General features: G+C 68.9%; 102 protein-coding genes, 1 tRNA gene and 2 pseudogenes (1 of these 105 only partly in view). 61 read left to right on the top strand and 44 right to left on the bottom strand.

From position 1 onward, the window contains the following. Positions 1–386: 386 nt before the first annotated feature. Positions 387–1,097 carry a Crp/Fnr family transcriptional regulator gene (locus ACV7NL_RS13350; RefSeq protein WP_082503671.1) on the top strand — a complete coding sequence of 237 codons (711 nt, stop codon included), beginning with the start codon at positions 387–389 and terminating at the stop codon, positions 1,095–1,097. A 435-nt stretch (positions 1,098–1,532) separates the two neighbouring features. Then, entirely contained in the window at positions 1,533–2,243 is a 711-nt protein-coding gene (locus ACV7NL_RS13345) for a sigma-70 family RNA polymerase sigma factor (RefSeq protein ID WP_244476804.1), read from the top strand. 99 nt (positions 2,244–2,342) lie between these two features. On the opposite strand, the gene mgtE is transcribed toward ACV7NL_RS13345, so the two are convergent. Further along, complete coding sequence (gene mgtE / locus ACV7NL_RS13340; protein ID WP_056480409.1) at positions 2,343–3,713, bottom strand: magnesium transporter; 1,371 nt, start codon at positions 3,711–3,713, stop codon at positions 2,343–2,345. Positions 3,714–4,254: 541 nt separating this feature from the next. Between mgtE and pqqA (ACV7NL_RS13335) the strand changes: the two genes are divergently transcribed. Both pqqA (ACV7NL_RS13335) and pqqA (ACV7NL_RS13330) read left to right on the top strand, forming a co-directional pair. Next, positions 4,255–4,344 (top strand): pyrroloquinoline quinone precursor peptide PqqA, encoded by a 90-nt coding sequence (gene pqqA, locus ACV7NL_RS13335; protein ID WP_056182869.1) that lies wholly within the window; start codon positions 4,255–4,257, stop codon positions 4,342–4,344. A 78-nt stretch (positions 4,345–4,422) separates the two neighbouring features. Beyond that, positions 4,423–4,512 (top strand): pyrroloquinoline quinone precursor peptide PqqA, encoded by a 90-nt coding sequence (pqqA, locus tag ACV7NL_RS13330; protein ID WP_056182869.1) that lies wholly within the window; start codon positions 4,423–4,425, stop codon positions 4,510–4,512. On the opposite strand, the gene ACV7NL_RS13325 is transcribed toward pqqA (ACV7NL_RS13330), so the two are convergent. Next, the gene (locus tag ACV7NL_RS13325; RefSeq protein WP_247636043.1) at positions 4,505–5,524 is read right to left on the bottom strand and encodes a LysR family transcriptional regulator; all 1,020 of its coding nucleotides are present in this window, start codon (positions 5,522–5,524) and stop codon (positions 4,505–4,507) included. The genes pqqA (ACV7NL_RS13330) and ACV7NL_RS13325 overlap by 8 nt on opposite strands. Before the next feature lie 116 nt (positions 5,525–5,640). On the opposite strand from ACV7NL_RS13325, the gene ACV7NL_RS13320 reads away from it, so the two are divergent. Then, positions 5,641–6,810: an MFS transporter gene (locus ACV7NL_RS13320; protein ID WP_463355928.1), complete on the top strand. Its 1,170-nt coding sequence runs from the start codon at positions 5,641–5,643 to the stop codon at positions 6,808–6,810. 22 nt (positions 6,811–6,832) lie between these two features. Here ACV7NL_RS13320 and dinB read toward each other — a convergent pair whose 3' ends face one another. Next, complete coding sequence (dinB, locus tag ACV7NL_RS13315; protein ID WP_463355927.1) at positions 6,833–7,921, bottom strand: DNA polymerase IV; 1,089 nt, start codon at positions 7,919–7,921, stop codon at positions 6,833–6,835. A 209-nt stretch (positions 7,922–8,130) separates the two neighbouring features. Between dinB and ACV7NL_RS13310 the strand changes: the two genes are divergently transcribed. The 3 genes from ACV7NL_RS13310 to ACV7NL_RS13300 all read left to right on the top strand — a co-directional run bounded on the left by ACV7NL_RS13310 (position 8,131) and on the right by ACV7NL_RS13300 (position 12,468). Beyond that, on the top strand, positions 8,131–9,285 hold the full coding sequence (locus ACV7NL_RS13310) for a dimethylmenaquinone methyltransferase (RefSeq protein ID WP_463355926.1): 1,155 nt from the start codon (positions 8,131–8,133) through the stop codon (positions 9,283–9,285). An 89-nt stretch (positions 9,286–9,374) separates the two neighbouring features. Continuing rightward, positions 9,375–11,768: a xanthine dehydrogenase family protein molybdopterin-binding subunit gene (locus ACV7NL_RS13305; protein WP_463355925.1), complete on the top strand. Its 2,394-nt coding sequence runs from the start codon at positions 9,375–9,377 to the stop codon at positions 11,766–11,768. Between the two features lie 169 nt (positions 11,769–11,937). After that, on the top strand, positions 11,938–12,468 hold the full coding sequence (locus ACV7NL_RS13300; RefSeq protein ID WP_056182859.1) for a phosphate-starvation-inducible PsiE family protein: 531 nt from the start codon (positions 11,938–11,940) through the stop codon (positions 12,466–12,468). 79 nt (positions 12,469–12,547) lie between these two features. Here the strand turns inward: ACV7NL_RS13300 and ldtR are convergent, their stop codons facing one another. Together ldtR and ACV7NL_RS13290 are read right to left on the bottom strand one after the other, a co-directional pair. Next, positions 12,548–13,060, bottom strand: coding sequence for a transcriptional regulator LdtR (ldtR, locus tag ACV7NL_RS13295; RefSeq protein WP_056182990.1), 513 nt, complete (start codon positions 13,058–13,060; stop codon positions 12,548–12,550). Between the two features lie 165 nt (positions 13,061–13,225). Continuing rightward, positions 13,226–13,693 (bottom strand): DUF6163 family protein, encoded by a 468-nt coding sequence (locus ACV7NL_RS13290; RefSeq protein WP_056182856.1) that lies wholly within the window; start codon positions 13,691–13,693, stop codon positions 13,226–13,228. Positions 13,694–14,042: 349 nt separating this feature from the next. On the opposite strand from ACV7NL_RS13290, the gene ACV7NL_RS13285 reads away from it, so the two are divergent. From ACV7NL_RS13285 to ACV7NL_RS13265, 5 genes are all read left to right on the top strand, one after another. Beyond that, positions 14,043–14,381, top strand: a complete 339-nt coding sequence (locus ACV7NL_RS13285; protein ID WP_463355924.1) for a hypothetical protein — start codon at positions 14,043–14,045, stop codon at positions 14,379–14,381. 187 nt (positions 14,382–14,568) lie between these two features. Next, a complete protein-coding gene (gene hemB / locus ACV7NL_RS13280) occupies positions 14,569–15,627 on the top strand; it encodes a porphobilinogen synthase (protein ID WP_056182851.1) in 1,059 nt (352 codons plus the stop codon). A 10-nt stretch (positions 15,628–15,637) separates the two neighbouring features. Continuing rightward, positions 15,638–16,039 (top strand): hypothetical protein, encoded by a 402-nt coding sequence (locus tag ACV7NL_RS13275; RefSeq protein ID WP_244476802.1) that lies wholly within the window; start codon positions 15,638–15,640, stop codon positions 16,037–16,039. 92 nt (positions 16,040–16,131) lie between these two features. Further along, a complete protein-coding gene (locus ACV7NL_RS13270) occupies positions 16,132–16,620 on the top strand; it encodes an RDD family protein (protein WP_056182987.1) in 489 nt (162 codons plus the stop codon). 154 nt (positions 16,621–16,774) lie between these two features. Next, positions 16,775–17,521, top strand: a complete 747-nt coding sequence (locus tag ACV7NL_RS13265) for an arginyltransferase (protein WP_463355923.1) — start codon at positions 16,775–16,777, stop codon at positions 17,519–17,521. A 19-nt stretch (positions 17,522–17,540) separates the two neighbouring features. Here ACV7NL_RS13265 and ACV7NL_RS13260 read toward each other — a convergent pair whose 3' ends face one another. Further along, on the bottom strand, positions 17,541–19,682 hold the full coding sequence (locus ACV7NL_RS13260; protein WP_463355922.1) for a TonB-dependent receptor: 2,142 nt from the start codon (positions 19,680–19,682) through the stop codon (positions 17,541–17,543). 570 nt (positions 19,683–20,252) lie between these two features. On the opposite strand from ACV7NL_RS13260, the gene purB reads away from it, so the two are divergent. The 5 genes from purB (at position 20,253) to ACV7NL_RS13235 (ending at position 26,337) form a co-directional block, all read left to right on the top strand. Continuing rightward, on the top strand, positions 20,253–21,560 hold the full coding sequence (purB, locus tag ACV7NL_RS13255; protein WP_463355921.1) for an adenylosuccinate lyase: 1,308 nt from the start codon (positions 20,253–20,255) through the stop codon (positions 21,558–21,560). 67 nt (positions 21,561–21,627) lie between these two features. Beyond that, on the top strand, positions 21,628–22,488 hold the full coding sequence (locus tag ACV7NL_RS13250; protein ID WP_056182832.1) for a D-amino-acid transaminase: 861 nt from the start codon (positions 21,628–21,630) through the stop codon (positions 22,486–22,488). 304 nt (positions 22,489–22,792) lie between these two features. Further along, a complete protein-coding gene (locus ACV7NL_RS13245) occupies positions 22,793–23,158 on the top strand; it encodes a hypothetical protein (RefSeq protein WP_056182829.1) in 366 nt (121 codons plus the stop codon). A gap of 182 nt (positions 23,159–23,340) precedes the next feature. Beyond that, complete coding sequence (locus ACV7NL_RS13240) at positions 23,341–24,633, top strand: adenylosuccinate synthase (RefSeq protein ID WP_056182826.1); 1,293 nt, start codon at positions 23,341–23,343, stop codon at positions 24,631–24,633. Positions 24,634–24,777: 144 nt separating this feature from the next. Next, entirely contained in the window at positions 24,778–26,337 is a 1,560-nt protein-coding gene (locus ACV7NL_RS13235; protein WP_463355920.1) for a histidine kinase, read from the top strand. Between the two features lie 205 nt (positions 26,338–26,542). Here the strand turns inward: ACV7NL_RS13235 and rpoH are convergent, their stop codons facing one another. Continuing rightward, positions 26,543–27,433, bottom strand: a complete 891-nt coding sequence (gene rpoH, locus ACV7NL_RS13230; RefSeq protein ID WP_056182819.1) for an RNA polymerase sigma factor RpoH — start codon at positions 27,431–27,433, stop codon at positions 26,543–26,545. A gap of 248 nt (positions 27,434–27,681) precedes the next feature. Beyond that, positions 27,682–28,668 (bottom strand): RluA family pseudouridine synthase, encoded by a 987-nt coding sequence (locus ACV7NL_RS13225; protein WP_463357124.1) that lies wholly within the window; start codon positions 28,666–28,668, stop codon positions 27,682–27,684. A 312-nt stretch (positions 28,669–28,980) separates the two neighbouring features. On the opposite strand from ACV7NL_RS13225, the gene ACV7NL_RS13220 reads away from it, so the two are divergent. From ACV7NL_RS13220 to ACV7NL_RS13195, 6 genes are all read left to right on the top strand, one after another. Then, positions 28,981–29,055, top strand: a tRNA-Glu gene (locus ACV7NL_RS13220). 140 nt (positions 29,056–29,195) lie between these two features. Continuing rightward, positions 29,196–29,465 carry a hypothetical protein gene (locus ACV7NL_RS13215; RefSeq protein ID WP_056182816.1) on the top strand — a complete coding sequence of 90 codons (270 nt, stop codon included), beginning with the start codon at positions 29,196–29,198 and terminating at the stop codon, positions 29,463–29,465. A 406-nt stretch (positions 29,466–29,871) separates the two neighbouring features. Continuing rightward, positions 29,872–31,422 carry a chromosome partitioning protein ParA gene (locus ACV7NL_RS13210; RefSeq protein WP_463355919.1) on the top strand — a complete coding sequence of 517 codons (1,551 nt, stop codon included), beginning with the start codon at positions 29,872–29,874 and terminating at the stop codon, positions 31,420–31,422. 96 nt (positions 31,423–31,518) lie between these two features. Beyond that, a complete protein-coding gene (locus tag ACV7NL_RS13205; RefSeq protein WP_056480370.1) occupies positions 31,519–31,986 on the top strand; it encodes a hypothetical protein in 468 nt (155 codons plus the stop codon). Between the two features lie 100 nt (positions 31,987–32,086). Beyond that, entirely contained in the window at positions 32,087–32,677 is a 591-nt protein-coding gene (locus tag ACV7NL_RS13200; protein WP_463355918.1) for a hypothetical protein, read from the top strand. A gap of 319 nt (positions 32,678–32,996) precedes the next feature. Next, positions 32,997–33,146: a hypothetical protein gene (locus ACV7NL_RS13195; protein WP_200935808.1), complete on the top strand. Its 150-nt coding sequence runs from the start codon at positions 32,997–32,999 to the stop codon at positions 33,144–33,146. Between the two features lie 20 nt (positions 33,147–33,166). Here the strand turns inward: ACV7NL_RS13195 and ACV7NL_RS13190 are convergent, their stop codons facing one another. Next, a complete protein-coding gene (locus ACV7NL_RS13190) occupies positions 33,167–34,066 on the bottom strand; it encodes a metallophosphoesterase family protein (protein ID WP_056182983.1) in 900 nt (299 codons plus the stop codon). 220 nt (positions 34,067–34,286) lie between these two features. After that, positions 34,287–34,862 (bottom strand): annotated as a pseudogene (locus ACV7NL_RS13185) (VIT1/CCC1 transporter family protein); the annotation flags it as partial. 215 nt (positions 34,863–35,077) lie between these two features. On the opposite strand from ACV7NL_RS13185, the gene ACV7NL_RS13180 reads away from it, so the two are divergent. Genes ACV7NL_RS13180 through lpxK form a run of 3 tightly spaced genes read left to right on the top strand, consistent with a single transcriptional unit; the run spans position 35,078 to position 38,179 of the window. Next, positions 35,078–35,872, top strand: coding sequence for a lysophospholipid acyltransferase family protein (locus ACV7NL_RS13180; protein ID WP_463355917.1), 795 nt, complete (start codon positions 35,078–35,080; stop codon positions 35,870–35,872). Then, positions 35,869–37,185 carry a 3-deoxy-D-manno-octulosonic acid transferase gene (locus tag ACV7NL_RS13175; RefSeq protein WP_463355916.1) on the top strand — a complete coding sequence of 439 codons (1,317 nt, stop codon included), beginning with the start codon at positions 35,869–35,871 and terminating at the stop codon, positions 37,183–37,185. The genes ACV7NL_RS13180 and ACV7NL_RS13175 overlap by 4 nt, the downstream gene beginning before the upstream one ends. 10 nt (positions 37,186–37,195) lie before the next feature. Further along, a complete protein-coding gene (gene lpxK / locus ACV7NL_RS13170; protein WP_463355915.1) occupies positions 37,196–38,179 on the top strand; it encodes a tetraacyldisaccharide 4'-kinase in 984 nt (327 codons plus the stop codon). Between the two features lie 165 nt (positions 38,180–38,344). Here lpxK and ACV7NL_RS13165 read toward each other — a convergent pair whose 3' ends face one another. Then, positions 38,345–39,283, bottom strand: coding sequence for an alpha/beta hydrolase (locus ACV7NL_RS13165; RefSeq protein WP_463355914.1), 939 nt, complete (start codon positions 39,281–39,283; stop codon positions 38,345–38,347). A 120-nt stretch (positions 39,284–39,403) separates the two neighbouring features. Between ACV7NL_RS13165 and ACV7NL_RS13160 the strand changes: the two genes are divergently transcribed. Continuing rightward, positions 39,404–40,321 carry a LysR family transcriptional regulator gene (locus ACV7NL_RS13160; RefSeq protein WP_463355913.1) on the top strand — a complete coding sequence of 306 codons (918 nt, stop codon included), beginning with the start codon at positions 39,404–39,406 and terminating at the stop codon, positions 40,319–40,321. Between the two features lie 111 nt (positions 40,322–40,432). Here the strand turns inward: ACV7NL_RS13160 and ACV7NL_RS13155 are convergent, their stop codons facing one another. Beyond that, on the bottom strand, positions 40,433–40,654 hold the full coding sequence (locus ACV7NL_RS13155) for a DUF2093 domain-containing protein (RefSeq protein WP_463355912.1): 222 nt from the start codon (positions 40,652–40,654) through the stop codon (positions 40,433–40,435). Positions 40,655–40,793: 139 nt separating this feature from the next. Between ACV7NL_RS13155 and ACV7NL_RS13150 the strand changes: the two are divergent. From ACV7NL_RS13150 to deoA, 4 genes and pseudogenes are all read left to right on the top strand, one after another. Beyond that, positions 40,794–41,192 (top strand): annotated as a pseudogene (locus tag ACV7NL_RS13150) (cytidine deaminase); the annotation flags it as partial. Positions 41,193–41,337: 145 nt separating this feature from the next. Further along, the gene (locus tag ACV7NL_RS13145; RefSeq protein WP_463355911.1) at positions 41,338–42,168 is read left to right on the top strand and encodes a purine-nucleoside phosphorylase; all 831 of its coding nucleotides are present in this window, start codon (positions 41,338–41,340) and stop codon (positions 42,166–42,168) included. Further along, positions 42,168–42,911 carry a deoxyribose-phosphate aldolase gene (deoC, locus tag ACV7NL_RS13140; protein WP_463355910.1) on the top strand — a complete coding sequence of 248 codons (744 nt, stop codon included), beginning with the start codon at positions 42,168–42,170 and terminating at the stop codon, positions 42,909–42,911. The genes ACV7NL_RS13145 and deoC overlap by 1 nt, the downstream gene beginning before the upstream one ends. Further along, a complete protein-coding gene (gene deoA, locus ACV7NL_RS13135) occupies positions 42,908–44,221 on the top strand; it encodes a thymidine phosphorylase (protein ID WP_463355909.1) in 1,314 nt (437 codons plus the stop codon). The genes deoC and deoA overlap by 4 nt, the downstream gene beginning before the upstream one ends. A gap of 52 nt (positions 44,222–44,273) precedes the next feature. Here deoA and ACV7NL_RS13130 read toward each other — a convergent pair whose 3' ends face one another. The 4 genes from ACV7NL_RS13130 to dnaK form a co-directional block, all read right to left on the bottom strand. Next, positions 44,274–44,621: a hypothetical protein gene (locus tag ACV7NL_RS13130; protein WP_463355908.1), complete on the bottom strand. Its 348-nt coding sequence runs from the start codon at positions 44,619–44,621 to the stop codon at positions 44,274–44,276. 126 nt (positions 44,622–44,747) lie between these two features. Further along, positions 44,748–45,383, bottom strand: coding sequence for a class I SAM-dependent methyltransferase (locus ACV7NL_RS13125; RefSeq protein ID WP_463355907.1), 636 nt, complete (start codon positions 45,381–45,383; stop codon positions 44,748–44,750). A 177-nt stretch (positions 45,384–45,560) separates the two neighbouring features. Then, positions 45,561–46,721: a molecular chaperone DnaJ gene (gene dnaJ, locus ACV7NL_RS13120; protein ID WP_056480333.1), complete on the bottom strand. Its 1,161-nt coding sequence runs from the start codon at positions 46,719–46,721 to the stop codon at positions 45,561–45,563. Positions 46,722–46,874: 153 nt separating this feature from the next. Further along, positions 46,875–48,788, bottom strand: coding sequence for a molecular chaperone DnaK (dnaK, locus tag ACV7NL_RS13115; protein WP_463355906.1), 1,914 nt, complete (start codon positions 48,786–48,788; stop codon positions 46,875–46,877). Positions 48,789–49,231: 443 nt separating this feature from the next. Between dnaK and ACV7NL_RS13110 the strand changes: the two genes are divergently transcribed. Next, entirely contained in the window at positions 49,232–50,200 is a 969-nt protein-coding gene (locus tag ACV7NL_RS13110) for a hypothetical protein (RefSeq protein WP_463355905.1), read from the top strand. A gap of 13 nt (positions 50,201–50,213) precedes the next feature. Here ACV7NL_RS13110 and ACV7NL_RS13105 read toward each other — a convergent pair whose 3' ends face one another. Next, complete coding sequence (locus ACV7NL_RS13105; protein ID WP_247636018.1) at positions 50,214–50,822, bottom strand: YqgE/AlgH family protein; 609 nt, start codon at positions 50,820–50,822, stop codon at positions 50,214–50,216. Positions 50,823–51,091: 269 nt separating this feature from the next. On the opposite strand from ACV7NL_RS13105, the gene ACV7NL_RS13100 reads away from it, so the two are divergent. Beyond that, positions 51,092–51,574, top strand: a complete 483-nt coding sequence (locus ACV7NL_RS13100; protein ID WP_056182759.1) for a peroxiredoxin — start codon at positions 51,092–51,094, stop codon at positions 51,572–51,574. A gap of 104 nt (positions 51,575–51,678) precedes the next feature. On the opposite strand, the gene thrB is transcribed toward ACV7NL_RS13100, so the two are convergent. From thrB to ACV7NL_RS13085, 3 genes are all read right to left on the bottom strand, one after another. After that, complete coding sequence (gene thrB, locus ACV7NL_RS13095; RefSeq protein WP_463355904.1) at positions 51,679–52,656, bottom strand: homoserine kinase; 978 nt, start codon at positions 52,654–52,656, stop codon at positions 51,679–51,681. 89 nt (positions 52,657–52,745) lie between these two features. After that, the gene (gene ispH / locus ACV7NL_RS13090) at positions 52,746–53,747 is read right to left on the bottom strand and encodes a 4-hydroxy-3-methylbut-2-enyl diphosphate reductase (RefSeq protein WP_056182755.1); all 1,002 of its coding nucleotides are present in this window, start codon (positions 53,745–53,747) and stop codon (positions 52,746–52,748) included. 104 nt (positions 53,748–53,851) lie between these two features. Then, entirely contained in the window at positions 53,852–55,309 is a 1,458-nt protein-coding gene (locus tag ACV7NL_RS13085; RefSeq protein ID WP_463355903.1) for an aminotransferase-like domain-containing protein, read from the bottom strand. Positions 55,310–55,454: 145 nt separating this feature from the next. Here ACV7NL_RS13085 and ACV7NL_RS13080 point away from each other — a divergent pair, with 145 nt between their 5' ends. The 3 genes from ACV7NL_RS13080 (at position 55,455) to ACV7NL_RS13070 (ending at position 59,376) form a co-directional block, all read left to right on the top strand. Further along, the gene (locus tag ACV7NL_RS13080) at positions 55,455–55,802 is read left to right on the top strand and encodes a DUF1127 domain-containing protein (RefSeq protein ID WP_463355902.1); all 348 of its coding nucleotides are present in this window, start codon (positions 55,455–55,457) and stop codon (positions 55,800–55,802) included. 228 nt (positions 55,803–56,030) lie between these two features. Continuing rightward, on the top strand, positions 56,031–57,932 hold the full coding sequence (locus ACV7NL_RS13075; protein WP_463355901.1) for a monovalent cation:proton antiporter-2 (CPA2) family protein: 1,902 nt from the start codon (positions 56,031–56,033) through the stop codon (positions 57,930–57,932). Between the two features lie 4 nt (positions 57,933–57,936). Then, positions 57,937–59,376 carry an MATE family efflux transporter gene (locus tag ACV7NL_RS13070; protein ID WP_463355900.1) on the top strand — a complete coding sequence of 480 codons (1,440 nt, stop codon included), beginning with the start codon at positions 57,937–57,939 and terminating at the stop codon, positions 59,374–59,376. Positions 59,377–59,403: 27 nt separating this feature from the next. Here ACV7NL_RS13070 and ACV7NL_RS13065 read toward each other — a convergent pair whose 3' ends face one another. Next, positions 59,404–60,000, bottom strand: a complete 597-nt coding sequence (locus tag ACV7NL_RS13065; protein ID WP_463355899.1) for a DUF1003 domain-containing protein — start codon at positions 59,998–60,000, stop codon at positions 59,404–59,406. Positions 60,001–60,277: 277 nt separating this feature from the next. On the opposite strand from ACV7NL_RS13065, the gene ACV7NL_RS13060 reads away from it, so the two are divergent. Together ACV7NL_RS13060 and ACV7NL_RS13055 are read left to right on the top strand one after the other, a co-directional pair. Continuing rightward, positions 60,278–61,138, top strand: a complete 861-nt coding sequence (locus ACV7NL_RS13060; RefSeq protein WP_463355898.1) for an alpha/beta fold hydrolase — start codon at positions 60,278–60,280, stop codon at positions 61,136–61,138. 99 nt (positions 61,139–61,237) lie between these two features. Continuing rightward, positions 61,238–61,948, top strand: coding sequence for a spermidine synthase family protein (locus ACV7NL_RS13055; protein WP_244476799.1), 711 nt, complete (start codon positions 61,238–61,240; stop codon positions 61,946–61,948). A gap of 45 nt (positions 61,949–61,993) precedes the next feature. Here the strand turns inward: ACV7NL_RS13055 and ACV7NL_RS13050 are convergent, their stop codons facing one another. Next, positions 61,994–62,281 carry a hypothetical protein gene (locus ACV7NL_RS13050; RefSeq protein WP_056182738.1) on the bottom strand — a complete coding sequence of 96 codons (288 nt, stop codon included), beginning with the start codon at positions 62,279–62,281 and terminating at the stop codon, positions 61,994–61,996. A 258-nt stretch (positions 62,282–62,539) separates the two neighbouring features. Between ACV7NL_RS13050 and ACV7NL_RS13045 the strand changes: the two genes are divergently transcribed. Continuing rightward, positions 62,540–63,562: a hypothetical protein gene (locus tag ACV7NL_RS13045; protein ID WP_463355897.1), complete on the top strand. Its 1,023-nt coding sequence runs from the start codon at positions 62,540–62,542 to the stop codon at positions 63,560–63,562. 22 nt (positions 63,563–63,584) lie between these two features. Here the strand turns inward: ACV7NL_RS13045 and ACV7NL_RS13040 are convergent, their stop codons facing one another. Both ACV7NL_RS13040 and ACV7NL_RS13035 read right to left on the bottom strand, forming a co-directional pair. Then, positions 63,585–64,400, bottom strand: a complete 816-nt coding sequence (locus ACV7NL_RS13040; protein ID WP_463355896.1) for an oxidoreductase — start codon at positions 64,398–64,400, stop codon at positions 63,585–63,587. A gap of 153 nt (positions 64,401–64,553) precedes the next feature. Further along, the gene (locus ACV7NL_RS13035; RefSeq protein WP_463355895.1) at positions 64,554–67,592 is read right to left on the bottom strand and encodes an FAD-binding and (Fe-S)-binding domain-containing protein; all 3,039 of its coding nucleotides are present in this window, start codon (positions 67,590–67,592) and stop codon (positions 64,554–64,556) included. 227 nt (positions 67,593–67,819) lie between these two features. Between ACV7NL_RS13035 and ACV7NL_RS13030 the strand changes: the two genes are divergently transcribed. Further along, entirely contained in the window at positions 67,820–68,866 is a 1,047-nt protein-coding gene (locus ACV7NL_RS13030) for a threonine aldolase family protein (RefSeq protein WP_463355894.1), read from the top strand. 306 nt (positions 68,867–69,172) lie between these two features. Here ACV7NL_RS13030 and ACV7NL_RS13025 read toward each other — a convergent pair whose 3' ends face one another. Continuing rightward, the gene (locus ACV7NL_RS13025) at positions 69,173–69,916 is read right to left on the bottom strand and encodes a GntR family transcriptional regulator (protein ID WP_463355893.1); all 744 of its coding nucleotides are present in this window, start codon (positions 69,914–69,916) and stop codon (positions 69,173–69,175) included. Positions 69,917–70,187: 271 nt separating this feature from the next. On the opposite strand from ACV7NL_RS13025, the gene ACV7NL_RS13020 reads away from it, so the two are divergent. From ACV7NL_RS13020 to ACV7NL_RS13000, 5 genes are all read left to right on the top strand, one after another. After that, positions 70,188–71,363 carry a pyridoxal-phosphate-dependent aminotransferase family protein gene (locus tag ACV7NL_RS13020; protein WP_247634725.1) on the top strand — a complete coding sequence of 392 codons (1,176 nt, stop codon included), beginning with the start codon at positions 70,188–70,190 and terminating at the stop codon, positions 71,361–71,363. Positions 71,364–71,653: 290 nt separating this feature from the next. Continuing rightward, on the top strand, positions 71,654–72,976 hold the full coding sequence (locus ACV7NL_RS13015; RefSeq protein WP_056480287.1) for an MFS transporter: 1,323 nt from the start codon (positions 71,654–71,656) through the stop codon (positions 72,974–72,976). Positions 72,977–73,259: 283 nt separating this feature from the next. After that, the gene (locus tag ACV7NL_RS13010; RefSeq protein ID WP_463355892.1) at positions 73,260–74,489 is read left to right on the top strand and encodes a CaiB/BaiF CoA transferase family protein; all 1,230 of its coding nucleotides are present in this window, start codon (positions 73,260–73,262) and stop codon (positions 74,487–74,489) included. Beyond that, positions 74,486–75,271, top strand: a complete 786-nt coding sequence (locus ACV7NL_RS13005) for an enoyl-CoA hydratase (protein WP_056182714.1) — start codon at positions 74,486–74,488, stop codon at positions 75,269–75,271. The genes ACV7NL_RS13010 and ACV7NL_RS13005 overlap by 4 nt, the downstream gene beginning before the upstream one ends. Before the next feature lie 17 nt (positions 75,272–75,288). Then, on the top strand, positions 75,289–75,819 hold the full coding sequence (locus ACV7NL_RS13000; RefSeq protein ID WP_247634724.1) for a gamma carbonic anhydrase family protein: 531 nt from the start codon (positions 75,289–75,291) through the stop codon (positions 75,817–75,819). 44 nt (positions 75,820–75,863) lie between these two features. On the opposite strand, the gene ACV7NL_RS12995 is transcribed toward ACV7NL_RS13000, so the two are convergent. From ACV7NL_RS12995 to ACV7NL_RS12960, 8 genes are all read right to left on the bottom strand, one after another. Further along, positions 75,864–77,258 (bottom strand): hypothetical protein, encoded by a 1,395-nt coding sequence (locus ACV7NL_RS12995; protein WP_463355891.1) that lies wholly within the window; start codon positions 77,256–77,258, stop codon positions 75,864–75,866. 185 nt (positions 77,259–77,443) lie between these two features. Beyond that, the gene (gene mnhG, locus ACV7NL_RS12990; protein ID WP_056182705.1) at positions 77,444–77,785 is read right to left on the bottom strand and encodes a monovalent cation/H(+) antiporter subunit G; all 342 of its coding nucleotides are present in this window, start codon (positions 77,783–77,785) and stop codon (positions 77,444–77,446) included. Continuing rightward, positions 77,782–78,066 (bottom strand): K+/H+ antiporter subunit F, encoded by a 285-nt coding sequence (locus ACV7NL_RS12985; protein ID WP_056480275.1) that lies wholly within the window; start codon positions 78,064–78,066, stop codon positions 77,782–77,784. The genes mnhG and ACV7NL_RS12985 overlap by 4 nt, the downstream gene beginning before the upstream one ends. Positions 78,067–78,079: 13 nt before the next feature. Continuing rightward, a complete protein-coding gene (locus ACV7NL_RS12980; RefSeq protein ID WP_056480272.1) occupies positions 78,080–78,568 on the bottom strand; it encodes a Na+/H+ antiporter subunit E in 489 nt (162 codons plus the stop codon). Further along, positions 78,565–80,166: a monovalent cation/H+ antiporter subunit D gene (locus ACV7NL_RS12975; RefSeq protein ID WP_463355890.1), complete on the bottom strand. Its 1,602-nt coding sequence runs from the start codon at positions 80,164–80,166 to the stop codon at positions 78,565–78,567. Before ACV7NL_RS12975 ends, ACV7NL_RS12980 begins: the two co-directional genes overlap by 4 nt. After that, entirely contained in the window at positions 80,163–80,576 is a 414-nt protein-coding gene (locus ACV7NL_RS12970) for a Na+/H+ antiporter subunit C (RefSeq protein WP_463355889.1), read from the bottom strand. The genes ACV7NL_RS12975 and ACV7NL_RS12970 overlap by 4 nt, the downstream gene beginning before the upstream one ends. Further along, positions 80,576–83,497: a monovalent cation/H+ antiporter subunit A gene (locus tag ACV7NL_RS12965; RefSeq protein WP_463355888.1), complete on the bottom strand. Its 2,922-nt coding sequence runs from the start codon at positions 83,495–83,497 to the stop codon at positions 80,576–80,578. The genes ACV7NL_RS12970 and ACV7NL_RS12965 overlap by 1 nt, the downstream gene beginning before the upstream one ends. Positions 83,498–84,134: 637 nt before the next feature. Then, positions 84,135–84,401: a hypothetical protein gene (locus ACV7NL_RS12960; RefSeq protein ID WP_463357123.1), complete on the bottom strand. Its 267-nt coding sequence runs from the start codon at positions 84,399–84,401 to the stop codon at positions 84,135–84,137. 542 nt (positions 84,402–84,943) lie between these two features. On the opposite strand from ACV7NL_RS12960, the gene ACV7NL_RS12955 reads away from it, so the two are divergent. Beyond that, positions 84,944–85,807 (top strand): transporter, encoded by an 864-nt coding sequence (locus tag ACV7NL_RS12955; protein ID WP_056483335.1) that lies wholly within the window; start codon positions 84,944–84,946, stop codon positions 85,805–85,807. A 33-nt stretch (positions 85,808–85,840) separates the two neighbouring features. Here ACV7NL_RS12955 and ACV7NL_RS12950 read toward each other — a convergent pair whose 3' ends face one another. Continuing rightward, entirely contained in the window at positions 85,841–87,151 is a 1,311-nt protein-coding gene (locus ACV7NL_RS12950; protein ID WP_463355887.1) for an EAL domain-containing protein, read from the bottom strand. A gap of 161 nt (positions 87,152–87,312) precedes the next feature. On the opposite strand from ACV7NL_RS12950, the gene ACV7NL_RS12945 reads away from it, so the two are divergent. Then, positions 87,313–89,487, top strand: a complete 2,175-nt coding sequence (locus ACV7NL_RS12945) for a CHASE2 domain-containing protein (protein WP_463355886.1) — start codon at positions 87,313–87,315, stop codon at positions 89,485–89,487. Between the two features lie 21 nt (positions 89,488–89,508). Here the strand turns inward: ACV7NL_RS12945 and ACV7NL_RS12940 are convergent, their stop codons facing one another. From ACV7NL_RS12940 to pyk, 3 genes are all read right to left on the bottom strand, one after another. Next, positions 89,509–89,907: a DUF3307 domain-containing protein gene (locus ACV7NL_RS12940; RefSeq protein WP_244476909.1), complete on the bottom strand. Its 399-nt coding sequence runs from the start codon at positions 89,905–89,907 to the stop codon at positions 89,509–89,511. 112 nt (positions 89,908–90,019) lie between these two features. Beyond that, positions 90,020–90,709 carry a FecR family protein gene (locus ACV7NL_RS12935; RefSeq protein ID WP_463355885.1) on the bottom strand — a complete coding sequence of 230 codons (690 nt, stop codon included), beginning with the start codon at positions 90,707–90,709 and terminating at the stop codon, positions 90,020–90,022. Positions 90,710–91,009: 300 nt separating this feature from the next. Continuing rightward, entirely contained in the window at positions 91,010–92,449 is a 1,440-nt protein-coding gene (gene pyk / locus ACV7NL_RS12930; protein ID WP_463355884.1) for a pyruvate kinase, read from the bottom strand. 479 nt (positions 92,450–92,928) lie between these two features. Here pyk and ACV7NL_RS12925 point away from each other — a divergent pair, with 479 nt between their 5' ends. Then, positions 92,929–93,948 carry a PAS domain-containing protein gene (locus ACV7NL_RS12925; protein WP_056180134.1) on the top strand — a complete coding sequence of 340 codons (1,020 nt, stop codon included), beginning with the start codon at positions 92,929–92,931 and terminating at the stop codon, positions 93,946–93,948. 45 nt (positions 93,949–93,993) lie between these two features. Here the strand turns inward: ACV7NL_RS12925 and ACV7NL_RS12920 are convergent, their stop codons facing one another. Further along, the gene (locus tag ACV7NL_RS12920) at positions 93,994–95,385 is read right to left on the bottom strand and encodes a phosphatase PAP2 family protein (protein WP_463355883.1); all 1,392 of its coding nucleotides are present in this window, start codon (positions 95,383–95,385) and stop codon (positions 93,994–93,996) included. Positions 95,386–95,893: 508 nt separating this feature from the next. Here ACV7NL_RS12920 and ACV7NL_RS12915 point away from each other — a divergent pair. Further along, on the top strand, positions 95,894–96,160 hold the full coding sequence (locus ACV7NL_RS12915; RefSeq protein ID WP_463357122.1) for a hypothetical protein: 267 nt from the start codon (positions 95,894–95,896) through the stop codon (positions 96,158–96,160). 215 nt (positions 96,161–96,375) lie between these two features. On the opposite strand, the gene ACV7NL_RS12910 is transcribed toward ACV7NL_RS12915, so the two are convergent. Beyond that, positions 96,376–96,993: a DUF938 domain-containing protein gene (locus ACV7NL_RS12910; RefSeq protein ID WP_463355882.1), complete on the bottom strand. Its 618-nt coding sequence runs from the start codon at positions 96,991–96,993 to the stop codon at positions 96,376–96,378. A 212-nt stretch (positions 96,994–97,205) separates the two neighbouring features. Here ACV7NL_RS12910 and ACV7NL_RS12905 point away from each other — a divergent pair, with 212 nt between their 5' ends. From ACV7NL_RS12905 to ACV7NL_RS12895, 3 genes are all read left to right on the top strand, one after another. Beyond that, positions 97,206–98,342, top strand: coding sequence for an S-(hydroxymethyl)glutathione dehydrogenase/class III alcohol dehydrogenase (locus ACV7NL_RS12905; protein WP_056180501.1), 1,137 nt, complete (start codon positions 97,206–97,208; stop codon positions 98,340–98,342). Between the two features lie 119 nt (positions 98,343–98,461). Continuing rightward, on the top strand, positions 98,462–99,295 hold the full coding sequence (gene fghA / locus ACV7NL_RS12900) for an S-formylglutathione hydrolase (RefSeq protein ID WP_056480027.1): 834 nt from the start codon (positions 98,462–98,464) through the stop codon (positions 99,293–99,295). Positions 99,296–99,450: 155 nt separating this feature from the next. Beyond that, the gene (locus ACV7NL_RS12895) at positions 99,451–100,380 is read left to right on the top strand and encodes an AEC family transporter (protein ID WP_156375933.1); all 930 of its coding nucleotides are present in this window, start codon (positions 99,451–99,453) and stop codon (positions 100,378–100,380) included. A 7-nt stretch (positions 100,381–100,387) separates the two neighbouring features. Here ACV7NL_RS12895 and ACV7NL_RS12890 read toward each other — a convergent pair whose 3' ends face one another. Next, the gene (locus ACV7NL_RS12890; protein ID WP_056480024.1) at positions 100,388–101,644 is read right to left on the bottom strand and encodes a D-amino acid dehydrogenase; all 1,257 of its coding nucleotides are present in this window, start codon (positions 101,642–101,644) and stop codon (positions 100,388–100,390) included. Between the two features lie 225 nt (positions 101,645–101,869). Here ACV7NL_RS12890 and ACV7NL_RS12885 point away from each other — a divergent pair, with 225 nt between their 5' ends. The 4 genes from ACV7NL_RS12885 to ACV7NL_RS12870 all read left to right on the top strand — a co-directional run bounded on the left by ACV7NL_RS12885 (position 101,870) and on the right by ACV7NL_RS12870 (position 104,450). Further along, positions 101,870–102,310 (top strand): Lrp/AsnC family transcriptional regulator, encoded by a 441-nt coding sequence (locus tag ACV7NL_RS12885; protein WP_056180150.1) that lies wholly within the window; start codon positions 101,870–101,872, stop codon positions 102,308–102,310. 98 nt (positions 102,311–102,408) lie between these two features. Then, positions 102,409–103,065 carry a DUF47 domain-containing protein gene (locus tag ACV7NL_RS12880; protein WP_056180153.1) on the top strand — a complete coding sequence of 219 codons (657 nt, stop codon included), beginning with the start codon at positions 102,409–102,411 and terminating at the stop codon, positions 103,063–103,065. An 8-nt stretch (positions 103,066–103,073) separates the two neighbouring features. After that, positions 103,074–104,084 carry an anion permease gene (locus tag ACV7NL_RS12875; RefSeq protein ID WP_463355881.1) on the top strand — a complete coding sequence of 337 codons (1,011 nt, stop codon included), beginning with the start codon at positions 103,074–103,076 and terminating at the stop codon, positions 104,082–104,084. A gap of 54 nt (positions 104,085–104,138) precedes the next feature. Beyond that, positions 104,139–104,450: a hypothetical protein gene (locus ACV7NL_RS12870; RefSeq protein WP_463355880.1), complete on the top strand. Its 312-nt coding sequence runs from the start codon at positions 104,139–104,141 to the stop codon at positions 104,448–104,450. Positions 104,451–104,465: 15 nt separating this feature from the next. On the opposite strand, the gene ACV7NL_RS12865 is transcribed toward ACV7NL_RS12870, so the two are convergent. Next, on the bottom strand, positions 104,466–104,930 hold the full coding sequence (locus tag ACV7NL_RS12865) for a hypothetical protein (RefSeq protein WP_056480017.1): 465 nt from the start codon (positions 104,928–104,930) through the stop codon (positions 104,466–104,468). A gap of 547 nt (positions 104,931–105,477) precedes the next feature. Here ACV7NL_RS12865 and paoA point away from each other — a divergent pair. From paoA to ACV7NL_RS12845, 4 genes are all read left to right on the top strand, one after another. After that, on the top strand, positions 105,478–106,104 hold the full coding sequence (paoA, locus tag ACV7NL_RS12860; protein ID WP_463357121.1) for an aldehyde dehydrogenase iron-sulfur subunit PaoA: 627 nt from the start codon (positions 105,478–105,480) through the stop codon (positions 106,102–106,104). Beyond that, a complete protein-coding gene (locus ACV7NL_RS12855) occupies positions 106,101–107,051 on the top strand; it encodes an FAD binding domain-containing protein (RefSeq protein WP_463355879.1) in 951 nt (316 codons plus the stop codon). Before paoA ends, ACV7NL_RS12855 begins: the two co-directional genes overlap by 4 nt. Positions 107,052–107,055: 4 nt before the next feature. After that, positions 107,056–109,275, top strand: a complete 2,220-nt coding sequence (gene paoC / locus ACV7NL_RS12850) for an aldehyde oxidoreductase molybdenum-binding subunit PaoC (protein ID WP_463355878.1) — start codon at positions 107,056–107,058, stop codon at positions 109,273–109,275. A 211-nt stretch (positions 109,276–109,486) separates the two neighbouring features. Beyond that, positions 109,487–109,720 carry a hypothetical protein gene (locus ACV7NL_RS12845; RefSeq protein ID WP_156375932.1) on the top strand — a complete coding sequence of 78 codons (234 nt, stop codon included), beginning with the start codon at positions 109,487–109,489 and terminating at the stop codon, positions 109,718–109,720. An 89-nt stretch (positions 109,721–109,809) separates the two neighbouring features. Here the strand turns inward: ACV7NL_RS12845 and lpdA are convergent, their stop codons facing one another. The 3 genes from lpdA to ACV7NL_RS12830 form a co-directional block, all read right to left on the bottom strand. Next, positions 109,810–111,249: a dihydrolipoyl dehydrogenase gene (lpdA, locus tag ACV7NL_RS12840; RefSeq protein ID WP_463355877.1), complete on the bottom strand. Its 1,440-nt coding sequence runs from the start codon at positions 111,247–111,249 to the stop codon at positions 109,810–109,812. Positions 111,250–111,335: 86 nt separating this feature from the next. Further along, a complete protein-coding gene (locus ACV7NL_RS12835) occupies positions 111,336–112,772 on the bottom strand; it encodes a pyruvate dehydrogenase complex dihydrolipoamide acetyltransferase (RefSeq protein WP_463355876.1) in 1,437 nt (478 codons plus the stop codon). Positions 112,773–112,828: 56 nt separating this feature from the next. After that, positions 112,829–112,951 carry the 3' portion of a DUF5076 domain-containing protein gene (locus ACV7NL_RS12830; RefSeq protein ID WP_056180508.1) on the bottom strand. It continues 159 nt past the right edge of the window, so only the last 123 of its 282 coding nucleotides appear in the window; its start codon lies beyond the right edge, outside the window; its stop codon occupies positions 112,829–112,831.

Here is a 112,951-nt window from a genome sequence, read left to right as displayed (position 1 = left end):
ACTATTGCTTGATCCTCGGCCCGTTCATCCTGCCCATGGGCCGACTAGCGCGTCCTATCGCCGAGAGCCGGGCAAGGAGAGGCGACGCTCAGCGCATCGTTCCCTTGCATCGGCAGGCGCAAGCGTCTTCCAGCATCGACCAAGCCAGGGATTTCCCACGAATTTACCCCAGCTTCCTGGCTTATAAATCCGAATTTGCTGGGTTGAACACCGGTCTTCGGCTTCGGTGTGGTGCCCGACACTTGGCGAATGTCGACTACCCGACAGACGTCTTTGCGGGCTTGCCTTTGTCTCGCATCGTACAGATAGTCGGGGATCGCTTGTATATATTCCTGTGTATGGGTTCACGAGAGACTATTTGTGCTCTTGCCCCAAGGGACAAGGCCGTGTCGCTGCTAGAGCAATCTGCCGTTCGTAACCGTTTGCTCAAACGTCTCGCGCCAAGCGATTTCGCGTTGCTTCAGCCGCATCTGCGTTCGCTTCCGACGGAGTTGCGCCAGGGTTTGATCCAGCCGCATCAGCCGATCCGGGACCTCTTCTTCCCGGAGGCGGGCTATGCTTCGATCACCACGTCGGGGAACAGCAAGGTCGAGGTCGGCATCATCGGGCCCGAGGGTGTGGTGGGAGCTGCACCGGTGCTGCTCGGCAGCGACCGCACGCCCTACGATCATTTCGTGCAGAATGCCGGTGAGATGATCGCCATCGGGGCCGCGGAGCTGACCTCGGCCACGGAGCGCAGCATGACCCTGCGCAAGCTGCTGCTGCGCTTTGTCCAGACGCTGCTGGTTCAGACGGCGCAGACGGCCTTCGCCAATGCCAGCTACAACATCGAGGTCCGGCTCGCCCGCTGGCTCCTGATGTGCCACGACCGGGTCATCGGCGACGAACTCACCGTAACCCATGACTTCCTGTCATTCATGCTCGGCGTCCAGCGCACGACGGTGACGCTGGCGCTGCAGATGCTCGAGGGCAACCGCCTGATCAAGGCCCGCCGCGGCCGCATCGAGGTGCTCGACCGGGCCGGCCTGCTGGCGGTCGCGGGCGACAGCTACGGCGTGCCCGAGGCCGAATACATCCGGCTGATCGACGAAGCCTGATCTCGACGGGCCAGCCGGCAGGGCCGGCACCCACCAATCACCACCACCACGCTGTCGTGCTCCCGGACGCCGATGGGCTCGGCGCTTTCGGCAATGAACACGTGCCGCGTGCGCCGGTTGACCGACTACGCATCATGCGTTCCTCCCCAGACTTGGCCCGCCCGGCTTCGGCCGCGGCGGGCTTTTTGCGGCTTTGTTCCATGAGGAAACTAAATAATCTTCGCTGTATCCAATGACTTTGGCACGGAATGGTACGGAAACGTGCCGTAGATCTACGAAAGTCTTCCCATTAACCTGTGTTGATGCGAGTGTGTTCCTGGTTTTGCACACTGTCGGCGACTGAAGGGAAGCGGCCAGTTGCTGGCCTTTATCGTTCCCAGTTGCCCGAGAAGAGACTGGATGACAGCGCAATCCGCATCCGATGTACCGACTCGCTTGACCTCGAATGAGGCGCCGCAGATCGCGCCGTCGATCCGACGATCCCTCGGCCAGCATCTGCGCGAGACCTACGCCTCCCTGGAGGACGAGCAGCCCGACCGGTTCGACGTCCTCCTCGCCCGCCTCGAGGCGGTGCTGGCGGCCCGGGGCGAGTCGCTCACAGCGGAGGTGCGTCAGGGTCTGCAGGATCACGCGGCGGGGCTGCGCAAATACGCGCTTTCCCTGACCCGCGACGCCGCGCGCGCCGACGATCTGGTGCAGGACACGATGCTGCGGGCCTGGATGTACCGCGAGAGCTTCACGCCCGGCACCAACGTCTGCGGCTGGCTCACCATCATCATGCGCAACACGTTCTATTCAGGCCAGCGCAAGCGGGTCCACGAGGTCGAGGATGGCGACGGCAGTTACGCCGCCCAGCTGGTCACTCTGCCGGCGCAGGGTGGAATCCTCGACCTGGAGGATGTCAACGCCGCCATCGGGCGCCTGTCGAGCACCCTGCGGCAGGCGCTGACCCTGGTGGCCATCGATAATATGACCTACGACGAGGCCGCCGCCGTGATGGGCTGCAAGATCGGCACGGTGAAGAGCCGGGTCTGGCGTGCCCGCGAAAGCCTCGCGGCCCTGGTGGGCTATTCCGCCAACGAGATCGGTCCCGACCGCCTGGCCAATTCGGTGCTGAGCGACGTCAGCCTGCGGCCCCGGGTCTGAGGCCCGCGTCCGAACCCTGCGGCCGAACCCCACCTGTCGCGACGGACGCAGTCGGATGCCGGCCTTCCGAAAGGGATCGGCCGGCCCACCCGGTCGACCCTACAGCAGCGTTCCGCGCAGGATCAGCATCGCCACCGAGAAGTAGATGACGAGCCCGGTCACATCGACCAGCGTGGCCACGAAGGGCGCCGAGGCGGTGGCGGGATCAAAACCGAGTCGCTGAAGCAGGAACGGCAGCATTGAGCCGGTGAGCGAGCCGAAGGTGACGATGCCGACGAGCGCCGCTCCGACCGTGGCGGCCACCAGCATCCAGTGCTCGCCGTAATCGTACAATCCGATCTTCTGCCACATCACGATACGGATGATGCCGATCGCCCCGAGGATCATGCCGAGCACGAGGCCGGTGGGCAGTTCGCGCAGGGCCACCCGCCACCAGTCGCGCAGGCGCACCTCGTGCAGCGCCAGGGCACGGATGAGCAGCGACGTCGCCTGGCTGCCGGAATTGCCGCCCGAACTCATGATCAGGGGGATGAACAGGGTCAGCACGATGGCCTTTTCGAGCTCGCCCTCGAAGCCCTGCATTGCCGTGGCGGTCATCATCTCGCCGAGGAACAGGGCGCAGAGCCACCCGGCCCGCTTCCGGATCATCGTGCCGAAGCCGATATCCATGTAGGGCTCGGGCAGTGCCTCCATGCCTCCGAAGCGCTGCACGTCCTGGGTCTGCTTCTCCACCATGGCGTCGATCATGTCGTCGACCGTGACGATGCCGATGACGTGGCCGACCGCGTCGATCACCGGCAGGGCCAGGAGGTCGTATTTCGAGATCAGGCGGGCGGCCTCCTCGCGGCTGGCCGTCGGCGACACCGCCAGCGGGCGCCGGTTCGGCGCCACCGAGAGCACGTTGTCGCCCGGATCGCCCGAGATCAGCCGGCGCAGGGGTACGGCCTTGGTCAGGGCGCGGGTGCGCGGATCGAGGACGAAGATCGCGTAGATGGTCTCGCGCGTCTTCTCCACGTGCCGGACGTGGTCGAGAGTCTGCTGCACGGTCCAGTTGCCCGGCACGGCGACGAATTCGGTCGTCATCAGCGAGCCGACCGTCTCCTCGCCATAGGCGCTCAGATGGTCGACGGCGCCGCGGGTCTCCGCGTCCAGCCGGGCGCGCAGGTCCGAGCGTCCGGGCTCCTCGATCTCCCGGAATAGGTCGGTGATCCGGTCCGCCGACATGCCCGACAGGTAGGAGGCGACGCGGTCGCGCGGCAGCATCTCGATGATGTCGGCCGCGCAATCGAGTTCCGGCTGGTCGAGCACCTCGATCGCGCGCTCCAGCGGCAGGCCCAGCAGGATGGCGGCGGCGACCTCGGGAGCTTCCTCGTTCAGGGCCTCGACGATGTCGGGCGCACGCTCGTCGGAGAGGCGGGCGGCGAGGACCGCCGGGTCGATGCCGGCCGGGAAGGGGGCGATCTCGTTCATGGGCTCACCTCGCAGGGGCGCGCGATCCGGCCGTGAACGGCCGTCCGCATCGGGCACCCGCGCCCGGTCAGCGGGGCGTCAGGCGCGAGGGGCGGAGGCGGCCGGGCACGGCGCGGGCGATCGGTCGGGACTGTCGCTGGGCATTGGATTCGTCGAGAGGGAGCCGAGGGGCGCACCGCACGTTGTGAAACACCAGGGAATCACGCGCGGAACCGCTCGGCGGCGCGTGAGTGCGCCTCCCCTCCCCGGGGCGTCAAGCCGAATCCGACCGGGCCGGGATCTTTCCCCCGGCGGAGCGGGTTGGGTCCCTCCCCATCGCCACCGCGCGATCTCCGAGGCGGATCGCACGCGAGACACGCGCGGGTTCCAATCCAGCACCATATCGCCGGTTCGAGCCTCGGACGGCGTAGAGTTTCCGCTGAAACCCAGGGTTGGACCCGCGATATCCGCCAACCCTATGAGAAATATAAGTGTAGCGTCCACTTGTATTGTGCCCAACCCAACGGCATATCAAGGGCGTCGAGCACGAAGGAGTTATCCCATGAAGTGGTCCGCCCCCATCGTTTCCGAGATCTGCGTCGGCATGGAAGTCACCAGCTACGAGTCCGCCGAGATCGATCCCTTCAACTAAGGCCCGGCCTGAGTTCGAAGACGCGTCGAACCCGCCGGGTTCGGCTCTTTCCAACCATAACCAACCAGGAGTGACGTCATGAAGTGGTCCGCCCCCATCGTTTCCGAGATCTGCGTCGGCATGGAAGTCACCAGCTACGAGTCCGCCGAGATCGATCCCTTCAACTAAGGGAGATCGCATGCCCCGTTCGCGGGGCCTGCCGATCCGAGGGGGTGCTATCCGAAAGGGTAGCGCCCCTTTCGTTTGCGCCGTCCTCCTGCGGGGTTCCCTCCGCCCCGGTCGGCGCCCGCAGCATCTCCGCCAGGAAGTCGATGAGGACCCGGATGCGGGCCGGCATCGCGGCGCCGCCGACGAAGACCGCGTGAATGGCCTCTCGGTCCTGCGGATTGTAGGGCTCCAGCAACGGCACCAGGCGACCGCTCGCAAGGTCGTCGACGATATGGAAATGGCCGACGCGGGTGATCCCGATCCCGTCGAGGGTGAGTTGCACCAGCGTCTCGCCGTTATTCGCGGTCATGTTGCCGCCGACCGCCAACAGGTAATCGCGCCCCGCCTCGCGGAACGGCCAGCCGGGCTCGGCGCGGCGGAAATTGAAATCCAGGCAATTGTGCCGTGCGAGATCGGCCGGAACGACCGGCACCCCGGCACGCGCCAGATAGGCGGGCGAGGCCACGATCGTGCGGCCCGTCTCGCCCAGCCGTCGCGCCGTGAGCGGGCTGTCGGGCAGGGTTCCGAAGCGGATCGCCACGTCGGCCCGTCCGCCGAGGATGTCGGCGATCTGGTCGCTGAGATCGATGTCGACGGAGATCCCGGGATAGCGCCTCACGAACTCCGCCAGTAGCGGCACGATCACCAGCCGGCCATGGGCCGAGGCGGTGCTGATCCGAACCCGGCCGCGGGGCGAGGCCTGATCGGCGATGGCGCTCTCGCTCTCCTGGATGTCGGCGAGGATGCGCCGCGCCGCCCGGGCATAGCTCTCGCCCTCGGCGGTGAGGCGCAGGGTACGGGTGGTCCGCACGATCAGCCGGACGCCGAGGCGGGTTTCGAGGCGCGCCACGATGCGGCTGACGGCCGAGGCGGTCAGTCCCAGCGTGCGGGCGGCGGCGGACAGGCTGCCGTCTCGCGCCACCGCGAGGAACGTCGCCATCTCCCCCGTGCGATCGATTTTGTCGCGCTGCATTCGTGCTCCTGACGCACAGATGTCGATCCGGAAACGGGACTACCGCCCTGTCCCGGATGGTATCATGTGCATGTCCGGAACAACTGCTCAAAAACCCCGTGCCGGGACGTCATGCCATGACCCTCCATCCATCCCTGCTGGCCCTGGCCATCGGTGCCTTCGGCATCGGCGTCACCGAGTTCACCCCGATGGGTATGCTGCCGCTGATCGCGAGCGATCTCGGGGTCTCGATCCCGACGGCGGGGCTGCTGGTCAGCGCCTATGCGCTCGGCGTCCTGATCGGGGCACCGCTGATGACCCTGGGCTTCGCCCGGATGCCGCGACGCGCCCTTCTGGTCGGCCTCATGGGGATCTTCACCCTGGGCAACCTGCTCTCGGCGCTCGCCGACAGCTACACGATGCTGCTCGGCGCCCGGATCGTCACCTCGTTCAATCATGGAGCCTTCTTCGGCATCGGCTCGGTGGTGGCGGCCGGCCTCGTGCCGCCTGAGCGTCGCGCGGCCGCCGTCGCGGCGATGTTCTCAGGCCTGACCATCGCGACCATCGGGGGCGTGCCGCTCGCCGCCTGGGTCGGCGAGGCACTGGGCTGGCGCGCGGCCTTCTGGGGCATCGCCGGCATCGGCGTGATCGCGATGGTGTCGCTGCGGTTGGCCCTGCCGCCGCTGCCCGTCGCGGACGCGCCCGACATGGGTTCGGAACTGCGCGTCGTCGCCCGCGGCCCGGTCCTCGCCGCCCTGGCCCTCACGGTGCTGGGGTCGAGCGCGATGTTCACGGTCTTCACCTACATCGTCCCGATCCTGCGCATGGAGGCGGGGGCGGGTGCCGCCTTCGTCAGCGCCATGCTGGTGATCTACGGCGTCGGACTGACGGTCGGGAACTGGGCCGGCGGCCGTCTGGCCGACCGCTCGGTGGACGGCACCATCATGGCGTCGCTGCTGGCGCTGATTGTCCTGCTCCTGCTGTTCGCGCCCGGCATGACCTCGCGGCTGAGCGCGGCACCGCTGATCTTCCTGTGGGGCATCGCGAGCTTCGCCCTGGTGCCGCCCCTGCAGATGCGGGTGATGGCCGAGGCGGATCGCGCCCCCAACCTCGCCTCGGCGCTGAACATCGGCGCCTTCAATCTCGGCAACGCGATCGGTGCGGCCCTCGGCGGCGGCGTGATCGATCTCGGCTGGGGCTATCCGGCGGTCTCGGTCGCGGGAGCCGCGATGGCGGCGCTCGGCCTCGCGCTGATCGTCGTCCTGCGGCGCGGCCGGCGCATCGCCGTGGCGGCGGCCTGCCCGTGAAGCCGGCCTGCCGACGCACGCCTCAGAGGCCGAGCCCGAGCTGTCGCGGCTCCAGAGCCGGTCCGTGCTCCAGGGCCGAGAGCGAGACGCCGAGCAGGCGCACGCTGCGCCGGAGCGGGAACAGGTCGCGCAGGAGCACCCGCACGATCTCTTCCAACGAGGCGCGGTCGGCGACGAAGCCCGCCAGCGAGCGGGCGCGGGTGATCTGCTCGAAATCCGCGAACTTCACCTTCAGGGTCACGGTACGGGCGCGGACCTCCTTGGCGGCGGCCGCCCCCCAGACCTTGTCGAGCAGGGGGACGAGGCGGCCCGCGAGCACGTCGTAATCCGCCGAATCCTCCGAAAAGGTGTTCTCCGCCCCGATCGATTTGCGCACCCGGTTCACCCGCACGGGCCGTTCGTCGATCCCGCGCGAGACGCCGTAGTAATAGGGGGCAGCGGCGCCGAACCGCGTCGTCAGGGCGTCGAGGCTCAGGGCGCGGAGGTCGCGCCCGGTCAGGATGCCGAGCGCTTTCATGCGCGCCTCGGTGACGGGGCCGATCCCGTGGAAGCGCCCGATGGCCAGGTCCTCGACGAAGCCGGGCCCCATCGCGGGGGTGATGACGAAGAGGGCGTCGGGCTTGCGGAAGTCGGACGCCACCTTGGCCAGGAACTTGTTGTAGGAGACGCCCGCCGAGGCCACGAGCCCGGTCTGGGCGCGGATCGAGGCCCGGATCGCGCGAGCCACCGCGGTGGCGGTGGGCAGCCCCTGCCGGTTTCGCGTCACGTCGAGATAGGCCTCGTCGAGGGCGACCGGCTCGATCAGGTCGGTATGCTCGGCAAAGACCGCCCGGATCTGCTCCGAGATACCGTGGTAGACCTCGAAGCGCGGCTTGACGAAGACGAGGTCGGGACAGAGCCGGCGCGCCGTCACCGAGGGCATGGCCGAGCGTACCCCGAAGGCCCGCGCCTCGTAGCTCGCCGCCGCCACCACGCCGCGCTCGCGCGATCCCCCCACCGCCACCGGGCGTCCTCGCAGGGCGGGATCGTCACGCTGTTCCACGGAGGCGTAGAACGCGTCCATGTCGATGTGGATGATCTTGCGGATCGCGCCCGCCTCGCCCGGGTCCATCGCGGACGCCCCTCCCGATCGTTTCGCCCGTGTTCGTGGTCTGTTCGCAGAATCCCGGTCTCGGCGCGGGAATCAAGCCCGGTGGCGTTCCGATCCACGGCGTAACCGACGCAGCGCCTGCGGGGGCTCGCCGCCGGCCGAGGGCTGCCGCATAAGGGCGACCAGGACAGCCGAAGCGCCGGCTTCGCGATTCGCCCGAGGACAGGTTCTTGAACATCACCCAGATCACCCACCACGACCTCGACGGCTACGGTGCCTCGACCGTCGTGGGCCAGTTCGTCGACGTCGCCCGCATCGTCCACGTGCCGCGCTATTCCGATGTCGGCCCCGTGGTCGAGACCGAGCTGAAGCGCCTCGGCAAGGTGGCGGTGCCGGAGATGATCCTGATGACCGACCTCGGCCTCGAGGCGGTGGCCGTCACCTTCATCCGCAACTTCGCCGCCCTCAACCGTCGCCGCGAGCCGGAGGCCCGCCACAAGCTGATCGTGCTCGATCACCACGCCTCGTCGGTCGACCAGATGCGGGCGCAGGATCTCGCGCCGCAGGCCGATGCCGAGGTGCCGGGTCTGCTGCGCTTCGATCTCGAAGACCCCGACGTCGTCGTGCTGATCGACGAGACCCGCTGCGCCACCCGCATGGCCTACGAGCACCGGGCGCTCTACGCGGCCCGCGAGACCGGCGAGGACCCGATCCTCGGCGCGCTGGTGACGGCGGTCGATGCCGTCGATCTCTGGCGCAAGGACCGTCCCGAGTTCCGCATCGGCCTCAGCCTCGACGAGGTGTTCTGGGACAACGTCTCGAACCTGGTGCCGATCGGCCATCCCTGGCACGACCGCTTCGTTGGCGACCTCCTCCTCGGGGTGGCGCGCCTCCTCGGCGACGGCGCCACCCCGGCCGTCATCGAGGGGCAGGTGCCCGCCCTGCGCAAGGCCATCCTCGACGCCTATCTGGCCGATGCGCCCGACGACGACCGCAGCCTCACCACCCGCATGCGAATCGCCCGGGTGCTGGCCCGTTCGGACCTGTTCCACCCCCTGTCGGACGGCACGCTGATGTCCTTCGGGCTCGATTCCGGCACCTTCCAGCGCGTCTCCGACCTCATCATGGAGAGCGGCCGGGCCAAGCGCGTCCTCAACGTGCAGCGGGCGGGCACCATGTCGTTCCGCTCGAACAACGAGACCGCCCTCGACGGCGCCCGGCGCTTCCGCGGCGGCGGCCACAAGGATGCGGCCGGCGGCAAGCTGACCAGCGGCTCGGCCTTCTCCCTGGCGGACGCCATCGCGCAGGTCGAACCGGTGCTCAATCCGCCGGCTGCCGATCCCGCGCTCAGCCCCTTCGGGGCCTTGAAGAACTGGAAGGGCTAGGCCGGCGGGACACGCGCCTCGGGCGATTTCTGTCCGGGCGACATCTGCCGGAGCGACTTCGGTCCGGGCGACTTCGGTCTGAGCGATCGATGTCTGAGCGACTCGGGGTCGCGCCCTGGACCGCGGCGGTGCCCCCGCCGGTTCTCCTCGCGGCAGGCGAGGAAAACCCGATGGGAAGCGAGAACCCGATGGGAAGCGAGAACCCGATGGGGAGACCGACCGACGCGCGCGACCGTCCCTCCCCGCTCGGCCGGCCCCATCCGCGCGTCGAGGGCGCCGCCAAGGTCACCGGGGTCGCGCTCTACGCCTCCGACACGCGGCTGCCGCGCCTCGCCCACGCGGCCCTGGTCACCAGCACCATCCCGCGCGGGCGGATCACCGGCTTCGATCTGGCCGCCGCCGAGGCGGTCCCGGGCTGCCTGCGCATCTTCACCCACCGGGATTTCGCCGGCGCGATCCGCTCGGTGAAGCACCTGATGGCGGGCGGCCATGCCAATAGCGGGCATCGGCCGCTGGACTCGGATGCCGTCGCGTATGCGGGCCAGATCGTCGCCCTGGTGGTGGCGGACACCGTCGAGGCCGCCCGCGAGGCGGCCGACCGCGCGGTCGTGCATTATCGACGCGACGATTTCGCCGACGGCTTCGATGCACCGGGCTCCGAGACGGTGCGGCTCGCGGATCTCAAGCCGAAGCACCACGACCCGCGCCGCGGCGACGCCGACTCGGCCCTGGTTGCGGCCGAGGTCACGGTCGCCGCGCGCTACGAGACGCCGATCCAGCACCACAACCCGATCGAGCTGTTCACCACCACCTGCGCCTGGGACGGCCCGCGCCTCACCGTCTACGAACCCTCGCGCTACATCGGCGCGGTCCGGCACGGGCTCGCCGCCCAGCTCGGCCTCGACCCCGCCGACATCCGCGTGGTGGCGGGACTGATCGGCGGGCATTTCGGCGCGAAGTTCGCCCTGGCCCAATACACCGCGCCGGTCGCTCTCGCGGCCCGCGCCCTGGGCCGGCCGGTCTCCCTGGTGCCCAGCCGGCGCGATTGCTTCACCATCGCCAATTACCGGCCCGAGACCCGGCACGACATCCGCCTCGGCGCCACCCGTGACGGGCGCTTCACCGCCCTGGTGCACGAGGCCGAGGTGATCGCCTCGCGCTTCGACCCCTTCGCCATGGAGGGCACCGACGTCACCGCGAGCCTCTATGCCTGCCCCAATGTCCGCACCGACGAGCGCGCCGCCCGGGTCGACCGCAACACGCCGGGGCCGATGCGGGCGCCCCCGGAGGTGCCCTACCTGTTCGCCCTGGAGAGCGCCGTCGACGAGATGGCGCATGCGCTCAAGCTCGATCCCATCGCGCTGCGCCGGCGCAACGACACGCTGACCGATCCGATCTCCGGCAAGCCGTTCTCCTCACGCCCCCTGATGGCCTGCTTCGAAGCCGGCGCCGAAGCCTTCGGCTGGGCCGAGCGCGACCCGGAACCCGGACGGATGCGGGACGGCCCCTGGCGCATCGGCCTCGGCTGCGCCGCCTCGGTGCGCCCGGTGAAGATCGCCCCCGCGACGATGCGGATCGGCCTCGGACCCGACGGACGCGCCACCGTGGCCAGCGCCCACCATGAGATCGGCAACGGCATCACCACTCTCCTGGCGCTCGGCGCCGCCGAATGGCTCGGCCTCCTGCCCGAGGCCGTGACGGTCCGCCTCGGCGACACCGACCTGCCGGCCGCCGGCCTGTCGGGCGGCTCGTCCACCACCACGAGCCTGCTCCACACCCTGGCGCAGGGCTGCGAATCGCTGCGGGTCCGCCTCGCCGAAGCCGCCGTGGCCGGGCCGCTGGCCGGAGCCGATCCCGCCAGCCTTCGCCTCGAGTCCGGCCGCCTCGCGGCGCCGGACGGGCGCGCCTGCCCGTTGGACATGCTCGTCGCCGGCCTCGACCCGGGCGGGATCGAGACCGTTGCGGCCTTCACCCCCGAGGGCTCCGGTCCCGAAGCCCTGGAGGCGATCGAATCGGGTCGGATGGCGCTGGGCACCGGTGCGGGCAGCCAAGCCGTATCCTGGGCCTTCGGGGCACAGTTCGCGCGGGTGCAGGTTCATGCCGAGACAGGCGAGATCCGGGTGGCGCGCCTCCTCGGCGCCTTCGCGGCCGGGCGCGTGCTCAACCCCCTCACTGCCCGGAGCCAGCTCACCGGCGGCATGATCTGGGGGCTCGGCTCGGCGCTGCTGGAGGAGACCATCCTCGACCGGGGCCATTACCGCAACGCCGACCTCGCCGAGTACCTCGTCGCCACCGCCGCCGATGCGCCCGAGATCGAGGCGCTGTTCGTGCCCGACCCCGACGACACCGTGAATCCCCTCGGACTCAAGGGGCTCGGCGAACTCGGCATCATCGGCGTCAACGCGGCCATCGCCAACGCGGTGTTCCATGCCACTGGCCGGCGCATCCGCGCCCTGCCGATCCGGGTGGAGGATATGCTGTGACCGGGACGCGCGACGTGGGCGCCGGCCGGCCCCCGGCCTGCCCCACGCCTTCGTGACCGGAGCGACCGGATTCATGGCCCGTGGCGGGCCGATTCTCACCGGGGAGCACCCTGGACGCCCGGACGCCGATCCTGTCTGATCGGGACAATCACGCGGGGGAGAGCGCGCCATGTCCGACGAGCGGGACGATCAGGGCCGGCTGACGCGCGCGGCGAGCTTCATCTTCCTCCACACCGAGCACGCGATCTACGCGGCGCTCGGCGCGCTCCTCGCCCTCACCGCCCTCGTCGCCCTGATCGATGCCGCCCAGCTGACCTGGAGCGCGCTGCGCAGCCTCGGCGGTGCCGATCAGATCCTGGAGGTGGTGGACCGTCTGCTGTTCCTGCTGATGCTCATCGAGATCCTGCACACGGTGCGGGTGTCGATGCGCTCGGGCAAGCTGACCTGCGAGCCGTTCCTGATCGTCGGGCTGATCGCGTCGATCCGGCGGGTGCTGGTGATCACCCTGCAATCGTCGGAGATCACCCACGCCAAGGACTGGTCACCCGAGAAGCAGGCCTTGTTCCAGGCCTCGATGATCGAGCTCGGCGTCCTCGCCGGACTGATCCTCACCATGGTGCTGGCGATCTTCATGCTCCACCGCGCCCGCGACGACGGCAAGCCCGCCGGCGAGGAGACCCACGAACAGGCCGGCGCCTGAAGTTTGTCGGGGATCCGTGGAAACCGGTCATCCCGACAACAGGAAGGAAAGACTGGAGAGTGCCGGCCGGAGGCGTGGCCTAGAGGCGGTAGCGGATCTGGTCGGTCCAGAAGCGCTCCAGGCGGGTGAGCGCGGTGTTGAGGCGGCCGAAATCGTCGTCCGAGATGCCGCCGATCGGCTGGATGGTGCGGGCGTGCTTGTCGTACAGGGTCTGGATGATGTCGTGGACCTGGCGGCCCTTGTCGGTGAGGCTGATGCGGACCGAGCGGCGGTCGGTCTTCGAGCGGGCATGGTGCAGGTAGCCGGCCTCGACCAGCTTCTTGACGTTGTAGGAGACGTTCGAGCCGAGATAGTAGCCCTTGGTGCGCAGCTCGCTCGCGGTCAGCTCCTTGTCGCCGATGTTGTAGAGGAGCAGGGCCTGGACGCTGTTGACGTCCTCGCGCTCGCGGCGCTCGAACTCGTCCTTGATCACGTCGAGGAGGCGGCGATGCAGGCGCTCGACGAGGTGCAGGGCCTCCAGATACGAGCCGTGTGCCGGGGCGGTCTCGGGAGCGGTGTTGGTCTTGCTAACCTTCGCAGCCTGGGACTTCATCATGGGCCTCATCAGGTATCGATGCTTCAGGGCCGGTGTTCTTTGCCACCGCTCATGAAGCCAACCTAGAGCGCCGCAGGTGAAAGACGGTTTAAGCGATAGGATGAATTTGCGATTTACCTCTCTGGGTAAATACAAGATGAAACCAATCCCGTAACCGGTCGTTTACCGGATTTCTCGCGCCGCCAGGAAGGAAAAGATAAAATACACCGCAATAATTCCCGCTTGTATTGCCAAGTATGGTGTCGCGACCGGCAGCAGTTGCGGAGTCAGGACTGCGAGCGTCAACCCACTGGTGGCGGCCAGCAGCCAGACCACGCCGCCCCAGGCGCTGGTGAGCCAGAGGCCGACCGCCGCCATCGGGTCGAGCACCGCGAAATAGACGATCACGCTCTGGCGCCCGATCGACTCCGATTCGAAGGGCCTGAAACCCGGAATGACGTCGAGGATGCTGGCCCAGGTGACCACGGCCTTCGTCAGCCAGCACAGGGCGACGGCGCGCATGAACCAGATCAGCACCACGTCCCAGCCGGTGCGGGGAAATTGCGAGGACCGCTCGATCCGGTCGCCGCCGCCCTCGACGTTGCGGCCGCGGATTTCGCGGGGGCCGGGAATCTTGGTCAAGCCGCGCACGCGAAGCCTCGTCTCATCGGTCGTCTCATCGCTCGAACGCTCCGTTGCGGGTTGGCTCAGGGCCGTTTCGCCTCGCCCGGGTCGGTCCGGGCCGGGCCGCCTGCCCCGGACTGTCCGGTGCCTCGGTCGCCATCGTCCCCCTCACGGGAGGGCCTGTTTAGACGAGGTTTTGGCGCGCGACGTCAATTGCTGCTCCTGGGCGCGGGCGACGTGACGAAGGCGGCAGGACATGCGAACCGCCGACCCCTGCGGCGGGACGGTGGATGGGACCGGTTCCGGTCGGAAATCTCTCACCCATGAGCGATATGCTCACGCCTGACGTTGCCGGTCCTCTCGCGCGAGTCTTGCGATGAAATACAGTTCGCTCACGCTCTGCACCCTGATCGCAAACGATTCCATCCGTCTCCTGGTCATCTGCCTTGTCGTCGCTTGCGGGATGATGGTGACCCATGGTCCCGAGGCGAACGAATTTGTTTTGCGCTGGGATGTCGCGAAATTCGTCTCCGGGGGGATCGGCGGGATGCTTGCGTCCTTCGTGCTCGGGATTTTTCGGGTTCGCGGGATTTTTCGGGTTCGGCAGTGGTCCCGATCCCGCGTCGCGTTGTTGCAGCGAATGGCCGAGACTCCCCCCGAAACCTGGCGCAAGCAATATCGCGACTGGAGCCGCAAGCTGGACCTGCAGGATTAGGGCCGGGCGCTGCGCCCCTTTGGCAGGCTCGGCGGGGTTCGGGCCACGCTTGTGCACGATGCGGTCCTCCATGGGCTTGCCCCCGCATCCCTGCGTCGGCAATGCGGGTTTCGAAGGCTTTTGGGGATGTGATAGGCCCGTGGCCCTCCGCCCGGGCCGTGGCCCGGCCCCATCGAGTTCGAGCACGATGACCCACGCACCAGCGACCCCGCGTCCCCTGGCGGTCGAGACGGCACAGGAATCCGCCCGCGCGCCGGGCCTCGGCATCACCCAGCGCCCGCGCCGCAACCGCAAGGCCGAGTGGTCGCGCCGCCTCGTGCGCGAGCATACGCTGACGGTGGACGATCTGATCTGGCCGCTCTTCGTCATCGAGGGGACCGGCCGGCGCGAGCCCATCGCCTCGATGCCGGGGGTCGAGCGCCTCAGCGTCGACGAGGTGGTGCGCGACGCCGAGCGGGCGGCCCGCCTCGGCATTCCCGCGATCTCGTTCTTTCCCTACACCGAGCCCGGCCTGCGCGATCCCACCGGCTCGGAATCGCTCAATCGCGACAACCTCGTCTGCCGGGCGGTGCGGGCGGTGAAGGCGGCGGTGCCGGAACTCGGCCTGATGACCGACGTCGCCCTCGATCCCTATACCAGCCACGGCCATGACGGCCTCCTCGAGGATGGCGCCATCCTCAACGACGAGACCGTCGCCCTGCTGGTGGAGCAGAGCCTGATCCAGGCGGAGGCCGGCACCGACATCATCGCGCCCTCCGACATGATGGATGGGCGCGTCGGCGCCATCCGGGCCGGGCTCGACCGGGCCGGATTTCGCGATGTCCAGATCATGGCCTACGCGGCCAAGTACGCCAGCGCCTTCTACGGTCCGTTCCGGGATGCGATCGGCACCCAGGCGGCGCTGGTCGGCGACAAGCGCACCTATCAGATGGACCCGGGCAATTCTGACGAGGCCATCCGGGAGGTCGCCCTCGACCTCGCCGAAGGCGCCGATTCGGTGATGGTGAAGCCCGGCCTGCCCTATCTCGATATCATCCGCCGGGTGAAGGACGAATTCGCCGTGCCGACCTTCGCCTACCAGGTGTCGGGTGAGTACGCGATGATCGAGGCCGCCGCCCGCAACGGCTGGCTCGACGGCGACCGCGCCATGGTCGAGAGCCTGCTGGCCTTCAAGCGCGCCGGCGCCGACGGCGTCCTCACCTACTACGCGTTGCGGGTCGCCGAGCGGCTGCGCGCCGGCGCGTGAGGACATGCACGTGAGGCCATGCGTTCTCGCGCTGGGGCTTGCGCTGCTCGTGAGCCTCGGTGCCTGCGAGAGTTCGGTCGATCGCCAGCGCGCTCAGATCTGCCGGCGCGTCGTGCCCGCTTTGGCGCCCCCCGAGACCGAGGTGAAACTGCTCCGCATCGGCACGGGCGCGACTCTGGACGACGTGCGGGTCGACTACGCGGTGGCGGGCCGGCCCGGTCAGGCGGCGCGCCAGCGCTGGGTCACCTGCAGCTTCGGGTCCGGAGCCGAACTGCTCGGCCTCGCCACGGAGACCGGCCCGGTCAACGGTGCCCGCCTCTTTCTCCTGCGCCACTACTACCTCGACACCCCGGAGGCGGCCGTCGCCGATCCGGGGGTGCGGACCTCGCCGGCCGGCCGCGCGGCGCCCTGAAAACGCCGATCTTGAGAGTTGCGCAGGCCACGCCCATCTCTCGCCTGAGATGTCCGCCGCCTCCGCTCGGGGGCGACACCCAGGAGCGCCCCATGCGCGAGACGCAAAGCCCCTACGCCGATCGCGTTCAGACCGGCTACGCCCCCCAATTCCCGATCCCCTATGTCCGGGGCAGCCTCGGCGCGCGCTTCGTCGCCTACCTCCTCGACATCCTGTTCATCTTCGGCTTCACCGCCCTCCTGACCCTGGCGATCACGGTGATCGGCGTGCTCACCTTCGGCCTCGGCTGGACCCTGTTCGCCGTCCTGCCGGCGAGCGGCATCCTCTACAGCGCGATCACGGTGGGGGGCGCGGCCCAGAGCACCTGGGGCATGCGCATGATGGGACTGCGCGTCGTGGCTCCCGAGAGCGGCACCCGGGTGGACTACCTCACGGCGGCGATCCACGCCCTGCTGTTCTACGTGGCGGTGGCCTCGGCCTTCCTGCTGTGGATGCTGGATGTTGGTATCGGCCTCGTGCGGGCCGACCGGCGCCTCGGGCACGACCTGCTTCTCGGGCTCGCCGTGGTGCGGGCCGGCTGAGCCCCTCCGGGACAGCGTCGGATCGCGAGATCCGACGGGTTTCATACGAAATCGTCGCGGACGCCTCAGGGGGGTGTTGAGCCCGCCCGCGTTGCGGATACACTCAAGTCTTGGGGGCCGCGGCGCCCCCTCGCGCGGCGAGCGACAGACAAGCGTGACGAGCCATTCCCGGGACACCCCGCAATTCTACCTGACGGCGCCCTCGCCGTGCCCGTACCTGCCGGGTCAGGAGGAGCGCAAGGTCTTCACCCATCTCGTCGGCCGCCGGGCCCGGGACCTCAACGAGATCCTGACGCAGGGGGGCTTCCGCCGCTCGCAGACCATCGCCTACCGGCCGGCCTGCGAATCCTGTCGCGCGTGCATCTCGGTGCGGGTGGTGGTGGCCGATTTCCAGCCCTCGGGCAGCCAGCGCCGCATCCTCCAGCGCAACGCCGACCTCGTCGGCACGCCGGAGCCCAATCGGCCGGCCTCCGAGCAGTACGCGCTGTTCCGGCGCTATCTCGATGCCCGCCACGGCGACGGCGGCATGGTCGACATGACCGTGCTCGACTACGCCATGATGATCGAGGACAGCCACGTCGACACCCATCTGGTGACGTATCGCCGGCGCGGACCCGACACCGCGATCAACGGGCGCGGCGCGGGCCCGACCGTGGCCCTGTGCCTGACCGACGTTCTCGCCGACGGCCTGTCGATGGTCTACTCGTTCTACGATCCGGCCGAGGCGAACCGCTCGCTCGGCACCTACATGATCCTCGATCACATCCGCCGCGCGGCCGATCTCGGCCTGCCCTATCTCTACCTCGGCTACTGGGTCGAGGGCTCCCGCAAGATGGACTACAAGGCCCGCTTCACCCCGCAGGAGCGGCTGATGGGGCCGGGCTGGCAGCGGGTGGAGTAGTCCACCCGCCGCGTGACCGTCAGAACCGCGCGACGATCTGCGCCCGGATGGTGCGCGGCGCGCCCGGCGTGAGGTTCTGGTTGTTGTCGGCCGTGTAGATGTAGCGCCGGTCGAACAGGTTCTCGATGTTCACCTGCGCGCGGACCGATTCGGTGATGTTGTAGAACAGTCCGAGATCGAAGCGGGTGTAGCTCGGCAGCCGCACGGAATCGTCGGAGGTGGCGAAGGTGTGGGTCTGGTGGATCACCCCGATGCCGATGCCGAGTTCGCGGGTGATGTCGAACTTGTTCCACAGCGAGATGCTGTTGAACGGCACCAGCCCGACGGTGTTGCCCTTCACGATGGTCGTCGAGACGTTGCTGTCGATGCGGGCATCGGTGAAGGCATAGCCGCCGGCGATCTGCCACCAATCGGTGACGTAGCCGTTGGCGCCGATCTCGGCCCCCTGGGTGTTGGTCCTGCCCGAGAGGATGAAGAAGCCCGCGTTGTTCGGGTCGTTGAGTCGCTGGTTGGTGCGGTCGAGGTTGTAGAGCGCGCCGGTGACCTGGAAGGTCGGGGTGACGTCATATTTCACGCCTACCTCGAGGTTCTGGAAGCCCTCCGGCCTGGCGATGACGAGACCCGGCGTGAACGCGCCGATCTGGTCGCCCGAGGACGGCAGGTAGGACACGCTGTAGCTGCCGTAGAAGGCGAGGTTCTCCAGCGGCTTGATCACCAGGCCGGCGCGCGGCGAGACGAGGTTGTCGACCCGCTCGTTGGTCAGGCCGGTGGCGCGGCCCTGCGAGGAGAAATCGAAGTAGTCGTAGCGCAGGCCGCCGACGATCTGGACGTACTCGTTGAGGTCGATCTGGTCCTGGGCATAGGCCGCGGCCAGACCGAGATCGTAGCGGACATTGGCGTCCGTGGTGCCGTTGTTGCGGAACGTCACCGGTGCCCGGGTGATCGGCGCGAGTGGGTTCACCACCACGCTGGTCACGAGGCTGTTGCCGGTGTTGAAGAACGCGGTCTGCCGGAAGGCGAGACCCTCCTGGTAGCCGAGCTCGAAGCCGGCCAGCAGGGTGTGCTCCACCGTGCCGGTGAGGAACTTGTAGGTGAAGTCGTTCTGGCTGAAGTAGTTGGTCCGGTCGGTCTCGTTGCGGTAGCCGGTGATCGGCACCTGCGTGCCCGCGGCGTTGACCGGCGCCCCCGGCAGGGTGTTGGCGTAGAAGCGGTTGTAATCGGCAAAGCGCAGCTGGTTGCGCATCTGCACGCCGGACTCGAAGGTGTGGTCGAGGGTCGCCGTGGCGATGTTGGCATCGACCCGGGTGGTGTTGACGTCCGGGTTGCCGAAGAACGTGCGGGTGTTGTTCCGGTAATTGTACGGCCGGCCGTTCTGCGAGGGGATGCCGCGATCCGGGAAGCGGTCGTCGTGGAAGAACTCGTACGAGAGCTTCAGGGTGGTGGCCGGGCCGAGCAGGAAGGTCATCGTCGGATTGATGCCGTAGCGCTGCAGGTCGCCGAACTGCCGATAGGTCTGGCTATCCTCGAACATGCCGTTGAGGCGGAAGAAGACGCTGTCGCTGATGCGGTCACCCACATCGAGCGCCACTCGCTTCTGGTTGAACTGGCCGCCGCCGGCCACGATCTCGCGCACCCGCAGGCCGTCGGCTTCCTTCAGGACGCGGTTGATCACGCCGCCGCCGCCGCCGCGCCCGAAGATCAGCGAATCCGGTCCTTTCAGCACCTCGATGCGCTCGATGTTGTAGAGATCGCGGAAGTACTGGACGTCGTCGCGCACGCCATTGACGAAGAAGTCCGCGTTGGTCTTCTGCCCGCGGATGATCACCTCATCGCGGTTGTTCTCGCCCTGGGCCGGGATCACGCCCGGCACGTAGCGCAGCTGCTCGGTGAGGTTCTGGACGTTCTGGTCCCGGATCTGCTGGCGGCTCACGACGGTGATCGATTGCGGCGTGTCGAGGAGCGGCGTGTCGGTTTTCGTCGCACTCCGGGTGGCACGGGTGACGTAGCCGACGGTGTTGCCCTGCAGGCCCTCGATGCTGAGCTGGTCCAGGGTGACGGCCGTTCCGTCGCGCGGCACGATCGGCTGAGCCTGGGCGGTGGCCGTGAGGGCCGTTCCGCACAGGAGGGATGCGGCCAGTCGTAATCCTGCTGTCGTGCTCATGCTTCAGTCGCCTGACGGTATTTAATCTATTCTTGATTGGGCGCCTGCTAATCAGTCGCGAGGCGTCTTTGTCCCTTGGCGGAGGCGTGTGCAGCGAGCAAGAGACCCAGGCCGTCATTCGGGGCCTGATGTTTTACAAGTGTTCTAAGAACCCCTGGAAACAGAGCAGCAACATGTTCTTCGCATTCAGCAAATAAACAGCGGACATCAATCCTAGATCGATTCCAGAGACGGCTGTTCCAGAGTGACGTGTCACTTTTCCACCACAGCACGGCGGGGGGGGGCGACGGGTTGGACGCCCGCCACGACTCGCCCGGATCGGGCGCAACGGCCTGGTCCTGTGCCCGTCCCGCCGTGCCTGGGCTTGTGATTCCCCAGGTCATCGTCTCGGCACCGTATTTTCCGGGCCGCAGAACTCGAATTCGCCGCGCTTCGTGCGGGATGGCGTCGGCGCCGGCCGGGGGCGTGCGTTGAGCGCGGTCGCCGCCCATGCTAGGCGCGCCTGATCCCGTTGCCCTTCCCTACGGCCCGTCACACGGCCGGTTCCGACGCGTTGACCGAGGCGCCCGCATGATCCCCCGCTACAGCCGCCCCGAGATGACCGCGATCTGGTCGCCCGAATCGCGTTTCCGGATCTGGTTCGAGATCGAGGCCCACGCCACCACGGCGCTGGCCGAACTCGGCGTGGTTCCGAAGGAGGCCGCCGACACCATCTGGGAGAAGGGCCGCGACGCGGTCTTCGACGTGGCCCGCATCGACGCCATCGAGGCGGTGACCAAGCACGACGTCATCGCGTTCCTGACGCATCTGGCCGAGATCGTCGGACCCGAGGCGCGCTTTGTCCACCAGGGCATGACCTCGTCGGACGTGCTCGACACCTGCCTCAACGTGCAGCTCGTGCGCGCTGCCGACCTGCTGATCAAGGACGTCGATGCCCTGCTCGCCGCCCTGAAGCGCCGGGCTTTCGAGCACCGGATGACACCGACCATCGGCCGCTCGCACGGTATCCACGCCGAGCCGGTCACCTTCGGTCTCAAGCTGGCCCAGGCCTACGCCGAGTTCGAGCGCAACCGCGCCCGCCTCGTCGCCGCGCGGGAGGAAATCGCCACCTGCGCCATCTCGGGCGCCGTCGGCACCTTCGCCAACATCGACCCGCGCGTGGAGGAATACGTCGCCAAGGCCATGGGCCTGACGCCGGAGCCGGTCTCGACCCAGGTCATTCCGCGCGACCGCCACGCCATGTTCTTCGCCATCCTGGGCGTCGTCGCCTCCTCGGTGGAGCGTCTGTCGATCGAGGTCCGCCATCTCCAGCGCACCGAGGTTCTGGAAGCGGAGGAGTTCTTCTCGGAGGGGCAGAAGGGCTCCTCGGCGATGCCGCACAAGCGCAACCCGGTGCTCACCGAAAACCTCACGGGTCTGGCCCGCATGGTGCGCAGCTACGCCCTGCCCGCCATGGAGAACGTCGCCCTCTGGCACGAGCGCGACATCTCGCACTCCTCGGTGGAGCGCATGATCGGCCCGGACGCCACCGTGACCCTCGATTTCGCGCTGGCGCGCCTCACCGGCGTCATCGACAAGCTGCTGATCTACCCCGAGACGATGCAGCGCAACCTCGACAAGCTCGGCGGCCTCGTCCACTCGCAGCGGGTGCTGCTGGCCCTGACCCAGGCCGGGGTCTCGCGCGAGGATGCCTACCGCCTGGTGCAGCGCAACGCGATGCCGGTCTGGCGCGGCGAGGGCGACTTTCTCACGCTCCTCAAGGCCGATGCCGACGTCACCGCGGCGCTGGCTCCGCAGCAGATCGAGGAATGCTTCGATCTCGGCTATCACTTCAAGCACGTGGACACGATCTTTTCGCGGGTGTTCGGGGCCGCCTGATCCCCGCCCGCGCACGGTTCGTGCGTCCCAACGAAGACCCGTAGTCCCGGTCAGAAGAGGTCAGCCCATGTCCCAAGCCCGCATCGTCTACCTCAACGGCGCCTTCCTGCCCTTCGCCGAGGCGCGCGTGCCGATCATGGACCGGGGCTTCCTCTTCGCCGATGGAATCTACGAGGTCTCGGCGGTGCTCGACGGGCGCCTCGTCGACAACGAGGCGCATCTGGCCCGCCTCGACCGCTCGTTGGGTGAGATCGACATCGCCAACCCGCACACGATGGCCGAATGGATCGGCCTGCAGACCGATCTCGTCGCCCGCAACGGCCTCGCCGAGGGGCTGGTCTACATGCAGGTGACGCGCGGCGTGTACGAGCGCGACTTCGCCTATCCGCCGGCCGGCACCGCGCCCACCGTGATGATGTTCACGCAGGCCAAGACCGTAGCGGCCAACCCCCTGGCCGAGACCGGCGCCAAGATCATCACGGTGCCGGACCTGCGCTGGAAGCGCCGCGACATCAAGTCGGTGGCCCTGCTGGCCCAGGTGCTGGCCAAGCAGCAGGCCGCCGCCGCCGGGGTCTCCGAGGCCTGGATGGTCGAGGACGACGCCGTCACCGAGGGCTCGTCCTCGACGGCCTTCATCGTCACCAAGGGCGGCGCCCTGGTCACCCGCCCGCTTTCCACCGCACTCCTGCCCGGCATCACCCGCAAGGCGGTGCTGCGGCTCGCCGAGGAGGCCGGCCTCGCCCTGGAAGAACGCCTGTTCAGCGTCTCCGAGGCCCTGTCGGCGGCCGAAGCCTTCTATACCAGCGCCTCGGCCTTCGTGATGCCGGTGGTCTCGATCGACGGCCATGCGGTCGGCGCGGGCCGCCCCGGCCCGCACACCCGGCGCCTGCGCGAACTCTATCTCGCCATGGCGCGCGAGAGCGCCTGACCGTCCCCTTCGAGGCGTGGGCGGGGCCCTCCCCCCAATGCGAGGGAGGGTGGTCGCGGAGCGACCGGGAGAGGGGGCGACCTCTCCGGATCCGGTGCTTCCCCGCACCCAACCCGCTTCGCGGGCCACCCTCTCCCGCAGCGGCGAGAGGGACGCGGATGATCGTTCGAACCTTTGCATCGGCTCCGAGAGGCATTCGCCTCCGCACAGGATCATCCTCCCATCACAGGACCGATACGGCAGGAACGCTTCCGTACCCGGCTCTGTTCTCCCTCGAACCTCGCATCCGAGACAGGGAGATTCTATGCGCTCGATCCTTACCCTCGCGGTCGGCTTCGGCCTGATCGCCGGCGCTGCCTTCGCCCAGTCCCCCGACGCGCCCCTGAAGGGCCGCGACACCGACCCGGCCCTGCCGCCGCCGAACCAGACCATCCCGGACAAGATCCGGCCATCCGATGATTCCTCGGGGCAGAACGCGCCCGGCACCAACGGGTCGGGGGACAAGGGCACCCTCAGCGATCGCCTCGAGAAGAGCGACGGCGTGATCAAGCCGCCCGGCAACGCGGCCCCCGGCATGGTGGTGACGCCGCCCGATCCGAATCCCGGCGGCATGCCGGTGATCAAGCCCGGAGACCTGCCGGGCCGCCAGCCCGGCACCGAGGCGCGCTGAGCGGTCATACCCGTCCGTCCCAGTCGCCTATCCGAGCCGCCTATCAAGCCCGCCTATCCAAGCAGGAACGGGCGGCTTGCTTGATTTCCGCCCACGGATCGCGGAAAGACCCGAGGACAGCGAAAACGGTCCGCCCGACAGGTCGGGCCGCTTTCGCGCGGGCACGCACAGGTCTTGAGTGAATGGCAAACGTCGTCGTCGTAGGCGCCCAGTGGGGTGACGAAGGCAAGGGCAAGATCGTCGACTGGCTCTCCGAGCAGGCCGACGTGGTGGTCCGCTTCCAGGGCGGTCACAATGCCGGCCACACCCTCGTGGTCGACGGTGTGACCTACAAGCTGGCGCTGCTGCCTTCCGGCGTGGTCCGCGGCGGCAAGCTCTCGGTGATCGGCAACGGCGTCGTGGTCGATCCCTGGCACCTCGTGGACGAGATCGCCCGGCTCCAGGCCCAGGGCGTCGAGATCTCGCCCCGCACCCTGCGCATCGCCGACAACGCCACCCTGATCCTGCCGCTGCACCGCGAGCTCGACCATTTCCGCGAGACCTCCAACGCGGGTCTCAAGATCGGCACCACGAAGCGCGGCATCGGCCCCGCCTACGAGGACAAGGTCGGCCGCCGGGCCATCCGGGTGGTCGATCTCGCCGACGAGCACACCCTCGAGGCCAAGATCGAGCGGGTGCTGACCCACCACAACGCCCTGCGCCGGGGCCTCGGCATCGCCGAGGTCGATGCGGGCGCGCTGCTCTCCGAGCTGAAGGCGATCGCGCCGACGATCCTGCCCTACGCCGACACGGTGTGGAAGCTCCTCGACGACGAGCGCCGTGCCGGCAAGCGCATCCTGTTCGAGGGCGCCCAGGGCGCCCTCCTGGATGTCGACCACGGCACCTATCCGTTCGTGACCTCGTCGAACATCGTCGCCGCCCAGGCCGCGACGGGCTCCGGCATGGGTCCCTCGGCCATCGGCTACGTGCTGGGCATCGCCAAGGCCTACACCACCCGCGTCGGCGAAGGCCCCTTCCCCACCGAGCTGTTCGACGAGATCGGCGAGACCATCGGCGCCAAGGGCCGCGAGTTCGGCGTCAACACCGGACGCAAGCGGCGCTGCGGCTGGTTCGATGCGGTGCTGGTGCGCCAGACCGTGCGGACCTCCGGCATCGACGGCATCGCCCTGACCAAGCTCGACATCCTCGACGGGTTCGAGACCATCAAGGTCTGCACCGGCTACCGCCTCGACGGGCAGGTGGTCGACCATCTCCCCGCCAACCAGGCGGCCCAGGCCAAGGTCGAGCCGATCTACGAGACCATCGAGGGCTGGTCGGGCACCACGGCCGGCGCCCGCTCCTGGGCCGACCTGCCAGCCCAGGCGATCAAGTACGTGCGCCGGATCGAGGAGCTGATCGGCGCGCCGGTGGCGCTGCTCTCGACCTCGCCGGAGCGCAACGACACCATCCTCATGCACAACCCCTTCGAGGATTGAGGCGGTTTCCGCTTGATGCACGGGCGATCGCGTGGGGATGATGCGGTCTCGATGGCCGTTCGGCCGCGCGGCGTCCCTCCGATCGGGGGAGAGCCGGACGACGCGGCCGGCCGGCCGCCGGCGAGAAGGCGGATCTGAGGCACGATGGCCGACTATTATCCACTGCTCGCACGGGCGCTCGACGCCATGCCCGACCGCTCCCTGGCCCTGCGCCAGGCGGTCTACGAGCGGGCGCGCGGGGCCCTGATCGGGCAGCTCCGCTCCCTCGATCCACCCCTGTCCGAGGACGACATCGACCTCGAGCGCAACGCCCTCGAGGCGGCGATCCTGCGGCTGGAGCGCGACCATGGCGGCGTCGCGTCGGCACCGCCCGAGCCGGAACCGCCGGCCCCGGAACCGGAGCCCTTCCTGCCGAGCCCGGCCAACGATGCGAGCGATCTCCCGGAAGCGTCGTTGCCGGAAGCGTCCCTGCCGGAGCCACGTCCTCCCCAGGCAAGGCCTACTCAGGTAGGATCTTCCGAGCCGGCGGCGACCCTGCCGCCCGCTCCGCCGCCGAATCTCGGCGTGCCCCTGAGCCCGCCAACCGCGCGCGCACCGGAACCATCCCCCGAGGTCGCGCCGAGTTCCCCGCCGGAGCCGTTCCTGCCCGCGCCGCCGCCCGGCGCGGGATCGGCCGCGCCGGACGTGGTGCCGCCTCCCGTCCGCATCCAGCCGCGCAAGTCCAAGACGCCGCCCTTCCTGGGGCCTGACGCCGACGCCGAGGGGGGCGAGCCGACGCCCGGTTCCGAGGAGGCCTCCGCCGACACCCTGGTGGTCGACGGGAACGGCCAGCGCCAGCGTCCCCGCATCGCGGTGGTCGGTCCGCGCACCGGCCGCTCCCGCCTCCTGCGCAACGTGCTGGTGGGGAGCATCCTGATCGCGGTGATCGGTCTCATCGCGGTCGCCGCCTTCCTCCTGCGCGACAAGCCGGCCGACCTCCAGCCGATCGCCACCGAGCAGCAGGACGGGGCCCAGGACGGCGCGGATTCCAAGTTCGCCGACCGCGTCGGCGGCGATGCGGCGCCGGCCGAGCGCGCCGCGCCGGCCCGTCGCCCGGCGAGCGTTCCCACGGCACCGACGCCCGCCGCCCCGTCGCAGGCCCAGCCGGACCTCGCGGTGACCCAGCGGGCGGTGCTCTACGAGGAGAATGTCGGCGGCGGCGCCAATGCGGCGCCCAGCGCAACCCAGGGCCGGGTGGTCTGGCGCCTCGACACCGTGCCGGGCGAGCAGGGTCAGCCGTTGGAGACCGTCGTGAGGGCCACGGCCGAGTTTCCGGATGCGGGCCTCACCCTGGCGATGACCCTGCGGCGCAACCTCGACGCGACCCTGCCGGCCTCCCACACCATCGAACTCGCCTTCACGCCGAGCGGCCCGGCCGGCGCGCGCCACAACGTGCAGGATATCGGCCTGCTCCAGGGCAAGGACGAGGAGGGTGCGCGCGGCTCCCCGGTCTCCGGTCTGCCGGTCCGGGTCCGCGAAAACCTGTTCCTGATCGGGCTCTCGTCGCTGCCCAACGACATCGAGCGCAACACCGACATCCTGCTGCACAAGAACTGGTTCGACATCACCCTCAAGTTCGCCTCCGGTCCGCGCGGGATCGTGGCTTTCGAGAAGGGGACCGCCGGGACCCAGGTGCTGCAGAACGCCTTCGACCAGTGGCGCTAGAGTTTGTCAGGGATTAAGGGGAGACCGGTTATCCCGACACGACAAACGCGAACAACAGACTCTCGGATCAGACCGGCGCGGCGCCTGACGCGGCGCTTCGTCTCCTCGCCACGACGCCTCCTCGCCATCGACCCACCGAAATGAGAAAGGCCCCCGGCATCGCTGCCGGGGGCCTGTCGAAATCCATGCGACGGCGGGGACCGCCTCAGGCGTGCAACTCGGCCCGGGGAGCTTCGCGGGTCGCCAGGTTGCGCTTGACCGCTTCCTGAATCTTCTCGAAGGCCCGGACCTCGATCTGGCGGACGCGCTCGCGCGAGACGCCGAACTCGCCGGACAGGTCCTCCAGGGTGATCGGATCGTCGGCGAGGCGACGGGCCTCGAAGATCCGGCGCTCCCGCGGGTTGAGCACCGAGAGCGCGTCGCGCAGGGCCGAGAGGCGGTTCTGCCCCTCCTCCTCGCGCGCCAGCACGGTCTCCTGGCTGGGGCTGTTATCCACCAGCCAGTCCTGCCACTCGCCCTCGCCCTCCTCGCGCAGGGGCGCGTTGAGGGAGGTGTCGCCCGACAGGCGCCGGTTCATGTCGATCACCTCCTGCTCGGGCACACCGAGCTTGACGGCGATCTGGGCGACCTGATCCGGCTTGAGGTCACCCTCGTCGAGCGCCGAGATGCGACCCTTGGCCTTGCGCAGGTTGAAGAACAGCTTCTTCTGGTTGGCGGTGGTGCCCATCTTCACGAGCGACCACGAGCGCAGGATGTATTCCTGGATCGCCGCCTTGATCCACCACATGGCGTAGGTGGCCAGACGGAAGCCCTTGTCGGGCTCGAAGCGCTTGACCGCCTGCATCAGGCCGACATTGCCCTCGGACACGACTTCGCCGATCGGCAACCCGTAGCCGCGATAGCCCATGGCGATCTTGGCCACGAGGCGGAGATGGGACGTCACCAGACGATGCGCGGCGTTCCGGTCGCCCTTCTCGCGCCAGTTCTTGGCGAGCGTGAACTCCTCGTTCGGCTCGAGCATCGGGAACTTGCGGATCTCGTCGAGGTAGCGGGAGAGGCCACCCTCGGTGGCGAGCACTGGCAATGCGCCGGCCATGATCTTACCTCCTTGAAAGGACCCCCAGCGGGGCGGTCCGGGCGAACCGCCGCTCCCTTGAGCCGACCGTCCGATTCCCTAGTCTAGCGGGAAACCGGGGGATTCGGGAAGGCGACGCGCAGGGCGAGTTCGTCTTCAACGCGCGGGACCTCGGTTGGGTCTGTGATGACACGAATGGCCGCAGCCCGCCGTGTCCTGGCGCACGCCCGCACCGGCTTGACTGTGGCCATGCCGCTACGGGCCGAAGCTCAGCGTTTTGCGCTCAATTGCGCGATCAGGTCGGTCATGTCGGGCGGCAGCGGGCTCTCGAAATGCAGGGTCTCGCCGGTGCGCGGATGGGCGAATCCCAGCACGCTGGCATGCAGGGCCTGCCGGCCCAGAGTGTCGAGGGCCAGGCGCGCCTCCGGCGTGAGCCGGCTCGCCTTGGTCTTGAAGGCACCCCCATAGACCGTATCGCCCAGGAGCGGATGGCCCCGGTGGCTCAGATGCACGCGGATCTGATGGGTGCGCCCCGTCTCCAGCATGCAGCGCACCACCGCCACCGGGGCCTCGGTGCCCAGAACCGTCTCCACCCGGTAATGCGTGATGGCGTGGCGACCGCCATCCCCGCGCACCACCGCGATCTTCTCGCGGTTGCGGACGCTGCGGGCGAGATTCGCCTCGATGGTCCCGACGCGCGGCTCGGGCACGCCCCAGGCCAGGGCCAGATAGGCCCGCTCGAGCGGGCCGGTGCGGCCGTGATCGGCGAACTGCGCAGTCAGCCCCGCATGGGCGAGGTCGTTCTTGGCCACCACCAGCAGGCCGCTGGTGTCCTTGTCGAGGCGATGGACGATGCCCGGCCGGCGTACGCCGCCGATGCCCGACAGGCTATCGCCGCAATGGGCGATGAGCCCGTTCACCAGGGTCCCGGATTCATGGCCGGGCGCCGGGTGGACGACGAGGCCCGCCGGCTTGTCGATGACGATGAGGTCGTCGTCCTCGTACACGATGACGAGGTCGAGAGATTCGGCGCGCGGCTCCGGCGCCACCGCCTCGGGGATGGTCACGGCGAGTTCGGTGCCGGGGCCGACCTTGACGGACGGGTCCAGGCTGACGGCGCCGTTGCGGCGGACCTGCCCGGCCTTGACGAGATCCTGCAGGCGCGAGCGCGAGACGTCGGGGAAGATCCGCGCCAGGGCGCGGTCGAGGCGCTCGGTCGCGGCCTCCTCCCCGATCGTCGCGCGGCGTTCCGCGATCGTCGCGCGGCGCTCGCCGGTTACGTCCTGATCGAGGGAGTCCTGATCGAGGGCGTCGTGATCCAGATCCTCGGCTTCGAGATCCAGCAAGTCCTGTCCCGAAACCGGGTCCTGTCCCGGCCCGAGGTGTTCCTGTCCCGACACGAGGTGTTCCTTTCCCGACAAGCGGCGTTTCCGAGGTTCAAAATGTCGCTTGGGCGACGCGGAGGCGATTTCGGCCCTTGTGGCGTCGCGCGACCCTCGCTATACGATCGCCCATCGGCCGGGAAGCACGGATCGCAGCAGCGATGACCGCGCCCCTCCCTCCGATCCGCGCCCATCGTCTAGCGGTTAGGACAGGTCCCTCTCACGGATCAGACCGGGGTTCGATTCCCCGTGGGCGCGCCAACAACTTTCCCCTGACGGTTCTCTTGTCGTCCGCGCCGCGATGAGGCTCGACCTGCGCCGGCACGCGGCGAAGCAGACGTCCGGCCACTAGGACAAGCTGTCCGGCTGACGGACTCGTCTCCCTCGTGCGATGAGCGGGCATGATCCGGGTCATCAAACACATCATCGTCGAGCCGACGGCGGACCAGATGGCGCGCCTCGGGCGTATCCAGGCCATCGTCGTCGCCACCTTCCCGGGCGCCACCACCGACATCGTTCCGGGTCTGCTGGACGACGACCTCGTGGTGGAGGTCCGACTGCCCCTCGACAACCTGAACGACTGGCGTGCGGCACGCGAGGCCTGGGGAGACTTCAGCCGCCTTGCAGCCCCGCTCCCAGGCCCGACCGACCCCGAGTCCGACGAAGCCTGACCCGCTGCGCCCGCCGGGCCTGCGCTGCGGCCGCCCCGGTCATTCCGTGGACGCATCACGCTTGCGTGATTCCGGCCCCATCGATGACGCCGGGGACGGGTCGAAATCCTGCCCCGCCGTCGCGGCGGACCCGGCCCCGGACCCAGCCCTGGACCCAGCCCCGCACCGTCGCGCGCCGCTGGATGTTCGACGCCCGCGCTGCGCATTCGCCCGCGGGTTGGCAGATTCGCGCTGGTATCGACGAAGTCGATCCGAGCGTTCGCGCTTCGAGCGCCTCATGCGCCACAAAAGCCATACGTTAAAATTTTGCTAACGCATCCGGTTTGACGTGATTGACAGCGCTGGCAAATTGCAACTTTGATCACCTTATGTCGTGGCAGATCCGCGATGGGGATGGACGACAGAAATGAGCTGGATCTCGCTCCGTAAGTTTACCGCCGGTGAGACCAAGACGCAGTCTCCCGAGCAGACGGATGCGATGTTGCGCGCTCCAATACTCACGACACCCTTTCTGCGGGTCGGTGAGGAAGTCGACAATTCAGAGCCTGAGCCTCATGGCGAGGACCTGTCGCTGGATTCGTTGGGACAGCACAACGAGAGCCTGCGTTTCCGCGTGGCGGAGATGTCCGAGCGGCTCGACGACCTGAAGTCGCTGCAATCGGATTTCTCGGCCCTCCTGGTGCCGATCGTGGCGATCACCGAGGAATTGCCCCGGGCCAAGGTCCGGACGGCCGAGCTGGAGACGCTGCTGGGCGTCGAGCAGGCCAATGCCGCGACCCTGCGGCGCGACCTCGCCGATGCGACGGGCCGGCTCGCCGTGGCCACGAACGACGTGTCGGCCGCCAAGATCCAGCTGCACCACCTCGAAACCAGCCTCCAGGCCCGCGACGCCGCGGCGGAGGAAGTGCGCCTCGCCCTGCGCGACAAGACCCTGCAGGTCGAGAACCTGGAGCGGCGCCTGTTTGCCGAGACCGAGCAGACCCGCGCCCTCCAGGGCGAGAGCAAGGCCCTGCGAGGCGAGGCCAAGGCCCTCGATCAGGCGCTGGCCCGCTCGGACAGCGAGTTGCAGGACCTGCGCGAAAGCCGCCACGCCCTCGATCGGGACAATCTGCGGCTCCAGACCCTCAGCGAGGCCCAGGCCGCCCAGCTGGCCGAGCTGATCGCACGAGCGCAGGACTTCGAGACGCAGGCCGAAGCCGGCCGCATCGCCCTGCGCAACGTCGAGCAGCAGCTCGCCGCCGAGGTCACCGCCGCGCAGAAAGCCGAGGCCCAGTACGAGGCCGAGGTCGCCAATCATCGCACCGAGCGCGCGAGCCTCGCCATGCGGGCGGAGGCGAGCACGAGCCGCCTCGCCAGCACCGAGCAGATGCTGGCGCAGCTGCGCAACCAGCTGCGCGAGCGCGACGAGGCCGGCCGCTCGGCCGAGCGCGGGCTCAAGGAGGCCCTGATCGAGCGGGTGACCCTCGACCGCCGCCTGGAGAGCGCCCAGGCGGATCTCGCCCGCCAGACCGAGCGCTTCCTCGAGATGCAGCGCGCCCGCTCGGAATTCGAGCATCGCTGCGAGATGCTGACCAAGGCGATGGCGGCCAAGGATGCGGCCCTCGAACAGGCGCTCGGCCGCGTCTCCAGCCTGTCCGACCGGATCGACCATCTGGTCCATCGCCAGGAGGTCGAGCGGGCCGATTTCGAGACCGTCAATCATCGTCTCATCGAGGAGCTGCAGCACGAGCGCTCCGAGCGGAAGCTGGCCCAGGGCGCCCTCGACATCGCCCGCGAGAGCCGGGTCTCGCTCCAGAAGCAGCACGAGGCCCTGCGGCGCTCCGCCCGCAACTTCGCCGGAGAGGAGGCCGGGGCGCGATCCGAATCGGCGCCCGCCCAAACTCAGGCGCAAACCCAAGCCTCTGCCCCCGCCGAGGTCAGCAACGTCCGACCGTTCACGCCCCCGTCCGAGAAGTAAGCCCGCCGGTCGATCGGCCGGGCGGATCTCCCGCTCGACCCGTTCCTCCACCCCACCGCGATGCCGCGCGAGCACACCCCGCGCAGGAAAGCAGCCATGTCCGAGACCGCGCTACGCGACCGAGAGACGTCTTCCGCCGGGGCCTGGCTGATGCGCAGCCTGCCGACGCCGCATCGTCCGGCCGGCACGCCCGAACCGGCTCAGCCCACGGAGCCGGCGAAGCCCGGTGCGATGCGGGACGTGACGCCCGGCGCCGAGGCTGGCCCGCGACGGGACTGGTCCGCCTCCCTCGATCTCATCCACGAGGCGACGGCCGCGATCCGCATCAGCGAGGAGCGGGCGGCCGAACTGGAACAGGAGCTCGAGCGCACCGTGGCGCGCGCCCTGGAGCGGGCCTCGGCTCTCGAAGCGCAGGTCGCCGCCGCCCAATCCCGGGCCGAGCAGGCGGAGCGCCGGGCCGAGGAGGCCGAGGAATGGCTGGCGCGCCTGCACGATGCCGTGGTGGAGGGCTTCACCCGCAAGGCCGCCCCGCCGGCGGCGCAGGCCACGAGTTCCGCCGCCTGATCCTGTTCGCCCCGGTCCGGTCCCGACCGGCTCCCGTTGAACCGCGCCAGGCCACTCCGCCCCGCGCGCTCGACCCTCCCGAAAATGGGTCCGTGCCACCATGTCCGCAGCCGCCTCCCCTGCTCGATCGCCGCTGATGGGCACCGTGCTCGCCCCGATGGTCGTCCTTCAGGACGCCGACGCCCAGACCCTCGCTCCTGCCCTCGCTCCTGCCCTGGCCCCTGCGGTCGCGCAGGAGGCCGCGCGCGAGGGCGTTCGGGACTTGTCGCGCTCGCAGGCGCTGGTGCCCTACGAGGCGGCGCCCCCAAGCTCGGTTCTCGGCGCCACCACCCTGCGGCTGGTCGAGCGCAGCATGGAGACCATCCGGCTCCTGCATCGGCGCGTGGACAGCATCTCGGCCCAGGCCCGGGACCTGATCGTCCTCACCCACCGGGAGCGGGCCGAACGGGAGGTCGAATTGACCCAGGCCCGCGCCGAGGCGGCCGAGTGGCGGCGTCAGGCCATGGAATCGGAGCTGCTGGCGCGCGAGGCCCAGCTTCGGGCGCGCGAGGCCGAGATGGCGCGCCGCGAGGCCGAACAGGCCGCCCACGAGGCCCGGCGCCAGGTGCGCAAGGCCGAGGCGGAGGTCGAAGGGCTCCAGGCCTACCTGCGCAAGATCAGCGACTTCCTCGAATCCACCCTCGGCCGGTAGAGGCGGTTCCTCCGTCGACGAGGCGGATCCGCGAATCGCTTCCGGTCCCACGCAACCCGGGCAGAGCCAGCCGCACGATCGGCAAGTCCGTCATCCCCCGTCATCCCCCGCCATCGGTGCTGCGGTGCAAGCGTAGCGGTTCGTTGAGGACGTTGCGGTTTTCGCCCGCGGATGACTTTCCTCAGGCGTCGTCGCTGCGATGCGGGATCGAAATACTGAATATCTCCGGCCAATCACTTGCGTAGTCTGAACGGCGGATTAAGGTTCCGGCTCGTTCCAAATCAACTCGCGATTAACCTCCTTTGACAAGGTGACAGCCATGTCCAACGTGATTCGCGTGAAGCCGACCCATGACGGCACCTATACGGTCTATCGCGGCGAGGCCGTGCTGGTGAGCGGTCTGACGCTCCTCCAGGCGGAGCGCTACCGGGAGAATCTGGCCGAGGAGCCGGTGCTGGAAGACGCCTGACGCCCCCTCGACCCGGCGCCTCAGGCCCGGACCAGTGCCAGGGGTCCGAGATCCGCGATGGTGCCGGCCTCGGTCAGGCCCCGCTCCATGCCGGCGACGGTGTAGCCCGCCGCCGCGCGGGTGATCGTATAGAGGTGGTAGCTCGCGCGGTGGTGCCGCGCATCGCCCCGAGCCGAGGCCGAGGCGGCGCCCACCACCGGGATCGACCGGCCGCCCGGCCCCGCCACGAACGCCACGCTGCGGACGTGGTTGTGCCCGTGCAGGATCAACTCCGCCCCCGCATGTGCCACCATGGCGGTGAACGCGCCCGCATCCTTCAATTCCCGCCCGGACGAGGTGCCGCCGGGATGCGACGGATGGTGGATCATCACCACGCGGAAGGGGGGCTCGGGCTCGGCCCCGAGCGCCCGAAGCAGGGCCTCGGTCGCGGCGATCTGCTGCGGCCCGAGGCGCCCGCTCGCCATCAGGGGCTTGGTCGGAACCGCCGAGGACAATCCGATCAGCGCGACAGGCCCGCGCCGGCGCAGGTAGGGAAAGTGCCCGTGCGTGCCGTCGTCGCCCGTGGTCCAGGCCCCGCAGGCGAGGAGCAGCCCTTCGAGGGAGCCGCGCACGTAGGCGTCGTGGTTGCCCGGCACGAAGCTCACCGCGTCCGGCGTGCCGAGCGCTTCGAGGAAGACCTTGGCGGTCGACCATTCGCTCGGCAGGCCGATGTTGCACAGGTCGCCGGTGCAGGCGATGTGGTCGTGCGCCTGGGCCTGGAGGTCGGCCACCAGGGCGGCCAGCACCTCCATGTCGTGCGCGTCCTTGCGGCCGCGCTGCCAGTTCACGTAGCCGGTGGCGCGCTTGCTGAGGAGCTGGCGCAGGCGCGGGCGCGTCAGCGGCCCCACATGGGGGTCGGTCAGGTGGGCGAGGCGGAACATCATCCCCCGGTGCACGATCGATGATCGGGATTTCGGGGTTCCGCATCGCCTCATCCGACCCCGAGGGTCAACCCTCGCGGGGCGATTCGCCACCCGCCCCCGGGGCTCACGGCTTTGCTCGCCCCCGAGACTCTTGCCCCCAAGGCTCTTGCCCCCAAGGCTCTTGCCCCCAAGGCTCTTGCCCCCAAGGCTCTTGCCCCCAAGGCTCTTGCCCCAAGGCTCACGCGCTGCCGATGGCGATCCCGGTCAGCAGCACCAGGGCGCCGCCGAGAACCACCTGCATCGCCGCGCGCCAGAACGGCGTCGCCATGTAGCGGGTGCGGATGGCCGCGATCGCCAGCAGCTCCACCACCACCACGACGATCGCCAGGGCGGTGGCGAGGCCGAAGGCGTTCGGCCACCGGTCCGGGATCGCGTAGGGCAGCGTGTGGCCGAGACCGCCGAGCGTGGTCATCACCCCGCAGACGAGGCCGCGCATCCACGGCGTGCCCCGCCCGGTGATCTGCCCGTCATCCGAGAGCGCCTCGGTGAAGCCCATGCTGATGCCGGCCCCGATCGAGGCGGCGAGCCCCACCAGGAAGGTCGCCCCGTTGCTGTGGGTCGCGAAGGCGGCGGCGAAGATCGGCGCCAGGGTCGAGACCGAGCCGTCGATCAGCCCGGCGAGGCCCGGCTGGACGTAGCGCAGCACGAAAGCCCGGTGCGCTTCGGCCGCTGCGGGGTCGAGCGGCGCCGCCGATCCCGCGACTCCGTGGGCCTGTGACATCGTCATCGCGTGCATCCTCTCCAGCCTCGCGACCTGTTTAGATCGATTCCAATCTATAGATTGGAACGGCTCCAAACAAGCGCCGGATGCCCCTTTCTGTCACCCAAAGCGAAGGTTTCGGCCTTCCCCCGGCGTTGCACCGGTCCGGCGATCGGAGCTAGACAGCCGGCTGCCCGTCCGTCCCGGTCGTCGCCGCAAGGCGCGGGACGGCTCCGCGACCGGCCCCTCGGCGCCGCGAAAGCGAAGTGATGAGCCTCGTCAAACGCATCGGCCGCGCGCCGGCGGTCCAGCAGGCCCTCGGCATCCTCGCCGGCGGCTACCTGCGCCTGGTCCGCCGCACCAACCGCTTCACCGTGGAGCCGGCCGGCCCCGATGCCTGGCTCGACGGGCACAGCCCCTTCATCGCCGGCATGTGGCACGGCCAGCACACGATGATCTCGTTCATGCGCCGGCCGCACGACCGGATCGCCACCATCATTTCCCGGTCGGCCGACGGCAACATCAACGCCATCGCGCTTACCCGGATGGGCGTGCGGGTCATCCGGGCCTCGGGCGCGCGCGGCCGCGTGCTGCGGGACGCCAAGGCGAAGGGCGGGGCCGAGGGCCTGCGCGCCATGCTGCGGGCCTTGAAGGACGGCGAATCGGTCGCCTTCAGCGCCGACGTGCCGAAGGTCTCGCGCCGCGCCGATGCCGGCATCCTCACCCTGGCGCGCTTCTCCGGCCGGCCGATCATTCCTGTGGCGGTGGTGACGAGCCGGCACTGGCGCTTCAACAGCTGGGACCGGGCCTGCCTCGGCCTGCCCTTCGGCCGCGGCGCGATGGTGTTCGGAGACCCGATCGTCGTGCCCCGCGACGTCGCGCCCGATGTCCTCGAAACACTGCGCCGGCAGCTGGAGGCCGAGATGAACCGGGTTCATGACCGCGCCTACACCCTGGTCGGCCGCCCCGACCGCGTCGGACCCCATGATCGCGTGACCCATCCGGACCGCGTCACCCATCCAGACCGGGGCGCGGCCGAACCCCGCGCCGGGACGCCCGCATGAAGGCGATGGCGAAGGCCCCGCCCCTCACGGCGCTCCTCGGGGCCTACCGCTACGGCCTCTATCTCGGCGAGCCGGCGCTGGTGGGCCTGCTCGGCTGGCGCGCCCGCCGGGGCAAGGAGGATGGCGGCCGCCTCTCCGAGCGGCGCGGCCTGCCGGGCCGGGCCCGCCCCCTCGGGCGTCTGGTCTGGATGCACGGGGCGAGCGTCGGCGAGGCGTTGTCCCTGGTCGGCCTCGTCGACGGCATGATCGCGCGCGGCTTCTCGGTCCTGGTCACGACGGGCACGCGCAGCGCGGCCGACCTGATCGGGCGCCGCCTGCCGGCCGGGGCCGTACACCAGTACATGCCCCTCGATGCGCCGCGCTGGGTCGAGCGCTTCCTCGCCCATTGGCGCCCCGATCTGGCGCTGATCGCCGAATCCGAGATCTGGCCGAACACCATCCTGTCCCTGCACCGGCGCGGCATCCCGCTGCTTCTGGTCAATGCGCGGCTGTCGGAGCGCTCGTTCCAGGGTTGGGCGCGCACGCCGCGCACCGCCGAGGCGCTCCTGGCCCGCATCGCGATCTGCCTCGCCCAGACCGACGAGGATGCCGACCGCTTCCGCCGCCTCGGTGCCCCGCGGGTCGAGATCGCCGGCAATCTCAAATACGATTCCGAGGTGCCCCCGGCGGACGGGCAGCAACTCGCCCACCTGCGCGATCTCATCGGCGACCGGCCCGTCTGGGTCGCGGCCAGCACCCATCCGGGCGAGGACGCGATGGCGGCCCGCGCCCATGCCCGCCTGCGGGCGCGCTGGCCCCGTCTCCTCACCATCGTCGTGCCGCGCCATCCCCACCGTGGCGGCGACGTGGCCGATTGCGCCGGCGCCGAAGGTCTGCGCAGCGCCCGGCGCTCGCAGGGCGGGCGCCCGCACGGGGGCGTCGACCTCTACGTCGCCGACACGCTGGGCGAACTCGGCCTGTTCTATCGGCTCAGCCGCATCGTCTATCTCGGCGGCTCCCTGGTGCCGCATGGCGGGCAGAACCCGATCGAGCCGACGCGCCTGTGTGCCGCCGTGCTGCATGGGCCGCACGTCCACAACTTCACCCAGGTCTACCGCGCCCTCGACGGCGCCGGCGGCGCCCTGCTGGTGCTGGATGCCGACGACCTCGCCGTCACCCTGGACGACCTGCTGGGCGACCGGGCCCGTATTGCGGCGCTGAACCAGGCCGGCGCCGCCGCACTCCAGCCCTTCGAGGGCGCGGTCGCCCGCACCCTGTCGGTGCTCGACCCCTTCATCGCCCAGATGACCCTGACGGCGATGACCGCCTCGTGAGCCCGGACTGATGCGGCCCCCCGCCTTCTGGGACGCGCGGCCCGGCCACCCGGCGGCCCGTCTGCTGGCGCCCCTCGGCGCCCTCTACGGCCGCCACACCGCCGCCCGCATGGATCGCCCCGGTGCCGCCGCGCCCTGCCCCGTCCTGTGCATCGGCAACTTCACTCTGGGGGGCGCCGGCAAGACGCCGACCGCGCTGGCGCTGGCGACCCTGCTGCGCGACCTCGGCGCCCGCCCGGCCTTCCTGACCCGAGGCTATGGCGGACGCCTCGCCGGTCCCATCCGGGTCGATCCGACGATGCAGACCGTGGCCGAGACCGGCGACGAGCCTCGCCTGCTGGCGCGGTCCGCTCCCACCATCCTGTCGCGCGATCGCCCGGCCGGCGCCCGCCTGTGCGTGGCGGAGGGCGCCGACGTCATCGTGATGGATGACGGCCTCCAGAACCCGAGCCTGGCCAAGACCCTGTCGCTCGCCGTGGTCGATGCCGGAGCCGGGCTCGGCAACGGCCGGCCTTTCCCGGCCGGCCCCCTGCGGGTTCCGTTGTCGCGCCAGTGGCGCCACGTCCACGGGATCGTGCTGATCGGCGACGGCCCGCGCGGCGCGGTCGTGGCCGAGGCGGCGCGGGCGCGCGGGCTGCCGGTCCACCGCGCCCGCCTGATCCCGGGGGCCGATTTCGCGGGTCGGCGCGTCCTCGCCTTCGCGGGCATCGGGCGCCCCGACAAGTTCTTTTCGAGCCTCGCCGAGGCCGGCGCCACCCTCGTCGGCCGGCACGCCTTCGCGGATCACCACCCCTACGCCGCTGCCGACGCGGCGGCGCTGACGGCGGAGGCACGACGCCTCGGCGCCGACCTCGTCACCACCGAGAAGGACCACGTCCGCCTCGAGGCCCCCTTCGCCGCCCGCGTCGCCATCCTGCCCGTCACCCTCGCCTTCGCCGACGAAGCGCCGCTCCTCGCGCAGTTGCGCTCGCTGCTCGGCCGAGCCTCGGGCTAGAATGTGTCAGGGATCGGCGGAAACCCGTTATCCCGACCCGACCACCCAAAACGACAGACTCGAGGATGGTTCACGGTCGATCCGCGTCTTCACGACCGATCGACGAACCGGCCCTCCGGCCCGCGAGAGAAGCGGGCACGCGATCCCGCCCCTTCGACCGTGATTTCACGATCCGGCCTGCGCCGAGGCGATCGCCTGTTCGAGGAAGGTGGCGGCGTTCCCGATCGCTGCCCGGCCCTCGGCCAGCTCGGCCTGGAACATGTGCCAGACGTGGAACATGTTCGGCCAGATCTCCAGGGAGACCCGGACGCGGTTCTCGCCGAGATGGCTGGCGAGCCGGATGGCGTCGCTGAGCATCAGTTCGGCCTCGCCGATCTGCACCAGGATCGGTGGCAATCCGCGAACGTCGGCGAAGACCGGCGAAGCCTCCGGGCTGTTCGGCAAGGCCCCGCCGAGGAAGGTCCGGGCCATCAGGTCGAGACCCGCCTTGGTGTTCAGCGGATCGAGGCCCTCGCGGTTGAACATCGAGGCGCCGGTATGCTCCAGGTTCGCCCATGGGGAGAGGGCGGCCCCGCCAGCCGGCAACGGCACGCCCGCGTTGCGCGCCATGACCATCACGGTGACCACCATGGCGCCACCCGCCGAATCTCCCGCGACGGTGACCGAACGCGGGTCCTGGCCCTGGTCGATCAGCCAGCGATAGGCCGAGAAGGTATCCTCGATCGGGGTCGGGAAGGGATGCTCGGGAGCCAGCCGGTAATCCGGCAGGTAGACGCGGGCCTTCATCGCCTTGGCGAAGGCGCCGGCCAGGCCGTGATATCCGCCCGGTCCTCCGACGATGTAGGCCCCGCCGTGGATGTAGAACAGCACGCGGTCGCCGACGACGTCGTCCGGCGTCACCAGGGTGCCCGGGACGCCGCCCATATCGACGGGTTCGATCCGAACGCCCTCGGGCGTCGGATGCTGCGCCATCGTGTCGATGTAGGCGCGACGGATCTCCTCCAGCGTCGCGCCCCGGGTCTCGCCGAGGATGACCGGTCCAAGGTCCTGCAGGCTGCCGGCCCATTGTGCGAGCCGATGGGTCACGAGATCGTTGAAGGCCATGAGACACCCGTCCAGTGCTGTTGCAAGTCTTGTCGCAAGTGCTGTCAATTGCGTCGAATGGCCGGTATACGTCGGCGATTGGCGAATGGGCGTCAACACTGCGGGGATGGAACGGCGCGGATGTCATTCGGGCATGTCGGCGACATCGCAGCTTTCGTCGCCGCGGCCGAGGCCGGAAGCTTCGTCGCCGCGGCGCGCCTCCGGTCGATGACGCGATCCGGGATCGCCAAGAGCGTCGGGCGCCTCGAAAGCCGCCTCGGCGTGCGGCTGTTCCATCGCACGACGCGAAGCCTCGCCCTGACCGACGACGGCCGCCTCTTCCTCGATCGGTGTACGCAGATCCTCTCGGATCTCGAGGATGCGGAACTGTCGCTGGCCGAGGGGGGCGGCGAACCGCAGGGCATCCTCCGCCTCACGGCCCCGGCGACCTTCGGACGGGTGGTGGTTCTGCCCGTGCTCAACCGGTTCCTGGCGGCGTGGCCGAAGCTGCGTGCGGAGGTCAGTCTCACCGACCGGGTCAACGACATCATCGACGATGGCTACGACCTGGCGATCCGGATCGGTGATCCGCGCGAGAACGGCAGCCTGATCGCCAAGACCCTGATCGCCAGGACGTTGACGCGTCAGCAGGACCTCGTCGTGGCAAGCCCGGGCTACCTGTCCACGCGGCCGCTGCCCCGGCACCCGGACGACCTGACCGAGCAGACCTGCCTGAGCTATCTCAGCGCCGGGCGGCACCGGGCCTGGCGTTTCGTCGCCGAGGGCAAGACGATCGCGATCCGGCCCCGTGCGCGGCTCGCGCTCGATAGCGGCGAGGCCTTGCGCGATGCCGCTTTGTCCGGAGCCGGCCTCGCCTACCTGCCGAGCTACGTCGTCGACGAGGACATCGCGAACGACCGCCTGCGCGTCGTCCTCTCAGACTACGCCGCCCCACCCATCCCGATCTGTGCCCTCTACCCCAGCCGCCGCCATCTGGCCTCCAAGGTGCGGCGGTTCATCGACCTCGTCGCGGCCGAGCTTCACACGCCATCCCCCTGAAGCGATGGGGGCTCGACGCAGACCGTCCGTGATCACGGGGTTGCTGGGGCTCGGCAACCGGGCGAATCGATCACCCCCGCACCCGCTGGCGGGCCGAAGGCGACCGCGCCGTCAAGCCGGCCGCCCGGTCTTGGCGAGGCGCTTCATCGCGGCCTCGGGGCTGGCATAGGCCTCCTGCAGGGTGGCGCTCCAGTAGCGCAGGGCGTCGAGGGCGATCGGCTCGCCGGTCACCGCGCAGCGCACGAAGCTGCCGGGCTTGACCACCCGCATGGTGCCGTCGCCGTACTCCACCACCGCCTCGCCGGAGGCTCCGCGCTCGAAACGTCCCAACATGATCCTGCCGCCTCCCGGCCCATTCGCCCACTGGCCCCGTCTTAGGAGCGCGGCGGCCCGGTGTCGATGACGCCCGACCCTCGACAGGCCCGCGACTTGGTGCCTTAAGTCGCGGGATGCCGCTCCGCGTCCTGCTCTCATGAACCCGGATCTCGCCCGCCTGTTCGACGCCGCCCGGGCCGCGCAGGCCAGGGCCTACGCGCCCTACTCGCGCTTCCCCGTCGGTGCGGCCCTGCGCGACGCCTCGGGCGCCGTCCATGTCGGCTGCAACGTCGAGAACGCCGCCTATCCGGTCGGGACCTGCGCCGAGGCCGGCGCCATCGCCGCCATGGTGGCGGCTGGCGGTCGCGCCATCGCCGAACTCCTGGTGCTCGGTCCGGGACCCGGCCTCGTGACACCCTGCGGCGCCTGCCGCCAGCGCATCCGCGAATTCGCCGGACCGGCGGTTCTGGTCCACGTCGCCGATGCCGATGGTATCCGCGCGGCCTTCACCCTCGGGACGCTGCTGCCCGAATCGTTTGGCCCCGAGAACCTTGGCTCACCCGAGAATCTTGGCTCACCCCAGAATCTCGCTTCACCCCAGAATCTCGCTTCACCCGAGAACCTCGCCTCACCCGAGAATCTCGCCTCACCCGAGAATCCTGTCTCGCCCGAAAATCTCGTCTCTGCCGAGAGTCTCGATCATGGGTGAGCCCGAGCCGACCGTCGAGGCCGCCGCCGGCCTGCTTCGCGCCCAGGGGTTCGGCGGTCCGTTCGCCTGTGCGATCGTGACCGGGACCGGACTCGGTGCCTGGGTGTGTGACCTCGACGAAACACTCTCGGTATCCTACGCGCAGATTCCGGGCTTTCCGGCGCTCGGGGTGAGCGGCCACGGCGGCCGCCTGCATGCCGGCCGCCTCGCCGGCCGCCGGGTTCTGGTCTTCGAGGGCCGCGCGCACGCCTACGAGGCGGGTGACGCCGCCATCATGCGGGTGCCCCTCGCCGTCGCCCAACTGCTTGGCGCAGAAGCCCTTCTTCTCACCAACGCGGCCGGTTCGCTGCGGCCCGAGGTCGGTCCCGGCAGCCTCGTCGCGCTCACCGACCACATCAATCTGTCGGGCCTCAACCCCCTCATCGGCGAGCCGAGCGACGGCCGCTTCGTGCCCATGGTCGAGGCCTACGACGCGTCGCTCCGGAGCCATCTCCTTGCCGCAGCAGCAGAATCCGGCCTGGTACTCCACACCGGGATCTACGCCTGGTTCTCCGGCCCGAGCTTCGAGACGCCAGCCGAAATCCGCATGGCCGGGCGCCTCGGCGCCGATCTCGTCGGCATGTCGACGGCGCCGGAGGTCATTCTGGCCCGCTTCTACGGTCTGCCCGTCGCCGCCGTTTCGGTGGTGACCAACCTCGGCGCCGGCATCGGCGCCGGCAATCCCCACCATGCCGAGACCAAGGCGGTCGCCGCTGATGCCGGCGACGACCTCGCCCGCCTCGTCGCGGCCTTCGTGGCCCGCCTGCCCGCAAGGACGCCCTGATGACCGACGATGCCGCCATCGCCCGGCGAGCCCTGCCGTTGCTCGACCTCACCGATCTCAGCGAGTCCTGCTCCGAAGCCGCCATCGACACGCTCTGCCGAGACGCCCGCGCGAGCCGGGTCACCGCCATCTGCGTCTGGCCGCATTACGTGAGCCAGGCCGCCCGGCTTCTCGCCGGCAGCCCGGTGCGGATCGCCACCGTCATCAACTTTCCCGCCGGTGGCGACGATATCGAGCGGGCGGTGGACGACACGACGGAGGCCCTGGCGGACGGCGCGCACGAGATCGACCTCGTGCTGCCCTATCGCAGCTTCCTCGCTGGCGAGACCGGGATATGCCGGTCGATGCTCGGCGCTATCCGCGAGGTCTGCGATGGCGACCGACTGCTCAAGGTGATCCTCGAGAGCGGCGAGCTGGCGACATCGACGGCGATCACCGCAGCCAGCCGCCTCGCCATCGAGTCCGGCGCGGATTTCCTCAAAACATCAACGGGTAAGAGTCTGGTTTCCGCTACGCCCGAAGCGGCCGAAGCGATGCTTCTCGCCATCCGGGACCGGGCAGATGGGCGCTCTGTCGGGCTCAAGGTCTCGGGCGGATTGCGCAGCGTCGCCGATGCCGGTCGCTATCTCGCACTCGCCGATCGCATCATGGGACCCGCCTGGGTCTCGCCCCGCACTGTCCGTCTCGGCGCCAGCAGTCTGCATGCCGCACTGGTGTCGGCATGCGGAGAGCCGGCCCGATGAGGCTGCCGCAGGAACTGATCCGGGCGAAGCGCGATGGCGGCGAACTCCCGTCCGAAGACATTGCCGACTTCATCGCCGGCCTGACCGATGGGCGGGTCACCGAGGGACAGGCGGCGGCCTTCGCCATGGCGGTGTTTTTCCGGGGACTTTCGCGGGCGGAGCGCGTCGCCCTGACCCAAGCCATGACCCGCTCGGGCACGGTTCTGCACTGGAATTTGCCCGGGCCCGTTCTCGACAAGCACTCGTCTGGGGGCGTCGGAGATGCCGTCAGCCTCGCGCTTGCGCCGATGGTGGCGGCTTGCGGCGGCTATGTGCCCATGATCTCGGGCCGTGGTCTCGGCCACACCGGTGGCACCCTCGACAAGCTCGCGAGCATCCCGGGCTACGATGTGACGCCCGATCTCGACCGCTTTCGGCGTGTCACCGCGGAGGTCGGCTGCGCCATCATCGGGCAGACCGCAGATCTGGCTCCCGCGGATCGTCGGCTCTACGCCATCCGCGACGTCACCGGCACGGTCGAGTCCCTCGACCTCATCACCGCCTCCATCCTTTCGAAGAAGCTTGCGGCTGGCCTCGATGGTCTGGTGATGGATGTGAAGACCGGCTCGGGAGCCTTCATGGCTCAGCGTTCCGAGGCACAAGGACTCGCGCGCAGCATCGTCGCCGTCGCCAACGGCGCCGGCCTGCCCACGGTGGCGCTGATCACCGATATGGATTCGCCCCTCGCCTCCTCCGCCGGAAATGCCCTGGAGGTCGCCTACATCCTGGACTATCTCACCGGACAATCACGGGAGCCTGCGTTCCACGCTGTCACCATGGCACTGGCCGCCGAAATGCTGGTGATCGGCGGACTGCGTGCTGATATCGCAGACGCCGTAACAGCCTTGGAGAAAGCCCTGGCTTCCGGCCGTGCGACCGAAACCTTCGGTCGGATGGTCGCCGCGCTTGGAGGCCCGAGCGATCTTGTCGAGAGTCCGGGGCGCCATCTGCCGGTGGCTCCTGTCATCCGGACCATCGCGGCGCCTACGAGTGGGTTTGTGACCGCGGTGGTCACCCGCGAGTTGGGGCTGGCCGTCATCGAGCTCGGGGGGGGGCGAACTCGCCCCCAGGATGATATCGACCCTCGGGTCGGTCTGACCCGGCTTCCTCGGGTCGGTGCGCGAGTGGAGCGGGGCGAGATGCTCGCAATGATCCATGCGCCCGATGCGACCGCCGCGGACCGGGCAGAAATCGCCGTGTCCGCAGCCTATCGCATCGATCCCGCCCCGATGTCAGAGCCCGACGCCATCCTCGAGCGGATCGCCGAATGACGACGTCCCGGTTTCTACGGGGCGCAGTCGCCGGGAGCTGGAATCGCCGCTCTTAGTACTCGTAACGGCCATGGCCACGATGGTGGTGCCGGCGCTCGTGCCAGCCGCGGCGCTCATCCCAGCCACCGTGATGATCCCAGCCATGACGGCGGTGCCCCCATCCGCGATGGCGTCCCCGCTCGTGACCGCCATCGTAGCGATCATGGTGACGGTGATGTCCCCATCCGCCATGCCCACCCCAGTACTGAACGGTGCTGATCGCAGCCGGCTCCGAAGCGGCAGGGGGTGCGAACGCAGGCATGGCGGTGGCCGGACTTCCGGCCGCCAGGCCGCACGCGAGGGCAGCCACCACGATTGAGGCCTTGACGGCCCGCATCGATCCCATGGGGGATGTGGTCATGGTCGGATCCTATCTCGAACGAGCGGGCGCCTCCCGCTCTCACCTCGGAGATAGAGGGAAAGCCCTGAACCCAACCCCAGCTCGCCCTTCAGCTTCCGTTCGGATTTGATCTTCCGGGCGTATGGGTCAGGGGCGGCGGTAGACCCAGACGCGCGCAGGCGGCAGGTTGAGCCAGACCCGATTCGATCGGCTCGCCGTGTAGGTGCCGGCATCGCAGCGTGCCGGGATGGGCGGCACCACAGCGTAGGTGAATTGTACGAACGGCGCATTGGCGTGCATCATCGCGTGAGCAGCGTTGAGCAGATCGAGGCGTTGCTCCAGGGGTTTTGTGAACAGCGGCAGGCTTGAGACCATCGCTGCAGCTTTGTCCGACAGCATCCCGCCGAGGGTCTCGCGGATGTTGTAAGCGTCACCACGAACGATCGTCGCGCGCGGGAAGCGTTTCTGGAGAAGCTTGCAGAAATCGGGATTGTACTCGACCAGGATCAGACGCTCCTGTTCGATGCCGCGGCGGATCAGGGCTTCCGTCACCGGACCCGTACCGGGACCGAGTTCGATGACCGGACCGGTGACGCGCGGGTCGACATAGGACGCCATGGTCCGCGCGAGCATCTTGCCCGAGGGGGTCACGGCTCCGGTGACGAGCGGTCGCTCGAACCAGGAGCGTAGAAATCGCGCCTCGTCCTCCAGCGGGTCCCGTCGCGTACGGTTGGCACCGGAGGCGAGGTCGGCTTTTGCGCTGGGGCGGCGTAGCGGCGGCAAGACCCTATGTCCTCAGATCACGGGTGGGAGGGAAAGGCTAGACGACGAAGCTCTTCGGCAGTCAAGCTCGCATCCATGGAACAGGCCCCGGCGCACACAACGATTGGGGTGGCGGTGCCGGCACGCCACATCCGATAACCGGGGCCGCGTCAATTTGATCCGCAGGTTTGTGATGACTCAAGTACGGGCGGTACCGCCAAGTCCGTCGAAGAAGTCCTTAACTTTCGAAAAGAAGCCTGCGCTCTCCGGATGGTTCTCATCCGACGCAGTTTGATCGAATTCCTGGAGAAGTTCACGCTGGCGTTTGGAGAGGTTCTGCGGCGTCTCGACAAAAACCTGAATGTAGAGATCTCCAACATCGCGTGAGCGAAGCACCGGCATGCCCTTAGCCTTGATGCGGAACTGCTTCGCCGTCTGGGTACCCGCCGGGATCCGGACCTGCGTCTGCGAGCCGTCGATCACCGGAACGGTGATCTCGCCGGAAAGGGCGGCGGTCACCATCGAGATCGGCACGCGGCAGAACAGGTCCGCCCCATCCCGCTGGAAGAACTCGTGCGGCTTGATCGACAGGAAAACGTAAAGGTCGCCTGCCGGTCCGCCTCGCAGGCCGGTCTCGCCCTCCCCGGCAAGGCGGATCCGCAGTCCATCATCGACACCAGCCGGCACATTGATAGAGAGCGTGCGCTCCCGTGTGACGCGACCCGCCCCACTGCAGGCCGTGCAGGGATCGTCGATCACCTCGCCGCGCCCATGGCAATTCGGACAGGTGCGTTCGATCGCGAAGAAGCCTTGCGCCGCGCGCACGCGGCCGTATCCACCACAGGTCTGACAGGGGCGCGGCTTCGAGCCCGCCTTGGCACCGGACCCGGAGCAGACCTCACAGGTGACCGACGTCGCCATCTTGATGGTCTCGGCTTTGCCGCTGAAGGCTTCCTCCAAGGAAATCTCGAGATTGTACCGAAGATCGGCGCCTCGCTCCCGGGCGGGGCCACTGCGTGCGCCCCCACGTCCAGCTCCCGGAGCCGCGCGACCGTCGCCGAAGAAATTGTCGAAGATATCCGACATGAAGTCGCCGAATTCGTTGCCGAACCCGGGTCCTCCCCCGCCGCCCTGCTGGAAAGCCGCATGGCCGAAACGGTCGTAGGCTGCGCGTTTTTGGCCGTCCGAAAGGCACTGATAGGCTTCGTTGATTTCCTTGAACTTGAGCTCGGCCTCTGAATTCCCGGGATTGCGGTCCGGGTGGTAGGTCATGGCAAGTTTACGGAAGGCGATCTTCATCTCGCCGTCGGTTGCGGTCTTGGAGACGCCCAGAATCTCGTAATAGTCCCGCTTCGACATTCCCGTCCTCAAAGTCCCCCGGCGCGCCGATCCAACAGGACCGCGCCGTCTTCATGATTGCAGGAGCGCTGTCCCGACCCCATCGCACACGTGGAAGGGACCCAGACATGACACGGGGCCGGATCGCTCCGGCCCCGCTTTCAGATGCAGGCGTTATGCCCGCTTCTTCTGGTCCTTGTCATCGACTTCTTGGAAGTCGGCATCGATGACGTCGTCCTTCTTCGCCTCGTCGGCGCCCGGTGCAGCACCCGCCTCACCGGCCTGGTTGGCGGCGTACATTGCCTCGCCGAGCTTCATCGAAGCCTGCATCACATCGGTGGTGCGCGCCTTGATGACCTCGACGTCCTCGCCCTCAAGAGCAGTCCGCAAAGAGGTGATCGCAGTCTCGATGGCACCCTTGTCGTCGGACGAGACCTTGTCGCCATATTCTTTCACCGATTTCTCGGTGGCATGGACGAGGCTCTCACCCTGGTTCTTCACCTCAACCAGTTCTCGGCGCTTCTTGTCGGCCTCAGCGTTTGCTTCGGCGTCCTTCACCATCCGCTCGATGTCGGCATCCGACAGGCCGCCTGAGGCCTGGATCCGGATCTGATGCTCCTTGTTCGTCGCCTTGTCCTTGGCCGTCACGTTGACGATGCCGTTGGCGTCGATGTCGAATGTCACCTCGATTTGCGGCATGCCGCGCGGCGCCGGGGGAATGCCCATCAGGTCGAACTGGCCGAGCAGTTTGTTGTCGGCCGCCATCTCGCGCTCGCCCTGGAAGACCCGGATCGTGACCGCGTTCTGATTGTCCTCGGCCGTCGAGAAGGTCTGGGACTTCTTCGTCGGGATCGTGGTGTTGCGGTCGATCAGGCGGGTGAAGACGCCGCCAAGGGTCTCGATGCCGAGCGACAGCGGCGTGACATCGAGGAGCAGCACATCCTTGACGTCGCCCTGAAGCACGCCGGCCTGGACGGCAGCACCGATCGCCACGACCTCATCCGGATTGACGCCCTTGTGGGGCTCCTTGCCAAAGAACGACTTCACGACTTCCTGGATCTTCGGCATGCGGATCATGCCGCCGACGAGAACGACTTCATCGATCTCGGACGCCGAAACACCCGCATCCTTCAGCGCCTTGCGGCACGGTTCGATCGTCCGCTGGACGAGATCGTCCACGAGCGACTCGAACTTGGCGCGGCTGAGCTTCAGCGCGAGATGCTTCGGTCCCGAAGCGTCGGCCGTGATGTAGGGCAGGTTGATCTCGGTCTGCGTCGCCGAAGACAACTCGATCTTCGCCTTTTCGGCCGCCTCTTTTAGGCGCTGAAGCGCGAGCTTGTCCTTGGTCAGGTCAATGCCCTGTTCACGCTTGAACTCCGCCGACAGGTACTCGACCACGCGGTTGTCGAAGTCTTCTCCGCCGAGGAAGGTGTCGCCATTGGTGGACTTCACCTCGAACACGCCGTCGCCGATCTCAAGGATCGAGACGTCGAAGGTGCCACCGCCAAGATCGTAGACCGCGATGGTGCCGGCCTTCTTTTTATCCAGGCCGTACGCAAGGGCCGCCGCAGTGGGCTCGTTGATGATACGCAGCACTTCGAGACCAGCGATCTTGCCGGCATCCTTGGTGGCCTGACGCTGAGCATCGTTGAAGTAGGCCGGCACGGTGATTACGGCCTGGGTCACGGGCTGCCCGAGGTGCGCCTCTGCCGTCTCCTTCATCTTCTGAAGGGTGAAGGCCGAGATCTGCGACGGCGAGTATTTCTTGCCGTCCGCCTCGACCCAGGCGTCGCCGTTGTCGCCGCGCACGATCGAGTAGGGAACCAAGCCCTTGTCCTTCTGCGTCATCGGGTCGTCATACGTGCGACCGACGAGACGCTTGATGGCGAAAAAGGTGCGCTCGGGGTTCGTAACCGCCTGGCGCTTGGCCGGCTGGCCGACGAGTCGCTCGCCCTCGTCGGTGAAGGCAACGATGGACGGCGTGGTCCGCGCACCTTCCGAATTCTCGACGACCTTGGGCTGCGTGCCCTCCATGACGGCCACGCAGGAATTGGTGGTGCCGAGATCGATACCGATAACCTTACCCATGGTGGGATCCCTCTGTTGTCGTTTGGTCAAGCAGACCGCCGAGCCCCGAAGCAGCTCGGCCCATGGCTGTGCGAAACTGAATGTATGAGAACGGGTTCGGGCACCGGTTCGCGCCCCGGAACGGTGCGGAGCCGGGTCTTAATCCCGCGTCTCGGCCGATATAAGAAGGGTGCCTCAGGGCCGCAAGGCGAAGTGCCGCGACGAGGTGCATCCGATCCGGGCAAAACGCGTTACCCGTCTCAGCGCCTTGGAGTTTCCAAGGTGTCGTGTCTGCCGTTCGCTCACGCTGCGGATCGGATCGTGCCACGGCTTCAGACTAGGATCCGCTCAGTGCTAAAGTGTCGTCGCCGCCGCGGCTGGGCGGTTCACGCATGGTAAGCATGAGGTAAACATGCTTGGCTGCGCAGTCCTGTACCTCCCCTGCCATAGGCCCGAAAGTCTCGATGCGTCTGACCCGCGTGCTTCTCCTTCTGCCGGTGCTGGCGTTGATGCCTCAACCGACATCCGCTCAGTCGTTCTTCGAGGAGTTGTTCGGTATCGGGCGTGCTGCCAAGCCTCCGGTACCGCCGCGTGGGGTTCCCACCGCACCCGGGGCTCCGCCGCCGGGTGCCCCGGGCGAAGCGCCGCCGCCAGCCGCCGATATCCCTCGTGCCCCTCCGGCGCCGCGGCAGCCCGTGGTGCTCAAGGCTCCATCGGAGGAGAGCGTGATGGGGCAGGACCTGCAGCTCAATGGCCTCAATGGAAGCCTCAAGCTGGAAAAGGCAGGCGGTGGCACGACGGCCCGGATCACCCTGCCCGGCAACAAGATTTCGCAGCCGGTCGAGACCTGTAAAGTTCCCCTGAACGGCGGCGCGCCGATCGCGGTCTCCTCCGAAGGACGTCCGGAGGGTGTCAGCCGCTTTGAAATAACGGGTGGGGAGTGCCCCCTGCGCTTCGAGGTGCTCGACGGCGCCGTGCTGGTTCGGTCGCTCTCCGGGCCGAATTGCACCTTCGCGGCAGACGATTGCGCCACGACCCCGAACGGCCTCTGGGGGCCTGCCGCCGCGACCTTGCTTCCACGGGCCGGCGAGTTCGAGGCTGCGCGCGGAGGGGCCGACCGGGCGGTGCGAGAAAACTACAAGCTGATGAGCCAACGTCTCCGGGGCTCGGATCTGCGTCCAGTGGTGACGGAGCAGGCCGCCTTTTCCTCGGATCGGGAGCAGATGTGCCGGACCTACGCCCGAGAGGGCACACACGGTTTCTGCAATCTACGCTTCACCGAGGCGCGGGCGCTCGCCCTCGCCACCCGTCTTGGCGTCACGATCGGCACGGCGGCACCGAGCGCCTCGGCGACCCCACCCCGCCCGCGCCGTAAGCCCCCGGTGGAAGGCATGAACCCAGACTCCGGTGGAGCACCCTTCGTCGAGCCGTAAAACTTGGCTTAGCTCAGCTATGGCCTGCGCTGACGGAGAGCATCGCGAGGTCGATGCCGTTGTTGCGAAGAGTCCGCTCATATTTGGCGTCGAGCGCCGTATGGAAGATCATGTCGGGATCGGCCGGGCAAACCAGCCATCCGTTGGCCAGGATCTCATCCTCCAGTTGGCCAGCCTGCCACCCGGCATAACCGAGGGCCAGGACCGCGCTTGCGGGACCATCGCCCGCCGCGATCGCCCGCAAGATGTCGACGGTCGCAGTCAGGCAGATCCCGTCATCGATGATCAATGTCGATTGATCGATGTGGAAATCATCGGTGTGGAGGACGAAGCCGCGCTTGGCGTCGACCGGGCCACCCATCAGGACGGGCATGTGCCCGACGCGCTCACGAAGGCGGATGGCGTCGGTTTCGCTGGCGATGTCGAGCTGAATCAGCAGGTCCGGCATATTGAGGTCGGATACCGCCTTGTTCAGGATGATCCCCATCGCTCCATCGGCCGAATGGGCGCACAGGTAGATGACCGAACGCGCGAACCGCGAGTCCGTAAGCCCCGGCATCGCTACCAGGAACTGACCGTCGAGATAGGCGGGATCACCCGCACGGGGTCGAGGCGTCTGCATGCCGGCATGCTACGCCGCATGGCGGCTTTGTCCAGGGCGCAGCCGTGTCGGATGGGCCACCGGGTCACGTCCGAGGCCGGCCGCACTCGACGCAACAGATCTGCAACTCGACACGCTAACTCCTGCGAGCTAGACGGTTTTTCGTGGGGCTCGAGCGCGGTGCGAAGCGGGCCTGCGCGGCGGGGCAACGGGTTCCGCACGGCCGGAATGCGTGGCACGACCAGGGTCCCGATGGTTCGGGTGCCCCAGCGATCTTCAGGAGACGACGGATGACCATTCAGGTTGGCGACCACCTCCCCCAGGTGACGTTTCGTGTGAGCGGCACGGACGGACCGGAAGCCAAGACCACCGATGACCTCTTCAAGGGGCGCCGCGTTGTTCTCGTCGGCGTCCCGGGCGCCTTCACGCCCAGCTGTCACCGCAACCATCTGCCCGGTTTTGTCGAGAAGCAGGCGGAGATCAAGGCACGGGGCATCGACGCGATCGCAATCACCTCCGTCAACGATGTGTTCGTTCTCGACGCCTGGCAGAAGGCCAGCGGTGCAGAGAGCCTCGAGTTTCTCGCGGACGGCAACGCCGAGTTCGCCAAGGCCATCGGCCTGGACATGGATGGCGCCGGTTTCGGCCTCGGGCCTCGTTCGAAGCGCTACGCCATGCTCGTCGATGACGGCGTCGTCCGCATCCTGAACGTGGAGGATTCCCCGGCCAAGACCGAGATCTCGGGCGTCGATGCCCTGCTTAAGGTAATCTGAAGATCCTTCGCCTCCGGGCACCTCTCTGGCGCCCGACGATACCGCACCATCCTGTGCCCCATGTGGCGGGCTCAGGGTGGTGGGGCAGCGAGCCGTCGGTGTCGTCAGGCCGAGGCCACCCCGCCCCAACCGTAATCCCGCGCGTGCGTGATGCTCCGGTGGAAGGTCAGCCGGCGGTCGTATTCCAGCGGGTCCTTCGGCTGAACCAGGGCTCCCGGCGGCACGTTGAGCCAGTCGACGAGGCGGGTGAGTAGGAAACGCAGGGCGGCACCCCGGCACAGGATCGGCAAGGCTTCGACCTCTGCGGGGGTCAGCGGACGCACCGCCTCGTAGCCCGCGATCAGCGCCGCGCCCATCTCGCGATGGAACGTTCCGTCCGCGTCGAAGCACCAAGCATTCAGGCAGATCGCGAGATCGTACGCGAACGCGTCGGTGCAAGCGAAATAGAAATCGATCAGGCCCGACAGATCGTCGCCGATGAAAAAGACATTGTCGGTGAACAAGTCGGCATGGATCACCCCGGAGGGCAGTCCCGAGGGCCAGCCGGCCTCAAGGATGGCAAGGTCGCCGGCGATGCGCTCGCCGAGGCCCGGCGAGACTCTATCGGCCTCTGGCTCCGCCAGGTGAAACAGCGGCTCCCAGGCTTCCACTGAGAGATTGTTGGCGCGACGCATGCCGAAGTCGGCGCCGGCGGCGTGCAGACCCGCAAGCGCTCCGCCGAGGGCCCGGCAATGGTCGATCCCGGGGCGCTTGACCGACACGCCCTCAAGAAACGTGACGATCACCGCCGGCTTGCCGCAAAGCTCTCCCAGTGCGATCCCGGCCCGGTCGCGGATCGGCTGCGGGCAGGCAAGGCCCCGCGCAGCGAGATGCTCCATCAGGTTCAGGAAGAACGGCAAATCGTCGGCGCGCACCCGCTTTTCGTAGAGGGTGAGAATGAAGGTGCCGCCGGTGGTGTGTAGGAAGTAGTTGGTGTTCTCCACTCCTTCGGCGATGCCCTTGTACGACAGCAGGGTGCCGATGTTGTAGGCGGCTAGGAAGGCGGTCAGCGCCGCGTCGGAGACCTCTGTGTAGACAGCCACTGCGCTTCGCTTGAATTCTTAGGGACGAAAAGGACAAGGGCGCCAGATGGCGCCCTTGCTGACGGCAATTTTCCAAATGGACGTGAGGCTTATTCGGCGGCTTCGCTGCGCAACTCGCGTGGCAGCGGGAAGGACATGTCCTCCACGACCGTCGAAACCGTATCCACCGTGACCGTGTAGCGGGCCGCGAAGGCATCGATAATTTCCTCGACCAGCACTTCTGGTGCGGAAGCGCCAGCCGTGAGGCCGAGCTTGCGAATGCCTTCGAAGGCAGGCCAGTCGATCTCCTCGGCCCGCAACACCAGGCGTGTGATGGGGCAGCCGACGCGTTCGGCGACCTCCCGCAGGCGCTGCGAGTTCGACGAGTTCGACGAACCGACCACGATGACGGCGTCGACCAGCGGTGCCACCTGCTTCACCGCTTCCTGGCGATTGGTGGTCGCGTAGCAGATATCGTCCTTATGCGGCCCGGTGATGGTCGGGAACTTCTTCTTGAGCGCTTCCACGATGTGGTGGGTGTCGTCGACCGACAGGGTCGTCTGCGTCACCCAGGCGAGGTTGTCGCGGTTCTCCGGCTCGAGGGCCGCGATCTGCTCCAGATCCTCGACCAGAGTGATCGAGCCTTTCGGCAACTGACCCATGGTCCCGACGACCTCGGGGTGGCCGGAATGGCCGACGAGCAGCACATGGCGCCCGCGCTTGTGATGGATTTCCGCCTCGCGGTGGACCTTGGTTACCAGCGGGCAGGTCGCGTCGATGGTGGTGAGACCGCGGGAATCGGCGTTGTGAGGAACGGTCTTGGCCACGCCATGGGCCGAAAAGATCACCGGGGCGGAGCCGTCGGGAACCTCATCGAGTTCGCGCACGAACACTGCGCCCTTCCGCTTTAGGCTCTCGACCACGTACTTGTTGTGGACGATCTCATGACGGACGTAGACCGGAGGTCCGTAGATGGCGAGCGCCCGCTCCACCACGTCGATCGCCCGCACCACACCGGCGCAGAAGCCACGTGGTGCGCAAAGCAGGATCTCCAGGGGCGGCTTGACCGCTTCGCCGGAAACGGGGGAGGTCGTCAGATTCGCGTCGCTCATGATAGCCGGGATGTGGCGAGGCGGGGACGCCCCTGTCAACCTGTCATAGCGGAAAACTCCCGGACAGGCACCTGCGGTGCCACGAAAGCGGGTCCGTATGGCGTTCAAGCGTCGGAGGACGCGCCAGGAACATGCCCTCGGGTCGCCGGAAGGGGGCGTACGGCTGCGCATTCGGCCAAGGCTGCTTTCAGCAGGGGGACCATCCGGGGATCGGCACACTGGGCCACGTTGAAGCGCAGGAAGCGGTTGCTCAGCGACGACGGGCTGAAGGCTCCCCCCGGGGCGAGCACGAGCCCGCGTGCCAGGGCGCACCGGGCGACATCGGCCGAGTCGAGGCCGTCGGGCAGACGCATCCAGAGGAAGAACCCGCCTGACGGCTCCAGCCAAGCCTTGAGGCCGCAGCCCTCCAGCTGCCGCAGGGCCGGCGCCATGGCCCGTCCGAGCTTCTCCCGGACGTCTGCGAGGTGCCGACGATAGGTCCCATCGGTGAGGAGGCCATGCATCAGGCTCGCCGACAGATGGCTGTTGCCCAGGCTCATGGCGAGCTTCAGGTCGACGAGCGGCTCAACCCAATCATCGCGCAGGGCGATGAACCCGCAGCGGATGGCAGCGGAAAGGGTCTTCGAGAAGCTGCCGATCTGGATCACCCGCTCGAGCCCGTCGAACCCGGCAAGGCGCGGAGACGGCTCACTCTCGAAATCCCCGAAGATGTCGTCCTCGATGATGAGGGTGTCGTGCGCTTCGGCAAGCTTGAGGATGCGGTGCGCAACAGCGGGGGAAAGGGTCGAGCCGGTGGGGTTCTGGAGCGCGGAATTGATGACGTAGAAGCGCGGCCGGTGTTCTGCCAGCAGCGCCGCGAAGGCTGCCAAATCGGGGCCGTTCGGCGTCAGCGGCACGCCCAGGATTCGCGCCCGCTGTGCCCGAAGCAGGGCGTGGTAGTTGAAGTAGCAGGGGTCATCGACCAGCACGGTATCGCCCGGCTCAAGCAGGAAGCGGCAGAGCAGATCCAGGGCCTGCGTTGCCGAATCGACCAGCACGACCTGGTCGGCGCCCGCCTCCACCCCCTTCTCGGCCAGACGCCGGGCGATCTGCGCGCGCAAGGGCGGAAAGCCGAGGGGCTGATCGTGTGCGACGAGGTTCGCTTCGGCTCCGCGTGCGAGCTGTCGCAGGCCTCGACGGACTGCCTCATCAGGCATCCAGGCTGGGGGAAGCCAGCCCGACCCCGGCATGACCAGATCCGAGCCGGCCTGCATCGATTGCCGGGTGATCCACAGCGGGTCGACCGCACGATCGAGTTGCGGACCCACTGCCTTGAGGCAGAGCGGGCGCAACTTTCCGGCCACGTAGAAACCGGAGCCTCGACGCGCGACGATCGCCCCCTCGGCTCCGAGGCGGTCATAGGCTTCGACGACCGTGGACTTGGAGACACCCATGGCTTCCGCGAAGGCTCGCACGGAGGGGAGGCGTGCCCCCGGCATGAGCTGACGCCCGTCGATTTTCTCGGTGATGACGGCCGCGACGGTCTCGACCAGCGTCGGTGCCGATTGCGGAACGGTCTTCATCTGTCCTGCTCCTTGTCCTGGACAATTTGACTAGATTGTACTGGATTGTCCCTGTCGGCGCCAGGACCGTCGCCGCACTGTTCGGCATTGGCGCTCGCGACTGACGCGCGGCGGCTTTGCACGCGCATCAAGGAGGACGCGCATCATGGACACCATCACCACAACCCGGAGGAAAGAGACGATCAGCCGTTACGGACATTCAGCTGCGGTCCGAGCGGCAGCGGTGCGATGCAGGGTTTGGGTGCTTGGTTTGAGGACCGCCATCGCAGAGGGCCTGTCACGGGCCGCTCTCAACCGCCGTGTGGTCAGGCAACTCTCGGTGATGTCCGATCGAGAGTTGAAGGACATTGGCCTAATCCGCCAGGATGTGTGGGATTCGGAAATGCTGCTGCTGGAAGGCGATTCATCGAGCTTCCTGATCGGACGTCGTGAGGAGCGTCGACAGGGCCGTGGCCGCATTTCGGTCGAGACGCGGTCTCCGCACGATCGCTGAGAGGCGTGGTGGCACCGACCCTGCCCATACCAGCCGGGACGGTGTGAGGTGATGATTCGCACCGCTGGACCCAGTCTCAGATGCCATCGGGATACCCGTGGACGTGACGGATGGCCCGGCCGTGGGTAAGACGGGCCTGCCCGGCACTCCAGGATCACGTTCGATCGAGGTTGGCCTCCTTCAGCCCTGGATTCCTCCAGTCTCGGATTTCTCCAGTCTCGGATTCCCATGGCAAGCGCCACGACTCATGTCAGCTTCCTGCCACCCGTGCTGACATTTCTGTCGGCGGCGGTCATCGGCGTCCCGATCTTCCGCCTCATCGGGCAGAGCGCTGTACTGGGCTACCTCGTGGCCGGCGTCGTGATCGGCCCGTTCGGTTTCTCGCTCATTGCCGAGCCCGAGACGGCCGCCAGCGTTGCGGAGCTCGGCGTCGTGCTACTGCTCTTCATCGTCGGGCTCGAACTGCAGATCTCGCGCCTCGTCTCGATGCGCCGCGACATCTTCGGGCTCGGCACCACGCAACTGCTCGTCTGTTCGGCGGCGCTCGCAGGTGTCGGCATCCTCATGGGAGCGAAGCCCTCCGCCAGCCTGCTCATCGGCATCGCGCTCGCACTGTCGGCGACGGCCGTCGCGCTGCAATTGCTGGAGGAGCGAGGCGATCTGGGGTCGCCCTATGGCGGGCGCGCTTTCGCGGTGCTGCTGTTCCAGGACATTTCGGTCGTCGCCATCCTGGCGCTGATGCCGCTCTTCGCCTCTTCGGGCATGGGCGGAGGCGATGGTTGGCTCCTCTCGGCCCTGCAATCCACCGGAACCGTCGGGGCTGCGATCCTCGCCGTTGTGCTGGTCGGCCGCTACGGCCTCAATCCGTTCTTCGGCCTGCTGGCGGCCAGCGGCGCCCGCGAGGTGATGACGGCGGCGGCCCTCCTGGTGGTGCTCGGCACCGCGATGCTGATGGAGCATGTCGGGCTGTCGATGGCGATGGGCGCCTTCCTGGCGGGCGTGCTGCTCGCCGAGTCGAATTTTCGGCACCAGCTCGAGGCCGACATCGAGCCGTTCCGCGGCATGCTGCTCGGCCTGTTCTTCATGAGCGTGGGCATGTCGATCGACGGAGGTCTGTTGAAGTCGGAATGGCCGACCCTTCTCGGGGCGACGGCCGGCGCGATTCTGCTGAAGGTGGCGCTGGTGGCGGGGCTGTTCCGCCTGTTCGGCTCACCCTGGCTCGATGCTGTGCGCGGGGGCGCGATCCTCGCGCCGGCGGGCGAATTCGCCTTCGTGCTGCTCCCGGCTGGCGGTGAACTCGGTCTGATCGATTCGGCCAGCACGCGCTTCGCCGTCGCGCTCGCCGCCCTCACCATGCTGGTCGGTCCGGTCGCCGCAAAGGCCCTCGACACCGTGCTCGCCCGCCGTCCCGAAGGCCCCGAGGCGATGCCGGAAGCCATCGAGAGTACCGAGGCCCGCGTCCTCGTCGTGGGCTTCGGCCGGTTCGGTCAGATCCTGACTCAGGTTCTCCTGGCCGAGGGCATCAGCGTCACGGTGATCGACAAGGATGTCGAGCAGATCCGCAGCGCGTCGCGCTTCGGCTTCCGCATCTATTATGGCGACGGAACCCGCCTCGATGTGCTGCGTGCCGCCGGCATCGGCCGGGCCGAACTCCTCTGCGTCTGCGTCGACGACGGTGAGGCGGCCCTGAAAATCATCGACATCGTCCACGAGGAGTTCGCGACCGTGCGGACCTACGTCAGGGCCTATGACCGCATGCATGCGGTGGAACTGATGAATCGAGACGTGGATTTCCAACTGCGTGAGACGGTCGAATCCGCTCTCGCCTTCGGACGCGCGACCCTGGAAGGTCTCGGCCTCAGCGCCGAGGTTGCGGCCGCGACGGCCGAGGATGTTCGCAAGCGCGACGTCGCCCGTCTCGTGCTGCAACAGGCCGGCACCCTGCCGGACACGACGATCTGGACGCGCGGCGTGTCCGAGATCAAGCCGGAGCCGCTGACCGAGCCTCAACGTCCGTCACGCGCGCTCAACGCCGAGACCCGCGACATCATCGGCTCGAAGAAGCGGGAGGCGGCCACCCGCACCCTCGAGGTGCACGACGTCCACCAGGATGTTCGCTCGGATGCCTGATCGGATGGCTGAGGTGACCCGAAGCGGCTCGGCGCGCTTCGTCGAAGGCTCGATCCTGCGCCATGTCGTGACGATGAGCGCCACCGGTTCGGTCGGACTGATGGCAATCTTCGTCGTCGACTTCCTGTCTCTCCTCTACGTCTCCAAGCTCGGTGATCCGACCCTCACGGCGGCCGTCGGCTTTGCCACCATCGTCCAGTTCTTCGCGATCGCCATCAATATCGGCCTGATGATCGCGGCCGGCGCCCTGGTTTCACGGGCAATCGGCGCCGACGATGGAGAGGGCGCCCGTCGGCTGGCGACCTCTGGCACTATCCACGGCATCGTCGTGTCGGGGCTTCTCGTGCTCGGGATGCTGCCGTTCCTGCCGATGTTCCTGGGCTGGATCGGGGCCGATGCCGAGACCCTGCCGGCGGCGACGCGCTTCCTCTGGATCACGCTGCCGTCGAACCTGCTGATGGGACCCGGCATGATGTTTTCCGGCCTGTTGCGCGCCGTTGGCGCTGCGCGTCAGGCCATGTACGTCACGCTCGGGGGGGCGATCGTGACCGCCGGCCTCGACCCACTGCTGATCTTTGGCGCGGGCCTCGGCGTCGACGGGGCGGCCATCACGACCTGCTTTGCGCGCGCGACCTTCGCCATCATCGGCCTCTGGGGCGTGCGTCAGCATCGAATGCTCGCCCGGCCGCGCCTCGCCCACGTGATCGCGGATGCGCCCGTCGTCATGCGCATCGCCCTGCCCGCCGTCTTGACGAACCTGGCGCCCTCCGTGGCCAGTGCCTTCATCGCCCATGCGCTGGCGCAGTTCGGCGCCGTCGCGGTGGCCGGCAATGTTGTGGTGGATCGGCTGACCCCGGTGGCCTTCGGTGGCTTGTTCGCGATGTCGGGGTCGATCGGGCCGATCCTCGGCCAGAACTGGGGCGCGGGACGCTTCGACCGGATGCGCGGCGTTCTGCGTGACGGCACCCTGGTGACGGCGGCTTACGTGTTGGTGGTCTGGCTCGCCCTGGCACTGGGCGCGGCTCCTCTCATCAGGCTCTTCGAACTTCAGGGCGTCGCGGCCGACCTGTTCGGGTTCTTCTGCCTCGTGAGCGGCGGTGTCTGGTTCTTCACCGGGCTCCTGTTCCTGGCGAACGCCTCGTTCAACAACCTCGGTTTCCCGTTTTATTCGACCGCCCTGAACTGGGGCCGCGCCACGTTGGGAACCGTGCCGCCGGCCCTGATCGGCGCCCATTACTACGGACCAAAGGGCGTGATCGCGGGGGTCGGTGCCGGCTCCGTCCTGTTCGGTCTGGCCGGCATCGTTCTCGCCTTCCGCACCGTCGTGACGCTCGAGCGGCAGGCGGACGCTAAGGTCGTCCAGGCACCTGCCGTCGAAGTGCCCACTCTAGGGCCCGACGCTGCCCGGGCGGCCGCGCCGGCGCAATCCGGTGCCCTGGTCTGAAGGCTCGACCCAAGAGGTACCGGGACATCAGGTTCTGCCCGGCTGCGTCTCCGCGATGGTATCGAGGACCAGGTTGGGAGAGACATCCTGCTTGAGTTCGCCGACCTCCGCGTCCGCCTCCGTGGCGATGCCGAGATGATCCGTGATCGCCGACACCAGCGTGACCAGCTTCGTGACCTCATGCTCGGCCAGAAGTCCGATATGCAGATCGAGGTCGGCGCGCTTGTCGGCTGCGGCCGCCATGCGGTTCTGGCTGATCAGCACGAAGGTCGAGAGGAAGATCGCCTCCACCGATGCGGAAGTGCCGAGGATGACGAAGCTCGCATCCCATCTCGGTAGGACCGGCAGGAGGCCGGTGTTGATCAGCGTCCAGAGACCGAACACGACCACGTGCAAGACGACAAAGGGCATGCTGCCGGTGAAGCGGGTGATCGTTTCAGCGATCCGGTCCGCCGCGCTCGACCGGCGCTCATCGGCCGCGCGCCGCTGCTGCAAGGCCTCGATGTTGCGCGCTAAGACCGGGGACAGGCCCGACGGTTGGGGCGGCCGGTAGGTCGGCCGCGCGGATTCCTCGAGGTCCTGCTGGCTGGAGGGAAGCTTCGGACGTCCAAAGGGTATCGGCATCGGGCGGTGCAGGAGGCTGGTGTTTCACGGCTGACCCGAGTTTCAACCGCATCGGCCGGCAGCATGATCCCCTGACGGGAATTCGGCCTCGGCCGGGCCGGCTTTGCGACGAGCCCCCGGTTCATGGGCGAGCCCCATTTCGCCAGGAGCGAGGGGAGTTCGACAGGCGCGAGGGGAGAAAAAGCCGTCCGGGCGGAGTTGGCGTATCGTGGGCGAGGGATGCGCCGAGTGGCCGGCGTTCCCCTCGCTTCTCCCTGACCCGAGGAGAGACGGCACCATGGCGCCGCGTGATCCGGATCTAAGCTTCTTGACCCTGCCCGACGTCACGCTGCAGGTCGCCACGGCCGGCCCTCGGGATGGAGCGCCGACGATCCTTCTCCATGGGTTTCCTGAGGCTTGGTTCGGCTGGCGCAATCAGATCAACGCCTTGGCAGCGTCAGGATTGCGCATCATCGTCCCCGATCAACGCGGATACAATCGGAGCAGCAAGCCTCGGCTTCTCTCGGCCTATCACCTCGACCGGCTCGCCGACGATGTCCTGGCGCTGGCGGACCATTTCGGCGCCGAGCAGGTTCAGGTGGTCGGGCACGATTGGGGCGGGATCGTCGCCTGGTGGCTCGCCGCCCGTAACCCCGAGCGCATCCGTCGCCTCGTCATCCTGAACGCGCCCCATCCCGACGTGATCGGGGCCTATACGCGTCGACACCCGATCCAGGCACTCCGATCCTCGTACGTCGCCGCTTTCCAGATCCCTCGATTGCCGGAGGCAGCTCTTCGTGCGGGAAACTTCCGTGCCCTACGCCAGACCTTGCGCCTGACGAGCCGGCCCGGAACCTTCACCGAAGCGGATCTCGAACGCTATGCCGAGGCCTGGACACAGCGCGGTGCGCCGACGGGCATGCTGAACTGGTATCGGGCATTGCGCCTGAAGCGCCGGACGCAGGACGGGCCGATCGGCGTGCCGACACACATCCTCTGGGGCCGGAAGGATTTCGCCCTCTCGCCCGGCCTTGCCACGGAGAGTTTGGCCCGTTGCACGCAGGGCCAGCTCACCTGGTTTCCCGAGGCGACGCACTGGCTGCACCATGAGGCGATCGACGCCGTCAACGTGGCGCTCCGCGAATTCCTGACGCGCTGATCCGCCCGGTGCAGGCCCGCAATCCGGTTGACCTTCGGGTGGGATTCGGATGAGGCCCGTGCGAGCGCGGCCCGATGCCTGCGCGGACGGAGTTCAGCGTTGATCCCCTCGCCTCCCTGGGTCTCCATCGACACCAGCGCCATTCCGGGCACCAAGGCCCGGCTGACCCTTCTGCAACAGGGCGATGCCTACTCGATCCAGGTCGGGGATGCGGAGCTGATGACCAATCTGGATCGTCGCTCGGAACAGGCGCTCGCCACGATCGCCTGCGAGCGGCTCCGGGATCGCCCTGCCCCGCGCGTCCTCATCGGTGGACTCGGCATGGGCTTCACCCTTCGGGCGGCGCTCGCCGCGCTTGGGCCGGAGGCGTGCATCGTCGTCGCCGAACTCATTCCCGCGGTGGTGACCTGGGCACGTGGCCCCCTCGCCCACCTCTTCGCGGGCAGCCTCGACGATCCCCGCGTCACGATCGTGGAGGAGGATGTGAACCGATTGATCCAGTCAGGACCGGAGCAGTTCGACGCCATCCTGCTGGATGTCGACAATGGCCCCTCGGGGATGACCCGGCGGGAGAATGACCGCCTGTATGATGCCTGGGGTCTCAAGCGAGCCCATTACGCCCTGCGGAAGGGCGGCATCCTGGGAGTCTGGTCGGGCAAACCGGATCGTCGCTTCAAGGCGCGCCTGCGCCTGCATGGATACGGGGTCGACGAGGTCCGGGTTCATGCCAAAGAGGGCAACGACGGGCCTCGTCACGTTCTCTGGATGGCGACGCGGCCCGAGGCGCCTCTGACCTTCGCGGCACCCTGACCCTGGGTCGGCCCGGCCTTCGATGAGGGCCGAGCCGACGTCGCATCAGTAGCTGTAGTTGCGACGCGGACCGGAGGCGGGCTGGCCGTAGCCCGTGCCGCGTGGCTCGACTCGCGAACCGTAATCGATCTCCCGCTGACGCCGCGCCTGACGGTTCGCCAGATAGCGACCGCCGAGGCAACCCGCGACCGCACCGACGACGCCGCGCTCGGCGAGGTAGTGCCCAGCGATCCCGCCGATGATTGCGCCCTTGATGCACCCCTTGGCTTCCGCCGCCCCGACGCTGCCGAAGGTGAGAAGGGCGAGGGCCGACGCTGTCGCAATGATCCGCATGGTGAAACTCCTGGATGCTGTGTCGAAGAAACAGCCTTGCACCTGCGCCGTTCCCCCGGTCGATACGGCAGCGCGCGCGGGAATCCGGGCCCCTCCCCGCGGGGAGCGACGGCTGTGATGCTGCGGGGTTAATCCCGGAAAATTCACATTTCCTGCATCTGTGTCCAGGCGGCCGCAGGCAAGATAAGCCGAAGCGTATCTAAGGTGCCGGCAGTTGCCGGACCGTCATCGGGTTGAGCGACGCCATGGGGTTTCTCAATGATGACATCGCGTTACACGCGTCCGGTCGGGGTTTTGCTCGGGCTGATTGCGGCGGTCTTGGCCAACGTCTCCGCGCATGCCGTCCAGGCTTCCGGGACTGCGGAGCGAGCGGGGTCAAAGCCTTCGGGCGCGTCTCCGAAAACCGATCGCACGGCCAAGACCGGAGCGGATTCCGGTGCTGGCGACGAGAAAGCCGCGAAGGAGGTCGATACCGAACATCTGTTCGGCTTCACCGAGGGCGCCGATACGGGCGAGAAGGGCGAGCAGGAGGTTGTGGTCGATACGGTGTCCCGGCTGGGCAAGCGGCCGGCCGGTCCCGGCCGGGGCCGCTACCGCGTTCTCGACACCAAGCTCGGCTATCAGTTCGATCCGATGGACAAGTTGAGCATCGAGATCGGAGCCTTCGGCAACCTTCGAAACGTCCGCAACATTACCGACCTCGACGACAAGTCCTACGGCACCTTCGATGGCATATCCGTCGAAGTGAAATATCAGTTTCTCAAGAGCAGCAAGGAGCAGCCCCTCGGCCTCGCCCTCGAAGTGAGGCCCCGGTTTGCCCGCGTGCTGCCGATTGAGGGCAACGGAGCCGACATCTTCGACATCGAGAGCGTGCTGCAACTCGATGTCCAGGTGGTGCCGGACAAACTCTGGTACGGCAGCAACATCAGCTTCGAGCCGGCGGCCGGGCGCCAGCGCGGCGTCGGGGCATCCGGCTATCGCTCGTCCACCTTCCTCTGGTCGAACGCCTTTGTGGCGCGGGTTGGGGACAGCACCTATCTGGGGCCGGAAGTCCGTTACCTGCGGGGCTATAACGGCACGTTTCTCAACGACTTGGAGAGCCAGGCGGTCTTCGTCGGCCCGGCCCTCCATCACCGCTTCACCGAGAAGACCTGGTTCACCTTGGCCTATGCCGGACAGGTCTGGGGCCGGGACAGGGATTCGACCCTGGCCAGTCGCGGCCTGGGCCTGAACCAGTTCGAGCGGCACAACCTTCGGGTTAAATTCGGCATGGAATTCTAGATCCCGCGGCGGCGTCCGGCGCTCAGTTCGGCAGACCCATCTGCTTACGCAGGCTCTTGTCGAAGAGGTGGGCCGGCGCGAAGCGGCGGAGCAGGCTCACCTGGCGGGCGACCTTTCCGGCGGTGTAGCGGCGGCGGGGCACGGCTGCGGCGGCGGCCTCCACCACTCTTCGGGCGACGACCTCCGGGGCGTCGGCGGTCGCCATCACGGTCCGCAGCATCGTGTCCGCACCGGCACGGGCCTCTGCGTAGATGCTCAGTTGTGCATCGGGCACGACGAGGTTCTGGTCGAAGGACGTCCGGGTATAGGCGGGTTCCACCAGGACGACGCGGATGCCTTGGCCACGGATCTCATGGTCGATGGATTCCGAATAGCCTTCCAACGCATGCTTGCTCGCGGCGTAGAGCGCCATGTAGGGCGCCGGTACCAAGCCGAGGACGGAACTGATGTTGATGATGCGGCCACTCTTCTGGTCGCGCATGGTCGGCAGGACCGCCCGAATGGTGCGGATGACGCCAAACAGATTGACGTCGAAGAGCGTCTGCGCCTGCGCGACCGAGGATTCCTCGGCGCCACCGCTGATGCCGCAGCCGGCATTGTTGACGAGGAGATCGATCCGGCCGGTCTCGTCCAGAACGGTGCGGACCATGGCGGCCACGGAGGCTTCGTCGGTGATGTCGCAGGTGAGCAGGGTGCCGGCATCTCCCAGGGCGCCGCCGGGCCGCCGGCTCGTCCCGAACACCCGATAGCCGGCGGCCTGCAGGGCCCGAACGGTGGCGAGGCCGATGCCCGAGGAGGCTCCGGTGACGATGGCGGTCTTCTGGATGGCTTGGCCCATGGCGCTCTCCTGGCAGGGCCGACCTGCCGGCCTGTCCCTTTATAAATGACGTATATAATGTAAAACGGCAAGCGGAGCCGCGTGCTGCGCCGCACGTCTGCGCCCGTTCAGGCTCTCGTCGGCTGAGTTTCCGTCGCGTCTGCGGCGCGCGCTTCAGGGTGAAATCGCGGGATTGCAGACCCGTGTATTCCCCGAGGGTCGCGTCGAGGTCGCGCGGGCTTCGTCGAGGACGCGGACCACATGACGTGCGTCTCGGCCGAGACCGTCGTGGATCTGGTGCCGGCAGCTGGTTCCGTCCGCGACGACGAGATCGTCGGGACCAGCGGCCCGGAGGGCCGGGAACAGCGACAGCTCGGCCATGGCCAGGGACACGTCGATGGTGTCGGCTCCGTACCCGAAGGCACCCGCCATGCCGCAGCAGCTCGACTCAATCACCCGAACGTCGAGGCCCGGCACCGCTCGCAGCACGGTCTCGACGGCGCCCATCGCGCCGAAGGCCTTCTGGTGGCAATGGCCGTGGAGATGGGCGACCCGGCCGCCCTGATCGGCGAGGGGCAGGTCGATTCGGCCGGCCTGGAGGTCGGCGGCCAGCAGCTCCTCGAACAGCAGGCTGGCCCGTCCGAGTTCGGCCGCCTCGGGTCCGGGCAGGAGCGAGGCGAACTCGTCCCGGAAGGTGAGCAGGCAGGACGGTTCGAGGCCGACGATCCGGGCGCCGGCCCGGACATAGGGCAGCAGCGCCGTGAGCGTCCGCCGCGCTTCGGCCCGGGCCCGGTCGGTCTGGCCGGAGGCGAGGTAGGTCCGGCCGCAGCAGAGCGGACGGCGTCCGCGATGCGGGAAGACCCGATGCAGGCGATAGCCGGCGGCGAGCAGCACCCGCTCGGCGGCCTCCAGGTTCTCGCGCTCGAAGGCCCGGTTGAAGGTGTCGCCGAACAGGACGATGTCGCGAAAATCGCCGGTGACGTCGGAGGGATGGGCGGGCTCGCCCGATTCGCGCCAGGGCCGGCGCCATTGCGGCAGCGTCCGGCGCGCCGAGAGGCCGACCAGCCGCTCGGACAGGCGGGCCAGGGCCGGCAGGCGGTCCCGCAGGTTGAGAAGCGGGGCCAGCCGGGCGGCCGTGCTGGCGTAGAGCGGCAGCGCCGCCACCAGGCGCTCCTTGAGGGGCAGGCCGTGCCGGGCATGGTAATGGTGCAGGAACTCGATCTTCATCTTGGCCATGTCGACGCCGGTCGGGCACTCGCGCCGGCAGGCCTTGCAGGAGACGCAGAGGTCCAGGGTCCGCTTCATCTCCGGACCGGTGAAGGCGTCCGGTCCGAGCTGGCCCGAGATGGCGAGCCGCAGGGAATTGGCCCGGCCCCGGGTCAGGTGCTGCTCCTCCTTGGTGACGCGGTAGGACGGGCACATGGCGCCGCCGGCGAGCTTCCGGCAGGTGCCGTTGCTGTTGCACATCTCGACGGCGGGGCCGAAGCCGCCCCAGTCGGACCAGTCGAGGGCCGGCACGGTCGGCTCGGTCACGGCGTAGCCCGGCTGGAAGCGCATCAGCGACCGGTCGTCCATGCGCAGCGGCCGGACGATCTTGCCGGGGTTGAGGCGGTTGTCCGGGTCGAATCCGTCCTTCACCGCCTCGAAGGCGCGGGTCAGGCGCGCCCCGAACATTGGCTCGATGTACTCCGAGCGCGAGATGCCGTCGCCGTGCTCGCCGGAATAGGAGCCCTTGAAGCGCCGGACCGCGGCGCTGGCCTCCTCGGCGATGGAGCGCATCTTGGCGACGTCGCCGCCCTGCTTCATGTCGAGGATCGGGCGGACATGCAGGCAGCCCACCGAGGCGTGGGCGTACCAGGTGCCGCGGGTGCCGTGCCGGGTGAACACCTCGGTGACTGCGTCGGTATAGTCGGCCAGGTGCTCCAGGGGCACCGCGCAATCCTCGATGAAGGAGACCGGCTTGGCGTCGCCCTTCATCGACATCATGATGTTCAGGCAGGCCTCGCGCACCTCCCAGACGGATCTCTGCCGGACCGGTTCGGGCACCTCCACCACGGCGCCGGTGAAGCCATGGTCGCTCATGCAGGCGTCGAGGCGCTTCAGGTCGGCCAGGAGCGTCGCCCGGTCGTCGCCGGCGAATTCCACCAGCAGCAGGCAGTTCGGGGTGCCGCAGGTGATGTCGGCGAGCGTGGTGCGGAACAGCGGAATGTCGGCGCCCAGCACCAGGACGTTGTTGTCGACCAGTTCGACCGCCACGGGATCGAGGTCCACCAGGGCCTTCGTGGTCTCCATGGCGGCGCGGAAGGACGGAAAATGGCAGACGCCCATGACCCGGTGGGCGGGCAGCCGCGACAGCTTCAGGGTGACGCTGGTGGTGGCCGCCAGCGTGCCCTCCGAGCCGACGAGCAGGTGGGCGAGGTTCGGCCGCGGCTCGATCAGGGCGTCGAGGTTGTAGCCGCCGACCCGGCGCTGGACCTGCGGGAAGCGGGCCAGGATTTCCGCGCGCTCCGACTCGGCCAGCGCCCGCATGGCGGCGGCCAGGGACTCGGCGCGGCCCGAGCCTGTCACGCCTGAACCGATCACGCCGAGACCTGTTACGCCGAGACCTGTTACGCCCGTGCTGTCGTTTCCGGTCGGCCCGAAGCCGAACGGAACCCCGTCGTGGAACAGGGCCTCCATGGCGAGGACGTTGTCGCTCATCTTGCCGAAGCGCAGCGAGCGCGCACCGCAGGAATTGTTGCCCGCCATGCCGCCGATGGTGCAGCGGGTCGCCGTGGAGGGCTCGACGGGGAAGAACCAGCCGTCGGCCTTCACCTGGCTGTTGAGCTGTTCCAGCACGATGCCGGGCTCCACCGTGACGGTGCCGGCCTGCGGATCGTAGGCGCGTATGCGGTTGAAGTGGCGCGAGCAGTCAACCACCAGCCCGCGCCCGATCGGCTGGCCGTTCTGCGAGGTGCCGCCGCCGCGCAGGATGACGGGCACGTCGTGCTCGGCCGCGATCTTCAGGGTGGCGGCGATGTCGGCGGCGGAGCGGGGCAGGACCACGCCGGCCGGGACGATCTGGTAGATCGAGGCATCGGTGGCGTAGCGTCCGCGGGTGAAGGCGTCGAAGCGCGCCTCTCCTTCCAGCGCCTCGGCCAGCCGCCGGGGCAGCCCGGCATTCCGGCGGGTGGCGGCGCGCGGCGCGACGAAGGGCTCAGCCGTGGCGGTCATGCATCGGGTCCTCGCGCGGGGCCGGTGGGCCTCCGCGCCGCGAGACGGGGGGAAGGCAAGACGGAGGAAAGCAAGACGGAGGAAGGCAGGACGAAACGAAGGCGAGTCGGAGAACGCCCGGGGGAACGGGTCGAAGACCCGGTGCGTCCGAGGCCTGACAGGGTGGCAGCCCGCCGCGATGCGGATAAGATAACCCGCAAAATCTGCATGCAAAATAGGGGGGTACCATGATCGACCTGTACAGCGACACCCAGACGCGGCCGACGCCGGGGATGCGGGCCGCGATGGCGGCGGCCGAGGTCGGCGACGAGCAATCGGATTCCGATCCGACCACCCTGGCCCTGTGCGCGCGGGTGGCGGACCTGCTCGGGCAGAAGGCCGGCGTGTTCATGCCCTCCGGCACGATGTGCAACCTCGTGGCGATCCTGGTGCAGACCCGGCCCGGCGACGAGATCATCGTCGATGACCAGTCTCACATCTACAACACCGAGGCCGCCGGCTCGGCGGCGATCGGCGGCGTGTCCGTGGCGGCGCTGAAGACCCCGGCGGGGGTCTACACGCCGGAGGCGTTCGAGGCCGCGATCCGGGTTCCGGCTCGCACCGCGCCGCGCTCGGCCCTGGTCTCGATCGAGCAGACCACCAGCTTCTCGGGCGGCTCGGTCTGGAATCTGGCCGATATGCGGCGCATCCGCGACATCGCCAAAACCCGCGGGCTCAAGGCCCATATCGACGGGGCCCGCCTGCTGAACGCCGTGGCGGCCACGGGCATCGCCGCGAAAGCCTATGCGGAGGGTTTCGACAGCGCCTGGATCGACCTGAGCAAGGGGCTCGGCTGCCCGGTCGGTGCCGTCCTGTGCGGCGACCGGGACTTCATCACCCAGGCCTGGCGCTGGAAGTACCGCCTCGGCGGCGCCATGCGCCAGTCCGGCATCCTGGCGGCGGCGGGGCTCTACGCGCTCGATCACCATGTCGACCAGCTGGCCCGCGACAACGCCCACGCGGCCCTGCTGCGCGACCGGATCGCGGGCGCGCCGGGCCTCGCCATCGCGGCCGGGGCGGCCCAGTCCAACATCCTGTGCTTCTCGGTGGCGCCCCTCGGGGTCACGGCCGCCCGTTTCGCCGAGGCCTGCCTGGCGCAGGACATCCGGGTCCGGGCGATCGGCGCCCACGAGATCCGCGCCACCACCCATCTGGAGGTCGACGAACCCGGAATCCTCCGGGCGGCGGACGTGATCCGCGCCGAGGCCGAACGGCTGTCGGCCCTGCGGGGCTGACACGGGGCTCGCTCGCGCGATTCGGAGACGGGTCTGGCCGCAGCGCGGGGTCCGCGCACCCCCTCTCCCGGTCGCTGCGCGACCACCCTCCCCCGCAGAGGGGGAAGGGTCGACCCGTGCCGGGACGAGACCCTCGCGGGGTCTGCGAGATCGAGGCGTGGACGCGATGACCTTTGGGGAGGAGCGTCGTTCGGGGCTGGGTTTCGCCAACCCGGTCGTGTTCTGCCCATCCGGGTCCATCGACCGGACGCGGTCCGAACCCTCACCGAGCAGGATGACCGCCAGGGCAACCGCCATCGCCCCGGGTCAGCCCTCGGTCGCGTCGGGGGCGGGGGCGGCTTCGCGGACGGCAGCGGCCTTGCGCTTGTTGCGCAGGTGCCGGAACAGGATGTCGCTCAGCTCATGGCCGGCCCGCCGGTGCAGGGCGTCGAGGATCTCCTCGTGCTCGCGCATCGCCTCGCCCCACCGGTCCCGGTTCTGGTCGAGATTGGCCGAGTAGCGCACCCGGCGCAGGCGGCCGGCGAAGTTGGCGTAGGTGGTGGCCAGGGGCTCGTTGTCGGCGGCGCGCACGATGCGGTCATGGATCGCCTGGTTGCAGGCGAAGTAGCCGTGCAGGTCCCGGCGCAGGTACGACGCGTACATCTCGTGGTGCAGGCGCTCGATCTCCGCATAGGCCGCGTCGCTGATCTTCTCGCAGGCGAGCCGGCCGGCCAGGGCCTCGAGGCCGCCCATCACGTCGAAGAGCGCCACCATCTCGTCGGCGCCGAGCTGGCGCACCCGGGCGCCCCGGTTCGGCAGCAGATCGATCAGCCCCTCGGAGGCCAGCACCTTCAGGGCTTCGCGCAACGGGGTGCGGGAGATGCCGAAGCGCTCGCACAGCAGGCGCTCCGGCACCCGGGCGCCGGGCGCCAGGTTCCCCTCCACGATGTAGTCGCGCAGGTTGGCCAGGAGCGTGCCGTGCAGGGAGGCGACGGCGAGGACCGGCAGTCCCGTGGGCGCGGCGGCGGCGCCCGCGTCGGTCGCGGGATCCGGGGCGGACTCAAGCATCATCGTTCCAGATTTATCAGCCCGAAGCGGTGGGGTCGAGCGCAACCGTTCGCAAAATAGTGCTTGTGCGTTCGAAAAATGAATGCAAATTTCGGGGCAACGCAATTGAAACCGGGGCTCGTCGCCGACAATCGCGCGCTGCGTTCCGGCACCGCGCAGGATTTCCGGCACCGTTCTGGTCCTCGGGGCGGTCCGGAACCGCCGGTCGGACCGGTTCCGCCTCGGACCCGGACTTCCCCGTCGCCTGCTCCCCAATCGCCCTGCGAGGCCCGCGATGACGACACGCACCGGACGCCACTTCCTGCACATCCCGGGGCCGAGCCCCGTGCCCGAACGCGTCCTGCGCGCCATGGACATGCCGGTGATCGACCATCGCGGGCCGGATTTCGCCAAGCTCGGCCGGGCGGTTCTGGAAGGGGCCCAGGCGGTGTTCCAGACCCGCGCCCCGGTGATCCTGTATCCGGGCTCGGGCACGGGGGCCTGGGAGGCCGCCATCGTCAACACGCTCTCGGCCGGCGACCGGGTGCTGATGTTCGAGACCGGCCACTTCGCCACCCTGTGGCGCCAGATGGCGGCCCGCTGGGGCATCGAGGTCGAGTTCGTGCCCGGCGACTGGCGCCGCGGCGTCGACCCGGCCCGGGTCGAGGCCATCCTTGCCGAGGACCGCGCGAAGTCGATCAAGGCCGTGATGGTGGTCCACAACGAGACCTCCACGGGCGTGACCAGCCGGATCGCCGAGATCCGCAAGGCCATCGACCGGGCCAACCACCCGGCCCTGTTCCTGGTCGACACGATCTCGGGTCTCGGCTCGGCCGAGTACGCTCACGACGCCTGGGGCGTCGACGTCTCGGTGAGCTGCTCGCAGAAGGGCCTGATGCTGCCGCCCGGCCTCGGGCTCGTTGCCCTGTCGGACCGGGCGCTCGCCGCCACGAAGACCGCGACGCTGCCGCGCTCCTACTGGGACTGGCAGGAGATGCTCAAGCCGAATGCGGCCGGATACTTCCCCTATACGCCGGCCACCAACCTGCTCTACGGCCTGCGCGAGGCCATCGCCATCCTGATGGAGGAGGGCCTGCCCCAGGTCTTCGCCCGCCACCAGCGCCTTGCGGCCGCCACCCGTGCCGCCGTCGAGGCCTGGGGCCTCGAGGTCCTGTGCCAGGAGCCGTCGGAATACTCGCCGGTGCTCACCGCCGTGGTGATGCCGCAGGGCCACGACGCCGACGCCCTGCGCAACCTGATCCTCGACAAGTACGACCTGTCCCTCGGGACCGGGCTCGCCAAGGTCGCCGGCAAGGTCTTCCGCATCGGCCATCTCGGCGAGACCAACGACCTCATGCTGATGGCGGCCCTGTCCGGCGTCGAGATGGGCCTGAAGGCGGGCGGCGTGCCGCACACGCGCGGCGGCGTGCTGGCGGCGATGGATGCGCTCCGTTCCGGCCTCGACGACTGAGCGACACCTCCGGCGGAGCCAATGGGTTGGGGTCTGACAGACCGTCATTCCGGGGCGCCGAAGGCGAGCCCGGAATCCAGGTCCGCCGACGGTGCCGGACGCGATCGAACCTACGGTTCTGGATCTCGGGCTCCGCTGCGCGGCCCCGGGATGACGAAGGGCCTGGGACGAAGACTTCGTAAAACTGAAAGCCCCTAACGCCAGCCGATTACACCGATCCTGCGTGCCCCCGCAAAAAAGCCCGGCGATCAGACCGGGCGGGGTGTCGCGTTCAACTGGAGGAAACCCCGATGACGCCAGCAACTGGACGCGTCTCCGCGTCAGTCCCTGCCAAACGACGCGTCTCCGCGTCGAACATGGTCCTGTTCCTGCTGTGCCTGATGTACTTCGTCACCTATCTCGACCGGGTGAACATCGCGACGGCGGGCGGCGAGATCATGAAGGATCTCGGGATGTCGAACACCCAGTTCGGCCTGATCCTGTCCGCCTTCGCCTACCCCTACGCCATTTTCCAGGTCATCGGCGGATCGGTCGGCGACAAGTTCGGCGCTCGCCGGACCCTGCTGGTCTGCGGCCTGATCTGGGCCTCGGCGACGATCCTCACGGGTCTCGTCGGCGGCCTGATCAGCCTGTTCCTCGCCCGCGTGCTGCTCGGCTTCGGCGAGGGCGCGACCTTCCCGACCGCCACCCGCGCCATGCAGAACTGGACCGCGCCGGGCAAGCGCGGCTTCGCCCAAGGCATCACCCACGCCTTCGCGCGGCTCGGCAACGCGGTGGCGCCTCCCATCGTCGCCTTCCTGATCTACCAGTTCGGCTGGCGCATCGGCTTCGTCATCCTGGGCGTCGCGAGCTTCGCCTGGGTCGTCGTCTGGTACGCGTATTTCCGTGATGACCCCAAGGACCATCCGGCGATCACCCCGGAGGAACTCGCGGTGTTGCCGCCGCCGAGCAAGGTCGGCGCCAAGCAAACCGTGCCCTGGGGCCGCCTGACCCGGCGCATGCTGCCGGTGACGGTGACCTATTTCTGCTACGGCTGGACCCTGTGGCTGTTCCTCGGCTGGCTGCCGAGCTTCTTCAAGCTGAATTACGGCCTCGACCTGAAGAACTCGGCCCTGTTCGCCTCGGGGGTGTTCTTCGCCGGCGTCGTCGGCGACACCCTCGGCGGTGTCTTCAGCGACCGCATTCTCAAGAAGACCGGCAACCTCAAGCTGGCCCGGCTCAGCGTCATCGTGGTCGGCTTCCTCGGCGCGGCCGCGAGCCTCACCGGCGTGTTCTTCACCCGCGACCTGACCCTGGTGGCGCTGCTGCTCAGCTCGGGCTTCTTCTTCGCCGAGCTGGTGATCGGCCCGATCTGGTCGGTGCCGATGGACATCGCACCGAAATATTCGGGCACGGCCGCCGGCCTGATGAACACCGGCTCGGCGGTGGCGGCGATCATCTCGCCGATCGTCTTCGGGATGATCGTCGACATGACGGGAAGCTGGACCCTGCCCTTCGCCGGCTCCATCGGCCTGTGCCTGCTCGGCGCCGGCCTCGCCTTCACCATGCACCCCGAGCAGCCCTTCGTGGAGGCGCCGGAGGTGCCTCTGGGGCGGGTCGTGCCGGCGGAGTAGCGGGCGTTCCCGTTTCCCCACGGCTGGCGCTGTGCTCGTCGGAAACCCAGGCGCAGCACCACGTCATCCCGGGGCCGCGCAGCGGAGCCCGAGATCCAGAGCCGCCGACGGCGTCAGATCCTGCACCTCCCGAGTGTCTGGATTGCACGCCTCCGGCGCGCCGGAATGACGGCGTGGTGCCCTGCGAGCGAGGCGAGGAGATGCGGGCGGACTTTGCCGCCGTCAGCGACATTCCAGCCGGCGGGCTGCGCCCGATTCCGGCACAACACAGGAACCCGGCACGATGGACCAAGCCGTGCACGACACCCTCACCCCGCGCCCCCTGCCCCTCGCGGGCCTGCGCGTCCTCGACGTGACGCAGGTGATGGCCGGTCCGGTCTGCAGCATGCTGCTGGCCGATCTCGGGGCCGACGTGATCAAGGTCGAGCCGCCCGGCACCGGCGACCAGACCCGGGGCGCCATGGGGTTCAAGATGAAGGGGCCCGACAGCATGGGCTTCCTCAACATGAACCGGAACAAGCGCAGCCTCGCCCTCAACCTGAAGAGCCCGGCCGGGCGCGACCTCCTGCTCGACATGGCCGAGACCGCCGACATCGTGGTCGAGAACTACCGCCCCGGCGTCATGGCCCGGCTCGGCCTCGGTTACGAGGCGATGCGGGCGCGCAATCCGGGCCTGATCTATGCCAGCATCTCGGGCTTCGGACAGTCGGGTCCCTGGGCCAAGCGCCCGGGCTACGACCTGATGGCCCAGGCCATGTCCGGCGTGATGAGCGTCACAGGCCATCCCGGCGGGCCGCCGGTGAAGGCCGGCGTGCCGGTGGCGGATATCGGCTGCGCGCTGTTCGCGGTCTATGGCATCCTCAGTGCGTATATCGGCCGGCAGGTCAGCGGCGCGGGCCAGTACATCGACGCGTCGCTGTTCGACTCGGCCCTGGCCTTCTCGATCTGGGATACGAGCGAATACTGGGGAACCGGCCGGATTCCGGAGCCGCTCGGCACCGCCAACCGCATGAGCGCGCCCTATCAGGCGGTGCGGGCGGCGGACGGCTACTTCGTCATGGGGGCGACCAACCAGAAGCTCTGGCGCCTGCTCTGCGACGTGCTCGGGCGCGAGGACCTTCTAACCGACGAACGTTTTCGCGATATCGCCGGGCGGCTTGCCCACCGAGAGGCCCTGATCGCCGCGCTGGAGACGAGCTTCGCGGCCAGGAACGCCGAGGATTGGGTGAGCGATCTGCTCGCCGCCGGCATTCCGGCCGGGCGCATGAACACCTACCCGGAGGCCTTCGAGAGCGAGCACGGCCGCCACCGGCAGATGCGGATCGAGGTGCCGCACCCGATCGAGGGCAGCGTGCCGAATATCGGATTTCCGGTGAAGCTCTCGGGCACGCCCGCCGAGGTGCGCCGGCACGCGCCGCTGCTCGGCGAGCACACCGACGAGGTCCTGCGCGAGTTCGGGCTGACCAGCGAGGCGATCGCGCGCCTGCGCGACAATGGAGCCTTCGCCGCATGACCCGCCCCGCCGATGACGGCGCGGTCCGCTACCGGGTCGAGGGCGGCGTCGCCCATCTCACCTTCGACCGCCCGTCGGCCCGCAACGCGATGACGTTTGCGATGTACGAGGCCCTCGCCGAGGCCCTGGGGCGGATCGAGGCCGACCCGGCGGTGCGGGTCGCCGTGCTGCGCGGCGCCGGTGGCAAGGCCTTCGTGGCCGGCACCGACATCGAGCAGTTCGTCGGATTCACGGGACAGGACGGCGTCGCCTACGAAGCCCGCATCGACGGCTACATCGCCGGTCTGGAAGCCGTCCGGGTGCCGACCGTGGCGGTGATCGAGGGCTTCGCGGTGGGGGGCGGCCTCGCCATCGCCAATGCGTGCGACATCCGGATCGCCGAGGCCGGGGCGCGCTTCGGCGTGCCGATCGCCCGGACCCTGGGCAATTGCCTGTCGCCCGCCAACCTGCGCCGCCTGACCGCGACCCTCGGCCCGAGCCTCGTCGCCCGCATGTTGCTGCTGGCCGAGATGCCCAGTGCCGAGACCCTGGCGCCGCTGGGCTACCTCGCCGCCGTGGTGGCGCCGGACGCCCTCGAGGCGGAGGTCGCCGGCATCTGCGACCGGCTTCTCGGCCATGCCCCCGTGACCCTGCGGGTGACCCGTGCGATGCTGCGCCGCCTCGCCCGGGACGCGGAAGCGGACGCGACCGACCTGATCGCCGAGTGCTACGGCAGCCGGGATTTCGCCGAGGGCGTCGAGGCCTTCCTGGCCCGGCGGCCCGCCGCCTGGACGGGCACCTGAACCCGGATCGGATCGCCATGACCCTCTACGCCCTCGGCCCCCATCACCCGCAGCTCGCCGAGGCGGGCCGCGTCTGGATCGCGCCCGGGGCGCACGTGATCGGGCAGGTCCATCTCGGCCGCGACGTCTCGATCTGGTTCGGCGCCACCCTGCGGGGCGACAACGACACCATCCGGATCGGCGACCGCTGCAACATCCAGGACGGGGCGGTGCTGCATGTCGATCCCGGCTTTCCCCTCGATCTCGGCGACGACGTCACCGTGGGGCACCGCGCCATCGTGCATGGCTGCACCATCGGGGCCGGCACCCTGATTGGCATGGGCGCCACGATCCTCAACGGCGCCCGCATCGGCCGCAACTGCCTCGTCGGCGCCAACGCGCTGGTGACCGAGGGCAAGGAATTTCCCGACAACAGCCTGATCGTCGGCGCCCCCGCCCGGGTCGCCCGGACCCTCGATGAGGCCGCCGCCGCCCGGCTCGCCCGCACGGCCGAGAGCTACGTCGCCAACGGGCGCCGCTACCGCGAAGAGCTTCTGGCGCTCGGCTGACACGCCCGCTCGACGAACGGGCGCGCCCGCGCGGAACGCCGGCGTCAGTGCCGGGCGAGCGCCGCCTTCAGGCGCACGGGATCGACCCGCGTCAGCACCACCTCGCTCGATCCGTCGCCCGCGAAGCTCGCGAAGGCGAAGCGGCCCTGGTCGTCCCAGGCATCCGAGCCCGTGTGGACGTTGAGCCGCTCCAGGCGGGGATCGAGGTCGGCGAGGCTGCACAGGCGGGTCGCGGCGCCCGTCGCGAGGTCGACTTCGTAGAGCGAGGACGGCCCTGTGCCCGGGACGTAGCTGGTCACCGCCGCATAGGCCGTCCGGCCGTCGGGGGCGACCTGGAACATCCAGAAGAAGCTGGCGGTCCAGTCGAGCGTCACCCGGCCGAGGGCGGTCCAGGTTTCGGGCGTTCCCGCCGCGGCCTCGGTGAAGCGGTAGAGGTAGCCCTTGTCGTCGGCGGCGTAGCAGAGCCCGCGTGCGGGCAGGCAGCGGCCGACCTCCAGGGCGCGCGGCGCCTGCAGGGCGAAGTCCGGCCGCGCCACCATGCCCTGATGGGGATCGTAGCTGTAGAGGTGGCCGTAGATGGCGGGGTCGTGCGCCGGCCCGGTGAGCGGGTTGCCGGCCGAGAAGTAGAGGCGCCCGCGCGCATCGGTGAACATGAAGCGGCCGGTATAGACGAAGGGGCGATCGTAGGCGGCGGGCCGCCCGAGGGACGCGGTGGTGCCGGCGACGACGTCGTAGCGGACGATCTCGGCGGTCGGCACCACCGCGCCGTAGATCACGTTGCGCGCGGGATCGCCGGCCAGCGTCACCAGGCTGCCATGCGGCAGGCCGGTGCCGCCCGGCTCGGCGGCGCTGAGGTCGGTGAAGCGGGCCGTGGCCGGGTCGTAGGCGTAGAGGTGGAAGCCGCGCCGGTCGCGGTAGCCGTCGTCCAGTGTCGAGCGGTCCATGGTGCCGACATAGACCTTGCCTCCGAACCACAGCGGCCGGGTGTGGAACTTCTCGGCGGTCTCGCCGGGCTTCCAGTTGCCGGCGGCTTCCGAGGCGGACCGGGCATCGCCGGCGAGCCGCAGCGTGTCGCTGCCGGCCGGCAGGCGGTACAGGGCCGCGTTGGTGCGGTGGTCCATTCCGGCGACGTAGAGGTCGCCGTTCGGGGCCGAGCCCGTCGCGTGCCAGCTCTGGGTCGGGTGCAGCCCGTTCGGCGTGTCCGGCAGGGTCCAGAGATGGACCCCGTCGAGGCGCCCGGCGACCCCGGATGTCGCGACTTCGGTCGGGGCGACTTCGGCTGGGGCGATCTGGGCAGGCGCGCGGTTGGCCGGTGTGGAGGTCGGCTGGTCGGGAGCCGACGCGGCCGGCGCGGCCAGGGCGGGGGCGGGACGCGTGTTCGCGGCGAGGAGTCCCGCGAAAGCGAGCCCCAGGGCGGCAGTGACGGCATCGAGGCGCATGCGGGGGGCTCTCCGGGACGGGACGAACGCGCTGTCCGAACGGGGTGTCGGGGCCTTTGTCGGAATCTGGGTGTCGAGATCTGGGTATCGCGGCGTTGGGCGCCGGGTTTGCCGACGGACCCTGATCCACCCGGAAGGTGGCGGCATCCGGGCGCCGTCCGGGCGGGTGCCGGAGCCCTGCCGGATCAGAGTTCGGGCGGCGCGCCGGGATTGCCCTCGTGGCGGTCGCGCTGGGCGGCGGCCCGGGCGAGGACCAAGAGGGTGACCGGGGTCGTGATGGTGAGAAAGATGCCGATCAGGGCATCGCGCAGGACGAGGCGCCCCTCGATCAGCGACAGCAGCACCATCGAACTCGTCAGGATCAGGGCCATGCCCAGGGTGGCACCGAGCGTCGGCGCGTGGACGCGCTCGTAGAACGTGCGCAGGCGGATGAGGCCGAGGGCACCGGTCAGCGAGAAACCGGCGCCGGTGATCGCCAGCGCGACCACCAGCCAGGCCGCCCAGACGGGCAATGCCGCGCCGGTCACTGGATCACCTCGCCCTGCATCAGGAACTTGGCCAGCGCCACCGTGGCGGTGAAGCCGACCATGCCGAGGATCAGCGCCGCTTCGAAGTAGAGGCCGCTGCCGGTCCGCATGCCGTGGACCACGATCGCCAGCATCCCGTTGAGGTAGAGGGTGTCGAGGCCGAGGATCCGGTCCTGCGCGCGCGGGCCGCGCAGCATCCGCCAGGCGGCGATGGCCATCGCCAGCACCAGCATTCCCTGCGCGAGGCCGAGCCCCCCATCGAGCACCGCGATGGCCGTCATGCCGGAAACTCCATCAGGAAAAGATCGTCATGAGAGGGCGCTCGTAGCGGTCTTTGACCCGCCGCACCCATTCGTCCCCGCCGGTCTCGTCGAGTACGTGCAGGAGCAGGCTCCCGCTCTGGGAATCGTACTGGACCCAGAGCGTTCCGGGCGTGCCCGTCAGGATGATCGACAGCGCCGCGAGTCCGAAGGGATCGCGCAGGTCGAGGGGGATCGTGACGAAGCCGGTCCGTCGCTCGCCGCGGCGGAGCCCGAGGATGATCCTGGCGACGTCGATGTTCGAGCGCACCATGTCGTAGACCACGAGTCCGGCAAGCCGCACGAGGGTGCCGGGCGCGCGCACCCGGACCGCCGGGGGACGTAAGGCCCGCATCACGGCGGGAACCGCCAGGCCGACGAGGAGCGCCAGCACGGCGCTTCCCGGGGTCAGCGGCGCGTTCAGCAGGAGCCAGGTCAGGGCGAGGCCGAGCGACAGCCAGGGATAGGGCAGCAGCCGCGTCACGATCCGGCGCCCTCCTGGTTGCCGAGCACGGCCTGGATGTAGGCCTGCGGCTGCGCGAGCCAGCGCACGGTCTCGTCCGCGTAGGCGAGGGCCGGACCGCCCCAGAGGGCGAGCGCCATGCAGGCCGCGAGCAGCCCGGCCAGGGCCGCGAACTCGGTGGGATGCAGCACCGGCGGCGGGTCGTCGCTCGGAACCCAGAGGGTGAGGATGCCGAGGCGCACCAGCGGCATCAGGGTGCCGAAGCTCGACAGCGTCAGGGCGGCGATCAGGGCCCAGGCCGAGGCCGTGATCGGGCCGCTGGCCAGCCCCGTGAACAGCGCGAGTTTGCCCACGAACCCGGCGAGCGGCGGAAGGCCGGCCAGCATCAGCGTGCAGACCACGAAGCCGCAGCCCAGGATCGCCACCGCCGCCGGAAACGCCCGGCCGATCTCGGTCGCGTCGGCGTCGTCGAAGGGATCGCGGTACTCGTCCGCGAACACCGCCTGCCGGGCCTCGCCCGGGTCGCGGCCGCGTTGCAGGATCTCGGCCAGCAGGAACAGGGCGGCCGCCGCCAGCGTCGACCCGAGGAGGTAGTACAGCGCTCCAGCCAGCGCCCGGTCGCCTCCGGTGCCGAGGGCGGCCAGCACCGTGCCGGACGAGATCATCACCGCGTAGCCCGCCGCCCGGGTGAGGTCGCGGGCCGCCAGCAGGCCGATGGTGCCGTACGCCATGGTCGCCAGCCCGGCGGCCAGCAGCCAGGTCTGTCCGAATCCCTGCGAGGTCCCGGCGCCGAACAGCAGCAGGCTGAGGCGGACCACCACGTAGATGCCGACCTTGCTGAGGATCGCCAGGATCGCGGCCGCCGGCGCGCTCGCCGCCGCGTAGGTCGTCGGCAGCCAGAACCCGAGCGGCCAGGCGCTGCACTTGATCAGGAAGGCGATGCCCAGCACGGCGCAGCCGATCTCGAACAGGGCCGGTTCGGTCGCCGAACCGGCGAGCCGACGGGCGAGGTCGGCCATGTTGAGCGTCCCCATGGTGCCGTAGATCAGGCTGACGCCGACGAGGAAGAACAGCGAGGCGACGAGGTTCACCGCGATGTAGCCGAGCCCGGCCCGGATGCGGACCTCGCCCGAGCCGTGCAGGACGAGGCCGTAGGAGGCGGCCAGCATCACCTCGAAGAACACGAACAGGTTGAACAGATCGCCGGTGAGGAAGGCGCCGTTGACGCCCATCAGCAGCAGCAGGAACAGGCCGTGAAAGCGCGGTCCGGCCCGGCCCCAGCGGGCGAAGGAGAACACCAGGGCGCACAGGCCGAGCACGCTGGCCAGCGCCAGCATCAGGGCCGAGAGCCGGTCCGCCACCAGCACGATGCCGTAGGGCGCGGCCCAGTTGCCGAGGCGGTAGACCTGCGCGCCGGCCTCGACGCGCCCGACCAGCACGAGGGCGATGCCGAGCAGGACCAGCACCGTGCCGAGGCTCAGGGCCGCCTTCAGGCGGCGCCGACGCTCGTCGAGCAGGAACATCAGGCCCGCCACCGCGATCGGCAGCACGACCGGCAGCACCACGAGATGATCCGACCAGGCGGTGTCGGCGGAGGCAGTCAGGATTGCGGGACTCATGATTGCGGAAATTTCGGGAGCGGGAAGTCCGGCTGCGGGAAGTCCGGCTGCGGGAAGTCTGGCTGCGAATCGGCCTGATGCGGCTCGCGACCGTCCACGTGGTCGCTGCCGGTGATGCCGCGGGCGGCGAGCAGGACGACGAGGAACAGGGCCGTCAGCGCGAAGCTGATCACCACGGCGGTGAGGACCAGGGCCTGCGGCACCGGATCGTCGACGGAGACGACCTCCGCGCCTGCCCCGAGCACCGGCGGCGCCCCGACGGTGAGCCGGCCCATGGCGAAGATGAACAGGTTGACGGCGTAGCTCAGGAGCGAGATCCCGAGCACGACCTGGAACGTCCGCGGCCGCAGCATCAGCCAGATGCCGGAGGCGGCGAAGACGCCGATTCCCAGCGAGAGCACGATTTCCATCAGGCAATCTCCCTCTCGGCGGCCCGTTCGGCCTCGGCCTCGACGGTGCGGGTGCGGCGCAGGGACTGGTGCGCCAGGGCGACCAGCATCAGGGCGCTCGCCCCCACCACCAGGACCATGATGCCGAGATCGAACAGCAGCGCGCTCGCCACCGGCACCTTGCCGAGCAGCGGCGGCTCCCAATAGGCGAAGAAGGCGGTGAGGAAGGGGCGCCCGAACAGCCAGGAGCCCGCTCCCGCCAGGACGGCGACCAGCAGGCCGATGCCGATCCAGGAAATCGGCTGGATGCGCAGGCGCGCCTCCACCCACTCGGCCCCTTGCGCCATGTATTGCAGCATGAACGCGATGGTGAGCGTGATGCCGCCGGCGAATCCCCCGCCCGGCAGGTCGTGCCCGCGCAGGAACAGGTGCAGGGCGAGCAGGACGATGAAGGGGAACAGCCACGTCATCACCACCCGGGGGACGAGGAGCGCGTCGGCGGTGGTGTCGCCGGGGTTGCGGCCGGCGCGGGTGGCGTCGTGGCTGACCTGCTGCCGCGGCCGCTCCAGGCTGTCGGCGGCGGGGCGGAAGCGGCGCAGCAGGGCGAACACCGTGAGGCCGACGATGCCGAGGACGCAGATCTCGCCGAGGGTGTCGAAGGCCCGGAAATCGACCAGCAGCACGTTGACCACGTTGCGCCCGCCCGCCTTCGGGTAGGCCTCCTCCACGAACCAGCGGGCGATGCCGTCGACCGCCGGCCGCGTCATCACCGCGTAGGCGAGGCCGGCGAGGCCGAGCCCCGCGACGGCGGCGATGCCGAAATCGACGATGCGCCGGCGCCGGGCCCGCGCCGTTTCGGAGGCCGGGACCGGGATCGCCGCGTCGCGCTTCGGCAGCCAGCGCAGGCCGAGCAGCAGCATGACGGTGGTGACGATCTCGACCAGGATCTGGGTCACGGCGAGGTCGGGGGCGGACAGCCACAGGAAGGTCAGGCAGCTCACCAGCCCGGCGCCGCCGACGAAGATCGTGGCCGACAGGCGATGGTACTTCGCCCGCTCCGCCGCCCCGATCGCGCAGGCCGCGCCGACGAGCCACATCAGCGCGAAGGCGGGATCGAAGGCCGTGCTGCGGCCGGGCGCGAACAGGTCGAGGCCCCGGATGGCCCCCGCCGTCGCGGCGGCCAGCAGCACGGTGAGGAAGAGGATGCGCAGCTGCACCTGGAGGCGCTCGCTGCCGAGGTGGCGCTCCCAGCGGCGGGCGCCGAGGACGAGGCCGGTCATCGTCCGCTCGAACAGCCGGCCGCCGTCGAGGCGGTCCATCAGCCAGGGACCGCCCCGGGGATTGGCGTTGATCCGCCGCCCGAACGCGCGATAGAGCGCCACCCCGCCCACCAGGGCGACGACGCTGAGGGCCAGCGGCGCATTGAAGCCGTGCCAGATCGCGAGGTCGTAACCGGGCGTGCGCTCGCCGAGCACCGACCGGACCGCGCCGGCCAGCAGCGGACCGATGGTGAGGTTGGGCACGAGGCCGATGGCGATGCAGACCAGCACGAGCAGTTCGATCGGGATGCGCATCCACCGCACCGGCTCGTGGGGGGCGTGCGGCAAGTCGTGCGGCGCCGGGCCGAAGAACGTCTGGCGGATGAAGCGCACCGAGTAGAGCATGGTGAAGGCGCTCGCCAGGGTCGCCAGCACCGGCAGGGCGAAGTTCAGCAGGTGCTCGCCGGCATTGTCGACCGCCTCCGCCAGGAACATCTCCTTCGACAGGAAGCCGTTGAGGAGCGGCACGCCCGCCATCGCGGCGGCGGCCACCATGGCCAGCGTCGCCGTGTAGGGCATCGCCCGCCACAGGCCGCTGAGGCGGCGCATGTCCCGCGTTCCGGTCTCGTGGTCGATGATCCCGGCCGCCATGAACAGCGAGGCCTTGAAGGTGGCGTGGTTCACCGTGTGGAAGATCGCCGCCACCACCGCCAGCGGGGAGTCGAGCCCGAGCAGCAGGGTGATCAGCCCGAGATGGCTGATCGTGGAATAGGCCAGCAGGCCCTTGAGGTCGTGCTGGAAGATCGCGCTCCAGGCGCCCACCAGCATGGTCACCATGCCGGCGGTGCCGACGATCCAGTACCAACTCTCGGTGCCGGCCAGCACCGGCCAGAGCCGGATCATGAGGAAGATGCCGGCCTTCACCATGGTGGCCGAGTGCAGGTAGGCGCTGATCGGCGTCGGCGCCGCCATCGCGCGCGGCAGCCAGATGTGGAACGGGAACTGGGCCGATTTGGTGAGCGCGCCGGCCAGCACCAGCACCAGGGCGGGCAGGTAGAGCGGGCTCCGGCGGATCGTGTCGCCCGAGGCGAGCACCACGGCGAGGTCATAGCTGCCGACGATCTGGCCGATCAGCACCATGCCGACGAACAGGCAGAGCCCGCCGGCCGCCGTGATGGTGAGCGCCATCCGCGCCCCGTCGCGCGCCGACGCGTTGTCGGTCCAGTAGCCGATCAGCAGGAACGACACGATGCTGGTCAGCTCCCAGAACACCACCAGCTGGATCAGGTTGCCGGCGAGCACGATGCCCAGCATCGCGCCCACGAAGGCGAGCAGGTAGCTGAACAGGCGCGGCACCGGGTCTTCGGCGGCCATGTAGTAGCGCGCGTACAGCACCACGAGCGCGCCGATCCCCAGCACCAGAACGGCGAAGAGCCAGGACAATCCGTCGAGCCGCAGGACGAAGCGGACGCCGAGCGTCGGCAGCCAGTCCACCGTCCAGGCGACGGTGCCGGAGCCGGCGATCGCCGGATACAGGAGCCCGATGCAGACGAGGGACGCCACCATGACGAAGCCGGCCAGGATTGCGGCGGCGTTGCGCGCCTGTCCGGGCAGACAGATCGCGACCACGCTGCCGAGGAAGGGCAGGATCGCGGCGGTGGCGAGAAGGAGGTGTGGCGGCATCAGCTCGGGCAATGGCAGGCGCGGTCGGACACGGGCAATCCCTTCGGCGGCACGCTCCTGAGGGGTGCCCGCCTGCCTGAGGGGGACCCGCCTGGATTGGAGGGGAGCGCCATCCTCGATACCGAGGTCGGCAGGGTGAAGCGGCGGCAGCGCGGACACACGCCACGGTCGGTATAGCCAGGGACGGGCGCAGTGGCGAGCGCTGACCGCACGAGGCTTCATGAGCGCTCGCACTGGCATTCCAGCGGCTTGGCTGCGGGTGCGGCAGGGCTCACGCCCTCTTCGACCGGTCTTGGCTGAGATTGAGCAATGATTGAGCAATCTTGCTGCAGGACCTCCGCGCTTCACGCGCTGCTGATTGCCTGGAGACCCGCCTCGATCTGCCGGCCAACAACCTCGCCCTGGTGTTTGCCCGGAGCTGATGGGTCGCCGGGGCCGACGCGAACAAGAACCCCGCCGCGGCGCGAGCCGGGCGGGGTGTCGAGGTGCGGGTCGGGTCGGATTTGGTCGGGTCGGCTACAGGTTCAGGAGGGCCTGGGTCGAGCCGATCACCGTGACGGCGAGGCCGCCGGCGAAGGCGGCGATCATGGCGTAGGAGAAGCCTCTCAGCAGCATCGGGTGATCCTGCTCCTCCCGATCAGCAGCGGTTTCCGCCCGAGGTCTGGCCGTATTGCTGGGTCGGGAAGTTCTGCTGGTTGGCGTTGCCTTCGGCGGCCGAGCTCATCGGGCAATGGGAGGGGTGACGCAGGGGCGAGAGGCCGCGTCCGTCGAGGGATCCCGTGGTCTCGACGTCATAGGGCGAGAAGGCGGTGTAACGCGACGGGGCATCATAGTCCATGGCCGACGAGATCGGAGCAACGCCAAGGACAAGGGCGGTGGCGAGGGCGGCGATACGGGTCTTGATCATGGGTTCTGGTTTCCTTTTGCAGTACGAACCGTCCTGGCGGCCCGTTTCTCTGCGTATGAAACCAATATAGGGATCGTCTTTCCGCCATGACGTGCGACCAGGCACGTGGAGAGCCGGATTAAATCGCAGCCCAAGCCCAGCAAGATCTCGAGCCAAGCAAGATCTCGGCTGCTCCTTCCCGGCATCTGGTATACATTATCCAAAGTATCACCGGCGCCGGGGCGCGTCGATGCCCGGTCGTTCTGCCGGAGAGCTCACTTGTGTCGGAAAACCGACCTGGGCTCGGCGTCAGGGCAAGCGCGGCCGTTTCGACGGATGAAATCCGGACGGCCGTTCGTCTGAACAGCGTACGCCTGGCCGCCACGGCACCATCCCCGGGTGTCGTCCCGCGTTGCGGCCAGCAACGGGAGACAGGCGTGAATCGCAGCCCATCCAAGGTTAATCCCGCACCCGAGACCCGCGAACATCGCAGAGCTCCCCAGACATCGAAGGCCGGCGCTGTTCCGAAAGTCCGGGCGGCCGCAGCGTTCCTGTCGCTGATGGGCCGCCTGCCGGGCGGCATCGCCCTGCTGATCCTCGGTGACGCGCCCGCGATGGCGGGCTCCGCCGCCCAGCCGGGCCAGACCGTCGGCCTGCCGGCCGGGGCGCAGCTCCCGGTCGGGCTCTACTTCGTCAACACCTCGAGCTTCGGCGTCCGCAACACCCGACCGTTGGATTCGGAATCCAACGTCAACCTGCCGGCCTTCGTCTGGGCGACGCCCTGGAGCCTGTTCGGCGCCCGCCTCAACCTCATCGCGATCCAGCCCGTCGTCGCCGCGAGCCCACGCGGCACGCCCTATCAGAGCGGCATCGGCCAGCCGCTGCTCGCCGGCCAGCTCGCCTGGGACCTCGGCAACCATGTCGGGGTGAGCTACCTGTTCGGCGGATACCTGCCGATCGACACCCGCTTCCTGACGCAGAACGCGTCCTTCACCCACCGCTTCGCCGCGAGCTACACCGGCGACGGGCTGAACCTAACGGCCAACCTGCTCTACGGCATCTTCATCGACCCGATCTCGCCGCAGAAGTCCGTGTATCCCGACTATCTCAACCTCGACCTCACCGCGACGAAGAAGTTCGGCAAATGGGAGATCGGGCCGGTGGCCTTCGCGTCGACCGATCTGCCGACCCGGTTTCCCGGCTATCGCCGCCAGGGGCAGATCGCGGTGGGCGGGCTCGTCGGATACAATTTCGGGCCGGTGAACCTGCAGGCCTACGTTACGCGGGACGTGGCGGAGCGCAATTACGGTGGGCGCGAGACGCGCGGATGGCTCCGGGTCATCGTGCCGATCTACAAGGAGAGCACCAACGCGGCGGCCCCGTCCATTCCGTTGACGGGCCCGGCTCGGATCGCCCGCCAGTAGCGCTCTTCCCGCTTTGTGGGGCGCCCCCTCCGGTCAGGCGGTCAGCCGTAGCCCGGAGGGAGTGGCGGCCGGTGCGGGCCAGGTTGCGATGGCGGTCAGGGCGCCCGCCAGGGCGGTGGGCCGGCCGAAATGGTAGCCCTGGCCGAAGGCACAGCCCATCTGGCCGAGGAGGTCGGCCTCGGCCGCCTGCTCGATCCCCTCCGCCACCACCGAGACCGCGAGGTCGTCGGCCAGCCGCAGGATGGTCTGGACGATGCCCCGGCTGGTCTGGTCGGCCAGGAGCGTGCGCACGAAGGCGCGGTCGATCTTCAGGGTCGTGACCGGCAGGGTGCTCAGATAGCTCAGGGACGAGTAGCCGGTGCCGAAATCGTCGATCGCGATGCCGACGCCGGCCCGGCGGCACTCGGCGAGGGTGGCGGCGGCGCGTTCGGGGTTGTCCATCAGCATGCTCTCGGTCACCTCGATCTTGAGGTTGCCGGGGGCGATCCGCGAACTTTCGAGAAACTGAGCGATCATCTCCGGGAACGAGGCGCCGGCGAGGTCCCGGCCCGAGACGTTGACGGTCATGAACAGCGGCCCGTCGAGCGCCTGCGGGTTGCGGAGTGCGGCGTCCATCAGGTCGGGGAAGACACGCCCGACCTCCGCGAAGGCGTGTGCCGTCAGGTCGCCGATCAGTCCGGACGCCTCGGCCGCCGGAATGAACTCGACGGGCGGAACCAGTCCCCGGGTCGGATGGTGCCAGCGCATCAGCGCCTCGAAGCCGGCGAGCCGGCGCGAGGGCAGGCGGACGATCGGTTGGAAGAACAGTTCGAACTCGCCGTTGCGCAGGCCGGTGCGGATCTCGCTCTCCAGCGACAGGGTGCCGAGGGCCGCCGCGAAGGTCTCGGCTGCCACCGGCTCGCCGCTCTGCAGCGTCGGTGGCCCCGCCCCTCGCATCTGCTCGAGCATGCCCACGGTCTCGCGGTAGCGCGCCAGCACGACGCCGAGGCACATGCGCAGGATCGGGTCGGTCTGGGCGATGCGATGGGCGAGCTGTTCCTCGGTGATGACGACGAGCCGGCTGTCCTCCAGGGCCCGCACCGTGGCCGAGCGCGGCTGGTGGTCGAGAATCGCCATCTCGCCGACGATCTCGCCGGGGCCGCGATGGGATAGGACGAGGTCGCCGTCCGGGCGTTCCAGGACGACCTCCAGGCGGCCGCTGACGATCAGATAGGCGGCATCGCCGACGTCGCCGGCCGAGAACAGGCGCGCGCCTGCGGGCAGGACGTACTGATCCAGGGACGAGGAGAGCGAACTCGGCACGGATGAGATCCAGTTCGGGCGCAGTTCCGGCCCGAGCGCCACGCTGCCGAGTCGAGGTTAAGAGCAGGCGAACGGCGACGGCTTTCCGGGCGCACCCTCGCCCTATCCTTAACGGGATCTCAGGACCGCCGCGCGATACTGGTTCCGCGATGCCGCCGCGCCCGGCGCCCCCGCACACCGTCTTGCGCCGAGACCGCCTTCCGATGCTCCTGTCACGACGCCTGATTCCGGTGGTCGCGGGCCTCGCCCTCGTGCTGGCGCTCGTCGCCCTGCGGCTGGCCGCGCCGGCGGCGTTCGAGCGCCCGCGCCAGGCCGCCTTCGACAGCGTCCAGCGGCTCAGCCCCCGGACCAGTGCGGGCGCCGCGATCCGAGTCGTGGATATCGACGAGGAGAGCCTGAAGCGGCACGGCCAATGGCCCTGGCCCCGTTACCAGGTGGCGGAACTCGTCGCCGCCCTGCAGGACCTGGAGGCCGGGGCGATCGCCCTCGACATGGTCTTTGCCGAAGCGGACCGGACCTCGCCGGCACGGCTGGTGCCCGACTGGACCCGGCGCTTCGGCTTCCGCGCCGCCGATCCCGAAGCCGCCCTGCCCGACCACGATGCCGCCCTGGCGGCGGTGTTCGCACGCGGCCGCGTCGTCGCCGGCTTCGCGCTGACCCGGGAGCCGGAGGCGGCGGGCGCGACCCTGCTGACGTTGCGCGGGTCCGGAGAGGCGGAGGAGGCCGCTGCGCTTCGCGGTCCCGGCTTCGCCGTCATCGGCGGCGACCCGAGGCTGACGGTGCCGCGCTTCACCGGGCTGATCCCCAATCTTCCGGACCTCGATGCGGCCGCGGCCGGGCATGGCAGCTTCAGCATCGCGGCGGGCAGCGACGAGATCATCCGGCGCCTGCCGCTGCTGGCGGTGATCGGCGACCGCCTCGTGCCGGCCCTGGCGCTTGAAGCCCTGCGGGTGATGCAGGACGAAGCCACGATCAAGGTGCGGGCCGAGCGCGACGGCGCGACCCTGACCGGCTACACCCTCCGGGTCGGCGAGGTCGATCTGGCGGTCGATGCCACCGGCGCCCTGGCCCTGCACTTCCCCGAGGCGCGGACGACGCCGACGATCCCGGCCTGGCGCCTGCTCGATCCCGATGGGCGCGCCGCCTTGAAGTCCGAGATCCAGGGTCGGGCGGTGTTCGTGGGCACCAGTGCGGTCGGCCTGTCCGACCTGCGGCCGACGCCGATGACCCCGTTCGAGCCGGGCGTGAACCTGCACGCCATGGCGCTGGATCAGGTGCTGTCGGGCCAGGCCCTGAGCCGCCCGGCCTGGGCGCCGGGTGCCGAGATCGTGGCCGCCACCCTGCTCGGCCTCGGGGCGGCGCTGGCCTGCGGCTTCGGCAGCCTGCGCGGCGCGGGGCTGGGAACCGCCCTGCTGGCACCGGTTCCGGCCTTCGCCGCCGTGGCTTTGTTCGCACGGGCGGGCCTGCTGATCGATCCGATCCTGCCCACCCTCGGCCTGCTGGCCGGCCATGCGGGCGGAAGCCTCGCCCGCTATGCCTGCTCGGAGCGCGCCGCGATGCGCCTGCGCTCGGCCTTCACCCACTACCTCTCGCCCGATCTGGTGGCGGTGCTGGCGAGCGACCCCGGACGGCTCAAGCTCGGCGGCGAAAGCCGGGAGATGACGTTCCTGTTCACCGACCTGGAGGGCTTCACCGCGATGACCGAGGCGGCCGGCGCCGAGGCTTTGGTCAACCTGCTCAATGCCTATCTCGACGGGATGTGCTCGATCGCGATGGCGCATGGCGGCACCGTGGACAAGATCGTGGGCGACGCGGTCCACGTCATGTTCAACGCGCCCCTCGACCAGCCCGACCATGCCGCGCGGGCGGTCGCTTGTGCGCTGGCCCTCGACGCCTTCGCGGAAGCCTTCCGGGCGGATCGCCGCGCCGAGGGCGTGCCGTTCGGCGCCACCCGCATCGGCGTCAACACCGGCCGCGCCGTGGTCGGCAATTTCGGCGGCACGCGGCGCTTCGACTACACGGCGCACGGCGACGCCATCAACGTTGCGGCCCGGCTGGAAGCGGCCAACAAGGTGCTGGGCACCCGGATCTGCATCGCCCGCACCACCTGCGACGGGGTTACCGGCACCGCCTTCCGTCCGGTCGGCATCCTGATGCTGAAGGGCAAGTCCGTGGGGGTGGAGGTGTTCGAGCCGATGCCGCGCATCGACGCCGCGCTGACCGCCTATCGCGAGGCCTTCGGGCGCCTGGTGACGGGGGACGAGGGCGGCGCCGAAACGCTGCTGCGCCTGCACGCGGACAACCCGAAAGACCCGATCCTGGCGCTGCATGCCCGCCGCATCCGTGCCGGGGAGCGCTCGGTCCGCATGGCGGCCTGAGGGGCCTGGCAGCGAGAGCCGTCAGCCGAGAACCAGCAGCACCACCAGGGCGATGTTGGTGACCTGGTGCAGGAACTGGTCGAAGCCCATCAGCCACCAGAAGCGCGGATCGGTCATGGCGAAGCGGGTGCGGTGGGCCACCAGGGTCTTGCCCCGGTCGATCAGGCCGTGGACGACGAAATCCAGGAGCGCCAGCCACCACAGGGACGGCCGATAGAGCACGGCGATCGCCAGGGTTCCGAGGCCGTGCATCCCCGCATGGGCGGCCAGCGGCAGCGCCCAGCCGGCCACCCGCTCCTTGCCGCGGGCCATCCAATCGGTCTGTCCGACGAAGTCGATCAGATAATGCTTGGCCGCCATCGCGATCAGCAGTGCGGCGAGCGTCGACAGGGGGACGGGCGTGTCGAGGGCCTGCAGCACGGCGATCTCCAGGGGGCGAGCGGACCGGGACCGCGACCGGGGCTCGCGCGCCCCGATCCGCCGGACCGTAGCGGAATCGGCAGGGATTCCCAACGGTCCGGCGGGGATGGCCTCAGCGGTTCAGGGAGGGCCGGAACCGTGCCTGTTCGTCGATCGTGATGGTGGCGACGGCCCGCTTGGTCCGGTCTTCGGGCCAGGGCGCCGCCGCCTCGGGTGCCCGGCCGCCATACACCATGGTGCCCTGGCCCTTGCGCATCAGGACGCTGCCCTTGCGGGTCTTGAGCACCACTTCGCCGTCGAGGACCAGCACGCCGTAGCCGCCGTCGATGGCGCCGCCCCAGACCGTGGTTCCCCGCACCCCGAGGGTGCCGACGGCGGTCTTGATCGCGACGTTGCCGCCGGTCGGCCCTTCGATCTTGCCGCCCACGAACAGGAAGGCGCCCCGCGCCACCGAGAGGGCGAGCTGCCCGCCCTGGGAGCCGGGCTTGTAGACGAAGTCGTCCACCGTGATCTTGCCGTGCTCGCCGAGGGTGAGGACGGTGTCGTCCGCCAGCTTGGCTTCGAGGCGGGAGCGGGCTCCGGTGCGGATCACGTCCTTGAAATAGACCGGCCCTTGCGGAGCCATGTCGCGCGCCTGGCCGCCCTGCTGGGCCACCGCCTGCTGGTCCACCTTGGTGACCACGCCGATCGGCTGCGGCCCGGCGCTCTGGGGCGCCGCATCCGCGGGCCCGGCGCCGGCGGCCGCGAGCGCGGCGCCCGCCCAGATCAGGGACGAAAGCGCCCCGGTTCGTCTCAGTGTCACGATCTCGATCCCCACGGGCGTTGCGGTGCTGGTCCTGCAAGCCGACAGGCAACGCTACGGGACGGCGCTTAAGGTCTGGCTAAAACCGTTCGGCCGGACAGTCGTGCGACAAAACTAATCCCTGCGGCACACGCGGAGTTGATCGTGTACGCTTTCGGACGAAAGATCGGGCGATGCTCTTTACGGTTGTGCCGGAGCGGAAGACCTTGCCGTCATCATGACACAGCCTGAGCCGTTTCGCGGCCTTTCCGGCATGGGTAGCTTTCAGGAGCAAGGCACTTCTCAGGAGCAAGGCACCTCTCAGGAGGGACGCACTTGCCCAGAGGACGAGACCTGGGCGACGCGGATGTTGTTGGTCGTCCCCGCCACCGCGAAGGGGATGCCCGCCGTGATGACGACCAGCGCGTTCGGCCGGGCGAAACCTTCCTCCACCGCGTGAGCCAGCGCGTTCGCCACCATGTCCTCGTACGACTCGACCTCGTTCGAGCGCAGGCTGTGCGCGCCCCATAGCAGGCAGAGCCGGCGCGAGGTGCCGAGATCCGGCGTGAGGGCCAGGATCGGCACTTCCGGCCGCTTGCGGGCGATGCGGGCGGCGGTGGTGCCGCTCAAGGTGTAGGCCACGATGGCGGCCGCCCCGACCGCGTCGGCGAGGGTCGCGGTGGCGGTGGCGACCGCGTGGGGCGGGGTCTCCTCCTCGCCCGGATCGGAGGCGGTGATCAGCGAGCGGTAGAGCTTGTGCGTCTCGGTGCGGTGGATGATGCGGGCCATCATGGCCACGGTCTCCACCGGAAACTGCCCGGTGGCGGATTCGGCCGAGAGCATCACCGCGTCGGCCCCGTCGTAGATCGCGGTCGCGACGTCGGAGGCCTCGGCCCGGGTCGGCGTCGGAGCCGACACCATCGAGTCGAGCATCTGCGTCGCCACGATGACGGGCTTCACCGCGAGGCGGCAGGCCCTGATCAGTTCCTTCTGGCGCCCCGGCACGTCCTCGTGCGGGATCTCCACGCCAAGGTCGCCGCGCGCCACCATCACGGCGTCCGACAGGCGGATGATGTCGTCGATCCGCTCCAGCGCCTGGGGCTTCTCGACTTTGGTCATCACGCCGGCGCGGTCGCCGATCAGGCCCCGCGCCTCGATCAGGTCGGCGGGCTTCTGCACGAAGGAGAGCGCGACCCAGTCCATCCCGAGGTCGAGCCCGAAGGCGAGGTCGGCCCGGTCCTTGGCGGTCAGGGGCGAAAGGTCGAGCAGGGTGCCGGGCAGGTTGACGCCCTTGCGGTTCGAGATCGTGCCGCCGATCACAACCTCGGCGTCGATGCTGTCGGCGGTGAGGCCGGTGACGCGGACCCGGACGCGCCCGTCATCGATGAGGAGGTCCTGGCCCGGCGCCACCGCGGCGAAGATCTCGGGATGCGGCAGGGGGATCGCGGTCCGGTCGCCCTCGGCGCCGTCGCGGACGAAACGGATCGTCTCTCCCGGCGCCACGTCGAGGCGCCCGCCCGCCAGGGTGCCGACGCGGATCTTCGGGCCCTGGAGGTCCTGCAGGATGCCGATGGGCCGCGCGACCGCCCGCTCCAGGTCACGGATCGCCGCGTGGACCCGGGCGTGATCGTCCTGCGTCCCATGGCTGAAGTTCAGCCGGAAGGTGTCGACGCCGGCCAGGAACAGCCGGTGCAGCATCTCCGGCGACGACGAGGCGGGGCCGACGGTGGCGACGATCTTGGCATGGCGGTTGCGGCGCATGGTTGCCACGGCCGGGGACGGCCGCCTCCCTGGGATCGAGATCGCGGATGCAGCACCGCAGGCTTGCGGCCGGCTGCCTCTCCGTCCGGACCCGCGCGGGCGCGGAGCGGGCCGGGCGTCGATGGGCCGGACCCTATCGCACGCATCCGGCCCGGTAAACGCCGACCGCCCTCAGCGGGTCGAACCTGCATAAAATATAAAATGATCGAAAATGGCTGGCTTGGCGCCTGCGATGCCGATTTCCCCAGACATTGACCGACGTTTTATTGGCGTCCGCGCGCATGATTTCTTGGCGCATGATCGACGAAAAAACAGGTTTGTTTCAGTATACTCGCGTACAGAAAAACCGCCTAAAATTCGAATTTACTGTGAAGCTTTGGCATAATCACAGGTTGTATCTCGCTAGACTTGTTTGATATTATCGGTATCGCTACCGGTTATTGAGATCAACGTAATGGTTGCCCAAGGTTATTTTTGGCATGGACGTCGACGATCTCAGTTTCTCGTCCGCTCAGTTTCTGAATCTGATCGAGAGCCAGGGGGTCAACGGCACCTGGGGCTGGCGCTTCGCCGACAACCAGCACGTCTGGTCTCCGGGCCTGTTCCGCGTCCTCGGCCTCGACCCGCAGACCACCCGGCCGAGCTACGATCGTCTGGTCAGCCTGATCCATCCGCAGGACCGGGATACGGTGGAGACCGGCGTCGACCTGCTTCATGGCGTGACGCTCGGCCATCAGACCTTCCGGATTCGTCGTCCGGACAATGCGATCCGCGTGCTGTCGTCCCGGATCGAGATCTATCTCACCCCGGACGGGCGCCCACGCGGGGCGGCCGGGGTCGTGCTGGACGTGACGCATCAGGAGATCCTGCGGGAGGCGCGCATGGCCGAGCAGCGCCGGCGCCGCGCCTGGTACGACGACCAGCAGATCCTGACGTTCTTCAGCGATCCAACCCACATGTTTTCCGTACAGGACGAATTTACCGACCTGACCGGACTTCCGCCGGACGAAATCACGGCCGATCCCTACGTGACCATCGCGGCCGAGGAACGCGAGCGCACGCGGACCGAGACTTTCGAGGCGCTGCGGATCGGGCGGGCTCACCGGGTGACGCCCCTGATCCGCGTCGCTCGCCACAATCACGTGCGATTCGAGAGCTTCATCGTGCCGATCCGCGATCCCGGCGGGGATGTTCGGGAATGGGCCGGCATCACCCGGCCGATGGGCTCGAAGGCCTCTCCGGCCACCGAACTCCTTCTGGAGGGGCTCGAACAGGCCATCGACGGGCGCCATCTGCGCGCCGCCCGCGCCCTGCTGGACTGGTCGATGACCGACTTCGCCCAGGCCGCCGGCCTCTCGCTCTCGACCGTCAAGCGCATGGAGGAGAACGTCGACGGTACCGCCCTGCAATCCCGGTACAAGGCGGTGGCGACCCTGCGCCGCTTCGGCATCCGCTTCTCCCTGATGGAGGGCGGAGTCATCGGCATCGCACTCGCTTGAGCGCGGTGCCCCGCCCCCGGCCGGTACGCCGTCCGATGCCCGGATTCAGGGCGACGCGGGAGCCTGCCCCTGCCGGGTCGCCGCCAGGGCCGCGGCCTTGCCGGCGGCGGCATAGAGGTTGAGGCGCGCATAGACGCCGAATTCCGAGCCGTCGTCGAGGAAGCCGCCGCCCGGCCCCTGCGTGTCGGTCAGGATGGCGTTGGCCTCCGTGAGATTGAGCGACGGGAACGCCGCCGTGAGGAGATACCCGGCTTCCGGCGCGCGCCGACCCACATCCTCGACCGTCTTGGCGCGTTGCGGATACACGACCGGCAGGCCGTAGGTCTGGGTCGCCTCGTAGAACGCCGCGTTGGCGGCGGGATCGCGGAAGCGGCCGGTATCGGCGGCCGCGCAAGCGGCGACGGTGCCGCCGCACCGATCGCGGAGGAACGCCGTCAGGTCGGCGCGGGCGGCCCGGAGGGCGGCCGGATAATCGGCGACGGCGACACCCTCCTTGGTGGCCGTGCTCATCGCGTTGATCACCGCCGGGTTCCGCCGGATCTGGCCGGTATAGGCCGGATCGTTGGCGAGCAGGTGTGCGACCGCGTGCAGGGCGGTGGCGCGGCCGCCCAGCACGTCCATGGCATAATGCGCGCCGATGACGATGCGGTGGGTGCCGTACTCGGCGGCGCGCGTGATCATCTGCTGGTAGCGCTCGGGCACCAGGATCGCGAGGACCAGGGATTCGGTGTAGCCGTAGGTGGTGTGGCCGCTCGGGTATGACGGGCTGTCGATCAGGTTCATGCCCGGTCCCCTGAGCCAGTCCAGGCTGTGGGAGGCCCGGCCGAAATAGTCGGTGCCCCGATAGGCGAAGAGCTGCGGCAGGGTCTGGAAGGGGCGGGCGTTGCCGTGCGTGTTGGAGCCCGGCGTCCCGGCCGGTCGGCCATAGGTCTTGCCGAACACGTCGGTGGTGCCGCCGATCTCGGTCAGGATGGACGAAGCGGCGGCCGAGACGGAGTCCTTGCCGTTGGTGGTCGCATTGGCGAAGAAGTACTTGCCGGCGTTCGAATCCGACTTCGCGACGCTGTTGGTGTAGCCGAGGAGGTCGGCGACGGACGGCGCCACATTGGTGAACGTGGCCGGGTCGGTGTAGCGGGCCGTGTCCTGATACAGGGCGCCCAGTGTGCTGCCGAGGCCGTCGGCCAGCTCCGTCGCGTTTCCGTCGGTGATGAAGGAATCCCGCAGGGCGAACTGGCGTTGCTCGGCCAGGGGCAGGAGTCGCAGAGCCGGGACGCCGCCCTCCTGAATGTCGCCCGTGACCCGGAGATTCGCCGCGAGGGCGGCTTGTCCCTCGGCGCTGCCCCCCAGGGCGCTGACGGGCGCGAGGCCGCGCAACGCGGCGAGGTTCGGTGCCGATTGCGCGACGGCCGGAACCGGTGCCGCGAGACAGAGGGCCATCGTCCAACAGCTCAGTCGTTTCGACATGGTGGTCTCTCCAGTGAGGCGCGGTCGCCGGCGCCGGCGCCAAGAAGCTCAGGTTGCACCCGATGTCCAGATGCACGCTGCGGCAAGCCTGTGCGTCCACGGAAATCGGTCGCTCGCTCGATTCTGGATGATCTGCACGCGAAGAGTCTGCACGCGAAGCGCCAGTATCACGGGGGGCGTCCCGACACCGGTGAGACCGACCGGCAGATCGATCGGCGGACCAACGGGAAAGGGCCGCCCCGCGGCGCCGGCGATACTCTGGATAATGTATACCAGGTGCCGGGAAGGAGCAGCCGAGATCTTGCTTGGGTCGAGATCTTGCTTGGCTCGAGATCTTGCTGGGCTTGGGCTGCGATTTAATCCGGCTCTCCACGTGCCTGGTCGCACGTCATGGCGGAAAGACGATCCCTATATTGGTTTCAGACGCAGAGAAACGGGCCGCCAGGACGGTTCGTACTGCAGAAGAAAACCAGAACTCATGATCAAGACCCATATCGCCGCCCTCGCCACCGCCCTTGTCCTTGGCGTTGCTCCGATCTCGTCGGCCATGGCCTATGATACCCCGTCGCGTTACACCGCCTTCTCGCCCTATGACGTCGAGACCACGGGATCCCTTGACGGACGCGGCCTCTCGCCCCTGCGTCACCCCTCCCATTGCCCGATGAGCTCGGCCGCCGAAGGCAACGCCAACCAGCAGAACTTCCCGACCCAGCAATACGGCCAGACCTCGGGCGGAAACCGCTGCTGATCGGGAGGAGCAGGATCACCCGATGCTGCTGAGAGGCTTCTCCTACGCCATGATCGCCGCCTTCGCCGGCGGCCTCGCCGTCACGGTGATCGGCTCGACCCAGGCCCTCCTGAACCTGTAGCCGACCCGACCAAATCCGACCCGACCCGCACCTCGACACCCCGCCCGGCTCGCGCCGCGGCGGGGTTCTTGTTCGCGTCGGCCCCGGCGACCCATCAGCTCCGGGCAAACACCAGGGCGAGGTTGTTGGCCGGCAGATCGAGGCGGGTCTCCAGGCGTAGGCCGTGCCGTGCGGCGAGGTCCGCCACGGTCTCGAGATCGCGGACGCCCCAGCGGGCGTCCCGCCTCCTGAGGTCTGCGTCGAAGGCGGCGTTGCTCTCCGTCGTGTGCCGGCCGTTCTCCCGGAAGGCGCCGTAGAGGAACAGCACGCCGCCCGGCGCCAGGAGCCGGGCGCTGCCCGCCATCAGACCCTCGGTGGCGGGCCAGGGCGCGATGTGGATCATGTTGATGCACAGGATCGCGTCGGCGCGGGTGATCGGCCAGGTCGCGGCGGACGCGTCGAGATCGACGGACGGGCGCAGGTTGGTCAGGCCGGCGGCCCTCGCATGCGCGTCGATGCTGCGGCGATGGGCGGGGTCCGGGTCGCTCGGCTGCCAGGCGAGGCCGGGCAGCGCGGCGGCGAAATGCACCACGTGCTCGCCCGATCCGCTGGCGATCTCCAGCACCGTGCCGGCGCCGGGCAGGACGCCGCGCAGCACGTCGAGGATCGCCGCCCGGTTGCGAGCGACCGCCGGCGCGACCAGCGCGTCCCCGTTTCGATCCCAATCCGTCATCGTACCCGCTCCTGTCCGCGTGTCGCGCGTCATTCCAAATTCGCAACCCTCGCGCAAACGATCCCGTACGGCTGTTGCATCTCGGCGCGGGAGGCATCACACACGACCCAGATTTTCGGGCCGTTCGCCTTGTCACCGTCCAGGTGTCGCGAGGTGAAGCGCCGGCATTCATCGCCGCCGTCCGTGATCATCACAGCAACAAGGACAACGCTATGAAGACGCGCGCCGCGGTCGCGTGGGAGGCCAAGAAGCCTCTTACCATCGAGACGATCGACATCGAAGGACCCAAGGCCGGCGAGGTTCTCGTCGAGTTGATGGCCACCGGCATCTGCCACACCGATGCCTACACCCTGTCGGGCCTCGATTCCGAGGGCAAGTTCCCGGCGATTCTCGGTCACGAGGGCGCGGGCATCGTCCGCGAGGTCGGCGCCGGCGTCACGGCGCTGAAGCCGGGCGACCACGTCATCCCGCTCTACACCCCGGAATGCCGCAACTGTAAGTCCTGCCTGTCGCAGCGCACCAACCTGTGCACCGCGATCCGCGCGACGCAGGGCCAGGGCGTGATGCCCGACGGCACCAGCCGCTTCTCCTGCGTCTCCACCGGCGGCAGCCCGGGCGGGTCGAACACCGTGTATCACTACATGGGCTGCTCGACCTTCTCGAACTTCACGGTCCTGCCGGCGATCGCCCTGGCGAAGATCCGCGAAGACGCTCCCTTCGACAAGATCTGCTACATCGGCTGCGGCGTCACCACCGGCATCGGCGCGGTGATCTACACCGCCAAGGTCTGGCCCGGCGCCAACGTGGTGGTGTTCGGTCTCGGCGGCATCGGCCTCAACGTGCTGCAGGCCGCCCGGATGGTGGGCGCCGACAAGATCATCGGCGTCGACATCAATCCGGACAAGCAGGAGATGGCGCGTAAGTTCGGCATGACCCACTTCATCAACCCGAAGGAGGTCGGCAACGATCACGTCGTCGCGGCGATCCTCGATGCGACGGGCGGCGGCGCCGATTTCTCGTTCGACTGCACCGGCAACGTCAACGTGATGCGCCAGGCCCTCGAGTGCTGCCATCGCGGTTGGGGCGAGTCGATCGTCATCGGCGTGGCCGAGGCCGGCAAGGAGATCTCGACCCGTCCGTTCCAGCTCGTCACCGGCCGCGTCTGGAAGGGCTCGGCCTTCGGCGGCGCCCGCGGCCGCACCGACGTGCCGAAGATCGTCGACTGGTACATGGACGGCAAGATCAACATCGACGACCTGATCACCCACACCATGCCGCTCGAGGACATCAACCACGGCTTCGACCTCATGCACGAGGGCAAGTCGATCCGGTCGGTGGTGGTTTACTAGGATCGGGCTCGGTCCATCCCCTCCCCTCCGCGGGGGAGGGGCACGCACCTGCACTTTCTCTCGGTGACCCACCCCATGCCCCGGAGCGGGGCCAGCCCTCGGACAGGAGATCACGGTCCATGGAAACCATCTCGAAGGCCCGCGCCCACGGCGGCACGCAGGGCGTCTACAAGCACGATGCGCAGACGACGGGCTGCCCGATGACCTTCGCGGTGTTCGTGCCGCCGCAGGCCGAGGCCGGTCCGGTTCCGGTGCTGTGGTACCTGTCGGGCCTCACCTGCACCCACGCCAACGTCATGGACAAGGGCGAATACCGCAAGGCGGCGGCCGAGCACGGCGTCATCATCGTGGCGCCCGATACCAGCCCGCGCGGCCCCGGCATTCCCGACGAGGAGGGCAACTGGCAGTTCGGCTCCGGCGCCGGCTTCTATCTCGACGCCACGCAGGCGCCCTACGCCACCAACTACCGGATGTGGAGCTACGTGACGGAGGAGCTGCCCGCCCTCATCGCCAAGGAATTCCCGGCCGACATGACGCGCCAGGGCATCTTCGGCCATTCCATGGGTGGCCACGGCGCGCTGACCATCGCCCTCACCTACCCCGAGCGCTTCAAGTCGTGCTCGGCCTTCGCGCCGATCGCCCAGCCCTCCACGGCCGGATGGTCGAAGCCCGCCTTCGAGAAGTACCTCGGCACCGACACCGCGGCGTGGCGTGCCCACGATGCCACGGCGCTGATCGAGGACGGCAGGCGCTTCCCGGAGTTCCTGGTCGACCAGGGCACCGCCGACAGCTTCCTCGACGACGGTCTGCGTCCGTGGCTGCTGGAAGAGGCCTGCAAGAAGGCCGGCATCGCCCTGACCCTCAACATGCGCGAGGGCTACGACCACTCGTACTACTTCATCTCGACCTTCATGGCCGACCACATCGCCTGGGCGGCGGCGCGCCTCAAGTAGGACGCCGGCCGATGCGCGGGCTCCGGTCCGCGCATCGGCGCCCTCCCCCCGAGGCCTCGATGGCTCCCGAAGGTCCCGTCCTAAAAAGTCCGCCCGAGTCCCCGTCCCATGGGTTTCCTACCCGCCGCCGCGTCGATGCCCGACCGGGGCGACGCGTGACCGTCACCGTCATTCTCGCCCTGGTGCCGATCGCCCTGCTGATCGCCCTCGGGATGGTGCTGCGCCGGAGCGGGCTGGTGGCGGAGACCTTCTGGGGTCAGGCCGAACGCCTCGGCTACTACGTGCTGCTGCCGTCGCTGTTCGTCCACGGCCTCGCCACCGCCCGCCTCGACGGGGTCCCGGTCTTCGCACTGGCCGGCGTCCTCGTGGCCTCGACCCTGATGGTGGCCGGCCTCCTGCTGGCCTTGCGGCCGAGGCTCGGCCTCGACGGGGCCGCCTTCACCTCGGTGTTCCAGGGCGGCGTGCGCTTCAACAACTACGTCGGCGTCTCGGCGGCGGCGGGGGTCTTCGGCGCGCAGGGCATCGCCCTCGCGGCGGTGGCCAACGCCGCCATCGTGCCGACCGTCAACATCCTGTGCGTCCTGGTCTTCGCCCGGTACGGCTCGGCCGGCCGGCTCGCCCCGGGGTCGGTGGCCCGGCAGCTCGCGCTGAATCCGCTGGTCGTCGCCTGCCTGATCGGCATCCTCCTGCAGGCCGGCGGCCTCGGCCTGCCGCCCGGCCTGGAGCCGATGCTGAAGGCCCTCGGCCAGGCCTCCCTCCCCCTCGGGCTGCTCTGCGTCGGCGCGGCCCTCGATCCCGCCACGGTGCGGACCTGGCTGCGGCCGGTCCTGATCGCCTCGGCGGCCAAGTTCATCCTGATGCCGGCCGTGACCATCCTGGCCTGCCGCGTCGCCGGCCTGCACGGGCCGGCCGCCGCGACCGCGCTGCTGTTCCAGTCGCTGCCGACCGCCTCCTCGTCCTACATCATGGCGCGACAGCTCGGCGGTGATGCGCCCCTGATGGCCGGCATCCTCGCCCTGCAGACGGTACTGGCCGGCCTCGCCATTCCGCTGGTGCTGCTGATTCTGGAGCGGTTCACCGCCTGATCGGGCATCAGGCGGCGTAGCGGGCCAAAGCGAGGTCGGCATGGTCGATCTCGGGCGCGCGTTCGGACAGGAGATCGGCCAGAACCCGGCCCGAGCCGCAGGCCATGGTCCAGCCGAGGGTGCCGTGCCCGGTGTTGGTGTAGAGGTTGGCGTAGCGCGTCGCGCCGACGATCGGTGTCCCGTCCGGCGTCATCGGGCGCAGACCGGTCCAGAACCGCGCTGCCCCGAGGTCGCCGCCGTTCGGGAACAGGTCGCGCACGCAATGCTCGAGGGTGGCCCGCCGCGGCGGCCGCAGGGCATCGCTGAAACCCGCCAGTTCGGCGGTGCCGCCCACCCGGATGCGGTCGCCCAGGCGGGTCACCGCCACCTTGAAGGTCTCGTCCATCACGGTGGAGACCGGTGCGCCCTCCGGGTTCGTCACCGGCAAGGTCAGCGAGTAGCCCTTCACCGGGTAGATCGGCAGGCGCAGGCCGAGGGGATGCAGCAGCGCCGCGGTGAAGGAGCCCATGGCGGCCACGTAGGCGTCGGCCTGGAGGGTGTCGGCGCCGCAGACGACACCCGTGACCCGATCGCCCTCGGTCCGAAGCCCGTCGATGCGGGTCCCGTAGCGGAAGCGCACGCCGAGACCTTCGCACAGGGCCGCGAGGCGCTGCGTGAACAGGTGCGCATCGCCGGTCTCGTCGCCCGCAAGACGGAGGCCGCCGACGAACTTGGCCTGAACCCCGGCGAGCGCCGGCTCGGCGGCGATGCAGCCGGCCGGGTCCAGCACCGTGTAGGCGACGCCGTAGGTGTCGAGCACGCGGGTGTCGTCGCCGATATGGTCGAGCTGCTTCCGGGTGCGGAAGAGCTGCAGCGTGCCGCCGGTGCGATGGTCGTAGGCGATGCCGGTCTCGGTGCGCAGGTCGCGCAGGACGTCGCGGCTATACTCCGCGAGGCGGACCATGCGGCCCTTGTTGCGGGTGTAGGCCTCCTCGGTGCAGTTCGCGAGCATGCGCGCCAGCCAACCATAGAAGCGCGGTTCGACGGAGGGCCACAGCACCAGGGGCCGGTGGCGCATCATCAGCCATCTCATCGCCTTGATGGGGATGCCGGGCGCCGCCCAGGGCGCCGAGTAGCCCGGCGAGACCTGGCCCGCATTGGCGAAGCTGGTCTCCATCCCGGCGGCGGGCTGACGGTCCACCACCGTGACGGCGTGGCCCGCCTTGGCGAGGTAATAGGCCGTGGTGACGCCGACGACGCCGCTTCCGAGAACCAGGACCCGCATCCGACCGTCTCCCCTCCGGAAATCCCGCCCCGGGGATCGCGTGGGCGATGCACGCGCAGGGCCAGGGTGAACCGGGCCGCCCGAGCCGACGGGATCACGCGCCACAGAAACACCGAATCGTGCGAGCGTTGCTGCCAACCTTTCGCAGATCATGCGGTCATGTGCTTTATCAGTGCACGATCCTGCACTTCTTGGGCCGATCGTTGTGGGAGCTTGGAAACGGACATGCCGGCGGACGAGATCGATGCCGCGATCCTGCGAATCCTGCGTGAGGAGGCGCGCATTCCGAACGCGGCTCTCGCCAAACGCGTCGGGCTCTCGGCCTCCGCCTGCCTGCGACGCCTGCGCCTCCTGGAGCGCGACGGGACGATCCGGGGCTACACCGTGCTCCTCGACGGTCCAGGCTCGGCGGGCCTGGTGGTCATGACCCGGATCGCGCTGGAGCGGCAGACGGAGGAGTGCCTCAACCGCTTCGAGGCAGCCGTTCGCCGATGCCCCGACATCCAGGACTGCCACCTGATGACCGGCGATTCGGATTACCTGCTGAAGATCCGGGTCGCCGACATGGCGGAGTACGAGCAACTGCACCGTGCGGTGCTGTCGAAGCTGCCCGGGGTTGCCCGCATCCAATCGAGCTTCACCATCCGCACCGTGGTCGGCCGGTAGAGGCCCGCGGACGAGCGCGAAATCGCCCCAGCCGCCCTGGTCCGGCGATCCGCAGAACACTAGTTGGCTAACCAACTCGTTCGGTGGCGGAGTCCGGGATGCTGGGGTGGTTCAAGGCGTTGATGCCGCGCGAGGATCGGTTCTTCGATCTGTTCGAGCGGCACTCGCGGACATTGGTGGCCGGGGCCGAGGCGCTCGAGAATGTCCTTCGGGGCGGCGAGGCGGTTCCGGGTTACTGCCAGCAGGTGGTCGCCCACGAGAACGAGGCGGACGCGATCACCGCCGAGGTCCTGCTCGCGGTCCGCCGCAGCTTCATCACGCCGTTCGACCGGGGGGACATCAAGGACCTGATCCAGTCGATGGACGATGCCATCGACCAGATGAACAAGACCGTGAAGACGATCGCGCTCTACGAAGTGCGGACCTTCGATCCGCTGATGCGCGAGATGGGCGGGACCGTGATCGAGGCGGCCCGCCTGACCGCAGAGGCGATCCCGCTTCTCAGCGCCATCGGCACCCATGCGGCGCGGATCAACACGCTGACCGAGGCGATCACCCGGGTCGAAGGCCGTTCGGACGAGATGCAGGAGCGCGGGTTGAAGGCCCTCTACCAGGCGCATCGCAAGGATGGCGGCGACGGCGACACCATGGCCTACCTCATCGGCGCCGAGATCTACGGCCACCTCGAGGACGTGGTCGACCGGTTCGAGGACGTCGCCAATGAAATCAGCGGCATCGTGATCGAGAACGTTTAGGGCATCCGATGACAGAGGCCACCGCGCTCGCCCTGCCCGCTCTCGTCGGCCTGATCGCCGTGGCGCTGGTCTTCGATTTCCTCAACGGCCTGCACGACGCGGCCAATTCCATCGCCACCATCGTGTCGACCCGCGTGCTGCGCCCGCAATATGCGGTGCTGTGGGCGGCGTTCTTCAACTTCATCGCGTTCCTGTTCTTCGGTCTGCACGTGGCCCAGACCCTCGGGACCGGCATTGTCGATGCCGGCATCATCGACCCGCAGGTGATCTTCAGTGCGCTGGTGGGCGCCATCGCGTGGAACGTCGTCACCTGGATCTTCGGCATCCCGTCCAGTTCCTCGCATGCCCTGGTCGGTGGCCTCATCGGGGCGGGCATGGCCAAGGCGGGGTTCGACGCGGTGGTCTGGAGCGGTCTCACCAAGACGGCCGCCGCCATCGTGCTGTCGCCCCTTCTCGGTTTCCTGCTGGCCCTCGTGCTGGTGCTCGCGGTGTCGTGGCTGTGCGTGCGGTCGACGCCGTTCGTGGTCGACCGGCGCTTCCGCGCCCTGCAGTTCGTCTCGGCCTCGCTCTACTCCCTCGGGCACGGCGGCAACGACGCGCAGAAGACCATGGGGATCATCGCGGTGCTGCTCTACTCGCAGGGGCATCTCGGCGGCGCGTTCCACGTGCCGCTCTGGGTGGTGATCGCGTGCCAGTCCGCCATGGCGCTCGGCACGCTGTTCGGCGGCTGGCGCATCGTCCACACGATGGGCTCGAAGATCACCCGGCTGAACCCGATGCAGGGCTTCTGCGCCGAGACCGGCGGGGCGATCACGCTGTTCACCGCGACCTGGCTCGGAGTGCCGGTCTCGACCACCCACACCATCACGGGCGCGATCATCGGCGTCGGCGCCGCGCGCCGGACCTCTGCGGTGCGCTGGGGCGTTGCCAGCAATATCGTCGTCGCCTGGGTCCTGACCCTGCCGGCCGCCGCCGGGATCGGGGCCGCCTGCTACGGCCTGACCGCCCTGGTGCGATGACGAGGGACGAAGCCCCCTTGCGGGGGCCGGATGCGACATGAGCCAGGATGCACGATGCCCCAGACGGTCGTTTCCGACCTGCCGCGCCAGCAACCACCCGAGACCGAATCGCCTGGGACCGAACCGCCCGGGACCGACAAGTCCCGCTCCCGCCGGAGCGGAAAGAGCCAGGTCTTCCTCGTGGCGGTGAAGCAGCGGCGCGAGCCTCTGCGCGTCTATGCGGTTCGGGCCGCTTCCCAGGACGAGGCCCTGGGCATCGTGGCGGCGGCCAACCCGGAGGGCGCCACGATCGAGGCCGCCGGACGCCTCTCGAAGAAGCTGGCGCGGCCGCTCAAGCTCAAGCCCGAGGTGCCGCACCCGATCTGAAAGGCCGAGGACCCGTCAGCGCGGGCCGCACACAGCCGTGTCGGTGTAGAGCACCACGTCGCCCTGCTTCGGGTTGTTAACGGTGAACGGAGCTGTATCCCGGCGGGGCAGGAAGCCGCGGCCGAGTTCGCGATCGAAGAAATCGTGCCCGATCTCCATGTAGCAGCGGTCGAGAACGGCGGTGTAGCGTAGGGCCGTCTGGACCGCCGGAGGGCCGAAAGCCGCCGGATCGCCGTCGCCGCGTCCGTAGGGGGCGCAGTAACCCGCGAGGTCCAGGCCCCCGGGGCCGGACAGCCGGATCGCCCGGGACGTTCCCGGACGGATCGTGAAGGACGGGCCGCCCGCCTGGCTGCCGACCAACACCAGGGGCGAGCGGTTGTAGACGTGCCGGATGCAGTCGGCGCTGGCCGTGCCGGCCCCGACGATCAGGGCCGCCATCGGCACCGCCACCCGGCCGATCCACCGAAATCCCTTTTGCATCGCGCACCTTCGCTGTGAGGTCCCTGGCGGAGAGCTAGGGCACGTGTCCGTCCGCGACGAGATGGCTCAAGGGAGCCCCGGCTCGCGCTCTTCGGAAGGCCGAAGCGCTGCGGGGCCTCGATGGTTCCCGGAGACCCCTCGGTCGCGGCGGTGGATGGTTAGCGCGAGAATCGGCCGCATCCGGATGAGGCACAGGCGTGTGCGAGCGAACACATCGTTCCGCCGGGGCGGGCAGTCTGGAGAAATTCCAGGGACCAAGACGACGAGTTCTGCGTTCACGTCCGACACGCCATTTCGGGATGCGGCTCCGCCCCGGGATGGGATCGTCCGAGGCCGGCATCCGGTCCCACTGTCAGGCTGCGTTGTTCTTGCGACATCCTCGTTTCGGGCGCCCCGCCGTCAGCTCCATTCTCCAACAGATGCAGAGATCGCCATGTCGAGTCGTGGAGAAAAGTCTAGTCTCCAAGAGAAGGCCAGTCCCGGAGAGAAGGCCAGTTTCCGGGAGAAGGCCAGTGCTGGAGAGAATGACGTGAGTCGACGCGACGTGATGGCCGGTGCGACGGCCTGTGCAGCCCTGGCGGCGGTGCCGTCCCGGGCCGGTGCCGAATCCCGCCCCGAGGCTGGTCCCAAGGCTGGTCCCTTGTCCGGCCCGGACAAGCCGGTGATGGCGAAGGTCTCGCTGACGGTGAACGGCCAGCGCCGGGATCTGGACCTCGACATCCGCACCAGCCTGCTCGACGCCGCGCGCGAGCACCTGCACCTGACCGGTTCGAAGAAAGGCTGCGACCACGGCCAGTGCGGCGCCTGCACGATGATCGTCGATGGCCGACGCATCAATTCCTGCCTGACCCTCGCGGTCATGCATCAGGGCTCGGAGATCACCACCATCGAGGGTCTGGGCCAGCCAGACGCCCTGCACCCGATGCAGGCCGCCTTCATCAAGCATGACGGCTACCAGTGCGGCTACTGCACGCCGGGCCAGATCTGCTCCGGCGTGGCGGTGCTCGCCGAGATCAAGGCCGGCATCCCGAGCCACGTTACCGCCGATCTGAACGCACCGATGCAGGTCACCGACGCCGAGATCCGCGAGCGCATGAGCGGCAACATCTGCCGCTGCGGCGCCTATTCCAACATCGTCGAAGCGATGACCGAAGTCGCGGGGAAGCAGGCATGAAGTCCTTCACGTACGAGCGCCCGGCCTCCGCCGCCGAGGCGGCCGCCGCCGTTGCCCGCAACCCGAACGCCAAGTTCATTGCCGGCGGCACCAACCTCCTCGATCTGATGAAGCTGCAGATCGAGACCCCGACCCATCTCGTGGACGTCAACGGCCTCGGCATGGATCAGATCGAGCCCACTCCCGAGGGCGGTCTTCGCGTCGGCGCCCTGGTGCGCAACACCGATCTCGCCTCCGATGCCCGGGTGCGCAAGGACTACGCCGTGCTGAGCCGGGCGCTGCTGGCTGGCGCGTCGGGCCAGCTCCGCAACAAGGCGACCACGGCCGGCAACCTCCTGCAGCGCACCCGCTGTCCGTATTTTTACGACACGGCCCAGGCCTGCAACAAGCGCCAGCCGGGCTCGGGCTGCTCGGCCCTGGACGGTGTCTCGCGTCAGCTCGCCGTGATCGGCGCGAGCGAGGCCTGCATCGCCACCCATCCGGGCGACATGGCGGTGGCCATGCGGGTGCTCGACGCCACCGTCGAGACCGTGAACGTCAAGGGCGCGACGCGCACCATACCGATGGCCGAGTTCCACCGCCTGCCGGGCGACCGGCCGGAGGTCGACACCACGCTGGCACCGGGCGAGCTGATCACCGCGGTGACGCTGCCCAAGCCCCTCGGCGGCGCCCATATCTACCGCAAGGTCCGCGACCGGGCCTCCTATGCCTACGCTCTGGTGTCGGTGGCGGCGGTGGTGCAGCCGGACGGCTCCGGCCGGGCGGCCTTCGGCGGCGTGGCGCACAAGCCGTGGCGGGTGGAAACCGCCGAGGGCGAGATGGCGCGCGGTGCCAAGGCGGTGACCGCCCGGGCCTTCGACGGGGCCAAACCCACTCACGACAATGCCTACAAGCTGACCTTGGCCGAGCGCACCCTCTCGGCGGCGCTGACCGAAGCGAGGGCCTAGAGCCATGAAGTTCGACACCCCCGCGGGCCAGAACCCGATCGACCAGCTCAAGCTCGTCGGCAAGGCCACCGACCGCATCGACGGCAAGTACAAGACCACCGGTACGGCAGCCTATGCCTATGAGCGCCACGACGTCGCGGCGAACCAGGCCTATGGCTACGTGCTCGGCGCCGGCATCGCCAAGGGGCGGGTGCGCGCCATCGACACCGCGTCCGCCAAGCGCGCGCCCGGCGTCGTCGCCATCGTGACCACCCTCGACATGCCGAAGCTCGGCCTCGGCAAGATGAACGCCGCGAACCTCTTCGGCGGCGCGGAGATTCAGCACTACCATCAGGCGATCGCCGTGGTGGTGGCCGAGACCTTCGAGCAGGCACGGGCCGCCGCCTTCCTGGTTAAGGTCGATTATGCCCGCGAGGCCGGCCAGTTCGACCTCGCTGCGGTGGCGCCCTCGGCCAAGCCGGTTCCGGGCGACAGCGGTGAGGGGAGCAGCAGCGGCGGCGAGGACCGGGCGGGTGACTTTGAGGGCGCTTTCGCGAAGGCCCCCGTCACGTTCGACGAGACCTACACGACGCCCGACGAGAGCCACGCCATGATGGAGCCGCACGCCACCATCGCGGCCTGGGAGGGCGAGAAGCTCACCCTGTGGACCTCCAACCAGATGATCGCCTGGACCAAGGGCAGCATCGCCAAGATCCTGAACATCCCGGCGGAATCCGTGCGGATCGACTCGCCCTATATCGGCGGCGGATTCGGCGGGAAGCTGTTCGTACGCTCCGACGCAGTCGTGGCGGCCCTGGCCGCCAAGGCCGCCGGCCGCCCGGTCAAGGTCGCGCTGACGCGTCCGCTGGTGGCCAACAACACCACGCACCGTCCGGCGACCATCCAGCGCATCCGCATCGGCGCGACTCCGGACGGCACGATCACCGCCATCGCGCACGAGAGCACCTCGGGCAACCTCCCGCAGGGCAAGCCCGAGACGGCGGTCGACCAGACCAAGCTCCTGTATGCGGGCGCCAACCGCCTGACGGGCATGAAGCTCGCGCATCTCGATCTGCCGGAAGGCAATTCAATGCGGGCGCCCGGTGAGGGGCCTGGCTTGATGGCCCTGGAGGTCGCCATGGACGAGATGGCGGAGAAGCTGGGCATGGACCCGGTGGCCTTCCGCATCCGCAACGACACCCAGGTTGATCCGGGCCACCCGGAGCGTCCGTTCTCGCACCGGAATCTCGTCGGCTGCCTCGAACGCGGGGCCGAGGCTTTCGGCTGGTCGAAGCGGAATCCGAAGCCGGGACAGGTTCGGGACGGGCGCTGGCTCGTGGGCATCGGCATGGCCGCCGGCTTCCGCAACAACCTGCTGATGAAATCGGGCGCGCGCGTCCGGCTCGGCCGCGACGGCGTGGTCACGGTCGAGACCGACATGACCGATATCGGCACCGGCAGCTATACCATCATCGCCCAGACCGCGGCGGAGATGATGGGCGTTGCCCTCGACAAGGTGGTGGTGCGCCTCGGCGACTCGGATTTTCCGGTCTCGGCCGGCTCCGGCGGTCAGTTCGGCGCCAACAATTCGACGGCGGGCGTCTACGCGGCCTGCGTGAAGCTGCGCGAGGCGGTGGCCCAGCGCCTCGGCTTCAACTCGGCCGATGCCGCCTTCGCCGACGGCGAGGTCCGCTCGGGCAACCGGACCGAAGCGCTGGCGAAGGCGGCCAGCGACGGCGAACTCGTGGCCGAGGATTCGATCGAGTACGGCGATCTCGCCAAGAAGCAGCAGCAATCGACCTTCGCGGGCCACTTCGTCGAGGTCGGCGTCGACGTCGACACGGCGGAGATCCGGGTCCGGCGCATGCTGGCGGTGTGCGCGGCCGGTCGCATCCTCAATCCGAAATCGGCGCGCAGCCAGGTGATCGGCGGCATGACCATGGGGGTCGGCGCTGCCCTGATGGAGGAACTCGCGGTCGACACCAAGCGGGGCTTCTTCGTCAATCACGATCTGGCCGGATACGAAGTGCCGGTGCATGCCGACATCCCGCATCAGGAGGTGATCTTCCTCGACGAGGTCGATCCGCAATCCTCGCCGATGAAGGCCAAGGGCGTCGGCGAACTCGGCATCTGCGGCGTCGGCGCGGCGGTGGCCAACGCGGTCTACAACGCCACCGGCGTACGGGTGCGGAGCTACCCGATCACCCTCGACAAGCTGCTCGGGCAGATGCCGGACGCCGCCTGACCCGAGCCCTGGCGCGTAGGCGGTCGCGGCATTCGCTGCGGCGGCCCCCATGGATTTTCAATCGTGGCAGGTCGCGGGCGGGTGCGCTGCCCAAGCCGTGCGCCGAGGCCGGCCCGGATCTGCGTCGTCAGGTCCGCCGAAAACGCAACGCCCACGTGCAACAAGCTCCGTGTCCGGGCGTTGGCCTGATACGAACCACGGAGGCAAGATCATGATCGTTGGATTCATTCCTGTCGCGCTTCTGGGTGCTCTGGGCGGCTCTGCGCTGATGTGGTCGCACGGCCTTCTCGAAGCCGTCATCGCGGCTCCGCTCGGCGGAAGCCTCGCCGTTCTCGGCGCCGCAGCCGTCACACTGGCGCGCGGAGCGTTAGACGCGGGACCACGCCGCCCCGCACGGGTGAACGCCCACTTTCTCTCGACTTGGCGGGCGTCGGCCCACGTCTGATCGCTGATCGCACCACAACCAGAGGGTGATTCCCCCGTCGGAACAGAGCGTTCCGGCGGGGTTCTGTTTGGGTGATCCGGTCCGTCGCCCTAGCTGTGGATCACCTTCCCGTACGCATCGAGCACGCTCTCGTGCATCACTTCGCTGAGCGTCGGGTGCGGGAAGACCGTGTGCATCAGGTCTTCCTCGGTGGTCTCCAGGTTCATGGCGACGACGTAGCCCTGGATCAGCTCGGTGACTTCGGCGCCGACCATGTGGGCACCGAGGAGCTGGCCGGTCTTGGCGTCGAAGATGGTCTTCACCAGCCCGTCCGGTTCGCCGAGCGCGATGGCCTTGCCGTTGCCCGCGAACGGGAAGCGGCCGACTTTGACGGCGAAACCCTGCTCCTTCGCCTTGGCCTCGGTCAGGCCCACGGAGGCGATCTGAGGCTGGCAATAGGTGCAGCCGGGGATCTTGGCCTTATCCATGGCGTGGGTGTGCAGGCCCTTGATCGTTTCGACGCACAGCACGCCCTCGTGCTCGGCCTTGTGGGCAAGCATCGGTGGGCCGGCGACGTCGCCGATGGCGTAGAGGCCCGGCACGTTGGTGCGGCCGAGCCCGTCGGTCACCACGATGCCGCGCTCGATGGTAACGCCGAGCGCTTCGAGGCCGATGCCCTCGATGTTGCCGACGACGCCCACCGCCGAAATCAGCTTCTCCGCCGTCAGTTGCTGGGACTTGCCGTCCCCCGTCTCGATCGTCGCCGTCACGGCGTCGGCGGATTTCTGCACCTTCGTCACCTTGGCGCCGGTGAGGATCTTGATGCCCTGCTTCTCGAAGCGCTTGCGGGCGAGGCCTGCAATCTCCGCATCCTCGACGGGGAGGATCTGCGGCAGCAGCTCGATCACCGTCACCTCGGCGCCCATGGTGCGGTAGAACGAGGCGAATTCGATGCCGATGGCGCCGGAGCCCATCACCAGCAGGCTCTTCGGCATGGTCTCGGGCACCATCGCCTCGTAGTAGGTCCAGATCTGCTTCTTGTCCGGCTCGATCCCGGGGATCGCGCGGGGCCGCGCGCCGGTGGCGACGATGATGTGCTTGGCGGAATACGAGCCGGCCGCCAGAGCGCCCTTCGGGGCCGGGGCGCGGGTGGTCTCCTTGACGGTGACTTGGCCCGGCTGGTTGCCCTTGGCGGCGGCCGTCACGGTGGCCTCGCCCCAGATCACGTCGACCTTGTTCTTCTTCAGCAGCATGCCGACGCCGCCGTTGAGCCGCGTCGAGACTCCGCGCGAGCGCTTGACGATCGCGGCCGTGTCGAACCCGACCTTCTCGGCCGACAGCCCGTAATCGGCGGCGTGCTGCATGTAGTGGTAGATCTCGGCCGAGCGCAGCAGGGCCTTCGTCGGGATGCAGCCCCAGTTCAGGCAGATGCCGCCGAGATGCTCGCGGTCGATTACCGCCGTCTTGAACCCGAGCTGCGCCGCCCGGATCGCCGCCACGTAGCCGCCGGGGCCGGCGCCGATGATGAGGATGTCATAGGTGTCGGCCATCGGGCGCTCCTACGTCCTCCACGCTCTGGGAGGGACCGGGGTGAGGGTGGTTCAGCCGTATTCGCCTAGCGGTCTCTGCGTTCCGCCTAGACCAGCATCCCCATCGGGTTCTCGATCAGGGCCTTGAACGCCGAGATCAGCTCAGCACCCAGCGCACCGTCGAGGACGCGGTGGTCGCAGGAGAGGGTCGCGGTCATCACCTGCGCCACGGCCGGGGCGCCGTCGCGCACCACGATGCGCTTCTCGCCGGCCCCCACCGCGAGGATCGAGGATTGCGGCGGATTGATCACCGCGGTGAAGTGCTTGATGCCGAACATGCCGAGGTTGGACACGGAGGTGACGCCGCCCTGGTATTCTTCGGGCTTCAGCTTCTTGGCCCGCGCCCGGGCGGCGAAATCCTTCATCTCGTTGGAGATGGTGGAGAGCGTCTTCTGGTCGGCCCGGCGGATCACCGGCGTGAACAACCCGCCGTCGATCGCCACCGCGACGCCGACCTCAGCATTGTCGAAGCGCAGGATGCGGTCCTCGGCCCAGACCGCGTTGGCGGCCGGCACCCGCATGAGGGCGAGGCCCATCGCCTTGATGACGAAGTCGTTGACCGAGAGCTTGAACAGCGGCTTGCCGTCCTTGGTCTTGCCCGCGCTGCTGTTCAGCTGCTCGCGCAGGGCCATCAGGGCGTCGAGTTCGCAATCCACCGTGAGGTAGAAGTGCGGCGCCACCTGCATCGCCTCGGTCAGGCGCTTGGCGATGGTCTTGCGCATCCCGTCCAGCGGCACCTCCTCGAAGGTGCCCTTCGGGTAGAAGCCGCGGACCTGATCGACGGTGAGGCCGACCGGTGCCGCCGCCTTGGCGGGCGCCGGGGCAGCCGGCGCGGCGGCGGCCTTCGGCGTGTCGACCGCCTTCGGGGCAGCCTCGGCTGGTTTGCCGGTGCCTGCGGCGAGCGCCGCGCGGACGTCGCGCTCGATCACCCGCCCGCGCGGACCGGAGCCCGTCACCGCGCCGAGATCGACGCCCTCCTGCTTGGCGATCCGGCGGGCCAGCGGCGAGGCGAAGACGCGCCCGCTCTCGGACGTCGCGCCCCCCGTGTTGCCCCCCGTGTTGCCACCCTCTGGCTTGGCGTCGCGAGGCTGGGCGCCGTCCGGCGCCTCGTTGACGCGGGCATACGCCATCGTGCCGCCGCCGGGCGTCGCGTTCGCGGCGGCATCCGTTTTCGCGGATTCGGCCTGCGAAGCTTCAGCCGCCCCGCCGCCGCCGGAGGCCTGCACGCCGGCGGGGTCCTCGCCATCCGTCGCGATGATGGCAATCAGGTCGTTCACCGGCACGTCGGCGGTGCCCTCCGCCACCAGGATCTTGGCCAGGATGCCCTCGTCGATGGCCTCGACCTCCATCGTCGCCTTGTCGGTCTCGATCTCGGCGAGCACGTCGCCGGACTTGATCGCGTCGCCCTCCTTCTTGAGCCACTTGGCGAGGGTGCCCTTCTCCATCGTGGGCGACAGGGCGGGCATCAGGACGTTGATGGGCATGGGGTGAAGATCCTGAGCGTCAGCGGTCGGTGGCGGGCGGCGTCAAAGGGCGGCGGTCAGTTCAGAATCGGTGCGTCGGGGTCGAGGCTTTCGGCTTCGAAGCCGGCGCCGATGCGGGCGAAAGCCTCGTCCTCGGACATCTCGGTCTCCAGCGCGTAGACCCGCGCCGCCTGCCGGGC

The sequence above is a fragment of the Methylobacterium sp. Ger2507 genome (assembly GCF_055231875.1).
The sequence above is the reverse complement of the archived record's forward strand: the minus strand, read 5'-3'. Positions and strand labels throughout refer to the sequence as shown.

Coding starts and splice junctions, on each gene's coding strand:
- mgtE (WP_056480409.1), bottom strand. CDS start 3,713: ATGAACGAGATCGCCCCCTTCCCGGCCGGCATCGACCCGGCGGTCCTC.
- pqqA (WP_056182869.1), top strand. CDS start 4,255: ATGAAGTGGTCCGCCCCCATCGTTTCCGAGATCTGCGTCGGCATGGAA.
- pqqA (WP_056182869.1), top strand. CDS start 4,423: ATGAAGTGGTCCGCCCCCATCGTTTCCGAGATCTGCGTCGGCATGGAA.
- ACV7NL_RS13325 (WP_247636043.1), bottom strand. CDS start 5,524: ATGCAGCGCGACAAAATCGATCGCACGGGGGAGATGGCGACGTTCCTC.
- ACV7NL_RS13320 (WP_463355928.1), top strand. CDS start 5,641: ATGACCCTCCATCCATCCCTGCTGGCCCTGGCCATCGGTGCCTTCGGC.
- dinB (WP_463355927.1), bottom strand. CDS start 7,921: ATGGACCCGGGCGAGGCGGGCGCGATCCGCAAGATCATCCACATCGAC.
- ACV7NL_RS13305 (WP_463355925.1), top strand. CDS start 9,375: ATGTCTGAGCGACTCGGGGTCGCGCCCTGGACCGCGGCGGTGCCCCCG.
- ACV7NL_RS13300 (WP_056182859.1), top strand. CDS start 11,938: ATGTCCGACGAGCGGGACGATCAGGGCCGGCTGACGCGCGCGGCGAGC.
- ldtR (WP_056182990.1), bottom strand. CDS start 13,060: ATGAAGTCCCAGGCTGCGAAGGTTAGCAAGACCAACACCGCTCCCGAG.
- ACV7NL_RS13285 (WP_463355924.1), top strand. CDS start 14,043: ATGAAATACAGTTCGCTCACGCTCTGCACCCTGATCGCAAACGATTCC.
- hemB (WP_056182851.1), top strand. CDS start 14,569: ATGACCCACGCACCAGCGACCCCGCGTCCCCTGGCGGTCGAGACGGCA.
- ACV7NL_RS13270 (WP_056182987.1), top strand. CDS start 16,132: ATGCGCGAGACGCAAAGCCCCTACGCCGATCGCGTTCAGACCGGCTAC.
- ACV7NL_RS13260 (WP_463355922.1), bottom strand. CDS start 19,682: ATGAGCACGACAGCAGGATTACGACTGGCCGCATCCCTCCTGTGCGGA.
- purB (WP_463355921.1), top strand. CDS start 20,253: ATGATCCCCCGCTACAGCCGCCCCGAGATGACCGCGATCTGGTCGCCC.
- ACV7NL_RS13250 (WP_056182832.1), top strand. CDS start 21,628: ATGTCCCAAGCCCGCATCGTCTACCTCAACGGCGCCTTCCTGCCCTTC.
- ACV7NL_RS13245 (WP_056182829.1), top strand. CDS start 22,793: ATGCGCTCGATCCTTACCCTCGCGGTCGGCTTCGGCCTGATCGCCGGC.
- ACV7NL_RS13240 (WP_056182826.1), top strand. CDS start 23,341: ATGGCAAACGTCGTCGTCGTAGGCGCCCAGTGGGGTGACGAAGGCAAG.
- ACV7NL_RS13235 (WP_463355920.1), top strand. CDS start 24,778: ATGGCCGACTATTATCCACTGCTCGCACGGGCGCTCGACGCCATGCCC.
- rpoH (WP_056182819.1), bottom strand. CDS start 27,433: ATGGCCGGCGCATTGCCAGTGCTCGCCACCGAGGGTGGCCTCTCCCGC.
- ACV7NL_RS13215 (WP_056182816.1), top strand. CDS start 29,196: ATGATCCGGGTCATCAAACACATCATCGTCGAGCCGACGGCGGACCAG.
- ACV7NL_RS13210 (WP_463355919.1), top strand. CDS start 29,872: ATGAGCTGGATCTCGCTCCGTAAGTTTACCGCCGGTGAGACCAAGACG.
- ACV7NL_RS13205 (WP_056480370.1), top strand. CDS start 31,519: ATGTCCGAGACCGCGCTACGCGACCGAGAGACGTCTTCCGCCGGGGCC.
- ACV7NL_RS13200 (WP_463355918.1), top strand. CDS start 32,087: ATGTCCGCAGCCGCCTCCCCTGCTCGATCGCCGCTGATGGGCACCGTG.
- ACV7NL_RS13195 (WP_200935808.1), top strand. CDS start 32,997: ATGTCCAACGTGATTCGCGTGAAGCCGACCCATGACGGCACCTATACG.
- ACV7NL_RS13190 (WP_056182983.1), bottom strand. CDS start 34,066: ATGTTCCGCCTCGCCCACCTGACCGACCCCCATGTGGGGCCGCTGACG.
- ACV7NL_RS13180 (WP_463355917.1), top strand. CDS start 35,078: ATGAGCCTCGTCAAACGCATCGGCCGCGCGCCGGCGGTCCAGCAGGCC.
- ACV7NL_RS13175 (WP_463355916.1), top strand. CDS start 35,869: ATGAAGGCGATGGCGAAGGCCCCGCCCCTCACGGCGCTCCTCGGGGCC.
- lpxK (WP_463355915.1), top strand. CDS start 37,196: ATGCGGCCCCCCGCCTTCTGGGACGCGCGGCCCGGCCACCCGGCGGCC.
- ACV7NL_RS13165 (WP_463355914.1), bottom strand. CDS start 39,283: ATGGCCTTCAACGATCTCGTGACCCATCGGCTCGCACAATGGGCCGGC.
- ACV7NL_RS13160 (WP_463355913.1), top strand. CDS start 39,404: ATGTCATTCGGGCATGTCGGCGACATCGCAGCTTTCGTCGCCGCGGCC.
- ACV7NL_RS13155 (WP_463355912.1), bottom strand. CDS start 40,654: ATGTTGGGACGTTTCGAGCGCGGAGCCTCCGGCGAGGCGGTGGTGGAG.
- ACV7NL_RS13145 (WP_463355911.1), top strand. CDS start 41,338: ATGGGTGAGCCCGAGCCGACCGTCGAGGCCGCCGCCGGCCTGCTTCGC.
- deoC (WP_463355910.1), top strand. CDS start 42,168: ATGACCGACGATGCCGCCATCGCCCGGCGAGCCCTGCCGTTGCTCGAC.
- deoA (WP_463355909.1), top strand. CDS start 42,908: ATGAGGCTGCCGCAGGAACTGATCCGGGCGAAGCGCGATGGCGGCGAA.
- ACV7NL_RS13130 (WP_463355908.1), bottom strand. CDS start 44,621: ATGACCACATCCCCCATGGGATCGATGCGGGCCGTCAAGGCCTCAATC.
- dnaJ (WP_056480333.1), bottom strand. CDS start 46,721: ATGTCGAAGCGGGACTATTACGAGATTCTGGGCGTCTCCAAGACCGCA.
- dnaK (WP_463355906.1), bottom strand. CDS start 48,788: ATGGGTAAGGTTATCGGTATCGATCTCGGCACCACCAATTCCTGCGTG.
- ACV7NL_RS13110 (WP_463355905.1), top strand. CDS start 49,232: ATGCGTCTGACCCGCGTGCTTCTCCTTCTGCCGGTGCTGGCGTTGATG.
- ACV7NL_RS13105 (WP_247636018.1), bottom strand. CDS start 50,822: ATGCAGACGCCTCGACCCCGTGCGGGTGATCCCGCCTATCTCGACGGT.
- ACV7NL_RS13100 (WP_056182759.1), top strand. CDS start 51,092: ATGACCATTCAGGTTGGCGACCACCTCCCCCAGGTGACGTTTCGTGTG.
- ispH (WP_056182755.1), bottom strand. CDS start 53,747: ATGAGCGACGCGAATCTGACGACCTCCCCCGTTTCCGGCGAAGCGGTC.
- ACV7NL_RS13085 (WP_463355903.1), bottom strand. CDS start 55,309: ATGAAGACCGTTCCGCAATCGGCACCGACGCTGGTCGAGACCGTCGCG.
- ACV7NL_RS13080 (WP_463355902.1), top strand. CDS start 55,455: ATGGACACCATCACCACAACCCGGAGGAAAGAGACGATCAGCCGTTAC.
- ACV7NL_RS13075 (WP_463355901.1), top strand. CDS start 56,031: ATGGCAAGCGCCACGACTCATGTCAGCTTCCTGCCACCCGTGCTGACA.
- ACV7NL_RS13070 (WP_463355900.1), top strand. CDS start 57,937: ATGGCTGAGGTGACCCGAAGCGGCTCGGCGCGCTTCGTCGAAGGCTCG.
- ACV7NL_RS13065 (WP_463355899.1), bottom strand. CDS start 60,000: ATGCCGATACCCTTTGGACGTCCGAAGCTTCCCTCCAGCCAGCAGGAC.
- ACV7NL_RS13060 (WP_463355898.1), top strand. CDS start 60,278: ATGGCGCCGCGTGATCCGGATCTAAGCTTCTTGACCCTGCCCGACGTC.
- ACV7NL_RS13050 (WP_056182738.1), bottom strand. CDS start 62,281: ATGCGGATCATTGCGACAGCGTCGGCCCTCGCCCTTCTCACCTTCGGC.
- ACV7NL_RS13045 (WP_463355897.1), top strand. CDS start 62,540: ATGATGACATCGCGTTACACGCGTCCGGTCGGGGTTTTGCTCGGGCTG.
- ACV7NL_RS13040 (WP_463355896.1), bottom strand. CDS start 64,400: ATGGGCCAAGCCATCCAGAAGACCGCCATCGTCACCGGAGCCTCCTCG.
- ACV7NL_RS13035 (WP_463355895.1), bottom strand. CDS start 67,592: ATGACCGCCACGGCTGAGCCCTTCGTCGCGCCGCGCGCCGCCACCCGC.
- ACV7NL_RS13030 (WP_463355894.1), top strand. CDS start 67,820: ATGATCGACCTGTACAGCGACACCCAGACGCGGCCGACGCCGGGGATG.
- ACV7NL_RS13025 (WP_463355893.1), bottom strand. CDS start 69,916: ATGATGCTTGAGTCCGCCCCGGATCCCGCGACCGACGCGGGCGCCGCC.
- ACV7NL_RS13020 (WP_247634725.1), top strand. CDS start 70,188: ATGACGACACGCACCGGACGCCACTTCCTGCACATCCCGGGGCCGAGC.
- ACV7NL_RS13015 (WP_056480287.1), top strand. CDS start 71,654: ATGACGCCAGCAACTGGACGCGTCTCCGCGTCAGTCCCTGCCAAACGA.
- ACV7NL_RS13010 (WP_463355892.1), top strand. CDS start 73,260: ATGGACCAAGCCGTGCACGACACCCTCACCCCGCGCCCCCTGCCCCTC.
- ACV7NL_RS13005 (WP_056182714.1), top strand. CDS start 74,486: ATGACCCGCCCCGCCGATGACGGCGCGGTCCGCTACCGGGTCGAGGGC.
- ACV7NL_RS13000 (WP_247634724.1), top strand. CDS start 75,289: ATGACCCTCTACGCCCTCGGCCCCCATCACCCGCAGCTCGCCGAGGCG.
- ACV7NL_RS12995 (WP_463355891.1), bottom strand. CDS start 77,258: ATGCGCCTCGATGCCGTCACTGCCGCCCTGGGGCTCGCTTTCGCGGGA.
- ACV7NL_RS12985 (WP_056480275.1), bottom strand. CDS start 78,066: ATGACGGCCATCGCGGTGCTCGATGGGGGGCTCGGCCTCGCGCAGGGA.
- ACV7NL_RS12975 (WP_463355890.1), bottom strand. CDS start 80,166: ATGAGTCCCGCAATCCTGACTGCCTCCGCCGACACCGCCTGGTCGGAT.
- ACV7NL_RS12970 (WP_463355889.1), bottom strand. CDS start 80,576: ATGGAAATCGTGCTCTCGCTGGGAATCGGCGTCTTCGCCGCCTCCGGC.
- ACV7NL_RS12965 (WP_463355888.1), bottom strand. CDS start 83,497: ATGCCGCCACACCTCCTTCTCGCCACCGCCGCGATCCTGCCCTTCCTC.
- ACV7NL_RS12955 (WP_056483335.1), top strand. CDS start 84,944: ATGGGCCGCCTGCCGGGCGGCATCGCCCTGCTGATCCTCGGTGACGCG.
- ACV7NL_RS12945 (WP_463355886.1), top strand. CDS start 87,313: ATGCTCCTGTCACGACGCCTGATTCCGGTGGTCGCGGGCCTCGCCCTC.
- pyk (WP_463355884.1), bottom strand. CDS start 92,449: ATGCGCCGCAACCGCCATGCCAAGATCGTCGCCACCGTCGGCCCCGCC.
- ACV7NL_RS12925 (WP_056180134.1), top strand. CDS start 92,929: ATGGACGTCGACGATCTCAGTTTCTCGTCCGCTCAGTTTCTGAATCTG.
- ACV7NL_RS12920 (WP_463355883.1), bottom strand. CDS start 95,385: ATGGCCCTCTGTCTCGCGGCACCGGTTCCGGCCGTCGCGCAATCGGCA.
- ACV7NL_RS12910 (WP_463355882.1), bottom strand. CDS start 96,993: ATGACGGATTGGGATCGAAACGGGGACGCGCTGGTCGCGCCGGCGGTC.
- ACV7NL_RS12905 (WP_056180501.1), top strand. CDS start 97,206: ATGAAGACGCGCGCCGCGGTCGCGTGGGAGGCCAAGAAGCCTCTTACC.
- fghA (WP_056480027.1), top strand. CDS start 98,462: ATGGAAACCATCTCGAAGGCCCGCGCCCACGGCGGCACGCAGGGCGTC.
- ACV7NL_RS12890 (WP_056480024.1), bottom strand. CDS start 101,644: ATGCGGGTCCTGGTTCTCGGAAGCGGCGTCGTCGGCGTCACCACGGCC.
- ACV7NL_RS12885 (WP_056180150.1), top strand. CDS start 101,870: ATGCCGGCGGACGAGATCGATGCCGCGATCCTGCGAATCCTGCGTGAG.
- ACV7NL_RS12880 (WP_056180153.1), top strand. CDS start 102,409: ATGCTGGGGTGGTTCAAGGCGTTGATGCCGCGCGAGGATCGGTTCTTC.
- ACV7NL_RS12875 (WP_463355881.1), top strand. CDS start 103,074: ATGACAGAGGCCACCGCGCTCGCCCTGCCCGCTCTCGTCGGCCTGATC.
- ACV7NL_RS12870 (WP_463355880.1), top strand. CDS start 104,139: ATGCCCCAGACGGTCGTTTCCGACCTGCCGCGCCAGCAACCACCCGAG.
- ACV7NL_RS12865 (WP_056480017.1), bottom strand. CDS start 104,930: ATGCAAAAGGGATTTCGGTGGATCGGCCGGGTGGCGGTGCCGATGGCG.
- paoA (WP_463357121.1), top strand. CDS start 105,478: ATGGCCGGTGCGACGGCCTGTGCAGCCCTGGCGGCGGTGCCGTCCCGG.
- ACV7NL_RS12855 (WP_463355879.1), top strand. CDS start 106,101: ATGAAGTCCTTCACGTACGAGCGCCCGGCCTCCGCCGCCGAGGCGGCC.
- paoC (WP_463355878.1), top strand. CDS start 107,056: ATGAAGTTCGACACCCCCGCGGGCCAGAACCCGATCGACCAGCTCAAG.
- ACV7NL_RS12845 (WP_156375932.1), top strand. CDS start 109,487: ATGATCGTTGGATTCATTCCTGTCGCGCTTCTGGGTGCTCTGGGCGGC.
- lpdA (WP_463355877.1), bottom strand. CDS start 111,249: ATGGCCGACACCTATGACATCCTCATCATCGGCGCCGGCCCCGGCGGC.
- ACV7NL_RS12835 (WP_463355876.1), bottom strand. CDS start 112,772: ATGCCCATCAACGTCCTGATGCCCGCCCTGTCGCCCACGATGGAGAAG.